100 protein-coding genes, 2 tRNA genes, 2 pseudogenes and 1 riboswitch (1 of these 105 running past the window's edge) are annotated in these 115,343 nt (G+C 36.9%); of the genes and pseudogenes, 63 read left to right on the top strand and 41 right to left on the bottom strand.

The genetic code is table 11. The features are described from left to right. From nadC to L1275_RS08795, 9 genes are all read left to right on the top strand, one after another. On the top strand, positions 1 to 204 hold the 3' end of the coding sequence (gene nadC, locus L1275_RS08835; protein ID WP_253471921.1) for a carboxylating nicotinate-nucleotide diphosphorylase. Its footprint begins 657 nt before the window's first position; only the last 204 of its 861 coding nucleotides appear in the window; its start codon lies beyond the left edge, outside the window; the stop codon is at positions 202 to 204. Positions 205 to 225: 21 nt separating this feature from the next. After that, complete coding sequence (locus L1275_RS08830; RefSeq protein ID WP_253471919.1) at positions 226 to 1,134, top strand: YhjD/YihY/BrkB family envelope integrity protein; 909 nt, start codon at positions 226 to 228, stop codon at positions 1,132 to 1,134. 98 nt (positions 1,135 to 1,232) lie between these two features. Beyond that, on the top strand, positions 1,233 to 1,661 hold the full coding sequence (locus L1275_RS08825; protein WP_253471917.1) for a DUF2147 domain-containing protein: 429 nt from the start codon (positions 1,233 to 1,235) through the stop codon (positions 1,659 to 1,661). Positions 1,662 to 1,777: 116 nt separating this feature from the next. Then, entirely contained in the window at positions 1,778 to 4,228 is a 2,451-nt protein-coding gene (gene priA, locus L1275_RS08820; protein ID WP_253471915.1) for a primosomal protein N', read from the top strand. A 230-nt stretch (positions 4,229 to 4,458) separates the two neighbouring features. Further along, on the top strand, positions 4,459 to 5,454 hold the full coding sequence (locus tag L1275_RS08815) for a hypothetical protein (RefSeq protein ID WP_253471914.1): 996 nt from the start codon (positions 4,459 to 4,461) through the stop codon (positions 5,452 to 5,454). 179 nt (positions 5,455 to 5,633) lie between these two features. Continuing rightward, complete coding sequence (rpsF, locus tag L1275_RS08810; protein ID WP_219293129.1) at positions 5,634 to 5,975, top strand: 30S ribosomal protein S6; 342 nt, start codon at positions 5,634 to 5,636, stop codon at positions 5,973 to 5,975. Positions 5,976 to 5,977: 2 nt separating this feature from the next. Then, positions 5,978 to 6,277, top strand: a complete 300-nt coding sequence (gene rpsR, locus L1275_RS08805; protein ID WP_219293237.1) for a 30S ribosomal protein S18 — start codon at positions 5,978 to 5,980, stop codon at positions 6,275 to 6,277. A gap of 15 nt (positions 6,278 to 6,292) precedes the next feature. Next, complete coding sequence (gene rplI, locus L1275_RS08800; RefSeq protein ID WP_253471912.1) at positions 6,293 to 6,736, top strand: 50S ribosomal protein L9; 444 nt, start codon at positions 6,293 to 6,295, stop codon at positions 6,734 to 6,736. Positions 6,737 to 6,889: 153 nt separating this feature from the next. Further along, the gene (locus L1275_RS08795) at positions 6,890 to 7,861 is read left to right on the top strand and encodes a YafY family protein (protein WP_253471910.1); all 972 of its coding nucleotides are present in this window, start codon (positions 6,890 to 6,892) and stop codon (positions 7,859 to 7,861) included. 33 nt (positions 7,862 to 7,894) lie between these two features. Here the strand turns inward: L1275_RS08795 and L1275_RS08790 are convergent, their stop codons facing one another. Beyond that, positions 7,895 to 8,365, bottom strand: a complete 471-nt coding sequence (locus tag L1275_RS08790) for a DinB family protein (RefSeq protein WP_253471908.1) — start codon at positions 8,363 to 8,365, stop codon at positions 7,895 to 7,897. Positions 8,366 to 8,626: 261 nt separating this feature from the next. Between L1275_RS08790 and L1275_RS08785 the strand changes: the two genes are divergently transcribed. From L1275_RS08785 to L1275_RS08730, 12 genes are all read left to right on the top strand, one after another. Then, complete coding sequence (locus L1275_RS08785; protein WP_253471906.1) at positions 8,627 to 9,100, top strand: DUF6495 family protein; 474 nt, start codon at positions 8,627 to 8,629, stop codon at positions 9,098 to 9,100. A gap of 11 nt (positions 9,101 to 9,111) precedes the next feature. Further along, positions 9,112 to 11,112: an NAD-dependent DNA ligase LigA gene (ligA, locus tag L1275_RS08780; protein WP_253471904.1), complete on the top strand. Its 2,001-nt coding sequence runs from the start codon at positions 9,112 to 9,114 to the stop codon at positions 11,110 to 11,112. 156 nt (positions 11,113 to 11,268) lie between these two features. Then, complete coding sequence (locus L1275_RS08775) at positions 11,269 to 11,781, top strand: hypothetical protein (RefSeq protein WP_253471902.1); 513 nt, start codon at positions 11,269 to 11,271, stop codon at positions 11,779 to 11,781. Between the two features lie 4 nt (positions 11,782 to 11,785). Continuing rightward, entirely contained in the window at positions 11,786 to 12,679 is an 894-nt protein-coding gene (dapA, locus tag L1275_RS08770) for a 4-hydroxy-tetrahydrodipicolinate synthase (protein ID WP_253471900.1), read from the top strand. Positions 12,680 to 12,694: 15 nt separating this feature from the next. Next, positions 12,695 to 13,204 carry a ferritin gene (locus tag L1275_RS08765; RefSeq protein WP_253471898.1) on the top strand — a complete coding sequence of 170 codons (510 nt, stop codon included), beginning with the start codon at positions 12,695 to 12,697 and terminating at the stop codon, positions 13,202 to 13,204. Between the two features lie 253 nt (positions 13,205 to 13,457). After that, complete coding sequence (locus tag L1275_RS08760) at positions 13,458 to 14,264, top strand: outer membrane protein assembly factor BamD (RefSeq protein WP_253471896.1); 807 nt, start codon at positions 13,458 to 13,460, stop codon at positions 14,262 to 14,264. A 7-nt stretch (positions 14,265 to 14,271) separates the two neighbouring features. Continuing rightward, positions 14,272 to 14,589: a DNA-directed RNA polymerase subunit omega gene (locus tag L1275_RS08755; protein WP_219293150.1), complete on the top strand. Its 318-nt coding sequence runs from the start codon at positions 14,272 to 14,274 to the stop codon at positions 14,587 to 14,589. Positions 14,590 to 14,602: 13 nt separating this feature from the next. Beyond that, positions 14,603 to 15,811, top strand: coding sequence for a bifunctional phosphopantothenoylcysteine decarboxylase/phosphopantothenate--cysteine ligase CoaBC (gene coaBC, locus L1275_RS08750; protein WP_253471894.1), 1,209 nt, complete (start codon positions 14,603 to 14,605; stop codon positions 15,809 to 15,811). Then, positions 15,804 to 16,688, top strand: a complete 885-nt coding sequence (locus tag L1275_RS08745) for a DUF4835 family protein (RefSeq protein WP_253471892.1) — start codon at positions 15,804 to 15,806, stop codon at positions 16,686 to 16,688. The genes coaBC and L1275_RS08745 overlap by 8 nt, the downstream gene beginning before the upstream one ends. A gap of 19 nt (positions 16,689 to 16,707) precedes the next feature. Then, positions 16,708 to 18,363 (top strand): DNA repair protein RecN, encoded by a 1,656-nt coding sequence (gene recN / locus L1275_RS08740; RefSeq protein WP_253471890.1) that lies wholly within the window; start codon positions 16,708 to 16,710, stop codon positions 18,361 to 18,363. 12 nt (positions 18,364 to 18,375) lie between these two features. Beyond that, positions 18,376 to 18,897, top strand: a complete 522-nt coding sequence (locus tag L1275_RS08735) for a tetratricopeptide repeat protein (RefSeq protein ID WP_253471888.1) — start codon at positions 18,376 to 18,378, stop codon at positions 18,895 to 18,897. Positions 18,898 to 18,911: 14 nt separating this feature from the next. Next, positions 18,912 to 19,742, top strand: a complete 831-nt coding sequence (locus L1275_RS08730; protein WP_253471886.1) for an enoyl-ACP reductase — start codon at positions 18,912 to 18,914, stop codon at positions 19,740 to 19,742. 131 nt (positions 19,743 to 19,873) lie between these two features. On the opposite strand, the gene L1275_RS08725 is transcribed toward L1275_RS08730, so the two are convergent. From L1275_RS08725 to L1275_RS08705, 5 genes are all read right to left on the bottom strand, one after another. Continuing rightward, positions 19,874 to 20,245, bottom strand: coding sequence for a helix-turn-helix domain-containing protein (locus tag L1275_RS08725; RefSeq protein ID WP_253471884.1), 372 nt, complete (start codon positions 20,243 to 20,245; stop codon positions 19,874 to 19,876). Positions 20,246 to 20,250: 5 nt separating this feature from the next. After that, complete coding sequence (locus L1275_RS08720) at positions 20,251 to 21,261, bottom strand: SMP-30/gluconolactonase/LRE family protein (protein WP_253471882.1); 1,011 nt, start codon at positions 21,259 to 21,261, stop codon at positions 20,251 to 20,253. Between the two features lie 305 nt (positions 21,262 to 21,566). Next, the gene (locus tag L1275_RS08715; protein WP_253471880.1) at positions 21,567 to 22,385 is read right to left on the bottom strand and encodes a DUF4249 domain-containing protein; all 819 of its coding nucleotides are present in this window, start codon (positions 22,383 to 22,385) and stop codon (positions 21,567 to 21,569) included. A gap of 4 nt (positions 22,386 to 22,389) precedes the next feature. Next, positions 22,390 to 24,792, bottom strand: coding sequence for a TonB-dependent receptor (locus L1275_RS08710; protein ID WP_253471878.1), 2,403 nt, complete (start codon positions 24,790 to 24,792; stop codon positions 22,390 to 22,392). 188 nt (positions 24,793 to 24,980) lie between these two features. Then, positions 24,981 to 25,526, bottom strand: coding sequence for a DUF1697 domain-containing protein (locus L1275_RS08705; RefSeq protein ID WP_253471876.1), 546 nt, complete (start codon positions 25,524 to 25,526; stop codon positions 24,981 to 24,983). 148 nt (positions 25,527 to 25,674) lie between these two features. On the opposite strand from L1275_RS08705, the gene L1275_RS08700 reads away from it, so the two are divergent. Continuing rightward, the gene (locus L1275_RS08700; protein WP_253471874.1) at positions 25,675 to 26,679 is read left to right on the top strand and encodes a sensor histidine kinase; all 1,005 of its coding nucleotides are present in this window, start codon (positions 25,675 to 25,677) and stop codon (positions 26,677 to 26,679) included. Further along, positions 26,652 to 27,356: a LytTR family DNA-binding domain-containing protein gene (locus L1275_RS08695; RefSeq protein ID WP_253471872.1), complete on the top strand. Its 705-nt coding sequence runs from the start codon at positions 26,652 to 26,654 to the stop codon at positions 27,354 to 27,356. Before L1275_RS08700 ends, L1275_RS08695 begins: the two co-directional genes overlap by 28 nt. 143 nt (positions 27,357 to 27,499) lie before the next feature. On the opposite strand, the gene L1275_RS08690 is transcribed toward L1275_RS08695, so the two are convergent. The 14 genes and pseudogenes from L1275_RS08690 to L1275_RS08630 form a co-directional block, all read right to left on the bottom strand. Beyond that, positions 27,500 to 28,186 carry a PoNe immunity protein domain-containing protein gene (locus L1275_RS08690; protein ID WP_253471870.1) on the bottom strand — a complete coding sequence of 229 codons (687 nt, stop codon included), beginning with the start codon at positions 28,184 to 28,186 and terminating at the stop codon, positions 27,500 to 27,502. Between the two features lie 120 nt (positions 28,187 to 28,306). Further along, positions 28,307 to 28,993: a PoNe immunity protein domain-containing protein gene (locus L1275_RS08685; protein WP_253471870.1), complete on the bottom strand. Its 687-nt coding sequence runs from the start codon at positions 28,991 to 28,993 to the stop codon at positions 28,307 to 28,309. 120 nt (positions 28,994 to 29,113) lie between these two features. Further along, positions 29,114 to 29,506, bottom strand: a complete 393-nt coding sequence (locus L1275_RS08680) for a PoNe immunity protein domain-containing protein (protein ID WP_371923459.1) — start codon at positions 29,504 to 29,506, stop codon at positions 29,114 to 29,116. After that, positions 29,483 to 29,650: pseudogene (locus L1275_RS16515) on the bottom strand (PoNe immunity protein domain-containing protein); the annotation flags it as partial. The gene L1275_RS08680 and the pseudogene L1275_RS16515, both read right to left, overlap by 24 nt. 270 nt (positions 29,651 to 29,920) lie before the next feature. Beyond that, positions 29,921 to 30,607, bottom strand: coding sequence for a PoNe immunity protein domain-containing protein (locus L1275_RS08675; protein WP_253471866.1), 687 nt, complete (start codon positions 30,605 to 30,607; stop codon positions 29,921 to 29,923). Between the two features lie 2 nt (positions 30,608 to 30,609). Continuing rightward, complete coding sequence (locus L1275_RS08670; RefSeq protein ID WP_253471864.1) at positions 30,610 to 32,766, bottom strand: hypothetical protein; 2,157 nt, start codon at positions 32,764 to 32,766, stop codon at positions 30,610 to 30,612. Between the two features lie 69 nt (positions 32,767 to 32,835). After that, a complete protein-coding gene (locus L1275_RS08665; RefSeq protein WP_253471862.1) occupies positions 32,836 to 36,348 on the bottom strand; it encodes a hypothetical protein in 3,513 nt (1,170 codons plus the stop codon). Positions 36,349 to 37,011: 663 nt separating this feature from the next. Next, complete coding sequence (locus L1275_RS08660) at positions 37,012 to 39,234, bottom strand: NADP-dependent isocitrate dehydrogenase (protein WP_253471860.1); 2,223 nt, start codon at positions 39,232 to 39,234, stop codon at positions 37,012 to 37,014. A 251-nt stretch (positions 39,235 to 39,485) separates the two neighbouring features. Next, positions 39,486 to 41,897: a tyrosine-protein kinase gene (locus tag L1275_RS08655; RefSeq protein ID WP_253471858.1), complete on the bottom strand. Its 2,412-nt coding sequence runs from the start codon at positions 41,895 to 41,897 to the stop codon at positions 39,486 to 39,488. Between the two features lie 6 nt (positions 41,898 to 41,903). Further along, positions 41,904 to 42,686: a polysaccharide biosynthesis/export family protein gene (locus tag L1275_RS08650; RefSeq protein WP_253471856.1), complete on the bottom strand. Its 783-nt coding sequence runs from the start codon at positions 42,684 to 42,686 to the stop codon at positions 41,904 to 41,906. Between the two features lie 34 nt (positions 42,687 to 42,720). After that, complete coding sequence (locus L1275_RS08645) at positions 42,721 to 44,508, bottom strand: nucleoside-diphosphate sugar epimerase/dehydratase (RefSeq protein ID WP_253471854.1); 1,788 nt, start codon at positions 44,506 to 44,508, stop codon at positions 42,721 to 42,723. Positions 44,509 to 45,333: 825 nt separating this feature from the next. Next, positions 45,334 to 46,074 carry an LPS export ABC transporter ATP-binding protein gene (lptB, locus tag L1275_RS08640; protein ID WP_253471852.1) on the bottom strand — a complete coding sequence of 247 codons (741 nt, stop codon included), beginning with the start codon at positions 46,072 to 46,074 and terminating at the stop codon, positions 45,334 to 45,336. 9 nt (positions 46,075 to 46,083) lie between these two features. Next, complete coding sequence (gene tatC, locus L1275_RS08635; protein ID WP_253471850.1) at positions 46,084 to 46,917, bottom strand: twin-arginine translocase subunit TatC; 834 nt, start codon at positions 46,915 to 46,917, stop codon at positions 46,084 to 46,086. Next, complete coding sequence (locus tag L1275_RS08630; protein ID WP_253471848.1) at positions 46,917 to 47,882, bottom strand: SIS domain-containing protein; 966 nt, start codon at positions 47,880 to 47,882, stop codon at positions 46,917 to 46,919. The genes tatC and L1275_RS08630 overlap by 1 nt, the downstream gene beginning before the upstream one ends. Before the next feature lie 88 nt (positions 47,883 to 47,970). Between L1275_RS08630 and L1275_RS08625 the strand changes: the two genes are divergently transcribed. Then, entirely contained in the window at positions 47,971 to 50,166 is a 2,196-nt protein-coding gene (locus L1275_RS08625; RefSeq protein ID WP_253471845.1) for an ATP-dependent DNA helicase RecQ, read from the top strand. Between the two features lie 32 nt (positions 50,167 to 50,198). Here the strand turns inward: L1275_RS08625 and L1275_RS08620 are convergent, their stop codons facing one another. Continuing rightward, positions 50,199 to 50,438 carry a hypothetical protein gene (locus L1275_RS08620; RefSeq protein WP_253471843.1) on the bottom strand — a complete coding sequence of 80 codons (240 nt, stop codon included), beginning with the start codon at positions 50,436 to 50,438 and terminating at the stop codon, positions 50,199 to 50,201. A gap of 193 nt (positions 50,439 to 50,631) precedes the next feature. Here L1275_RS08620 and idi point away from each other — a divergent pair, with 193 nt between their 5' ends. The 6 genes from idi to L1275_RS08590 all read left to right on the top strand — a co-directional run bounded on the left by idi (position 50,632) and on the right by L1275_RS08590 (position 53,317). Continuing rightward, the gene (idi, locus tag L1275_RS08615; protein ID WP_253471841.1) at positions 50,632 to 51,159 is read left to right on the top strand and encodes an isopentenyl-diphosphate Delta-isomerase; all 528 of its coding nucleotides are present in this window, start codon (positions 50,632 to 50,634) and stop codon (positions 51,157 to 51,159) included. 11 nt (positions 51,160 to 51,170) lie between these two features. Beyond that, positions 51,171 to 51,584 (top strand): 6-carboxytetrahydropterin synthase, encoded by a 414-nt coding sequence (locus tag L1275_RS08610; protein WP_253471839.1) that lies wholly within the window; start codon positions 51,171 to 51,173, stop codon positions 51,582 to 51,584. 119 nt (positions 51,585 to 51,703) lie between these two features. Continuing rightward, a complete protein-coding gene (locus tag L1275_RS08605; RefSeq protein WP_253471837.1) occupies positions 51,704 to 52,675 on the top strand; it encodes a type I phosphomannose isomerase catalytic subunit in 972 nt (323 codons plus the stop codon). Positions 52,676 to 52,738: 63 nt separating this feature from the next. Beyond that, the gene (locus L1275_RS08600; RefSeq protein ID WP_219293208.1) at positions 52,739 to 53,005 is read left to right on the top strand and encodes a hypothetical protein; all 267 of its coding nucleotides are present in this window, start codon (positions 52,739 to 52,741) and stop codon (positions 53,003 to 53,005) included. 79 nt (positions 53,006 to 53,084) lie between these two features. Further along, positions 53,085 to 53,158: transfer RNA gene (locus L1275_RS08595), tRNA-Thr, on the top strand. 85 nt (positions 53,159 to 53,243) lie between these two features. Continuing rightward, positions 53,244 to 53,317: transfer RNA gene (locus L1275_RS08590), tRNA-Thr, on the top strand. A gap of 347 nt (positions 53,318 to 53,664) precedes the next feature. Here the strand turns inward: L1275_RS08590 and L1275_RS08585 are convergent. Together L1275_RS08585 and L1275_RS08580 are read right to left on the bottom strand one after the other, a co-directional pair. Further along, a complete protein-coding gene (locus tag L1275_RS08585; RefSeq protein WP_253471835.1) occupies positions 53,665 to 54,396 on the bottom strand; it encodes a DUF4369 domain-containing protein in 732 nt (243 codons plus the stop codon). 41 nt (positions 54,397 to 54,437) lie between these two features. Continuing rightward, on the bottom strand, positions 54,438 to 54,761 hold the full coding sequence (locus tag L1275_RS08580; protein ID WP_253471833.1) for a YbaB/EbfC family nucleoid-associated protein: 324 nt from the start codon (positions 54,759 to 54,761) through the stop codon (positions 54,438 to 54,440). 135 nt (positions 54,762 to 54,896) lie between these two features. Here L1275_RS08580 and L1275_RS08575 point away from each other — a divergent pair, with 135 nt between their 5' ends. The 4 genes from L1275_RS08575 to L1275_RS08560 all read left to right on the top strand — a co-directional run bounded on the left by L1275_RS08575 (position 54,897) and on the right by L1275_RS08560 (position 62,783). After that, positions 54,897 to 56,960, top strand: a complete 2,064-nt coding sequence (locus L1275_RS08575) for a S9 family peptidase (protein ID WP_253471831.1) — start codon at positions 54,897 to 54,899, stop codon at positions 56,958 to 56,960. A gap of 81 nt (positions 56,961 to 57,041) precedes the next feature. After that, entirely contained in the window at positions 57,042 to 58,082 is a 1,041-nt protein-coding gene (locus tag L1275_RS08570; protein ID WP_253471829.1) for a PLP-dependent cysteine synthase family protein, read from the top strand. 183 nt (positions 58,083 to 58,265) lie between these two features. Beyond that, positions 58,266 to 59,138, top strand: coding sequence for an ABC transporter ATP-binding protein (locus L1275_RS08565; protein WP_253471827.1), 873 nt, complete (start codon positions 58,266 to 58,268; stop codon positions 59,136 to 59,138). A 3-nt stretch (positions 59,139 to 59,141) separates the two neighbouring features. Continuing rightward, positions 59,142 to 62,783: a M1 family aminopeptidase gene (locus tag L1275_RS08560; protein WP_253471825.1), complete on the top strand. Its 3,642-nt coding sequence runs from the start codon at positions 59,142 to 59,144 to the stop codon at positions 62,781 to 62,783. A 168-nt stretch (positions 62,784 to 62,951) separates the two neighbouring features. Here the strand turns inward: L1275_RS08560 and rplS are convergent, their stop codons facing one another. The 3 genes from rplS to L1275_RS08545 all read right to left on the bottom strand — a co-directional run bounded on the left by rplS (position 62,952) and on the right by L1275_RS08545 (position 64,594). Then, positions 62,952 to 63,302 (bottom strand): 50S ribosomal protein L19, encoded by a 351-nt coding sequence (gene rplS / locus L1275_RS08555; RefSeq protein ID WP_219293224.1) that lies wholly within the window; start codon positions 63,300 to 63,302, stop codon positions 62,952 to 62,954. A 214-nt stretch (positions 63,303 to 63,516) separates the two neighbouring features. After that, positions 63,517 to 64,194, bottom strand: a complete 678-nt coding sequence (gene trmD / locus L1275_RS08550; protein ID WP_253471822.1) for a tRNA (guanosine(37)-N1)-methyltransferase TrmD — start codon at positions 64,192 to 64,194, stop codon at positions 63,517 to 63,519. Positions 64,195 to 64,261: 67 nt separating this feature from the next. Continuing rightward, complete coding sequence (locus tag L1275_RS08545; RefSeq protein ID WP_253471820.1) at positions 64,262 to 64,594, bottom strand: multidrug efflux SMR transporter; 333 nt, start codon at positions 64,592 to 64,594, stop codon at positions 64,262 to 64,264. 104 nt (positions 64,595 to 64,698) lie between these two features. Here L1275_RS08545 and L1275_RS08540 point away from each other — a divergent pair, with 104 nt between their 5' ends. The 3 genes from L1275_RS08540 (at position 64,699) to L1275_RS08530 (ending at position 68,082) form a co-directional block, all read left to right on the top strand. Further along, positions 64,699 to 65,856 carry an MFS transporter gene (locus L1275_RS08540; RefSeq protein WP_253471818.1) on the top strand — a complete coding sequence of 386 codons (1,158 nt, stop codon included), beginning with the start codon at positions 64,699 to 64,701 and terminating at the stop codon, positions 65,854 to 65,856. A gap of 74 nt (positions 65,857 to 65,930) precedes the next feature. Beyond that, positions 65,931 to 66,863 (top strand): peptidylprolyl isomerase, encoded by a 933-nt coding sequence (locus tag L1275_RS08535; protein ID WP_253471816.1) that lies wholly within the window; start codon positions 65,931 to 65,933, stop codon positions 66,861 to 66,863. Between the two features lie 283 nt (positions 66,864 to 67,146). Next, positions 67,147 to 68,082: a pyridoxal-phosphate dependent enzyme gene (locus tag L1275_RS08530; RefSeq protein WP_253471814.1), complete on the top strand. Its 936-nt coding sequence runs from the start codon at positions 67,147 to 67,149 to the stop codon at positions 68,080 to 68,082. Between the two features lie 80 nt (positions 68,083 to 68,162). Here L1275_RS08530 and L1275_RS08525 read toward each other — a convergent pair whose 3' ends face one another. Both L1275_RS08525 and L1275_RS08520 read right to left on the bottom strand, forming a co-directional pair. Further along, complete coding sequence (locus L1275_RS08525; RefSeq protein WP_253471812.1) at positions 68,163 to 69,719, bottom strand: FMN-binding glutamate synthase family protein; 1,557 nt, start codon at positions 69,717 to 69,719, stop codon at positions 68,163 to 68,165. A gap of 186 nt (positions 69,720 to 69,905) precedes the next feature. Then, a complete protein-coding gene (locus L1275_RS08520; protein WP_253471810.1) occupies positions 69,906 to 70,472 on the bottom strand; it encodes a thioredoxin family protein in 567 nt (188 codons plus the stop codon). A gap of 64 nt (positions 70,473 to 70,536) precedes the next feature. Here L1275_RS08520 and L1275_RS08515 point away from each other — a divergent pair, with 64 nt between their 5' ends. Then, the gene (locus L1275_RS08515) at positions 70,537 to 70,869 is read left to right on the top strand and encodes a tRNA-binding protein (protein WP_253471808.1); all 333 of its coding nucleotides are present in this window, start codon (positions 70,537 to 70,539) and stop codon (positions 70,867 to 70,869) included. On the opposite strand, the gene L1275_RS08510 is transcribed toward L1275_RS08515, so the two are convergent. The 3 genes from L1275_RS08510 to L1275_RS08500 all read right to left on the bottom strand — a co-directional run bounded on the left by L1275_RS08510 (position 70,847) and on the right by L1275_RS08500 (position 74,499). Beyond that, a complete protein-coding gene (locus tag L1275_RS08510; RefSeq protein WP_253471806.1) occupies positions 70,847 to 72,151 on the bottom strand; it encodes a chloride channel protein in 1,305 nt (434 codons plus the stop codon). The genes L1275_RS08515 and L1275_RS08510 overlap by 23 nt on opposite strands. Before the next feature lie 31 nt (positions 72,152 to 72,182). Further along, a riboswitch (Fluoride riboswitch) is annotated at positions 72,183 to 72,242 on the bottom strand. Positions 72,243 to 72,305: 63 nt separating this feature from the next. Continuing rightward, a complete protein-coding gene (locus tag L1275_RS08505) occupies positions 72,306 to 72,674 on the bottom strand; it encodes a PUR family DNA/RNA-binding protein (protein ID WP_253471804.1) in 369 nt (122 codons plus the stop codon). A gap of 73 nt (positions 72,675 to 72,747) precedes the next feature. Next, the gene (locus tag L1275_RS08500) at positions 72,748 to 74,499 is read right to left on the bottom strand and encodes an ABC transporter ATP-binding protein (RefSeq protein WP_253471802.1); all 1,752 of its coding nucleotides are present in this window, start codon (positions 74,497 to 74,499) and stop codon (positions 72,748 to 72,750) included. Between the two features lie 285 nt (positions 74,500 to 74,784). On the opposite strand from L1275_RS08500, the gene nusB reads away from it, so the two are divergent. Genes nusB through yajC form a run of 3 tightly spaced genes read left to right on the top strand, consistent with a single transcriptional unit; the run spans position 74,785 to position 76,505 of the window. Then, positions 74,785 to 75,726, top strand: coding sequence for a transcription antitermination factor NusB (gene nusB / locus L1275_RS08495; protein WP_253471800.1), 942 nt, complete (start codon positions 74,785 to 74,787; stop codon positions 75,724 to 75,726). Positions 75,727 to 75,748: 22 nt separating this feature from the next. After that, positions 75,749 to 76,201 (top strand): DUF1573 domain-containing protein, encoded by a 453-nt coding sequence (locus tag L1275_RS08490; protein WP_253471798.1) that lies wholly within the window; start codon positions 75,749 to 75,751, stop codon positions 76,199 to 76,201. 19 nt (positions 76,202 to 76,220) lie between these two features. Beyond that, on the top strand, positions 76,221 to 76,505 hold the full coding sequence (gene yajC / locus L1275_RS08485; protein WP_253471796.1) for a preprotein translocase subunit YajC: 285 nt from the start codon (positions 76,221 to 76,223) through the stop codon (positions 76,503 to 76,505). Between the two features lie 144 nt (positions 76,506 to 76,649). Here the strand turns inward: yajC and pepT are convergent, their stop codons facing one another. Beyond that, entirely contained in the window at positions 76,650 to 77,888 is a 1,239-nt protein-coding gene (gene pepT, locus L1275_RS08480) for a peptidase T (RefSeq protein ID WP_253471794.1), read from the bottom strand. 141 nt (positions 77,889 to 78,029) lie between these two features. On the opposite strand from pepT, the gene L1275_RS08475 reads away from it, so the two are divergent. The 5 genes from L1275_RS08475 to L1275_RS08455 all read left to right on the top strand — a co-directional run bounded on the left by L1275_RS08475 (position 78,030) and on the right by L1275_RS08455 (position 82,580). Continuing rightward, entirely contained in the window at positions 78,030 to 78,878 is an 849-nt protein-coding gene (locus L1275_RS08475; RefSeq protein WP_253471792.1) for a S9 family peptidase, read from the top strand. A gap of 31 nt (positions 78,879 to 78,909) precedes the next feature. Further along, complete coding sequence (locus tag L1275_RS08470) at positions 78,910 to 79,506, top strand: suppressor of fused domain protein (protein ID WP_253471791.1); 597 nt, start codon at positions 78,910 to 78,912, stop codon at positions 79,504 to 79,506. 192 nt (positions 79,507 to 79,698) lie between these two features. Next, positions 79,699 to 80,076, top strand: coding sequence for a nuclear transport factor 2 family protein (locus L1275_RS08465; protein ID WP_253471790.1), 378 nt, complete (start codon positions 79,699 to 79,701; stop codon positions 80,074 to 80,076). Positions 80,077 to 80,139: 63 nt separating this feature from the next. Then, the gene (cls, locus tag L1275_RS08460) at positions 80,140 to 81,612 is read left to right on the top strand and encodes a cardiolipin synthase (RefSeq protein ID WP_253471789.1); all 1,473 of its coding nucleotides are present in this window, start codon (positions 80,140 to 80,142) and stop codon (positions 81,610 to 81,612) included. Between the two features lie 17 nt (positions 81,613 to 81,629). Next, positions 81,630 to 82,580 carry an alpha/beta hydrolase gene (locus L1275_RS08455; RefSeq protein WP_253471788.1) on the top strand — a complete coding sequence of 317 codons (951 nt, stop codon included), beginning with the start codon at positions 81,630 to 81,632 and terminating at the stop codon, positions 82,578 to 82,580. A 66-nt stretch (positions 82,581 to 82,646) separates the two neighbouring features. Here the strand turns inward: L1275_RS08455 and L1275_RS08450 are convergent, their stop codons facing one another. Next, positions 82,647 to 85,040, bottom strand: coding sequence for a TonB-dependent receptor domain-containing protein (locus tag L1275_RS08450; RefSeq protein ID WP_253471787.1), 2,394 nt, complete (start codon positions 85,038 to 85,040; stop codon positions 82,647 to 82,649). Positions 85,041 to 85,299: 259 nt separating this feature from the next. Here L1275_RS08450 and L1275_RS08445 point away from each other — a divergent pair, with 259 nt between their 5' ends. The 7 genes from L1275_RS08445 (at position 85,300) to L1275_RS08415 (ending at position 94,816) form a co-directional block, all read left to right on the top strand. Then, complete coding sequence (locus L1275_RS08445) at positions 85,300 to 85,878, top strand: TIGR00730 family Rossman fold protein (protein ID WP_253471785.1); 579 nt, start codon at positions 85,300 to 85,302, stop codon at positions 85,876 to 85,878. A gap of 28 nt (positions 85,879 to 85,906) precedes the next feature. Then, on the top strand, positions 85,907 to 86,395 hold the full coding sequence (locus tag L1275_RS08440; protein ID WP_253471784.1) for a MoaF N-terminal domain-containing protein: 489 nt from the start codon (positions 85,907 to 85,909) through the stop codon (positions 86,393 to 86,395). A gap of 67 nt (positions 86,396 to 86,462) precedes the next feature. Beyond that, positions 86,463 to 87,224, top strand: a complete 762-nt coding sequence (locus L1275_RS08435) for an NYN domain-containing protein (protein WP_253471781.1) — start codon at positions 86,463 to 86,465, stop codon at positions 87,222 to 87,224. 1 nt (position 87,225) lies between these two features. Continuing rightward, positions 87,226 to 87,729: a ClbS/DfsB family four-helix bundle protein gene (locus L1275_RS08430; RefSeq protein WP_253471779.1), complete on the top strand. Its 504-nt coding sequence runs from the start codon at positions 87,226 to 87,228 to the stop codon at positions 87,727 to 87,729. Further along, complete coding sequence (locus tag L1275_RS08425; protein WP_253471776.1) at positions 87,730 to 88,293, top strand: DUF1572 family protein; 564 nt, start codon at positions 87,730 to 87,732, stop codon at positions 88,291 to 88,293. 1,062 nt (positions 88,294 to 89,355) lie between these two features. Next, positions 89,356 to 92,463, top strand: coding sequence for a S8 family serine peptidase (locus L1275_RS08420; protein WP_253471773.1), 3,108 nt, complete (start codon positions 89,356 to 89,358; stop codon positions 92,461 to 92,463). Between the two features lie 310 nt (positions 92,464 to 92,773). Then, entirely contained in the window at positions 92,774 to 94,816 is a 2,043-nt protein-coding gene (locus tag L1275_RS08415) for a dipeptidyl peptidase 3 (protein WP_253471771.1), read from the top strand. 94 nt (positions 94,817 to 94,910) lie between these two features. Here L1275_RS08415 and L1275_RS08410 read toward each other — a convergent pair whose 3' ends face one another. Further along, a complete protein-coding gene (locus L1275_RS08410) occupies positions 94,911 to 95,690 on the bottom strand; it encodes an AraC family transcriptional regulator (protein WP_253471769.1) in 780 nt (259 codons plus the stop codon). Between the two features lie 95 nt (positions 95,691 to 95,785). Here L1275_RS08410 and L1275_RS08405 point away from each other — a divergent pair, with 95 nt between their 5' ends. From L1275_RS08405 to L1275_RS08395, 3 genes and pseudogenes are all read left to right on the top strand, one after another. After that, positions 95,786 to 97,009, top strand: coding sequence for an MFS transporter (locus tag L1275_RS08405; protein ID WP_253471767.1), 1,224 nt, complete (start codon positions 95,786 to 95,788; stop codon positions 97,007 to 97,009). A gap of 118 nt (positions 97,010 to 97,127) precedes the next feature. Continuing rightward, on the top strand, positions 97,128 to 98,354 hold the full coding sequence (locus L1275_RS08400; RefSeq protein WP_253471765.1) for an exonuclease SbcCD subunit D: 1,227 nt from the start codon (positions 97,128 to 97,130) through the stop codon (positions 98,352 to 98,354). A 1-nt stretch (position 98,355) separates the two neighbouring features. Next, positions 98,356 to 101,253, top strand: a pseudogene (locus tag L1275_RS08395) (SbcC/MukB-like Walker B domain-containing protein); the annotation flags it as partial. 157 nt (positions 101,254 to 101,410) lie between these two features. On the opposite strand, the gene L1275_RS08390 reads toward L1275_RS08395, so the two are convergent. Genes L1275_RS08390 through L1275_RS08380 form a run of 3 tightly spaced genes read right to left on the bottom strand, consistent with a single transcriptional unit; the run spans position 101,411 to position 103,413 of the window. Next, positions 101,411 to 102,142: a YoaK family protein gene (locus L1275_RS08390; RefSeq protein WP_219294593.1), complete on the bottom strand. Its 732-nt coding sequence runs from the start codon at positions 102,140 to 102,142 to the stop codon at positions 101,411 to 101,413. Between the two features lie 60 nt (positions 102,143 to 102,202). After that, complete coding sequence (locus L1275_RS08385) at positions 102,203 to 102,727, bottom strand: class IV adenylate cyclase (protein ID WP_253471761.1); 525 nt, start codon at positions 102,725 to 102,727, stop codon at positions 102,203 to 102,205. Between the two features lie 38 nt (positions 102,728 to 102,765). Continuing rightward, positions 102,766 to 103,413, bottom strand: a complete 648-nt coding sequence (locus L1275_RS08380) for an epoxyqueuosine reductase QueH (RefSeq protein WP_219294596.1) — start codon at positions 103,411 to 103,413, stop codon at positions 102,766 to 102,768. A 234-nt stretch (positions 103,414 to 103,647) separates the two neighbouring features. Here L1275_RS08380 and L1275_RS08375 point away from each other — a divergent pair, with 234 nt between their 5' ends. Next, complete coding sequence (locus L1275_RS08375; protein WP_253471759.1) at positions 103,648 to 104,229, top strand: alkylphosphonate utilization protein; 582 nt, start codon at positions 103,648 to 103,650, stop codon at positions 104,227 to 104,229. 66 nt (positions 104,230 to 104,295) lie between these two features. On the opposite strand, the gene L1275_RS08370 is transcribed toward L1275_RS08375, so the two are convergent. From L1275_RS08370 to L1275_RS08355, 4 genes are all read right to left on the bottom strand, one after another. After that, positions 104,296 to 104,709, bottom strand: coding sequence for an SRPBCC domain-containing protein (locus L1275_RS08370; RefSeq protein ID WP_253471757.1), 414 nt, complete (start codon positions 104,707 to 104,709; stop codon positions 104,296 to 104,298). A gap of 67 nt (positions 104,710 to 104,776) precedes the next feature. Then, positions 104,777 to 105,268, bottom strand: coding sequence for a 3'-5' exonuclease (locus L1275_RS08365; protein WP_253471755.1), 492 nt, complete (start codon positions 105,266 to 105,268; stop codon positions 104,777 to 104,779). Between the two features lie 51 nt (positions 105,269 to 105,319). Continuing rightward, on the bottom strand, positions 105,320 to 105,790 hold the full coding sequence (locus L1275_RS08360) for a GNAT family N-acetyltransferase (protein WP_253471753.1): 471 nt from the start codon (positions 105,788 to 105,790) through the stop codon (positions 105,320 to 105,322). A gap of 6 nt (positions 105,791 to 105,796) precedes the next feature. Then, complete coding sequence (locus L1275_RS08355; protein WP_253471751.1) at positions 105,797 to 106,345, bottom strand: HutD family protein; 549 nt, start codon at positions 106,343 to 106,345, stop codon at positions 105,797 to 105,799. Between the two features lie 139 nt (positions 106,346 to 106,484). Here L1275_RS08355 and L1275_RS08350 point away from each other — a divergent pair, with 139 nt between their 5' ends. The 6 genes from L1275_RS08350 to L1275_RS08325 all read left to right on the top strand — a co-directional run bounded on the left by L1275_RS08350 (position 106,485) and on the right by L1275_RS08325 (position 114,394). Beyond that, positions 106,485 to 106,841, top strand: a complete 357-nt coding sequence (locus L1275_RS08350; protein WP_253471749.1) for a YciI family protein — start codon at positions 106,485 to 106,487, stop codon at positions 106,839 to 106,841. Beyond that, positions 106,825 to 108,087 carry an RNA polymerase sigma factor gene (locus tag L1275_RS08345; protein WP_253471747.1) on the top strand — a complete coding sequence of 421 codons (1,263 nt, stop codon included), beginning with the start codon at positions 106,825 to 106,827 and terminating at the stop codon, positions 108,085 to 108,087. The genes L1275_RS08350 and L1275_RS08345 overlap by 17 nt, the downstream gene beginning before the upstream one ends. Positions 108,088 to 108,185: 98 nt before the next feature. After that, on the top strand, positions 108,186 to 108,599 hold the full coding sequence (locus L1275_RS08340; protein ID WP_253471745.1) for a hypothetical protein: 414 nt from the start codon (positions 108,186 to 108,188) through the stop codon (positions 108,597 to 108,599). An 80-nt stretch (positions 108,600 to 108,679) separates the two neighbouring features. Then, the gene (locus tag L1275_RS08335) at positions 108,680 to 110,080 is read left to right on the top strand and encodes a TolC family protein (protein ID WP_253471744.1); all 1,401 of its coding nucleotides are present in this window, start codon (positions 108,680 to 108,682) and stop codon (positions 110,078 to 110,080) included. After that, positions 110,077 to 113,229 carry an efflux RND transporter permease subunit gene (locus L1275_RS08330; RefSeq protein ID WP_253471741.1) on the top strand — a complete coding sequence of 1,051 codons (3,153 nt, stop codon included), beginning with the start codon at positions 110,077 to 110,079 and terminating at the stop codon, positions 113,227 to 113,229. The genes L1275_RS08335 and L1275_RS08330 overlap by 4 nt, the downstream gene beginning before the upstream one ends. Before the next feature lie 67 nt (positions 113,230 to 113,296). Further along, a complete protein-coding gene (locus tag L1275_RS08325) occupies positions 113,297 to 114,394 on the top strand; it encodes an efflux RND transporter periplasmic adaptor subunit (RefSeq protein WP_253471739.1) in 1,098 nt (365 codons plus the stop codon). Positions 114,395 to 115,343 lie beyond the last annotated feature (949 nt).

Genomic DNA, 115,343 nt, shown 5'->3' with positions numbered 1-115,343 from the left:
CGAATTTTATTAGATAATATGGATTACGATACCACCAAAAAGGCAGTCGCAATGATTCAAGGTCGATGCCAAACAGAATCTTCGGGTAATATTGATCAAAATACAGTGAGAGCCTATGCCTTATGTGGGGTTGATTATGTTTCATCTGGAGCTTTAACACATTCTGTTTGGAATATGGATTTGAGTTTAAAAGCGGTTTTATAAGTAACTTAAAAAACCAAATGAGTGTCGAAAGAAATTGAGGATAAAATAGATAAAATACCGGTACTAAATAAAGTGGTGTCTTTTATAAAGACCATTAAACTACCTAAATTAGAGGGGTATTCGCTCTATGACTTGCTGGAACTGTATGTTACTGGTATTGTCAAGGGGGCGTTTTCATATCGTGCTGGTTCGATTGCCTTTAGTTTTTTTATGGCGTTGTTTCCGTTTGCACTTTTTATTTTAAATCTGATCCCCTATATTCCTTTAGAGAATTTTCAGGCAGATTTTATGCAATTTATCGCGAGTTCTGTTCCTCCCAATACGTATGAAGCGATATCGTCTATCTTAGACGATATTATGACGAACAGTTATAAGTCATTACTGTCTTCTGGGTTTTTATTGTCGATTTTTTTGATGGCTAATGGTGTTTTTGCGATTATAGGAGGATTTGAATCCTCTTATCATATCACGATTTCACACAGTTTGTTTCGGCAATATTTATTGGCTTTAGGATTGTCTATCATGCTGTCTTTTATGTTGATTATCACAGTAGCGGTATTTGTCGTTTTGGAGGTGATTATGCACAGTATCATGGATATGGAAATTTGGTTGCAGTGGGCGAGAAATTTATTCTTGTTATTTGTGATCTTAATGGTGACTTCTACCTTGTATAAATTTGGAGCCAAGGAAATGCAAAAAGTATCTTTTATATCCGTGGGGTCTGTTTTTACAACGGTATTGTATGTGTTTACTTCCTATTTCTTTGGAATATATGTTTTGAGATTTGCCCGTTATAATGAATTGTATGGTTCTATTGGGACATTATTAGTTTTGATGTTTTATATTTGGATTAATTGCATGATTTTACTACTGGGATTTGAATTAAATGCATCGATTAGTAAATTAAAACGAAAAAAAAGTTATATTTGATTATACGACGTCACCAACAGCTACAAGGGAATTATGTTACCTAAGGCTCGTGTTGAAAATAGTAGTGGGATAAATTTTAAAACAATAATAGTATTATTATGAAAAACTCAATTTTAGTTCTGTTTGTGATGTTTCTAGGAAGTATGACAACATTAAATGCGCAGAGTATTACGGGTAAGTGGAAAACTATCGATGATACTACTGGGAAAGAAAAGTCAATTGTTGAAATTACAGAAATAAGCGGAAAATATTACGGAAAGGTAATCAAGTTAATCAAGCCTACAGTTGAGAATCCAGTCTGTGATAAATGTCCTGGAACTGACAAAGGCAAGCCTATTGTTGGTTTGACGATCATCAAAGGTTTGATTAAAAAAGGGGGTGAATACACCGATGGAAGAATTATCGATCCTCAAACGGGGAAAGAGTATAAGTGTACCGTTAAACTCAACGGTATTGACAAGTTAGATGTTCGTGGATATCTCGGAATATCGTTGTTGGGAAGAACGCAAACATGGGTCAGAATATAGATGCATTTGTAAACATTTAAATGAAAATTTGAAAAACACTTTTGGTAGAGAAGCCCTCTGTCAAAAGTGTTTTTTTTTATACAAAGGTGTATCTTTGTCCATACAATTTTTTAATTATGATGTATTTTGTTGAGGTCGTAGTACCTCTGTCTGTATCTGCAACATTTACGTATTCGGTCTCTGAATCGGAGTTCGAGTTTATACAGGTAGGTATGCGTTTAGCAGTTCCATTTGGCAAGAATAAAGTATATACAGCTTTGGTTTTGGAAAAACATCACCGGGTGCCTTTGCAGTATCAAGCCAAGGAAATACATGAAATATTAGATAGAAGTCCGATAGCTACTGAGAAACAAATCCAATTGTGGCAGTGGATTGCAGAGTACTATATGTGTAGTTTGGGAGAGGTTTATCGAACGGCTATGCCATCGAGGTTGTTGTTGGAAAGCGAAACGTTAATTCATCTTAATCCAGATTCAAATATCGATAGTAAAGAGCTTACAGATCAAGAGTATTTGATTTTTGAGGCCTTACAACTGCAGTCGACTTTGAAAATTGAAGAAATCGTGTCGATTTTAAATAAAAAAACCATTTTTCCGATTGTTAATGCGCTGCTGGATAAGCAGGTGATTTATATACAAGAAGAATTAATAGAAAAATACAAACCCAAGCAAACGCGTTATGTTCGGTTAATTGATGATTATGAATCAGGAGATCGATTGAATGCCTTGTTAGAGTTGTTGTCTCGAGCAGCCAAACAGCGCGAGCTAATTTTGAGTTATTTTCAGCTAAAAGCTGTGGAACGAAAACCCTTATCTGTCAAGAGATTGTTGGAGTTTTCCGGGAGTACGGCTGCGGTGATAAAAGCATTGGTGGATAAGGAAATCCTCGAAGAATATTTTCTAACGGAAGATCGAGTGATTTTTAAAGATCGAGAAGAGGTTGACTTTGTACTTAGTCCGGCTCAACAAGTGGCTTATGATGCTATCGAAAACGGTTTTGAATCCAAAGATGTCGTTTTGCTTCATGGGGTTACCGCTTCAGGAAAAACAGAGATCTACATCAAAATGATTGAATCGTTTTTGAATACGGGCAAACAAGTTTTGTTTTTGTTGCCAGAAATTGCCTTGACGACACAGCTGGTGACGCGATTGGTGGCATATTATGGTAATCAGGTAGCTGTTTTTCATTCGAAATATTCGCAAAATGAACGGGTGGAAGTTTGGCATCAGGTCTTGGCAGAGTCGGTAACAGCTCGGATTGTCATAGGGACGCGTTCATCGCTTTTTTTACCCTTTGAGCAATTGGGCTTCGTGGTGGTGGATGAAGAGCATGAGGCGACGTTTAAACAACAGGATCCGGCACCTCGCTACCATGCGCGAGATGCGGCTATAGTGCTGGCGAAAATACACGGAGCAAAAGTACTTTTGGGGTCGGCAACACCGAGTCTCGAAAGTTATTATAATGCCAATCAAAATAAATTTGGTTTAGTAAGCTTAACCGAGCGTTACGCCAATGTAATTCTACCTGAAATAGTTTTAGTGGATGTAAAAGAAAAATACAAGCGAAAACTGATGACCGGTCATTTCTCCAATACTCTTATTGAAGAAATCGTACAGGCATTGGCTTTGGGAGAGCAAGTTATCCTTTTTCAGAATCGTAGGGGTTTTTCACCTGTAGTGGAATGCATGACTTGCGGAACAGTGCCCCAGTGTACCGATTGCGATGTGAGTCTTACCTATCACAAGTACAAAAATCAGTTACGCTGTCATTACTGTGGTTTTGCCATGCCGATGCCTAGGTCTTGCGTGGCTTGTAATGGTGTTGACTTAAATACTAAAGGTTTTGGTACAGAGCAAGTAGAGGAAGAGCTAAAACAGCTTTTTCCAGAAAAGAAGATTGCCCGTATGGATCAGGATACTACAAGGGGTAAATACGGTTTTGATAAAATATTGGATGCGTTTAAAGAAGGGGAAATTGATATTCTAGTCGGAACTCAGATGCTGGCTAAGGGTTTGCATTTTGATAATGTCAATCTAGTCGGAGTGATGAATGCGGATAACAGTTTGTTTCATCCTGATTTTCGTGCTCATGAACGGGCCTTTCAAATGTTGATGCAGGTTTCGGGAAGAGCTGGGCGAAAGCATAAACAAGGTCGAGTGATTATACAAACCTACAATCCGTATCACAATATTATTCAGCAGGTCACGAACAATGATTACGAAGGGATGTATAAGGAGCAAATGTATGAACGGCACAATTTTAAATATCCGCCGTTTTACAGGCTGGTTCGTTTAACTTTAAGGCATCGGGAATTTGAGAAACTCAAGGAAGCGTCCTTTTGGGTGTATAATATGTTGAAGACCCATTTGGATATGCCTGTTTTGGGGCCTGAAGAGCCGGCAATTAGTCGTATTAGAAATCAATATATCCGTGTGATCCTGATTAAAATACCCCAACAAAAACCATTGATGTCTACCAAAAATCAGATTCAACGCGTACTAAAAAGTTTTGAAGCTGTTGGTGGATATCGTGCGGTTAAGGTTACTGCTAATGTAGATTTCTATTAGTGAATAAAAAAATACAGATAAAAACTGCCAAATATTTGAATTCAACACTTAAAAATTAAGTTAAAGCAATGTGTTTTTTAGCTTAAAATGTTTAAAAAATGAGCTTTTTTGGTCTTTTTACAATTACTTTTTGATAAAAGGGCGGTGTTTTATTGTTAAATAATGATTTTTATCATATTTGCTGTGTTTTTGACTCAATATATTTGTTGTGAATTTAAAAAACCAATGAAATGAAAAAGATAAATTATTATTTAGCTTTTTTCTGCGCGGCTTTGTTTTTTATAAGTTGTTCAGATGATGAAGGCGTTGTGGTGCCTCCGTCAGTTGATCCGGTGCCAGGAATGGTTCCGCCATCTGCAACGGCATTTAAAAATCTACAGCTTGAGGCTTTAGAGAAAATGACTCAGAGAAAAAGCTTTAAGGCAGAAGAGGGAATTGTGTTTACCTCAAAAGCTGGGGTGGTTTTGACTATAGATCCATTGAATTTATTTGATACCAACGATGAAACCGTTACAGGAGATGTAGAATTAGAATTTATAGAGTTTTATGATCGCGCCGCTATGGTGTTAGCGAATAGACCTTTAATGGGGATTAATGAAGTAGGTGGATTAGAACCTTTGGTTACTGGAGGTCAGTTTTTTATTAATGTTACCCAATATGGAGTTGGGCTAAGAACGAACTACTATAACATGACGGTTCCTGCTGTGAACAGTGGAGGATTGGATCAGGAAATGACCATGTGGAAAGGTAACTTTAGTGACGATGGAAATTTAAAGTGGGATGAGTTTGATCCTGGTTTGGAAGGAGGAGGGGTATTCCCTAATGCAGAAACTAATGAATATCAAGTTTATCTAAGAGATTTTGGTTGGTCAAACATCGATCGATTTGCTGGAGAAGAAGGTGAAAAAGCAGCTGTAATAGTTCGAGTTCCAGATGGATATGACAATAAAAATAGTTCGGTATATGTTACGTTTAAAGGCGAGACAGATGTATTGGCATTTTTAGATCAATACGATGTTGCAACTAAAAGTTTTACCGAGCACTACGGTTGGGGACCTGTTGGTTATGATATGTACGTTATTTTTGTGTCGGAAAGTCAAGGTAAATTGATTTATGCGATTCAAGAAGTGAAATTAGAAAAAAATAAAATCATCACTATTTCGATGGATGAGTTAAAAATGGCGAGCGAGGAGGAGCTAGCAGCAAAAATCAAGTCTTTGCCATAAGCTATTTTTTTTTTGTTGAGTAGAAAAAAATAGTTCTTTGAGGTTGCTTCCGATAAAATTGGAAGCAACCTTTTTTTTAAAGTATGTATTAATTGAAAAAGAATTTTTTAAAGTTTGTATTATATCATTTAAAAACGTATTTTTGCACCCAATTTTATAACAAATAAAATCTAATATTTATGAATCATTATGAAACTGTTTTCATCTTGAATCCCGTTTTATCTGAAACTCAGGTAAAGGAAACAGTACAGAAATTTGAAGAATTTCTTACTTCTAGAGGAGCACAGATGGTATCAAAAGAGGATTGGGGCTTGAAAAAAATGGCTTACGAAATCCAAAACAAAAAAAGTGGTTTTTACCATTTATTCGAATACACAGTAACTGGAGAGATCTTGATCGCTTTAGAGACTGAATTCCGTCGTGACGAAAGAATCATGCGTTTCCTTACTGTAAGTATGGACAAACATGCAATTTCTTGGGCTGAAAGAAGAAGAGAGAAATTAAAATCTAAAAAAGCTTAATTATTATGTCGACTATTGAGCAATCTGCAAAAGGAAAAAAAGACGGAGATATCAGATATCTAACGCCTTTAAATATAGAAACAAACAAAGCTAAGAAATATTGTCGTTTCAAAAAATCAGGTATTAAATATATCGATTTTAAAGATCCAGATTTCTTATTGAAATTCGTAAACGAACAAGGAAAAATTCTTCCTCGTCGTTTAACAGGAACTTCTTTGAAATACCAAAGAAAAGTTTCTGTAGCTGTTAAAAGAGCTCGTCATTTAGCATTAATGCCATATGTGGCTGATTTATTAAAATAAAAAGAGGCGAAAACTATGGAACTTATTTTAAAACAAGACGTACAAAAATTAGGATTTAAAGATGACTTGGTTTCGGTAAAACCGGGATACGGGCGTAACTTTTTAATTCCTCAAGGGATTGCTATTTTGGCTACACCTTCTGCAAAGAAAGTATTGGCTGAAAACTTAAAGCAAAGAGCTCATAAAGAAGCTAAAGTTATTGCTGATGCGAATGTTATCGCTGAAGCTCTTAAAGCTTTGGATATTAAGATCACAGTTAAAGCTGGTGGAGAGAAATTATTTGGTTCTGTAACTAATAATGATCTTGCTGAGGTTTTTGCTAAAAATGGTCAAAGTATCGATAAAAAATTCATCACTTCTGGTATCATCAAACGTACTGGTAAATATGAAGCGACTGTTCGTCTTCACCGTGATGTAATCATTGAAATTCCTTACGAAGTTATTGCTGAGCAAGAATAATCAATTGATTTGATATATTAAAGCCTTCTCCAACGAGAAGGCTTTTTTTGTTATAAGCACTTTTAATTGAACAAAATTCTTCTTTCCACTGCTTACTATTCACTGCTTATGAATAAATATTTATTTTTACCTTAAAACATAAAAAATTCCAACATGGAAATCAACAAGCGTTTCGATCGGATATTGGCGATTATGATTCAATTGCAGTCTAAGAAAGTGGTGACTGCGCAGGAATTGGCGGATCGTTTTGAGGTAAGTCTTCGTACGATTTACAGAGATATTCGTTCTTTAGAATTGGCGGGCATACCGGTTTATAGTGAAGTGGGGGTTGGGTATTCTTTAGTTGATGGATTCCGAATGAGACCGGTACTCTTTACGAAAGAAGAAGCTTTGAGTTTTGGGGTGGCGGAAAAACTGATGAAGAACTATCTCGATAAAAATCTTAGTGGGCAATTTAGTTCGGCCTTATATAAGATGAAGGCGATGTTGCGAACTACGGATAAGGCGGTGGTCTCGACGGTAGAGAGTAAGGTTTTGATGCGTTCAAAAACAGAGTTGTTTAATCAAGAGCTGCCTGAGGGTTTGTCGGTATTGTTTGAAGGAATATCGGTTCGTTTATGTTTGTCTATTTCTTATCAAAGTGTGGAGGCGTCGGTGCCGTCTGTCAGGGAGGTGGAGCCTGTTGGAGTTTTTCATGAAAATGGCTTTTGGTATTTTGTTGCTTACTGTCATTTGCGTTTGGACTACAGGCAATTTCGATTGGATCGGGTACATCGAGTTGATTTAACAGCAAAGCCGTTTGAGAGGCAGCATAAGCCTTTAGAGTTTTATTTGGAGAAACAACAACAAGATTTGGAAACTCTAGTGAAGGTGCGGATTTCCGTAGATCAGGAAGTGGTAAAACATTTGAAGTGGGAACGTGATTATTTTGGTTTTCACAGTGAAGTTGAAAAAGGTGATCAAGTAGAAGTGACTTTTATGTGTTCAAACTTAAATAATGGATTTGCACGTTGGTATATGATGTTTGGTGATAAAGCGAAAATTTTGGAACCCGATAGTCTAAAGGAGACGATTCGTGTATTTGCTAGAGAAAACCTCAAAAATCTAGATGAATTACAGCAATAAAAAATCCAGCGTAATAGCTGGATTTTTTTGTATTTAACGCTCCCAGAAAAAAGGTGGCGTCATGTTTAGTGCTCGCAAGTAGACAAAAGCTTGAGCTCGGTGATGTACTTCATTATCTATAAAGTACAAGATGCTGTTTACCGCTGAATTCTTATATTGCCCAAAAAGATTAAATTCTACGCGAAAATCTGTTTCAGGAATTAAGGCATATTGCGAATTGATTGCTGCGGTGTCATGATCCCATTGAGCTAAGAGTTCGTCTTTAGTTTTGTAAAGATTGGTATGTTCTTTAAATTCAGCGGTTTCTTTTGATACAATTTCTTGTAGACCAGGTACTCCTATAGCGAGTATTTCGTGAACCATAACTGAAAATGGTCGCATATTGCCGATGGCAAATTCAAAAAGTTCTTTTTCTGGGAATGCTTCAATTGTTTTACGTGTTAATGCACGGTGACCTTGCCAGTGGATTAACAGTTCTTCTTTTGATAAAAGGATTGTATTCATAAGGATTGATTTAATATTATTTTTCAAAATTAGGGTCTCCAAATGACAACTGTATGTCAGTAGTTCGCCGACTGTTTTATATTTTTTGAAATTAAAGATTCGTCGCGTTTTTTTTAAAAAAGGCGAAGAAGAATTGTAAAGTATCGTATTTTTGAATTTTAGAAAATAGAAGTTCAAATTACCTGGATTATGGCTTTGTTTCGTGTTGATTTCGATGCGTTGCGAATAAAAGCTGTGGTCTAGAGTATTAAATAGTTAATTATGAAATACAGTCGTTTGACTAAGGAGCAATTTGAAGAGTTGCATCAGGAGTTTATCAATTTTTTGGTTTCTCAACAAATTGATAAAAAGGAATGGGATGAGATTAAAGAACAAAGGCCTCATGTGGCAGATCAGGAATTGGATGTGTTTTCAGATTTGATTTGGGAAGGGGTCTTGACCAAGGCAAAGTACTTGGAGCATTATTCCAAAAACCACATTTTTTTATTTTCATGTGATGATTCAAAGATTGATACTATAGTGATTAAGAGTTTAAAGGCAGAGGTTGATTTTTTGTCTCAGAAGGGGTTGCAGTGGTTGAGTGATGCGGTTTTTACGGATGAAGTAGAAGTTAAATACGGAGCTAAAGAATTTGAAGGTGATCGCAATGCGGAGCTTTTTGGCATTATACAGCAAGGAGCGATTTTGAGCGAAGGCGTATTGTATGGAGAATTTAAAGAAATGTTGAAATTATAAGTACTATAACTATGGATGTTTTAAAACAAATTACGGATTTACGCGAAGAGCTAAACCAGCATAACTATAACTATTATGTCTTGGATCAGCCGATTATTTCTGATTTTGATTTTGACCAAAAGCTCAAGCAGCTAGAGCAGTTAGAACAGCAGCATCCACAGTATTTTGATGAAAATTCGCCGACTCTTAGAGTCGGTGGAGTGATTACTAAAAATTTCGAAACCGTCCCGCATATTTATCGCATGTATTCCTTGGATAATTCATATTCTAAGGAGGACTTATTGGATTGGGAAAAACGGGTACAAAAAGGGCTTGGAGATGTTGAAGTAAGTTATACTTGTGAGCTTAAATACGATGGTGCATCAATCAGTATCACCTATGAAAATGGTGTCTTAAAACGCGCGCTTACTCGTGGTGATGGCTTTCAAGGTGATGATGTAACGAATAATATCAAAACGATAAAATCAGTTCCCATTCGACTAAAAGGTGATTTTCCACCTAAATTCGATATACGCGGTGAGATTATTTTACCTTTCAAAGGTTTCGAAAAGATGAATCAGGATTTGATTGAGATTGGAGAGGCTCCTTATTCGAATCCGAGAAACACGGCTTCTGGTAGTTTGAAGTTGCAAGATAGTGCGGAGGTAGCAAGAAGGCCTTTGGAATGTCTTTTATATGCCATAGTGGGAGATCAACTGCCTTTTGCAACGCAGTTTGAAGCTTTGGAAAAAGCGCGTTCATGGGGGTTTAAAGTGCCTCCTATTGCAAAACTTGCAATGAATATGGAATCGGTTTTTGAGTTTATTGACTATTGGGATCAGCATCGACAAGATTTGCCTTATGAAACCGATGGAGTAGTCGTTAAAGTGAATTCTATTGATCATCAGCAGGAGTTGGGATATACGTCCAAATCACCGCGTTGGGCGATTGCTTATAAATTTAAAACAGAACAGGCAGAGACGGTTTTAAAGAACATTACTTATCAAGTAGGACGTACTGGGGCTATTACGCCGGTTGCAAATTTGGAAGCGGTACAATTGGCAGGAACGACAGTAAGGAGGGCTTCTTTACACAATGCAGACCAGATAGAAAAGTTGGATATCAGGGAAGGGGATTCTGTGTATGTAGAAAAAGGAGGTGAGATTATTCCTAAAATTGTAGGGGTGAATTTTGAATTGCGCCCTGCGGATTCTCAGCCTACTATTTATATCGATCATTGTCCAGAATGTCAAACCAAATTGGTTCGAAAAGAAGGTGAGGTGCAACATTATTGTCCAAATTTCTACGGTTGTCCGCCTCAAATAATAGGAAGGATTCAACACTATATCTCTAGAAAGGCTATGGATATTGAAGGATTGGGTGGAGAAACGGTAGCTCTATTGGTTAATAATCGTCTGATCGAGAATTATGCCGACTTATATGAATTGCAGAAAGAAGCTGTCTTGCCGCTAGAGCGCATGGCGGAAAAATCGGCGGATAATTTAATTAAGGGTATAGAAAAATCGAAAGAAGTGCCTTTTGAACGTGTTTTGTATGCATTGGGCATCCGTTATGTCGGAGAAACCGTGGCTAAAAAATTAGCCCTTCACTATAAAAATATCGATGCCTTGTCTCGGGCAACCTTGATGGATTTGATATTAGTTGATGAAATTGGGGAGAAAATTGCGCAGAGTGTTGTTGACTTTTTTGAAAACCAAGAAAATAAAATATTAATCAACAGATTAAAAGATTTTGGCGTACAATTTGAACTAGTAGAAAAAGAGAGCACAGCCATTTCGGATCGTTTTGCAGGACAGGTTTTCGTTGTTTCAGGAGTTTTTGAACAATTTTCGAGAGAAGATTTGAAGCAATTGATTGAGGACCATGGAGGGAAAATAGGGAGTTCTATTTCGGCAAAGACTAATTATGTGGTTGCAGGTGATAAAATGGGGCCTGCAAAATTAGAAAAAGCGAATAAGTTGAAAATAACGATTTTATCGGAACAGGATTTTATAGATCTTATACAACAATAGCCTAGGTGATTTACTGGGGTTTATTTGTTGTATTGATTTTTAGTCAATCTTATGACGGTTAGTGTTGTGATAGTTTAAGATTATTCGTTTTCTTTTTGATATTTCACAATTCAGTTAAGCTATATTTTATTAACTTTGTAAGGAACTACAACGACTATGTTTTTAAATATAATAAAGTATAAAGCCCTTAAAAGATCGGTGAAAAATCAGCTGTCGCGAGGGCAGCATATTGATTTTAACGGGGTCATCAAACAGGTTGGAATCATTTTGAATCAAAAGGATTTTGCTAACAAGGAAGCTGTTGTAAAAGAATTAGGACTTCGCGGTATTGGTTCAGATCAAATTAGTTTTCTACTTAGTAGGTCGGTTGTAGGTGCTTTAAAGGATGGCGAAGTGGCTATCAAAGTTGGAGATTTTGATTGGGAGGGTAAGCTGAAAAATGAAAAAGTTCAACGTTTTATCGATACCCCTTTTGATTTATTGATCAGTTATTACGATGTTGATGAGATGTTGTTGTTGTGGTCAACGGCACATTCTCAAGCAAGGTTTAAAGTGGGTTTTTCCACCATAAAACTCAGTAATAATCATTTGTCGCTACAACTACCTATCGAGCAATATAAAACGTATATTGAAGAATTATTTAGATATATAGAAATTTTTAAAAAATAAAAAGATGCAATCATTTATGGGTACAGGAGTTGCTTTGGTGACTCCGTTTAAAAGCGATTTTTCCGTTGACGTAGAGGCGCTACAAAAATTAGTAAATCACGTAATAGTGGGTGGAGTAGAGTATTTAGTGGTTCTTGGAACTACTGGAGAGTCTGTTACTTTGTCCAAAGAGGAAAAGGAGTTGGTGAAGAAGACCATAATTGATGCGAATAAGGGGAGATTGCCATTGGTTTTAGGTGTTGGGGGAAATCATACTGCAGGGGTTGTAGAAGAATTGAATGCTGAAAATCTTAAGGGATTTGATGCGATTTTGTCTGTTTCTCCATTTTATAACAAACCGACACAAGAAGGGATATACCAACATTTTAAAGCAATAGCTTTGAGTTCTCCTTTGCCAATTATATTGTATAATGTGCCGGGTAGGACAGCAAGTAATATGTTGCCAACTACCGCATTGCGATTGGCTAGTGAATTTCCAAACGTAATTGGAATAAAAGAAGCTGCAGGTGATTTGGTACAGGCCATGGAATTGATTAAAAACAAGCCAGAGCACTTTTTGGTGATTTCTGGTGACGATATGATCGCTTTGCCAATGGTGTTAGCCGGTGGAGCCGGTGTAATTTCAGTTATAGGTCAGGCATTTGCTGAGGATTTCTCCAATCTAATTCGTATGGGCTTACGTAGAGAAGTTGATCAGGCATTTGAATTGCATTATCAACTGGCTGAAAGCATAGATATGATTTTTGAACAAGGTAATCCTGCGGGAATCAAAGCCATGTTAAAATCGATGAACGTTACTGGAGATACTGTGCGTTTGCCTTTGGTGAATGTTAACGAAGATTTAGCAAAAAGGATTAATTCTTTTGTTGTTAAAAACTATAAATTAGCCAATCTTTAAAAAAATATAAGAATCATGTTATCAGCAGATTTAGAAAAAGCATTAAACAGACAAGTGAAAATTGAAGGCGATTCGTCTCAGATATATTTGGAAATGGCGTCTTGGGCAGAGATTCAAGGTTTTGAAGGTATTGCGACTTTTATGTATGCGCAATCTGACGAAGAGCGTCAACATATGTTGAAATTGATCAAGTACGTCAATCAAAGAGGTGGCGTAGCGGATATACCTGCAATTTCAAAGCCGGAATTGGATCATACTTCTTTTAAAGCACTTTTCAAACAATTGTTTGATCACGAAGTATATGTTTCTCAAAGTATTAATGATTTAGTACATATCTCATTGACAGAAAGAGATTATGCAACGCATAATTTCTTGCAATGGTATGTTTCTGAACAGATCGAAGAAGAGGCAACAGCACGTACGATACTGGATAAGATTAATTTAATTGGAGACGATAAAGGAGGACTTTATTTATTTGATAATGATCTTAAAAATTTCAATCAGCAAGTAAAACCAGTTTTATAATTCGGTTTTAATTCTTGAAAAAAATCAAGAAAAGATGTCTGTTATTGACATCTTTTCTTTTTTAATACAAAAAGGTTTTTTATAATCCAATTAATACTTAAATTTGCATTTGTTTTCATAGAACTATCTCGGGGAGACTTTTTGCTATAAACAATAAATAATATGAAATCGCCAGTATGAATTAGTTTGTCATAGGTATAGACTAGTGAGCGTTGTGTGTTGTCATATCTTAAATGTTAAATAATATCCATATATGAAAAAATATATAAGCTTAGCTCTTTTGATGGTTGTATTAGTCGGATGTGGTCCGCTTCAAAAAGCGATTAAATCTGATGATGTCGCTTACAAAAGAGAAGTAGCACAAAAATTATATGAGCAAAAAAAATATAGAAAAGCACTTCGCCTCTATGAACAATTAGAACGAGTAGGTAGAGGTACACCTGATGCAGAGGAGATGTTTTTTAACTTTGCAAATGCTTCCTATTTTGTAAAGGATTATATGTTATCGCGAGAGCGCTATAAATTATTTGCAGCGGCATATCCTAAAAGTGTACATCACGAAGAAGCCTTATTGCTAGAGATAAAATCTACTTTTGCCTTATCCCCAGTATATTCGTTGGATCAAGGATTTACAGTACTTACAATTACGAAGTTACAGGAATTTATCGATACGTATCCTGCCTCAGAATACGCCATCGAAGCAAATCAAATGATGACCAAAGCCAATCAGAAATTGGAGCAAAAGACTTTTGAGAATGCCAAACAATTAAACACAATTGGTGGTTGGACTCGAGATTATACAGCTGCGATTATTGCATTAGATAATTTTATATTTGATTATCCTGGTACCATTTATAAAGAAGATGCTTTGTATTACAAATTTGATTCTGCTTATAATTTGGCTATAAACAGTGTTTATTCAAAAATGGAAGACCGTTTGGAAAATGCAAAAACAATGTATGATGCTTTAATTCGATTTAAAGAGGATACAAAATATAGAAATCAGGCCGACAGAATGTTGGAACGAGTTAATAAAGATTTACAACAATTTTCAAAATAATTTTAGGATGGATTTAAAGAAAACGAATGCTCCAGTAAACACAATTACTTACAACAAAAACAAGATTGAAGAGCCGACAGGAAATGTTTATGAAGCGATTACCATTATTGCTAAAAGAGCGAACCAAATCAATGCTGATATCAAGAAAGAATTGTTGGATAAATTGGATGAATTTGCGACATATAACGATAGTTTAGACGAGGTTTTTGAAAATAAAGAACAAATTGAAGTGTCTAAATTTTACGAAAAATTGCCTAAACCGCATGCTCTAGCAGTGGAAGAATGGTTAAATGGAGATATTACTTATAAAGAAGTTGTGAAATAACATACTCTACGACATGTCAGTTTTAAGCGGAAAGAAAATAGTACTGGGTATATCTGGTGGAATTGCCGCTTACAAGACGGCAAGTTTAGTGAGACTATTGATAAAAGCAGGTGCCGAGGTTCAAGTAATCATGACACCTGCTTCTCATCAATTTGTGACTTCATTTACATTGTCTACCCTATCTAAAAAACCGGTATATACCGATTTTTTTAATTCAAATCAAGCGACATCCACTTGGAATAACCATGTAGAGATCGCGCTTTGGGCAGATTTAATACTCATTGCGCCAGCAACAGCCAATACGATTTCAAAAATGGTCACTGGTGCGTGTGATAACTTATTACAGGCGATTTATCTTTCGGCAAAATGCCCGGTCTATTTCGCGCCTGCTATGGATCTGGATATGTATATCCATCCTTCTACACAAAATAATTTAAAGGTTTTAGAATCTTATAAAAACCTGATGATTCCCGCAGAAAAAGGTGAGTTGGCAAGTGGTCTTTTTGGTGAAGGCAGAATGGCCGAACCGGAAAATATCGTTGCTTTTCTTACAAAGTCCCTGTCTAAAGACAAAAGCCTTAACGGAAAAAAAATATTAATAACTGCCGGACCAACATACGAAGCTATCGATCCGGTGCGTTTTATAGGTAATCATTCTTCTGGTAAGATGGGATTTGATATCGCTTTAGCAGCAGCTCAAGAAGGTGCTAAGGTGGTTTTAGTCACAGGGCCAACGCAACAGCATATCAATCATCCGTTGGTGGAGACTATTTCGGTGCTTTCTGCCCAAGAGATGTATGATGTATGTCATCAGCATTTTGATGGAGTAGATGTGTTTATTGGAGCAGCCGCAGTTGCGGATTATAGGCCAAAAAATAAAGCAACTCAAAAAATAAAGAAATCTGCTGATGATTTCGTTATCGAACTTGAAAAAAATCCCGATATTTTAGCCTCCTTAGGTGCTATTAAAAAACAACAGTTTTTGATAGGTTTTGCCTTGGAAACAGAAAATGAAATAGAGCATGCCCAACAAAAAATAAGAAAAAAGAATTTAGATCTGATTGTTCTAAATTCACTAAACGACCAAGGAGCTGGATTTGGAGTGCCAACCAATAAAGTAACTTTTATTGATAAAGCATTTCATATAATGCCCATGGAGTTAAAAAGTAAAGAAGCTGTTGCGGTAGATATTGTCAATAAAATAAAGGAACACTATGCGTAAATTATTTTTATTAAGTATTGTCTTACTCTGTTGTAATGTGTTAACTGCGCAGGAATTTAATGCTACGGTATCGATTAATCACAGCCAGATAGGAAATAGCAATAGACAGGTTTTTAAGACCTTGGAGACCGCGTTAAAAGACTTTATTAATAATACCAAGTGGACATCTAAAAATTTTGGTAACAACGAGAAAATCGATTGTAACTTTTTTTTAAATGTAACCGCGTATGATAACAACGTGATTTCAGGGACCCTACAAGTACAGTCTTCACGTATCATTTACAATTCAACTTATACTTCACCCTTATTAAATTTTAACGATAAAGACATTAGTTTTACCTACACAGAATTTGAAAATCTAAACTACAATCCCAATAGCTTTGATTCTAATTTAATGGGTTTAGTTGGTTATTATGTCAATATTATTTTGGGACTTGACGCTGACAGTTTTTCGAAAAATGGAGGTACTAGTTACTTTCAAAATGCATCAGGCATAGTATCGATGGCACAACAGAGTGGGTACAAGGGATGGGCTCAAGGAGATGGCAGTAATAACCGCTATTTTTTAGTCAACGACATCATGTCCTCCTCTAACGATTCCTTTCGAGAAGCGATGTTTATTTATCATTTTGATGGTTTAGACAAAATGACCGACCAAGCAAAAAAGGGTAAAGAAGGTGTAATCACATCTATTGAAACGCTTTCAAAGCTATATGCAGTAAGACCGAATGCTTTTTTGTTGCGAATCTTTTTTGATGCCAAAGCTGATGAAATTGTATCTATTTTTTCTGGTGGACCAGATGTTAACAAACAAAAGACCTTAGAGACTCTAAATAAAATATCTCCTTTGAATTCTGCCAAATGGAGTAAATTATAATTGATAAAATATACCATTCATGCTGAGCGTATTATCTATTAAAAATTTTGCCTTAATTGAGCGTTTAGAAATTGGTTTTTCCAATCATTTCACTATTATCACAGGAGAAACTGGTGCAGGTAAATCGATTATACTAGGAGCATTGGGTTTGATTTTGGGTAAGAGAGCGGATTTGACATCTCTAAAAGTTAAAGATGAAAAATGTGTTATAGAAGCCCATTTTCAAATTGGGAGTTATCAGTTACAATCGTTTTTCGAAGCCTTGGATCTCGATTATGAAGAAACAACCATCATACGTCGGGAAATTTTACCTTCGGGGAAATCACGTGCTTTTGTCAATGATAGCCCGGTAAATTTAGCGGTACTCAACGATTTGGGAGTCGCTTTGATCGATATACATTCTCAGCATCAAACACAGGAGTTATCTGATGAAATTTATCAAATTCAAATTTTGGATGCTGTTGCTCAAAATACCGTTGTTTTATCGCAGTATCAGTTTGCTTTATCTGCATTCAAAAAGGGACAGAACCAGTTAAAGGCCTTGCAAATACAGCAATCAGACTGGATAAAAGAAAGGGATTACCATACGTTTTTATCGGAAGAATTGCATCAGGCGCAACTGAAATCTGGGGAGCAAGAAACTTTGGAAGCCGATTATGAGAAATTGAATAATGTGGAATTTGTAAAGGAGGCACTATCGAAATCTTGGAGTTTACTAAACGAGGAGCAAATTGGAATCAATAATACAGTCAAAGAAGTGCGGGCTTCTCTACAGCGCATTACAAATTTCTCTAAAGAGTTTTTAGAGTTATATGAGCGCGTTCACAGTGTCGAAATCGAATTAAATGATATTGGTAATGAAATAGAAATGCAAACAGAAGGCTTGGTTCACAACCCGGAACAGTTGCGTTTAATAGATGAAAAATTGCAATTGATTTACGCTTTGCAAAAGAAACATCAGGTACAAACCATAGAAGAATTAGTCGCTATTGAAAACGAGCTCAATGAAAAGCTTTTCATGGCCAATGATTTAGACGTTAAGATAGAAAAACTCTTAGTCGAACTCGAAAATAAAGAGGCAGAATTGATGGGTATTGCTGCGCAATTGACCGAACAAAGAAAGAAGGCTGTTCCTGTTCTTCAACAGAAATTAGTGGATTTATTAAGTCTTTTAGGTATGCCTAATGCTGCTTTTCAATTTGAGATGAATCCGGCAAAATCCTTTTTGAATAACGGTATGGATGATTTGCAATTGTTGTTCTCTGCCAATAAGGGAATCGACTTTGGATTATTAAAGAAAGTGGCCTCTGGAGGAGAACTATCTCGTATCATGTTGGCTATTAAAGCTATTTTGGCAGAATACTCCAACTTGCCTACCATTATTTTTGATGAAATTGATACGGGGGTTTCCGGTGAAATTGCAGATAAAATGGGGGTAATTATGAAAAACATGAGTCAAAACATGCAAGTTTTGTCGATTACACATTTACCACAGATTGCCGCCAAAGGGGATCATCACTATAAGGTCTTTAAAACAACAATTGATGATACAACGACTTCTCAGCTGCGTTTGTTGACTCGGGAAGAACGCATCGTGGAAATAGCACAAATGTTGTCGGGAAAAAACATTTCAGAGTCGGCCTTACTACACGCAGAGGAATTATTGAATAAATAGATAAATGACATCATGGACTATAACAACCATTATGAAAATGAATTTATAAAAGCCGATCGACTTATTTCTGATGGTGATGCTTCACAGGGTAAGGAAATAATAGAAGAAATATTGTCAGATGTACCTGATTTTGGTAGAGCGCATAATCATCTTGGATGGATTTTCTACTATAAATTATATGACTACGCACGAGCGGAATATCATTATCAATTGGCGATGAAGTTTGAACCTACTTATGGGGCAGCTTACTTAAATTACGCTTATTTATTAGTAGACCTTAAACGATTAGACGAAGCAAAAAAGCATATAAAATTTGCTATAGAAACCGTTGGTAAACCCGATTTGGGATCCTATTACTGTGAATTGGGCCGTTTATATGAAGTAGAACTCGATTTTGTAACGTCTTATAAGTATTATAATGAGGCAAAATATCATTCTTATTCAAATTCCTTTATAGAGACACTGCGTCTTAATAGAGAACGGGTAAAAGATAAAATGAGTATATTTGAAAAACTTAAATTGAAATTTATTTAAAAAAAATATAGAATATGTATAATTTGTTAAAAGGAAAAAGAGGAATTATTTTTGGTGCATTAGACGAAAATTCAATCGCTTGGAAAACGGCAGAACGCGTACATGAAGAAGGAGGTACTTTTGTATTGACAAATGCTCCTATAGCTATGAGAATGGGGACGTTGAATGAGTTGGCAGAAAAGACTGGTTCACAAATTGTTCCTGCAGACGCAACATCAATAGAAGATTTAGAAAACCTCGTTGATCAAGCGACGGCTATATTAGGCGGAAAGATCGATTTCGTTTTACATTCGATAGGAATGTCTGTGAATGTTCGTAAAAATATTCCTTATACAGAAAATAAATACGATTTCACTCAAAAAGGGTGGGATGTTTCTGCAGTTTCTTTTCATAAAGTGATGCAAGTTCTTTACAAAAAAGATGCAATGACAGAATGGGGAAGTATTATCGCTTTAACTTATATGGCTTCGCAAAGAGTGTTTCCTGATTATAATGATATGGCCGACAATAAAGCCTATTTAGAATCGATTGCACGTAGTTTTGGTTACTTCTTTGGTAAGGACAAAAAAGTTCGTGTAAACACCATTTCTCAATCTCCAACGGCTACTACAGCTGGACAGGGAGTTAAAGGTTTTTCAGGATTTATTTCTTATGCAGACAAAATGTCTCCTTTGGGGAATGCTTCAGCTCTAGATTGTGCGAATTATGTAGTAACCATGTTCTCTGATTTAACCAAAAAAGTAACGCTTCAGAATTTATTTCACGATGGTGGATTTTCAAATATGGGAGTTAGTCAAGAGGTGATGGAGGCCTTTGAAAGAGGATCGGAAGATTTTAAGGAATAGTTGGTCAAATAATTTACAAAATGGGATCTACTTTTAGGAGGTCCCATTTTTTTTTACTTCTTCGTAATGCTTGTTGGACTTTAATTTTAAATAGTAGCGTTAAAAGGCTTACATTAACTTACACCACTAAACTAAGTGATTGTATCCGTTTCATTTGGTGGATATTCGATCCCTTCTTCCTTAATCAATTCATATCCGTATTTCATAATGATTTCAATAACAGGAAGTGTTTTGCTGCCTTTTTCAGTCAAAGAATAGATTACTTTAGCAGGTACTTCTGCGTAGATCCTTCGGTCTATTAAGCCCTTCTGTTCCAATTCCCGAAGCTGGCTCGTAAGCATCTTATCTGATATATGAGGTATATCTCTTTTCAATTCACTAAATCGCAGCGGTTTTTGTTGCAAACGCCATAAAATCGGCATTTTCCAAGTACCCCCTATATGCCGTAATGCAAATTCAATAGGTGTGTAATATAAGCGGTTGTCATAAAAAAATTCAGACATAAAAATTAATTTTTAAAGTAGACGGCTATTTTGTTATTTTCGACGCATCCCAACCAATAATACTGGCCTACATCAATAGCAACAGTGGCGTTGGCAAACTGAATGTTTCCCCCACTAATGATCTTTTTTACATCACTTAAGCTTGGATTTAAAGCGATAACACTAAAATACATATTGGTTTCACTTATACCTTTGCTAAGAAAAACATGCTTGGGGTCGCCTATTTGCCCGGCAATCAATAAGTTTCCGCTACCAGACCCTCTAATATTATCAGGTAAAAAATCTACCACTATTGATTTGGTTATAGTTCCATCACTTGTTGTAAGCTGATGTATTTGTTGGTTAGCCCATTCAGACAAATATAAACTTTTTTGATCAGATGAAATTGCAATGCCGTTGGCACCTGAAAATTGGTCTTTACTAAATGGTGTCCATTGATCTTGAATAGACCAGTTCCAAATTTGTCCTGTAACTTCCTTTCTTTGAAACTTTTCTAGAAAATCTGGATCACTAGGATCATACATACTGCTAACATAGATTTTCTTATCTCGGTCAACAACCAAGCCATTTGCCCAGACAGTTGCAGGTAAATCAAGCGAGTCTTTCCAGTTGATTTGAGGATTTCCATCGTTGAAATACAGGTTAAAAATCTCAATGGTTTCCTTTTTACCATGACTAATCACATAGAGCATATAATCCTCTTCATATTTATTTACATAAATGCCATGCGGTGAAAAGGACTTTAAGTGATCAACCGGAATACCAGCTTGTGCGCTATCAAATAACAATACCTTGCGACTTTCCTCTTTGTGCAGAGCATAAATTTTTCCCGAATGAGTTGCGCTTGCCATAGAACTGATAATGACCCAATTTTGATCGGTTACAAAAATCAAATCCTCAGGATTTACAATTCCCTCTATATAATGTGAGAAGGAAACTTTTTTGTTTGTGGTTTGTGATACTGTAGTTATAGTGAAGTAAAGACTACAAAAAAGACAATAATACATTTTTTTCATCGGTGATTTTTGATAAAAATAGCGACTTTATGTCATGTTAAGCAACTACTTACCAAAGGGTTAGTTGAAAACTAAAATGTAAGGCTGGTTAAGTGGAATATTTAATCTAGCCAGAAATTGTAGTAATTAGGCAGATATTATTAGTTGTTAATTGGTTTGGACCAAACCAGATACTATGTAAATAAAGGTAAGAGAAGGGATGTAACGAACGTTAATGAGGATAGGATGCCTTTGAGGACCAGAAGCACAAAAATGGATTATTAAACCGTTACAACTAAATTACTCTAATTGTAACGGTATATAAATTAATTTACGATATGGCTGGTAGTGTCATACTGCGTGATTCTAAAATAACCTAGAGGATAGTTTTTTTGATCGGTAATATTTTGAACATTACCGCGAACTTGTCCAACGGGAACCTCAAATGGACCACCGCCACCTCCTATTATTCCCAATAAGGTATTCATATAGTTGTAATAGGATTTTGAAATCCCATATAGACGAATATATAGCTCGTCACCAACTTTAATATCGCTGCTGAAATAAGCGGTATTCATCTGGTTTCCCTGTGAAAATTTATCGTCAAAAACCGAATAACTGTTTTTCTCCCCTTCGAGTTCGTATCGAACCATATAGTAGTTATCTTGATCGGGATTATCTTGAAAATATGAGGTAATTTGATAAAGATCTTCTGAAATAATGGTTGTTATTTTTTGTTCTGTATAGATGATTTCGGGTACTTCGATCAATTTTTCTGTAGCCTCATACAGTTCGTTTTTGTAATTGATATGTAGGGTATAGCTATCATTTAATTCGGCTGAAAAATAGTCACAATAGTATTCTCCAGTTTGATCCTTTTCCGTAAAATGGAAAGTCTTCCCTGCATTATTCGTCACCCAAACTTCTGCGCCATGTACTTTCGGGATTTGAGGGGAATAGTAATCCGTAGTAGTGGTCAGGCGGATCATTTGTAAAGGATTGAATGCTTTGAGGTTAAAATCAAGATTAGCTTCAATAACTAATTTTGGATCTGCGGTAGGTAAATCAATATCGACTACGGTTTCACAATTAGAGAATCCAAAAGCCAACAAGAAACATAAAAATATTTTGATGTGTGTTCTCATTTTTTTAAAATTTGAAATTATAGGTTACACTCGGAACTAATCCAAAAATAGACATCTTAACGGCTTCGTTCTGACCAATCAAATCACTCTCTCTGAAATTGATCGATGCGGCATTTTTACGCCCATATAGATTATAGATTCCAAATACCCATTCACCCTGCCAACCTCTCGCTTTGTCGGGTTGTGAAACATAGGTTGCGGATATATCCAAATGGTGATAGGTCGGTAAGTTGTTTTTATTTCGTAGATCGTAACTGGGTATACGCACGTCTAAATACTCATATTGTCCGTTCGGATAAGTAACAGGTCTGCCCGACTGTAATGCAAAACTCGCGCTAAACAACCATTTTTTATTTAATTCATAAATACCAACAATCGATAAATCATGTAGTTTATCATAAGAACTGCGGTACCATTCTCCGTAGTTAATTCCAATCTCTTGAGGAGTTCGACCTGGAGTTCGTTGTTCCGACTTAGAAAGGGTATAGGATATCCATCCAGTAAAGGCGCCGGTGTTTTTTCTAAACATCATTTCCAATCCATAAGAACGGGATTCTCCGCTTAAAATGATTTGTTCAATCGCTTCATTGGCAATCAAATCCGCCCCGTCAATATAATCAATTTTATTTTTTCCTTTTTTATAATAAGTCTCCACTTCTAGTGAATATTTATCGTTGTCGAAATTTCTAAAATAACCTAAGGCTACTTGATCCACTATTTCTGGTTTCAAAAAAGAATCACTCGGCGCCCAAATATCTAAAGGGGTAGGAGAAGAAGTATTGGAAATCAAATGTAAGTATTGCGTCATGCGATTAAAACTTGCTTTAACGGATTGATCGTCATTAAAAGCATAGGATATGGAAAATCGCGGTTCAAAGTTTTGAAAATTATCGATTGTTTGACCCGATGAATAATATTTGGTTCCTATCGGCGTTGCTTTGGAATAAATTTTCAATTGCTCATCATAGTGTACGGCTTGGTTCTGTGCATAGATATTCATGGTTTGAGAACCCAATCGGTAAAACATACTGTATCGCAAACCTAAATTAAAGGTAATTTTGTCGTTTAATTGTTGTTCCGCTTCCAAATAGACACTTGGTTCAAAAGCGTGCTTTTGTTCCAATTGGCGTTCGTTAATCGAAGAGTCTATTTTAGTCGGGGTGATTTTACCCGGATTAAAGTCGTAGTAAATAGCATTGACCCCGTAGTTTAATTGCAATTTATCCGACAAATAATGTTTTAAATCGTATTTGAAGTTGTAATTCTTGATTCCAGAATCCCAATCCAAACCAACAGAGCCTAATTTGAGTCCGTAATAATAATCACTGTAAATTAAAGAGGTATTGGCAAATAGTTGATCATTAAACAAATGATTCCATCGTAGATTTACCATGGTATTACCAAATTGATTGTTTAAAAAATCGCTGAATTTAAAAACATCTCGTCCAAAATATCCAGAGAGATATAGATTGTTGTTGTCGTTGATTTTGTAATTCACTTTAGTGTTTAAATCATAAAAATAGGCAGAACTATTAATATCTGTCAACTTAAGAAATAAATGAGCATAAGATCCCCTACCAGCGATAAGAAAGGACGAACGGTCTTTTTCAATAGGGCCTTCCAACATCAAACGACTAGAAATAGAACCGATTCCACCGGTTCCATGAAATTCTTTACTGTTACCGTTTTTTTGAAAAATATCGAGTACGGAGGACGCTCTTCCTCCAAATCGAGCAGGAATGCCTCCCTTGTAAAGTTTGAGGTCCTTTATGGCATCTGAATTGAAAACAGAAAAGAAACCGAACAAATGGGATGAATTATATACCGTAGCTTCATCTAATTGAATTAGATTTTGCCCAGCAGATCCTCCTCTAACATTAAATCCAGAAGCACCTTCCCCAGCATTGGTAACACCGGGTAGCAATAAAATCGACTTTAAAATATCCGATTCCCCCATCACTACAGGCATCTTTTTGATTTCGTTAATAGACATTTTATTAACACTCATTTCGGGTTTTCTAATTACAGCTCGAGGATTGTTTTGAATGATAACCACCTCATTTAATTGCTCAGAATCTGAATTCAACGATAAATTGAGCTTGGTGTTACTGTGGAGTTCTACTTTCTTATATAAGGTAGAATAACCGACATAATCGATTTTTAAGCTGTAAGTACCAGCCGGTAATGATATCGAATAAAAGCCGTATTCATTAGTGCTGGTGCCGTTATTGATTTCATCGATGTAAATCGAAGCACCAATTAAGGTTTCGTTATTTTTGATATCGGATAGTATACCGCTTAAGGTGAATTTTTCTTGGGCGAATAAAGCACCGGAATTGCCTAAGAATAGGCTTAATAAGAGGTAATGAAGAAATAAATTCCTAGACCTTTTGATTTTTAAAGTCATAATTTTTAATTAATTATTGATGCAAATTTAGTACTTAGAACGAAATTATTGCCTTTATTATTTTTTAAAAACCCGAATTTATTCCAAAGGTTTTCGAATAAATTTTGTAGATCAATTAAAAATTTAGAATACTTTTACGAATCTGGTTAATACTGAGTTACTGCTTAAATGGAATGAAGTGCTAAAGCTTATTGACTGATATCACATACCATCGCGTATAATTGCAAAAGGGTTTTCCAATTTCTTGTGCTGGCTGTTACCTTCAATTTACTTTCGAAAAAATTATTGGTTAATTTGGTGTTCCCATAGCCCTGCGCACAATAAAGGTAAATGGCGTGACGGCTAAGGGTATATTGATCTGGTAAGTAGTTGTTTGGGGTAATTTTGTTTAAATTTTTTTGTTCTGGAATTGAGGATAGTAGCGTGACATAAAGAGGTGCTAAATCCGATTCCATACCGTACGGATTGTTGTTAATAATCTCAGCTAGGGTAGGTTGGTCGATGAGTATCACTGGAACTTCGAAACTAAATTCTTGCAAAATTCGTTGCTCAATGCGGTTTTTAATCAAATGGATTTCTTGTTCTTGATCTTGAAATATAATGTTGCCGCTTTGAATGTAGATTTGTATGTTTTTATAACCGAGATCCTCATACATTTTGCGTAGTGAATCCATTTTAATTCGCTTGTGGCTTCCGACATTGATGCCTCTTAAAATTGAAATATAGGTTTTCATCAAATTAATATTTTAGCTAGGGATGCTGTAAAAGTATCTTATTTTTAAATAAGATGGAAATTTAGCGGTTATGTAATGAAATACAGGGCGACTTTTATAGGGCAGCCATAATCGGTTTATTAGCTCGATTTATTTTACTTTTGAAGTTATGAATACAAAATGGACTTATTCGAATATTTGGTTGAGGAACGCAATGATGTTTCTATTTCTTTTCCTGCTATTTTTTACCGCTCAGTATTTTGATAGTAGTGAGGTGATGACTACGGAAACAATTATAGTAGAACTGATGTTGGTATTAACGCTGATTTATATCTTTATATTCTTACACAATACCATCATTGTCAGACCGCTGTTGTTAAATAAAAGGTATAAACAATTTTTCGTATTTTCTTTTTTATGGTGGGCGCTGTACATATTTGTTGCTACTAAGATGAATCTTTATCGAAATGATCACGAAACTTTGGCCAATCAAATTGGGGGAGGCGTTTTTATTGCCTTTGTCGGTACTGGGATCTATTTTATACACGTATGGATTCATCAAAATGTCATTACAACCCAAAAGAAATTACTGAATACAGAAGCGGAATTGGAGGTTTTAAAATTACAGCTCAATCCTCATTTTTTACTCAATGCCTTAAACAACCTTTATGGCGTTGCCTTAGCGAGTCCACAAGATACTCCAGATCGAATTCTGGAATTATCCGATTTGCTTCGCTATCAAATCGAGTCTACAAAAAAAGACTATATCGGTATAGATGAAGAGGTGGATTTTATTAAAAAATACATCAGTTATCATCAATTTAAGAGTAATGACCTAACGGTTAATCAAGAGTATATCGGGGACTTTTATAGGCATAAAATTCCCCCATTATTACTTATATTATTGGTAGAGAATGCGCTGAAATTTTCTGCTCAAACAGAAAAAGCAAGAGTTTTGCTGAATCTAAAGTTGGTCGGTTCTACTTTGATTTTTTCGATTGAAAATAGTTGCTTGATGAATTTCGATAAGGTAGAGGGAACAAAAATGGGCTTGGAAAATCTGAAAAGACGCTTAGAGGTTACGGCAATCAAGTATAAATTAGACATCGAGTCGACCAATGAAAAATTTAAAGTAGTATTATATTTATGGCAACTTCCTACAACTGTTTTATAGTAGATGATGAAAAACCGGCACATCAGGTTATTCAATCTCATATTAATCAATGCAACGACCTGGTTGTGGTTGGACAAGCTTATGGCAGTTCAGAGGCCTTACACAAGCTTCAAGAAAGCAAAGTGGACATCTTGTTTTTGGATATAAATATGCCTTTGATAACAGGGCTAGAGCTGTTGAAAATTCTGCCTGTTAAACCCATTACGATTATCACGACTGCCTACTCTAATTTTGCCTTAGAATCCTATCAATTGGATGTGGTAGATTATTTGTTAAAACCCGTTTCCTTAGTTCAATTTTTAAAGGCCACTCAAAAAGCCAAGTTGTTTTGCAAGCAACGCGAGTCGGTTAAAGACATCAAGACTCACCTTAGTATCCGTGAAAATGGACAGCTGATCGATATTGAATTGGCGGAAATTCTATTTGTAGAAAGTGCGGGGAATTACATTAAGATTTTTATTTTGGGGTGTCCGCGACCTTATTTCATTTATGGTTCCTTATTGAGTATTAAGACAGATTTGGTATTGGATCAATTCTTTCAAGTCCATCGTTCTTTTATTGTCAATACGGAACATATTGTCAAAAATGAAAAAAATGTATTGTACTTGCGAGATGGGTACCAGATTCCAATTGGTAGAAAATACCAAATTCTCTTAGACCATTTTTCGCAGGGATAAGATTTTGTTGTCTAATTGAAGTTCTGAATTTCCCATAATTAATTTTGTTAGGTATAATTTGGGCGTTTTTGGCGAGAGATTTTAATATTATGGGGTGTTCCTTAGAGATGCCTATTAAAATAGATTCCTAACCGTTGGTTTATTTACCAATGCAGGGCTCTATACGGATAATATTTTTGGTTTTGCAACAGGCTGTCGTCAATTTGATATATCTTGACCAAGGCCGCTACCTCCCACGCCCAATAGCCGAAAAACACATTTATTTTAGTGATTTTATGACAATCGTACCAAGGAGCATCGCGATGACCTTGGTACCATTTTTTATCGAGGTAGTTTTGTATAAAAGCTACGCTTTTATCCGTGCCGCTGACCAAGGGATCCAAGTGGGAGTAGGGCGTTTTTTGAATATAGGATTGCCCTTGTAAAAAATCGGATTGGCGGTGTTGAGTCAAAGTTGATAATAACAAATCGTTGGCCATATCGCGTTTGATTATCGCGGTGATGCGCCTAAAATCGGGATCGGGTATCTCGCACAAAATCGCTAACGACAACATCCAGACCATTTGATCGTACATGGCATAGCTGTGCGCAAAGCCTCTCCATATAAAGCCCACCTCAAAGGCTGTAATCGCTTCGATCAAACTTTGGGTAACCATTGTTTTTGGGTCTCCTGCGGAATAATGCGCAACGGTTTTGTTGAGGGAGGATGTGAAAATTTCAAGTTTAATGCTAGGGATCATCTCAGGGTTGGCTCTTTTAATGGCGATACTTTCATTAAAATAATCAATAGATTCCTGTTCTTCTGTGATGTATTGTCTAAATTTTTCCATAATTAATTGATTTGATTGATTTTGTTGGGTATAACCTTGGCGTTTTTGTCGAGTGATTTTAATATTATGGGGTGTTCCTTGGAGACGCTTGTTAAAACAGCTTCCTAACCGCTAGTTTATTTACCAATGCAGGGCTCTATACGGGTAGTATTTTTGGTTTTGCAACAGGCTGTCGTCAATTTGATATATCTTGACCAAGGCCGCTACCTCCCACGCCCAATAGCCGAAAAACACATTTATTTTAGTGATTTTATGACAATCGTACCAAGGAGCATCGCGATGACCTTGGTACCATTTTTTATCGAGGTAGTTTTGTATAAAAGCTACGCTTTTATCCGTGCCGCTGACCAAGGGATCCAAGTGGGAGTAGGGCGTTTTTTGAATATAGGATTGCCCTTGTAAAAAATCGGATTGGCGGTGTTGAGTCAAAGTTGATAATAACAAATCGTTGGCCATATCGCGTTTGATTATCGCGGTGATGCGCCTAAAATCGGGATCGGGTATCTCGCACAAAATCGCTAACGACAACATCCAGACCATTTGATCGTACATGGCATAGCTGTGCGCAAAGCCTCTCCATATAAAGCCCACCTCAAAGGCTGTAATCGCTTCGATCAAACTTTGGGTAACCATTGTTTTTGGGTCTCCTGCGGAATAATGCGCAACGGTTTTGTTGAGGGAGGATGTGAAAATTTCAAGTTTAATGCTAGGGATCATCTCAGGGTTGGCTCTTTTAATGGCGATACTTTCATTAAAATAATCAATAGATTCCTGTTCTTCTGTGATGTATTGTCTAAATTTTTCCATAATTAATTGATTTGATTGATTTTGTTGGGTATAACCTTGGCGTTTTTGTCGAGTGATTTTAATATTATGGGGTGTTCCTTGGAGACGCTTGTTAAAACAGCTTCCTAACCGCTAGTTTATTTACCAATGCAGGGCTCTATACGGGTAGTATTTTTGGTTTTGCAACAGGCTGTCGTCAATTTGATATATCTTGACCAAGGCGGCTACCTCCCATGCCCAATATCCGAAATAGATGTTGAATGTGGTGTTTTTATGCCAATCGTGCCATGGGGCATCGCGATGACCTTGGTACCATTTTTTGTCGAGGTATTTTTGTATAAAAGCAATGCTTTTATCCTTGCCGCTGACCAAGGGATCCAAGTGGGAGTAGGGCGTTTTTTGAATATAGGATTGCCCTTGTAAAAAATCGGATTGGCGGTGTTGAATCAAAGTTGATAATAACAAATCGTTGGCCATATCGCGTTTGATTATTGCGGTGATGCGCCTAAAATCGGGATCGGGTATCTCGCACAAAATAGCTAACGACAACATCCATACCATTTGGTCGTATTTGGCATAACTGTGTGCAAAGCCTCTCCATATAAAGCCTACCTCAAAGGCTGTAATCGCTTCGATCAAACTTTGGGTAATCATTGCTTTTGGATTTCCAGCGGAATAATGCGCAACGGTTTTGTTTTATGAATTCGTAAATATTGCAAGTCTGACATTTGGTATCCTATTAGATTTTATTTCGTTATTTTTTAGTGCTTTATAGAAGTTGCTAATAGATTCTTCTTCTTGTTTAATATATTCTTTAAAATTTTCCATAATTAATTGGTTTGAGTGATTTTGTTGGGTATAATTTGGGCATTTTTGTCGAGTGATTTTAATATTATGGGGTGTTCCTTGGAGACGCCTATTAAAATAGCTACCTAACCGTTGGTTTATTTACCAGTGCAGGGCTCTATACGGATAATATTTTTGGTTTTGTAACAGGCTGTCGTCAATTTGATATATCTTGACCAAGGCCGCTACCTCCCACGCCCAATAGCCAAAAAACACATTTATTTTAGTGATTTTATGACAATCGTACCAAGGAGCATCGCGATGACCTTGGTACCATTTTTTGTCGAGGTATTTTTGTATAAAAGCAATGCTTTTATCCCTGCCGCTGACCAAGGGATCCAAGTGGGAGTAGGGCGTTTTTTGAATATAGGATTGCCCTTGTAAAAAATCGGATTGGCGGTATTGAATCAAAGTTGATAATAACAAATCGTTGGCCATATCGCGTTTGATTATCGCGGTGATGCGCCTAAAATCGGGATCGGGTATCTCACACAAAATCGCTAACGACAACATCCAGACCATTTGATCGTACATGGCATAGCTGTGCGCAAAGCCCTCCCATTTAAAACCCAATTCAAAGGCTGTAATCGCTTCGATCAAACTTTGGGTAACCATTACTTTTGGGTCTCCTGCGGAATAATGCGCAATGGTTTTGTTGAGAGTAAATGTGAAAACAGCAATTCTTACATTCGGAATTCTATCAGGGTTCACTCTTTTAATGGCGATGCCTTCATTAAGGTAATCGATAGATTCTTGTTGTACTATAATGTATTCTCTGAAATTTTCCATAATTAATTGATTTGAGTGATTTTGTTAGGTATAATCTTGGCATTTTTGTCGAGTGATTTTAATATTATGGGGTGTTCCTTGGAGACGCCTATTAAAATTGATTCATATCCTTTTTCAAGTATATCTAGATGCGTTTTATTAAATATAGTATATTGTAAGTCATGTTCTATCCATTTTGCAGTCATCTGACTATCGCCACTCCCTGTTTTTTTGGTATCGACTTTGGGTTGCCAAGTTTTGCTGCCAGTGGTATTCATTTTAACTTCGGCAATAACGTATTTTGGCGGCGGGTTAGAGAATTCATAAATGGCATCGATTCCCTTTTTTATAGGGGCATCCAAATTGGTGACTTTGTCTAGAGCAATATATTTTAGTTTTCCCTTTTGAGTACCTATTTTAAAGGTGTTACTCTCCATATATACAAGCGCTTTAATTTCGCTATAATTCGTATAGCGGGTGTAGTCTGAAGCATGGCGTTTTAGCCCGTTTGGAAATTCGTCTAGTTTAAGCAAACCCTTTTCCACCTCGGCTAAGAGCTTTTTCTCAACGGCATGGGCTTTTTTGGAAAACAAAAGCTCGTTACGTTTGAACCACTCGAATATTTTGCGCAGTATTTTATGCAGTTCAGCATAAAGGGCATCGCCTTTTTTGGCGAGTAAAGTGCCGATTTGTTCGAGCAGTAGCAGCAATTGCTTAAAATCGTTAACCAACTGTTTGGGTGCATTGTTGATGGCTTGTAGAAAATCGACGGTTAAAAATGAACCAAATTTGGAAATACTTGTAACTTTGCTCAGTTGAAGTATGGGGATAAAAGAGGCCCCGATGTTTCCTATTCCAAAACCGATAAAATAAGCTATTTTATCAAAATTATAAACTGCTCTGGGGTTGTCGGTGGTGATAAACTGAAACACCTCTTTGGTCATGTCGATATAAATGCGTAGTCCGTTAAAGAATAAATCGCTCAGGGATATTTCGGATATGATGACCATCAGGTTATCTAGTGATTCAAGGGTAGCTTGAAAGTTTTTAAGGCTGTTGTAGGGGAGTTCTAAGAGTCCGATAAACTTAAAAATTCCGGCCACAAAATCGACAATTCCGTTCCAAAGCCCACAGAAAAAAGCAATCTTTTCGGATAGATAGAGCACTTCGGCTAGCGTTTGTATGGTTTCTCCTGCTTGATCATAAAAACCGGAAATTACAGTGGTTACCGCTTGGTTGTAATGGGTGATTAGTTTTTTCAAAAACAGTCGAATCTCCTTCGAAAAGCGGTGTGTTGATTGGGGAGCATATAGGGAAAACCAGCGGCTGTGTTGATGGTTCAAAAGCAAATCGAGTGGTTCGATAATCGCAAGATCGATTTGCAAGCGTTGGATAAGTTGCTCGCGCTGCAAAAAGTAAGTTTCGGATTGGGAGTCCCAAAGGGTTTCAGGCACAGCCAATTGTGCGATCAAATCGCCTATTTGGTTGGTAAGCCAACCGGTAGCTTTACCGGGTAGGGCCGAAAAGGAACCAATAAATAAAGCGCCGTTCAGCAAGCTGCGCAATGGGGTAATGGGGGCTTTTACCCGTCCGGTTTCTAGCAGCTCTCGAAGTTGATGGGTACTAAAATCAGGCACGTCTGCGGTTAATTTACTCAGATCGGTATCGGCCATAGCTAACAAAGTTTTTTTGTCTACTCCTTTTCCAAATCGAGCCAAGAGTACTTGGTCGCTAAGATCGTTGGTGTTGTCTTCTAAAAAAAAGTAGATTTCGTTGTCGGCAATTTGGTAGGCAGTACAGTCATAGAGGTTTTGGAGTTTGCTGCCGTTGGTAGAAACGTAGATATGGCAAGTGTATAACAAGGTATCTTGTTCAGCTTGAAAACCACTAACGGCATTTTGTTCAAGATATATCAAGCGCTTGATCGGTTTGATATCGGTTTGGCATTCGGGTTCCTTTACAAAAAAGATATGGTTGTAAATGCGTTCTACCGGTAATCGGTAGAAAAAGTGTCGGGCTATGGTGGAGGCGTTTAGATTGGCCCAGCTATGGTTTTCGGCATACGGACTGATATAAGGTGATTGCGCTATGGGATTGTTAGCACCCAATAGTGCCTCTAACCGACTTCCCGTTAAAGGAGTGAGTCCCCAACTTTCGGGGAATAGGGGTTTATAGCTCATAAGTGTCGTTTTTAAGCCCAGCCTTTCAGCTGGGCGATGAAATAAAAAAGCGTGTAGACAGCCTTAAGCTTATTGTGCCTCGCCTTGAAGTACGTCGTTTTTGAGAATAAAACTCTCGCTACATGGTACTTGAGTTGGATCGTCAAAATCGGCGGTATCTTCGCAGTTGCAGGGTAGTGCTTTTTCAACGGTGAGCCCAATACTTTGTGCTTGTAAAATGGTTAAGGAAGTCGGTACACGCGTAATCCAAGCCTTGCCTTCTTTTTCTGTTTTTACCGTTCGAATCTCGTCTATAACCGACAGGTACAACGGATCGCCAATCACTGGGATTTTCCCGCCGTTCCATAGTTTTCCCGTACTCATATACAGTTGTACGGCTTCTTCAAATCCGGGACGAACCGTTACGATAACTCGAGCCATACCCGATTGCATAAAATCTCTAAAAATAGGATCGTCCGATTCATTGAAGTTATAAAGCTTATTCCACTGATTTCTATCTGCCCAGTAATACGGGTAAAATTGATACGACATCAATTTCCATTCAAAGGCTTGTTCGAGGAATTTTATCAAACTGCTATACCGGTCTAACGAGGCATTTTGAATAATCGAAAACGTATCGATTTGATTACCGCTGGTAAAGTTTTGCCCCATATCGGATTGGGCAACCAAATACGAAATACAATTTCTGCGTAAAGTGGTGTTTTCAATTTCTCTATAGAAACCCGGATTGGTTTTCTTGATTTCAACAGCTTTATCTTGTTCGGCTTTAACGGCTTCATTAAATTGATTTAAGGCCTCATAATACGCATCGAGTATGCGACTAAAAGTATCTTGTTGCCATTGCTTTTCAGCATCGTCTTTTAAACGACAACGGATTTGTAAGGAAACGGATATACCAGCCACATCATTACCCGTAAAAGTGATGTCTAGGGATTTATCTACTTCGTCAATCGTACGCGAGATATACTGAGTGGAATGAGTTAGATCTTCTATGATGTGTTTGTTCGCGCAAATGGTTAATCGTCCGTGAGTATACTCTTTGCCTTTGGGAACAAAAGCAAAATTAAATCGTCCTTGATAACCTACAGCTGCGTAATCTTCGGGTATTTCAACGGAATAATGACTTGCTCCAGAGTTGTAATTGGAACTGAAATTAGGGCTCGCTCCATGGTCAGAAAAAGCAGCACTAATATTCATTGTTTTACTTTTTAAAATTGGAATATCCACGAAATATTGGGCCGCCCAAAATTGTGCCCTATGCGGGGTTAGGGCTGCAGCAGTAGGTATGGAATTCATACCGCCTGCTGTACGCGGGTCTATAGGCATGTTTAAAGTTACACTAGGCGTGTGGTTGTCTTGTTGTAGCGCTAAGCCGTGGAGATGCCCCGGTTCCGGTATCATGAATTCAAACATCATGCGTTTTCCGTAGTTGTAAACTTGGTTTTTATACAGTTTATCAATCCAACGGTAAACCCCAACCACATGTTGGTCGCCTTTGCGGTTGTCAAAACCATGTAGGTTGTTTTCTTCCGATTCGTTGATGATTTTGGTTATGCGTTCGCGTTTGGTTTTTTTAACCAAACGATCCAAGGCCTGCTCGGTAATCTCTCGCGCTTCATTTACCGATCGACGTATGCTTTCATCGCGAGAGCTGTTATTGGCATGGGTTAGGCCACCATCGATATAGAAATTACCGTATTTATAACCCGAATTGACGAAAATGCCGGTACTTTTATTTTCACGGAGCACTTGCTCCGTTTCGTATTGCATTTCAAATCGTTGGGTCGATATCGTATCGGTTAAATGCTCTGTTTCTTGTTCTTCGGATAGCATATGGCTTACTTCATTTCGAAACAAACTACGGTTGGCCTTTTCTTTATATTCCCGAGCCATAATGTTTTCAACATGAGATACTTCACCTTCTATATAACAATGGATGGTTTGCTCTACTTTTTTATAATCGGCTATACCCAACATACGCACGCCAAATCTTTTGGGAATCAAAATTCGGTCGATGTGTTCGGGTAGCATAGGAGTATGATTTTTTAGAGGACCTTGATGCGGTACTAACCGAGTTAGTTCTACACGGGGAATGCTGTGTAGTTGTCCGTTACTAAACTGCAAGTCAACGGCTATACTACAGGTTTCGTTAGCGGAGTTTTGTACAAATCCTTCGATATTGTAAATCGTAACCTCATTGCCTCGACGCTCTAGTATGGGCTCTTGTAAGACTATTGTTTTTTCAGTGGAATTCTTTGGACGAAGTTTTACAGTAACTTTAGAAAGTTCCCATGTGGTATCAGGTAAGGTAAAACAGATCGTAGCACAATAGGTCTGCTGCTCTTTTATCGGAATAACCACATATTGCAGCGCTTCTTTGGAAAAGCTTTGAGGCGTACTAAACAATACCCCGCCAATACTGTTGAAGGATTGGGTGATGGCTGCGTTTTGGACCAGTTTTGTTTCGGTTTTCTGCTTTGCGCGATCGATTAAGTTATAAAATTGATTAAAACTATGGATGCTATCGAAGCTACTTTGAGTAATAATCCTGTTGCTGCTTTCTTTTTGGGTGTTTTGTTGAGGATTTCGCAGTATATCAAGTAATGTCTGATAGTTCACTGGAGTAAGTAAATGTTTTAGTCTCTGTTCGTCGATGGGAGGATTGTATACAATTTCATACTTTGAAATTTTGGGAGTTTCGATTTCTTCATGTATATAATCGAGGTAGGAAATGTTTTGATAAATTTCTTTGGGAGGGCTTAGAATAAATTCCCTACGCCGGTGAGAAACATCCTTGAAATACCCCTTATATCCTTCTTTATAAAAGTCATTGTGGTCGTTATTAACAGATTCTAGTGTTCGTTCAAACTCAAGTTGATATTGATGATCTATGACAGCTAATTGCGATGTTAAACTCTCGTAGTTATTTATTTGTAACAAGGCTTTAGATAATTCTTTCTTTCTCTCGATAGTTTCATTCGGCAAAAATAGTTCTGTTGTCAATTTATCTGTGCTGACGCCCACTTCCCATTTGGTTTCGTCAAATAACAAAGAAGGTAGTGTAATTTGAACGTCGAGAAGTTCTTGAAAAGGCGGGTCTGAATTTGGATCATTTAAACTCTTAAGACGCCTTACCAAATGATCCGCTAAAAGCAATTCAGCCAATTCGTCTTTTAAAGACATATTTGTTTGCCGTATAGTTTGGTAAAATAAGTTTTCCCATAAGTTTTCAAGATCCCTTGCTGCTAAAGGTTTAGCCTGATTAAATTTAGCTCGAATCTCTTTTTCACTGGCGCTCCTTTTATTTTGACTGAACCAATGAGCCAATGAGCTCATCTCGGGAAAGTCAGTGTTTAGGTGCTGACTGTCGGGAATGATCTCTATAAATTCATCTGCAGCCTTATTTAAAACTTCTGATTTGGTTTCTTCAGGTAATTTTTGTGCTATAGCCTGATAAAAAACACTAGTTTCCAATGGTCTGGGAACTGTAGCAAAGAGTAATTCACTGCGAATCCGATTGATCAATTGGGGACTGCGTAGGCTGATAAACTTAAATAAAGTGTTTGAAATTTCTGTTTTCATGATAGTTACGTTTAAAAATTGTTATTCATTGGAAATAACAAAGGCTTATATAGTAAGTAACGTTCTGGAAATTGAAATTATTATTTATTAATAATGTTAAATTTTAATTGTATAGTTTTATTTTGATTCTTTTGTTATGATTAATGATGTGTTTATGTGGTTTTTTATGTATTTTATTTAATTTCGGAATTTTGATTTAGCAGCAGCTATAATTGAAATAACGTGTGCCAATACGAGCGATATCGCCTTGGTTGTGCTTCGATGAAAGCCGTACAGTGGGTGGTAGCATGTATTGAAACAGGGCCGGTGTTTACATTTAATATGGTACTGTAGCCAGAATACTTTGGTTAAATGGATCGTCTTATAAAATGGAATGCGACTCCTATTAGAAGGTATGACTTTGTGGTATGGATCAGTCAAAATAGGTACCGTCTAATTACGAGTCATCGTTTTTATAGGTGAGTAGCTTATAAATCGCGTTTATAAAAATTTCGATTAAATGATTTGGCCAGTAGCTCCACAGTGATTTGCGGATTTAGTAGAAGTATTATTGATCAAGTAAAAATAGAATAATATACAGACTACTTTTTGTAAAAAAAGAAAAGAGGCCGACCAAATTTTATTTTGGAACGGCCTCTTTTTAATCATATTCAATATGTGCAATTAAGCAATTTGGTCGATAATCGCATTTAAAGTGGCGCTAGAACGCATCGCTTTATTTGTTTTAGCTTCAGTAGGTTGGTAATAGCCACCAATATCTTGTGGTTTTCCTTGTGAACCGATCAGCTCAGCATTAATCTGAGATTCGTTTTCGGTTAATGCTTGTGCAATAGGAGTAAAGAAAGCTTTTAATTCAGCATCTTTATTTTGTTTTGCCAATTCCTGTGCCCAATACAGCGCTAAATAAAAATGAGATCCTCTGTTGTCTATTTGACCTACTTTACGAGCAGGGGATTTGTCATTTGATAAGAATAATTCAGTTGCAATATCCAAGGTTTCTGCTAAAATCAGTGATTTTGGATTGTTTTGAGTTTGACCTAGGTGTTCCAATGAAACGGCTAAGGCCAAAAACTCTCCTAATGAATCCCAACGTAAATAGCCTTCTTCAATAAATTGTTCGATGTGTTTTGGAGCTGATCCACCGGCACCTGTTTCAAACAAACCTCCGCCGTTCATAAGTGGAACGATGGATAGCATTTTTGCAGATGTTCCCAATTCTAAAATAGGGAATAAATCGGTTAAATAATCTCTCAATACATTTCCAGTTACAGAAATAGTATCTAAACCTTTGCGGATGCGTTCTAAAGTGAATTTAGTAGCTTCAACTGGATTGAGGATACGGATATCCAAACCATTGGTATCGTGATCTTTTAAATAAGTATTTACTTTGGTGATGATTTCTCTATCGTGGGCTCTATTTTCGTCTAACCAGAAAACAGCCGGTGTTTCAGATAAACGCGCTCTATTTACGGCTAGTTTAACCCAGTCCTGAATAGGGGCGTCTTTAGTTTGACACATTCTGAATATAGATCCTTTTTCAACTTTTTGCTCCATAAGTACATTTCCAGCATCGTTGATAACCTGTACGATACCGTCAGCAGAAATTTGGAAAGTTTTGTCATGTGAACCGTATTCTTCTGCTTTTTGTGCCATAAGTCCAACGTTTGGAACAGAACCCATAGTACATGGATCAAAGGCACCGTGTTTTTTACAGTCAGCAATAGTAGCCACATAAACTCCCGCGTACGAACGATCTGGAATCAATGCGATGGTATCTTCTGGTTTCCCGTCTTTGTTCCACATTTGTCCTGATGTACGAATCATTGCAGGCATCGACGCATCTACGATAACATCAGATGGCACGTGTAAGTTGGTAATTCCCTTATCAGAATTAACCATAGCCAATGCAGGTCCATTGGAAATCGCTGCTTCAATGGCTGCTTTTACTTCAGCTTCTTGAGGTAAACCAGCAATTTTTGCATAGACATCACCTAAACCATTGCGAGTGTCAACATTGATTTCTTTAAATAAAGTGCTGTATTTTTCAAATACATCTTTAAAATATACTTCAACAATAGCGCCAAAAATAATCGGGTCAGAAACCTTCATCATCGTTGCTTTTAAATGCACCGATAACAAAACATTCTTTTCTTTGGCTACTTGAATTTCTTTAGCAACAAAAGCTTTTAATGCATTTAGGTTTAATACAGAACTGTCGATAACTTCTCCTGCTTTTAGCGGAGCAAAATCTTTAAGTACTTGCTTTTGACCTTGGGCATCTGTAAATTCAATTTTATAATTTTGAGCATCGGTTAGGGTAATCGATTTTTCGCTTCCGTAAAAATCCCCTTCCGGCATAGATACTACTTCGGTTTTAGAATCTGCAGACCAAGCTCCCATAGAATGAGGATTTGCTTTGGCATAATTTTTAACGGCCTTAGGAGCTCTACGATCTGAATTTCCTTCACGTAAAACTGGATTTACAGCCGAGCCCAATACTTTAGAGTAGCGGTTTTTTATTTCTTTTTCAGCTTCTGTTTTTGGTTCTTCAGGAAAACTAGGAACTGCATAACCGTGTTTTTGCAATTCTGCAATAGCTTCTTTTAATTGAGGTACCGATGCAGAAATATTCGGTAGTTTGATAATATTTGCTTCCGGGGTATTGGCCAGATTCCCCAGTTCTGTTAAGTCGTCTGCTATCTTCTGTGATTCTTCAAGAAAATCCGGGAAATTAGCTAGTATTCTACCCGATAACGAAATGTCTCTGGTTTCTACTTCAATGGATGATGATTTGGTGAATGCTTTAACAATAGGTAAAAATGAATGTGTAGCCAACATAGGAGCTTCATCAGTCATGGTGTAAATAATCTTAGATTTGTGTGCCATTTGTTGTGTTTTTAAATGATAGCAATCGTGTTTTGTATATAAATATTCTATTTTTCGATCGGTTATTCCCTATAAGCAAATATAATAAATATTAGCCTCATAAAGGCATATTAGCGCGACTTTGATCGGGGAATTGCCATTTTATTAAACGGCGATACGAAAGTTTACAATTCCATAATTTATTGACTTAAAATAAATAATTTCAAAAAAATGTAATAAAAAAGACCTTCTTAGAGAAGGTCTTTTAGGTGTTATTTCATATTTAAGGCTTTTTTCCACCAAGGTCTGGTGTCTTTTTCCATGTCTTGTCCGTATCCATAACCGTAACCGTATCCATAACCATAACCTTTGGTCGTACTGGTATCATTAAGCACAACCGACATATTAGGTATTTTGTTTTCTCGGAATAGCGTGTCTGGTATGTTTAACATACGTTTGTCGAGATAGTTTGCTCGAACCACATAGATAAAGGTATCTGCGTGTTTGGCAATCAATAAGGTGTCGGTAACGAGACTTACTGGTGCGGTATCTACGACGATATAATCAAAATCCTTTTTTAAATTTTCAAACATCTGATCCACTTTAGAGCCCATTAAAAGCTCTGCTGGATTCGGAGGTATCGTTCCTGCAGGTAAGGCAAAGAAGTTGTCAAAACCAACTACTTTGGTAATATAAGGATTGATATCTGTTTCTTGACTAGCTAAGAAATTTGACACCCCTTTTGAAGGCAGTATGATATAATCATCTAAACGTGGATTCCTTAAATCCATACCGATTAACAGTACGCGCTTATTAGATAAAGCTATAGTTCCTGCGATATTTACCGATGTAAAGGTTTTACCTTCTTTGGGGAAGGTTGAAGTTAGAAAGATCGTTTTGGCAAGACCTTTTGGCGTTTTGGTCAACATAAACTCCAAGTTGGTACGAATAATCCTAATCGCTTCCGCAGTACTTGAACGACTGCTGATATCGATAATCTGTGTATTTGATTCAGAATGCGGAATATCACCCAAGAAAGGGATCTTAGTAGCTCTCTCAATATCTTGACGATTCTTGATCTTAGTATCCAATAACTCCTTTAAGTAAATAACAGCAAAGGGAATTAAGAAACCAATTATTAATGCGGCCAACAAGATGATACTTTGCTTTGGAGCAACAGGGGCTGTACCCGCCTTTGCAGTATCGACTACTTTTGCATTTTGATCTGTTGCAGCTAAAGCAATTGCTGTTTCCTCCCTTTTTTGAAAGAGGTATAAATAGATGGCTTCCTTGACCTTTTGCTGGCGGTCAATAATTCTAAACTCTCTCTCTTGACGTGGTACTTGAGCGATCTTGGCAAGTAATTCACGGTCTTTAAGTTCCAATTCTCTTCTGGTAATTTCTAGCGAGTTTTTTAAGCGTGCCAAACTTTCTTGCACAGATGCTTTCATAGAAGCAATCTGGGAATCTAACCTAATAACAGCTGGATTTTCTGCTGTAGAGCTGGCTTTTATACGATTCCTTTCCAGAACAATATTGTTATATTGATTGATTAGCCCCGCTGATCCTGCATCAGAAGTGATGATGTTTGAAGGTAATAGATCTTCGGTTTTACTTTTATTTAAAAAGTCGATCATCGAGGTCACTACTTTAATTTCAGTAGCATTTTCAATAATGCTTTTTTCAAAAACGTTAGCATTTTGTAAGAATATACCCGCTTCTGTTGGGATATCGGTAAGTCTGTTGCTGTGTTTATAACCCTCTAATGATTTTTCGACATCACCGAGTTCTTGTGTGATTAACTCCAAACGTGATGCAATAAATTCGGACGTTTTTTCTGAAACAAAACGTTTGTCGATAATGGCTTCCTCATTGTAAATTTTTACCAATTCATTGAGGTAATCTACCGCTTTGGATGGTGTTGCGTCAACTAATGAAAGATCGATCACCGTTGAGAATTTATCTGTCGGAGCGACAGTCAAATTTTTAACAAACCGAGTCACGATACGTTCAATAGGGAAAATTTCGACAATTATATTATTGGAAACGGGATCTTGATCTTTCTCCGCGTTTTTCTCCGCGTTTTTCATTAATAAAGTCGGCTCTGGTCGCGGTGTGTTTTTAGTCACCACCAATACACCTAATTTAGTTTGAATGGTATCTCCATAGCTAAAAACACCTAAGTCAGAATCCTTATCACCCAATTCAAATTTGTTTTGTTCCAATTGCTTTACATTAAAAGTATAGCGAATGTTATCAAAATCGAAGACGGGTTTGATAAAATTAAAACGAAAAGGAACATTGTCGTATAATTCGGTTTTTTTTACACGCCCTTCATTGATATAGGCTATATTTAATTGTAATCTTCTGACTGTTTTTTCAGCTACAGTATAGGACTTTATAAGTTGAGTTTCATTTTCAACATTACTCTTTCCTCCTGAAAACATGGACAAATCGGAAAAAGCTGCCATTTCTGACATCATTCCCCCACCTCTTCTTTCATCTTTTACAATGATAGTGGTGTTGATCTTATATTGTTTTTCAGCATATCGCAAATAAACAAGGGTACTTACTAGAATGATAAAAAGACTTAATACAAACCACCTCCAGTGGATTAAGTACTTTTCAATTTGTTCTCTTATATTGATATTCGAGTGATCGTCTTTTTCAAGTTGATTTTCCATGTAAAATTATTTGAGCGACAAGGCAATTATAGTTACTAATAAAGACAAAGCAGATATTCCAATGGTAATATTTGGTCCTACAACCGAAGAATTGATCCTTGTTTTGTTTGGTTCTACATAAACGATATCGTTTTGTCTTAGAAAATAATACGGCGAATTGATGAAATCTGCTTTGGTGATATCTACTCGGGTAAAACTTCTTTTGCCATCTTGTTCTCGAATAATCATAATGTTTTTTCTTGAACCATAGTTGGATAAATCTCCAGATAAAGTAATGGCCTCAGGGAGAGTTAATCGCTCGCTACTTATGGAATGTACTCCAGGTCTGTTTACTTCACCTTGAACAGTTATTTTAAAGTTCATGATCCGCAAGTTTACAATTGGATTGGTTAAGTATTTTTTGATTTCATCCTTAATGAGTTCAATAGCTTGAGATTTATTTAATCCGCCAACCAGTAATGAACCTACTATAGGAAATTCAATCTTTCCTTGGGAATCTACTAAATAAAGTTGCTGCGTCATTTGTCCATTTCTAGCTGGATTTTTTGGATCGGCAGTCATCGTGCTAACTAAATTAAAAGGTGCTGCGGATTCTGGATCCTCTGCCGAAACTATAATCATCAATAGATCATCCGGAGCTAATTTGGTTTCAAATAATTTACTCTGAGAGTCAGAGTTAATTACTTCTTCGATATCTTGATAATACAAATATTCTTTTTTAGATGCACACGAGCTCAATACCAAGGTAACGAATAAAAGCAGGAGGTAAGTTGGGATATTTTTAGTCATATTGTTTTTTGCAAATGTAAAAGTTCTATTTTGATTAGGAAAGATTAATTAATAAGGGGTTGGAATCCAGCCTCTCATATTGTGAATTTAAGCTTTTGAATTCCGGGACAATTTTTTTCATTTGTGTAACCATTTCTATTGTTTTGTTTTTATATGCATATTGTGATAATTCGAATATTTGATGATTTAAAACTTCATAAACGTCGTGAGTGTCTTGTACAATCATAATCTTCTCATGATGTGTGGGTAAAGTAACGGAGGTGTCATTTAATAATTCCTCGTAGAGTTTTTCACCCGGTCTTAATCCTACTATCTTTATCTCGATATCCCGTTCAGGTATTAATTCGGCCATCTTAATCATCTTGCGAGCTAAATCTATTATTTTGACCGGTTTTCCCATATCAAATATATAGATTTCCCCTCCGTTTCCCATAGCACCTGCTTCTAAAACCAATTGGCAAGCTTCGGGAATGGTCATAAAATAACGAATAATTTCTGGATGTGTTATGGTAATCGGACCTCCTTCTTCAATTTGTTTGGTGAACAGAGGTACAACAGAGCCGTTAGATCCCAGTACATTGCCAAAACGAGTGGTTATAAATTTAGTATTAAATAATGGGTTGGGTCTTATATGTTGGGATAAAGATTGCACATATTTTTCTGCAATCCTTTTACTTGCTCCCATTATATTACTTGGGTTTACAGCTTTATCTGTCGATACCATCACAAAGTGTGAACAATGATATTTTACAGCTAGATCTGCCATATTTTTGGATCCCATTACATTAGTGAAAATCGCTTGACATGGATTCTCTTCCATTAACGGCACATGTTTATAAGCTGCTGCATGATATACCACATCGGGCTGGTATTTCTTAAAAACGGCATCCATTAAATCTAAGTTTCTCACATCAACAATCAGTGAAATAATCTGGAATTGGCAATGAAGCTTTTCCAGCTCTAGCGATATATGATGTAGCGGGGTTTCTGCCTGGTCAACTAATATAATTTTCGAAGGATTAAATCGCGTAACCTGCCACACGATCTCACCTCCAATGGAGCCAGCTGCACCTGTTATCAAAACCGTTTTGTTATTAAGCTGTTCTGAAATTTTGGTAGCATCCAATTCAATGGGTTTGCGTTCCAGTAAATCTTGAATTTTGATGTTCTTTACTTTACTAGCTATTTTTTTGGAATCGTTCCAGTCCGTTACCTTAGACAGATGATATACTTTATAGTTAAAATGTAGACAATCTTCTACAATGTTAATTTTCTGGGAGGTTGTAATTTCGCTATCTGTTATAATTAATGCCTCTGCTTTTGCATATCTTAAGACGAGAGAGGTTTTTTTATCCGTGTCAAAAACCGGTAAATTAATAATCCGATTATTAGGTAATTGCTTCTCTGTAGTGATAAAACCGACTACCTTAAATCGTTTTGGGCGTTCTGCTCGTAAAGCTGAAGTTACTGCTACAGCGTTTCGAGAGTTTACTAAGACGATGACCGGAGTTAATACGGTGCTTTCGGAAGAGGTAAACAAAGTTTCATAAGCCTGCTTAACAATGATTCTATAGAATAATAACAAACAAAATGAAATCGTGATATTTAAAAAGAGATAGGTGGTCAAAAAAAGTTTGCTGCCTGTGAATAACTCAAAGCCTTCATTAATGGCGAAAAGGGTTATAAAGGTAGCTGATTGTGCGATACAAAGCTTGATGGCATCAATTAAGGTCGAATGACGTATGATGCCAAGGTAGGTTTTGAAAAACCAAAAATAGAAAAAGGTGATGCCAAAATAGAAGGGGCTAATTACCCAAGCCATAGGAGTGGGGTTCGCTGTTACACCGATGCCTTTCAACATAAAAAAACTAAATACACTAGCGATAAATACCATACAAATGTCAATCAAAAGAATGGACCATTGTGGGAGATATCTGAGATTTCGTAAGTTAAAACGATTGGAAACCTCGGTAATAGTTTTATGAAGATTATTAATTAAAATAGATCGCCAATTTTTTCTCAAGATACAGCAGGGATTAAGTTAATGAAAAATGCGCTTATACTAAAAGTACTATCCAGGGATTTTTGTCGAATCCGAGTGAACAGCTCTTGAGTTTTTTGTAAGGTATCTGTGAAATTATATAGAGGTACCTCGGTTTTTAAAAATAAAAAAAAAGTGTTTATTTGATGTTTTGTTTGAAAAAAGAATAAATCGTTCAGTTGTTTAATCCGTTTGCTAAAACTTTGTTGGTGTCGTTTTGCAGAGACTGTAACTGAAACATTTGTCGTTAGGAAGGTTTTGTTGTTTTCAGAGTGTAGGTGAATTTCTCTGTTTTTGTTAAGGGGTAATTTAGACCACTTTCTCATGAAAGATAGACATTCATGAGATTGGCTTAATGGCGCTAAATTTTCAACAGCTTGAACAGGCATGCTGTTGCTGTTGTTATGGGGAAATGAAAAGACTTCTAAGTGTAGAAGATTGCTTCCATACTTAGTCAAAAATTGTTTAGAAAGTAAGATATTTCTAATGGACATTTTGTTAATTGTTTTTCAATTTACAAATTTAGCCAAACTTTTGATATTTAGAGCTAATTCCTGTGTTTTATTTACAATCTAAATAAAGTTATAACAGTTGATGACGGATGAATTAGAATTCAATTTTTTTCTTTCTCAATTCAAAATTCTGACCCAGATATACTTTTCTAACCATCTCATCTTCAGCTAATTCTTCGGGAATTCCGGCCTTTAAAATTTTACCTTCAAACATTAAATAGGTCTTGTCTGTGATTGCCAAAGTTTCTTGTACGTTATGATCCGTGATAAGAATTCCGATATTTTTGTTCTTTAATTTGGCAACGATTCGTTGAATATCTTCTACAGCAACGGGATCAACTCCTGCAAAAGGTTCATCCAGCAAGATGAATTTAGGGTCAGTTGCTAGCGCTCTGGCAATTTCCGTTCTTCGTCGCTCACCCCCAGAGAGTAAATCACCTCGGTTGGTGCGAATATGCTCCAAGCTAAACTCATCAATCAACGATTCCATCTTGGCTATCTGTTCTTGCTTGGATAGTTTGGTCAACTGTAAGACGCTTAAAATATTGTCCTCAATGCTGAGCTTTCTAAAAACAGAAGCCTCCTGTGCTAGATAACCAATACCGTGTTGTGCCCTACGGTACATCGGAAAATCAGTAATGTCTGTATTGTCAAGGTATATTTTACCACCATTGGGTTTTACTAAACCTACAATCATGTAGAAAGAAGTGGTTTTTCCCGCCCCATTAGGGCCTAGTAGCCCTACGATTTCTCCTTGATTGACCTCTACAGAAACGCCTTTAACGACGTTTCTGCCTTTATATGTTTTGATTAGATTTTCTGCTCTTAACTTCATAAGTTGGTTTTAAGAAGGGGTTAGGTCTTTTTTTACTTTCGGTTTTCTTTGTACAAACTTCGATATAAAAATACTGATTTCATAGAGAATCAACAACGGAATAGAAACGATTATTTGACTAATAATATCCGGAGGAGTAATTACTGCTGCTATGATTAGGATTAATACAATGGCGTACTTCCGATATTCTCTTAAAAATTGCGGGGTAACCAAGTCTAGAACCGACAAGAAATAGATAATAATAGGCAATTCAAATACAAGTCCACATGCTAAAGAGGTGGTTTTGACTAAGCCGATATATGAATTCAAATCGATTTGATTTTTGACGATATTGCTGACTTCTAAATTCGCTAAGAAATTGATAGATAATGGTGTTATTACATAGTATCCAAATAATACGCCTATGAAAAAAAGCAACGACGATACAAAAATAAAAACGCGCGCATTTCTCTTTTCTTTGTTATACAGTGCTGGGCTGATAAACTTCCACAGTTCCCATAGTAAATACGGAAACGAAATAATGAATCCTGCCGTAATTGAAGTCCACAACATCACAGAAAATTGCCCCTCCATAGTTCTGTTCTGAATTTCAAACGGGAGTTCTTGGTTGCAAAAACTCTTATCTAAGTCAAAGCGTTGTGCAATATCACAAAAAAATTGATAGGTGATAAAATCACCGCGTTTTGGGCCGAAAATAATCGTGTCAAATATAAAATCGGTAAAGAAGAAGGCTACAGCTCCTCCAATTAAGATGGCAATAGAGGATCGTATTAAAAGCCATCTTAACTCTTCTAAGTGGTCGAGAAAAGACATTTGCTTTTCTTTGTTTTTTTGTCTAGTCATTATACAATTCCTTCTTTTAAAATATCGTGTAAGTGGATGATACCGACATATTTAGATTGGTCGGTAACCAATAGTTGTGTGATCGCATAATCTTCTAACATGGATAGGGCCTTTTCGACTCTTTCTTGAGTATCAATCGTTCTTGGATTGCGACTCATGATGTCTTTGGCTTGAATGTTTGACAGGTCGTTTTGAGTCTGTAGCATTCTTCTAAGATCTCCATCTGTGATGATTCCAACAATCTTTTCGTTTTCGACAACGGCAGTAACGCCTAATCTTTTCTCAGAAATTTCAACGATAACATCCTTGATGTTTGAGCTTGGGCTAACTTGTGGTTTCTCGTGTTTGCCCAACAGGTCTTTGACTAACATCAGTAGCTTTTTGCCCAATGCTCCACCCGGGTGGTATACGGCAAAATCTTCGGGTTTAAAATCTCTTAATTGCATCAAACAAACGGCTAAAGCATCTCCTAGAACCAATTGAGCTGTGGTGCTATTCATGGGCGCTAAGTTGTTTGGACACGCTTCCCTGTCTACTGTAGCGCGTAAAACAAAATGCGATTGTTTTCCCAAGAAAGAATCCGGATTTGCTGTAATTCCAATTAAAGTATTTCCAAATCGAAGTAAGTACGGAATCAGCGCTTTGATCTCAGGGCTGTTTCCGCTATTAGAAATGCAGATAATGCAATCCTGGGGTTGAATTACTCCTAAATCTCCATGAACAGCTTCTGCAGCATGCAAAAAAAGTGATGGGGTTCCAGTGGAGTTAAATGTCGCTACAATTTTTGTTCCAATTAACGCACTTTTGCCAATTCCTGTAACAACAACTCTGCCTTTGCAGTTAAAAATGGCCTCTACAGCATTCTTAAAATCGTCATTTATATAATTAGTTAAATTCGCAATACTTTGGCTTTCAGATAGTAAGGTGTCTTTTGCAGACTGGAGGATGTCTATTTTTTTGTCCAAAATCTCGGGTATTAATTTTTATTTATAGTATAAACTTTTTTTGTACCTTTAGGTTCAGCAAATTTATGTAAAATACCATTAAAAAATAATGAAATCAGACGAAATTGACTTACATAAGGAATTAAAGACTTATTTTGGATTTAATCAGTTCAAAGGTCTCCAGGAACAAGTAGTCAAAAGCATTATTACCGGTCACAACACCTTCGTGATTATGCCTACGGGCGGCGGTAAATCTTTGTGTTACCAATTGCCTGCTTTAGTGTTAGGTGGAACTGCCATTGTGGTGTCCCCACTAATTGCGTTAATGAAAAATCAGGTCGATGCTATTCGTAGTTTATCGACAGAATACGGAATCGCCCACGTATTGAATTCCTCCTTGACGAAAACGGAAATCACACAAGTAAAAGCCGATATCAAAAATGGTGTAACCAAATTGTTATATGTGGCTCCTGAGTCCTTGACCAAAGAAGAATATGTGAATTTTCTTCAAGAAGTTCCGTTGTCATTTGTCGCTATTGATGAAGCTCACTGTATTTCAGAATGGGGGCATGACTTTCGCCCTGAGTATAGAAACCTAAGAAACATCATAAGACAATTGGGGGACATTCCCATTATTGGACTTACAGCAACAGCTACACCCAAAGTTCAAGAAGATATACTAAAAAACTTGGAAATTCCCGATGCGAATGTGTTTAAAGCATCTTTCAATCGGCCGAATCTCTATTATGAAGTGCGAACTAAAACTAAAAATATCGAATCTGATATCATTCGTTTTATCAAGCAACATAAGGGCAAGTCAGGAGTAATCTATTGTTTGAGTAGAAAAAAAGTGGAGGAAATAGCCCATGTTTTGCAGGTCAATGGAATCAGTACGGTTCCTTACCATGCTGGATTAGACGCCAAAACGCGAGCCAAACATCAAGATATGTTTTTGATGGAGGATGTTGATGTGGTCGTGGCTACTATCGCCTTCGGTATGGGAATCGATAAACCCGATGTTCGATTTGTAATTCACCACGATATTCCGAAATCTCTTGAAAGTTATTATCAAGAAACTGGTAGAGCGGGTAGAGATGGAGGAGAGGGACATTGTTTGGCGTATTACTCGTATAAGGATATCGAAAAATTAGAGAAGTTCATGTCTGGCAAACCGGTTGCAGAACAAGAAATCGGTTTTGCGTTATTGCAAGAGGTGGTCGCTTACGCGGAAACGTCGATGTCTCGAAGAAAATTCTTGTTGCACTATTTTGGAGAAGAGTTTAGTGATGTAGACGGAGATGGCGCAGATATGGATGATAATGTTCGCAATCCTAAAAACAAAACAGAGGCAATGGATCAAGTGGTAACGCTGATTAAAATAGTCAGAGATACCAAACAGTTATATAAAACAAAGGAAGTTATATTTACTTTAATCGGGCGTGTAAATGCCTTGATTAAGGCGCATAGAACGGATATGCAGCCTTTTTTCGGAGTGGGATTACCTCAGGATGAAAAATACTGGACTGCTTTACTGCGACAAATTTTAGTCGCTGGATTGCTTTCGAAAGATATTGAGAGTTATGGCGTTTTGAAATTAACGGCTAAAGGATTGGCTTTTGTTGAAAAGCCAGAATCCTTTATGATGTCTGAAGATCACGAATACAGCATTGCTTTTGATGAAATTGAAATTGCTGCTTCAAAGTCCAACTATGTTGCAGACGAGGTGCTTGCTGGAATTTTAAAGGACTTGCGTAAAAAAGTTGCGAAGAAACTAGGCGTGCCACCATTTGTGGTTTTTCAAGATCCTTCTTTGGACGACATGGCTTTGAAATATCCGATTACCATTGAGGAAATGGGTAATGTTCATGGGGTTAGTGAAGGCAAGGCTAAGAAGTACGGAAAGTACTTTGTCGATGTTATATCGAAATACGTTGAGGACAATGAAATTATTCGTCCCGACGACTTGGTTGTGAAGTCAACTGGAGCCAACTCTGCATTAAAATTATTTATTATTCAAAGTGTGGATCGCAAATTGTCTTTAAATGATATTGCAGCAGCCAAGGGATTGGATATGAATACCTTGTTGAAGGAGATGGAGCAGATTGTGTATGCCGGAACAAAGTTGAATATCGACTATTGGATCGATGATGCCTTAGATGAAGACCAACAAGAAGAAATCTATGATTATTTTATGGATTCTGAAACCGATGCCTTGAAAATTGCACTAGAAGAATTTGATGGTAATTACGATACAGAGGAATTGCGATTGATGCGAATAAAATTCATTAGTAAAGAAGCTAATTAATTATAAAAAAAAACCACTTTCGAGTGGTTTTTTTATGGTTGGTACAATTCGCCTCTGTGGGGTTTTAAACGATCTCTGAGCGCAATCATTTGCTCGTCGTTAACCACTATAAAGGCTGTTGCGTGAAATTCGCTAATGATTTCGGTTCCGGTGATTTCGATAGGTAATTTTTCTATCGCAATATATTCTTTGAGGTGAATTAAGTGGTGTGAGGCGGTTTGTTGGCTGACACTACCCTTAAAATCCCAGATTAATTTGATTTGTCGACTCATGATGGATGCTTTAACGGCAAAAATACAAATACCCTTTTAAATAGGGGGGGATTTTAATTCAAAAGGGTAATTAAAATGCTAAAAAGAGCATTTGTGCGGTAGTTGGTTGCTGAAATGATGAAAGATCAAAATGCGTCTCGGGATTCGATTAAACAGTTCTTTTTTTGTATTTTTGACAAGCTATAAATTTAACATGAAAGAAGAACAAGTAATCCTAGTAAACGAAAAAGATGAGCCGCAAGGTTTGATGGGGAAAATGGAAGCGCATGAAAAAGGACTTTTGCATCGCGCATTTTCAGTTTTTATTTTAAACGATCAAAATCAATTGATGTTGCAACAACGAGCTGCTGCAAAATACCATTCTCCTTTATTATGGACGAATAGTTGTTGTAGTCATCAACGGGCTGGTGAAAACAATATAGAAGCGGGACAGCGAAGGTTGCTCGAAGAAATGGGCTTTTCGGTTTCTTTAAAAGAATTGTTTTCTTTTATTTATAAAGCTCCCTTTGACAACGGTTTGACGGAGCATGAATTAGATCATGTTATGATTGGATATTACAATGAAAATCCGTATATTAATAAAGAAGAAGTTGAAGCTTGGAAATGGATGTCCTTAGAAGAAGTTAGTAAGGATATGGTAGAAAATCCAAATTTGTATACGGCTTGGTTTAAAATTATATTCGCTAAGTTTTATCCTTTTTTAGAAGCTCAAAAAAAATAAATCACCATATCATGATAGTTACTATAAGCAGAAAAGCACATTTTAATGCAGCACATCGTTTGTATCGCAAAGAATGGTCTGATGAAAAGAATGAATTAATATTTGGAAAGTGTAATAATGTCAATTTTCACGGACATAATTATGAAGTCATTGTGCATGTGACGGGTAAAGTAGACGTTGAAACCGGTTATGTAATGGATCTCAAAATATTATCGGATCTGATTTATGAAGAGGTAGAAATGCCTTTTGATCATAAAAATCTAAATCTGGATGTAGCTGAATTTGCGGAGTTAATTCCAACGGCCGAACATATAGCTGTGGTGATCTGGGACAAGCTTCGTAGAAGAATAGATTTGGATAAGCAATTGGAGGTGGTTTTGTATGAGACACCGAGAAATTTCGTGTCTTATAAAGGAGATCAATAAAATGCTTTTACCTATTGGATAAATTAGTAACTTGCGCCTTCGTTTTTTAAACGAAACAAAACAAATAAATAAACAAAACTAAACAACTCGTTTATTTCCACTAAGTGAGTCAAAAGTATATGAGTTTTTTAAAATATCCCCTGGTTTTTGAACCCATTCTTAAAGAAAGGATTTGGGGCGGAACCAAATTAAATACATTATTAAGTAAGACGATTCATTCTGAGCATGTCGGAGAGAGTTGGGAGATATCTATGGTTCCCGGTGAAATAAGTAAAATTTCTAATGGAAATTACCAAGGTATGTCTCTTGAAAAGCTGATTGATTTATTTCCAGAAGAAGTTTTGGGAACTAAGATTTATGCGAAGTTTGGTAAACAATTTCCGTTGCTGTTTAAATTTTTAGACGCGAAAGAAGATTTGTCGATACAATTGCATCCGAACGACGATTTAGCCCAAGCGCGCCATCAGTCATTCGGTAAAACAGAGATGTGGTATGTGATGCAGGCAGATGAGGGATCTAGGGTGGTAGTCGGGTTTAACGGTCCGGTGAGTTCTGAGGATTATTTATATCATTTAGAGCACAAAACCTTACCTTCTATATTAAAGGAGATTTCCGTGAATGTGGGGGATGTCTTTTTTATCGAAACGGGTACTATTCACGCCATCGGTAAAGGGGTTTTACTTGCAGAAATTCAACAAACATCCGACATTACTTATCGAGTTTATGACTGGGATCGCGTGGATTCGACAGGTAAAGAGCGCGAATTGCATATCGATTTGGCTTTAGATGCCATAGATTATCGACCGCGACAGGTAGAGCTGTTTTATCAACGAGAACCCAATCAAGGAAATATGATTGTGGATTGTCCTTATTTTAGAGTGAATTATATTCCATTAGATGGGATTTTTGAGGCTGAAAAACAAGGAGATAGCTTTCATATATACGTGTGTACCGAAGGGGGGATGTCGGTTTTGATCGAAGAGCAACAGGCTTTTGAGTTTAAGAAAGGAGATACTTTTTTAATTCCAGCGGCTTTAAAAAACTATAAATTAGAGGGAAAGGCATCTTTGCTGGAAATATTCATATCTTAAATATGAGTATCGAATTTAAAGTTGTAACTTTGCAAACAATTATTTTTTAAAAAGTATAAGAAAATGGCAAGCGTAAAAAATTTAAAGAAAGATATTCACTATGTATTAGGTGATCTTATTCAAGCGATTTATATTCATGAAATGGCTACAGTTGGAGCGCCAACTGAGAAAACAAACGATTTGATCGAAGAAACATTACAAAAATTCGACGTTTTAATCGCTAAAGTTAACGCGAAAAAAGTAGAAGATAAAAAAGCTCATTTCAAACAAATTTATGTTGAATTGGAAGAATCTGCAGGTCAGTTAGTTGAGAAAATCAACGCACTTTAATCGCAAAAAGGCTTAAAAAAAAGAAAAAATATATTGCGAAATTCAAAATGTATTTTATCTTTGCACTCGCAAATGAGTCGCCGGTGTAGCTCAGCTGGCTAGAGCAGCTGATTTGTAATCAGCAGGTCGTGGGTTCGAGTCCCTCCATCGGCTCAAAAAGTTCTTAAAAATTAACGATTTTTGTTTTGCTTTTTAAGAAATAAAGTGATAAGTTTGCACAGCATAAAAAGAATAAGCCGCCGGTGTAGCTCAGCTGGCTAGAGCAGCTGATTTGTAATCAGCAGGTCGTGGGTTCGAGTCCCTCTATCGGCTCAGAAAACCATCTATTTTTAGGTGGTTTTTTTGTTTTTATACTGTTCGGTTTTATATAAAAGAAAACCATTTGAAGAAGGCGCTTTTAAGCGTCTTTTTTTGTTTTTATAAACCAAGGGTCTGTTTGATGGAATGCTGTTGTTAAACGCGCTTTTATGATCTGAAGAAGTGTCGTTATAGAGGTAGTAGTGCCGTTCGTTACTTGTCTATTATGCGATAAACGCAACAACTGTTTTTGGGCAGTAGTGATTTAGGCTTTTTTCTCAACATCATTTGGTATAAGGGGAAACAAAAACAGCCTAAGTATTACTTAGGCTGTTTTTGTTTAAATAGGTATGCAGTGGCGACTAGTTGTCCGTTGCTTTTTCGCCTTCCTTGCGTTCCTTGATAAATTCTTTTAATGCTTTACCGTATTTTCGATCTGCTGCACCATCTTTTAAGGAGTTTTGGATGGTGTCCAAGTATTTTATTGGACGATCATAGATTTCAGAAAGCGCTATATAAGAGGCTACGTCTGAATCCGCGTGTGTAATGGCGAAATTTACGGCATTTAAATACCTTTTACCACTGATCTTGGTTGAGAGATTTAACAAGCTGTCTTTTTGTGCTAGTTTACCTTCTTTTTCAGCATTTAGAATAGCAATCAATATTTCGTTTTGTTTGTCCGTAATTAATGCACGTGTTTTTAAATAATCTTCATAAACGTTTTGATTTTTTGAACCACTTATCTTAGCGTCTGCATAAAAATTCTTTAGTGAAGTTTCGATATGGATTTTACCGGGTTCGGCAAAAAACATCAACTGATTGTCTTGTGATGCAGTAGTTCCGCGATTTAAGGAAAGGAAAAACATTTCAGGATCTTCGATTTGAAGGGATGTTTGAAATTCGGAGTTTCCCTTGATGATGATACTGTCTAAGGTAACCATAGTCGTATCTTGGATTCTTTGAATATAAAGCGTACCTTGCTTTAGGCCTTCAACCTTTCCTGAAATGGTCAGGTTTCCAGACTGAGCTTCTTTATTACAAGAAACCAATAAGGTGGATAAGGAAAGAATAGATAGTAAAAGTATTTTTTTCATTTGCAGTTGTTATTAACCTTAAGAGTTCTTTGGCTTGTGAATTATTTAAATAGATCTAAACCAGGTAAGTCTGGCATTCCATCTTGTGCGGTTGCAGCCACTTCGGCTTCGTTAATTTTTGTTGCACGTGCAATAGCTCGATTTAGAGTTAATACCATATAATCCTCTAATTGTTCTTTGTCTTGAAGTAGGGCATCGTCAATTTGAACCGATTTGATCGTGTGATTTGCTGTGATGGTTATTTTTAAGAGTCCATCTGAACTTTGTTCGTCTACTAAAACGTGGTCTAAACGTTTTTTGGTTTCTTCAATTTTTCGTTGGGCTTCTTTCAGTTTTCCCATCATACCCATTAGGTCTCCAAACATGATATTGTTTTTTAGTGATTGTGTTTACAAATTTATTAAATTGCATTTTATAAATCGAAAAAAGTATCTCCAAAAGCAGTCTTTTAAAATAAGCAATTGTGGTACTTTTGCACGAGATTAAAAAACAAAGATATAATGAATAAAAGTATTGATGCACCTATTGCTCCAATTATTCCATTGAACTTGGAAAAACATCAGCAGCTGCGGGTAGATAATTACTATTGGATGAATCAAAGAGAAGATACTCAGGTGATTGATTATCTAAATCAAGAAAACGAATATTATCAAAAAATGACAGCTCATACGGAAGATTTGCAGAAATCTTTGTTTGACGAAATAAAAGCTAGAATAAAAGAAGATGATGCTTCTGTACCATACTTATATAATGGGTATTATTATATCACACGTTTTGAGAAAGGTCAAGATTACCCTATTTATTCAAGAAAAAAATTAACCTTGGCAGCTGAGGAAGAAATTCTATTCAATTGTAACGAATTAGCAGAAGGGCATACATATTTTAATTTAAAAGGGATTAATATTTCAGATGATAATATCTGGGCAGCTTTTGCTGTGGACACTGTTTCTAGACGGGAATATACTATTCAGTTAAAAAATTTATTGACTGGAGAAATACTCGATACAAAAATCGAAAACACTACCGGTGGATCTACCTGGGCTAATGATAACAAAACTTTGTTTTATACCCGAAAAGATGCGTTGACTTTGAGATCGGATAAAATTTTTAAACACAAATTGGGTACGCCGAATTCCGAAGATGTATTGGTGTACTTTGAAGAGGATAATACGTTTTCAATAGGAGTTTATAAAGAAAAATCCAAAAAATATATTGTTATAGAGTCTGAGAGTACGTTAACTTCGGAGTTTCAAATTCTTAAGGCAGATGAGCCAGATGGCTCGTTTAAGGTTTTTCAAGAGCGTGAAAGGGGATTGGAATATTCCATTGCTCATTATGGTGAGCGTTTTTATGTTTTAACGAATAAGGATGATGCGGAGAATTTTAAATTGATGATTACTCCAGAATTCGAAACGCAACAATCGCATTGGGTGGAATTAATTCCGCATAGAGATGACGTTTTGTTAGAAGGAATTGATATATTTAAAGATTATTTAGTGATTTCTGAACGTTCGGATGGGTTGTCTAAAATAAAGATTCAACCTTGGTCAGCGTCAGAACCTGCGTATTATTTACCCTTTGAAAGTGAAACTTATACGGCTTATACGGGGACGAATATTGATTTTGATACTGAAATCTTACGTTATGGATATCAATCTCTAGCGACACCGATTTCTGTGATTGATTTTAATATGCGTACGAAAGAAAAAGAAGTTAAGAAGGAACAAGAGGTTCTGGGTGGGCTATTTGACAAAGAAAATTATATTGAAAAAAGGGTATGGGCACCTGCAGCAGATGGAACGCTAATTCCGATTTCAATGGTTTATAGAAAGGGAATTGAGCAAAATAGTAGCAATCCGCTATTGTTATACGGTTACGGATCCTACGGTACAATGATAGAGCCTTATTTCTCATCGATACGCTTGAGTTTATTGGATAGAGGTTTTGTTTATGCTATTGCGCATGTTCGAGGTGGAGAAGATTTGGGTAGAGCGTGGTATGATGATGGAAAACTGTTGACCAAGATCAATACCTTTACAGACTTCATCGATTGTTCGAAGTTTTTAATTGACCAAAATTATACAGCACCGAAACATTTATATGCAGAAGGGGGCTCGGCAGGAGGTTTATTAATGGGAGCCATCATAAATATGGCGCCACAGTTATACAACGGAATTATTGCTCAGGTACCTTTTGTAGATGTAGTGACTACGATGTTAGACGACTCCATACCGTTGACCACTGGGGAATATGATGAATGGGGTAATCCCAATGAAAAGGAATATTACGACTATATGATGCAGTATTCTCCCTACGATAATGTGCGCGTTCAAGACTATCCAAATATGTATGTTTCAACAGGGTTTCATGATTCGCAGGTACAGTATTGGGAACCAGCTAAATGGGTAGCAAAATTGCGCGTCCTAAAAACGGATCAGAATTTATTGCTTTTGGATACCAATATGGAAGCCGGACACGGAGGAGCTTCTGGTCGATTTGAAGCGATCAAAGAAGTCGCTAAAGAATATGCTTTTTTATTAGATTTAGAAGGAATCAAAAAGTAGTTCGGTTTTTTTTATTAAATTTGCAATGTTTTAAAGGTCAATAATTAAACCAAGTTAGGAGCCTTAATTAAAATAATACTTATGAAAGAAGAGATAAAAGCCTGTGATAATCTATTAGAGCTAATAGGAAACACTCCTTTAGTTAAGTTAAATAGAATTAGTACAGGATTAAAAGGTAATTTTTATGCTAAAGTTGAAGCTTTTAATCCAGGGCACTCCACCAAAGATAGAATTGCGCTTCATATTATTGAAGAAGCAGAGAGAAAAGGAATATTAAAACCGGGAGATACCATCATCGAAACCACTTCGGGAAATACAGGGTTTAGTATTGCAATGGTGAGCATTATTAAAGGATATGAGTGTGTTTTAGCAGTTACCTCCAAATCTTCTGCAGATAAAATAGACATGCTGAGAGCTATGGGAGCTAAGGTATATGTTTGCCCAGCCCATGTTGCAGCTGACGATCCGAGATCGTACTACTGTGTAGCCAAGCGCTTGCATGAAGAAACTAAAGGATCGGTTTACATCAATCAATATTTCAACGATTTAAACGTTGAAGCACATTACAAAACGACCGGACCTGAAATTTGGGAGCAAACCAACGGTTTAATTACGCATTTAGTAGCTTGCTCAGGTACTGGTGGAACTATTTCCGGTACGGCTAAATTCTTAAAAGAGCAAAATCCTAATATCAGAATTTTGGGTGTGGATGCTTTCGGGTCCGTATTAAAAAAATACCATGAGACAAAGGAGTTAGATCCAAAAGAGATTTATCCATATAGAATTGAGGGATTGGGAAAAAATTTAATTCCTACAGCAACTGATTTTGAGGTGATCGATAAATTTATCAAAGTTTCAGATGAAGACAGTGCGCATACTGCAAGAGAGTTAGCTAAAACCGAAGGTCTATTTGTAGGTTACACTTCTGGTGCTGCTTTTCAAGCGGTAAAACAATTCGCAGAAGAAGGTGAATTTGACGAAAACAGTAATGTTATTCTAATTTTTCCTGATCATGGATCGCGATATATGAGTAAAGTTTATAGTGACGAATGGATGACTGAGCAAGGGTTTTTCGATAATGTTAATAGAGAAGAAGCACTTAAGATCGAGTATATCAAATAATCGCAAAAAGATATAAAAAGTAAAAAAGAGGAAACATTTTGTTTCCTCTTTTTTTATTTTATGGTTTTTTGTAACAAAAAAAATAAAAGGCTACTAATTATTAAAGGATCTTTTATAAAAGATAGTAATTGTGTAAAATCTTTGTACTAATCCTTAGTAACGCGTCACAACCAACCTATAAATATGAAACTCAAAATAGAAAATCTTAGTAAAACTTATAAAAACGGTGTCAAAGCATTAGATAACCTTAATTTAGAAATCGGAACTGGGATGTTTGGCCTTTTAGGACCAAATGGCGCAGGAAAGTCTTCGTTGATGCGTACCATCGCCACTTTACAAAAGCCGGATTCCGGCAGTATTGAATTCGATGGAATTGATGTGCTTCAAGATCAAGATGCCTTGAGGAAGGTTTTGGGTTATTTACCGCAAGATTTTGGAGTTTATCCCAATATGTCGGCCGAGAGCTTACTCGATTATTTTGCTCGCTTAAAAGGGATTGGAAATGCTCAGGAGCGCAAAGCTATAGTATCCAAGGTTTTGGAAATAACGAATTTAGAGGAAGCGCGCTACAAAAGCGTTAGTGGGTATTCTGGTGGAATGAAACAACGTTTCGGAATAGCTCAGTTATTGCTTAACGATCCAAAATTGATTATTGTAGATGAACCAACTGCAGGACTTGACCCAGCTGAGCGTCACCGATTTTTAAATGTATTGCGTGAAATCGGTACCAACCATGTGGTGATCTTTTCTACGCATATCGTCGATGATGTCAATGAATTGTGTCATGAAATGGCGATTCTAAACGGCGGAAAGATTCTACAAAGAAGCACTCCTAAACAGGCGGAAGCTCAATTGGAAGGAAAAATTTGGAGCAAGGTAATTGAACGGGAAGAACTCGAAGCCGCCGAAGCAAAGTATCAGGTTTTATCCTCTAAATATAACCAAGAAAATAAATTAACGGTCAGAATTTGTAGTTCAGAACAACCGGATAGCAGTTTTGAAGCTGCAAAACCGCAACTGGAGGATGTTTATTTTGTTGCACTTAAAAAAGATTAATCCATGTTTGCTACTATATTTTCTTTTGAGTTTAAAAGATGGCTTAAAAACCCGATGTTCTATGTTTATGGACTCTGCTTTTTTTTAATAGGTTTTTTAGTCATGGCTAGTTCCATTGGTGTATTTGATAGTGTTTCCGTTACGGTTGCATCAAATGCTTATTCCAATTCTCCGTTGGCTTTAAGTGCAATTATAAATGGATTAACCATACTGACCTATTTTTTGTTACCGACTATAGTTGGGGCGTCTGTTTATAGAGATTTTAAATATCAGGTTCACAACATCCTATTTTCCTACCCGTTTTCAAAACCGGCCTACTTATTTGGAAAGTTTTTGAGTTCTTTAGTGATTACCATTCTGGTTGCATTGAGTATTGGTTTGGGGATTTTTGTCGCTACACTTTTACCTTTTGCAAATCAACAACTATTGGGTCCATTTAATTTAATGGCCTATATACAGCCATTTGTATTGTTGGTAATACCCAATTTAATGTTTATTGGAGCCATTGTTTTTGCGATTGTTACCTTGACTAGAAACGTATATGTTGGTTTTATTTCCATTATATTCTTATTGGTGATTCAAGGGGTTTTAAGTACTCTTACAGCAGATATGGACAATCAGTATCTCGCAGCACTACTAGATCCATTTGGAGACGAAGCCTTGCATTATTATACTAAATATTGGACGGTGGCCGAACAAAATGTGAAGAGTATACCTTTTGAAGGGGCCATGATATACAACCGTTTAATTTGGTTTGGTATCGCCGTATTGATTTTGATTTTTTTATATCTAAAATTTGAATTTACCCAACAGGGAATCAGTTTTGAAAGAAAGAAAAAAGGACAAAGGTTGACTAAGAATAATTTTGGTAGCATCACCAAAATTGAATTGCCTAAAGTACATTATAACTTTAGTTGGACTCAAAATTTAAAAAATGCTTGGAGCTTCTCTAATCTCGAGTTTAAGTTTATAGTAAAAAACTGGGTCTTTATTAGTGTCTTGTTTGTTGGATTGACTTTTATGTTGATTTCTTCGATTTCGATGGGGCAAATTTTCGGGACCAATACCTATCCTGTGACATGGAAAGTATTGATGATTCAAGGAGACACCTTTGGTTTTTTTATCTTGTTTTTAACTTTTTTATTTGCGGGACTGTTGGTGCAAAGAGGTCCTTTGTCTAAAATGAATTTGTTGATTGATGTCACGCCAGTACCGAATTGGGTTATGCTGTTTTCGAAACTGATAGCTTTGATAAAGATGCAAATGGTATTGGTGCTGGTCGTTGTGATTTCGGGTATTGCTATACAAGCCTACCACGGTTATTACAAATTTGAGTTGGCACATTATTTCTTTGAATTGTATGGAATCAATTTAGTGCGTTATGCTATTTGGGCAGTTAGCGCGTTATTGGTACAGACACTTTTTAAAAATTATCTATTGGGTTTCTTTACCTTATTGGCTTTGTTAATTGGTATTCCGTTTTTGTCCAAAATAGGTGTAGAACAAGATATTTTTTATTTAAACAGAGCTTCTTTTTACAGTTATTCTGATATGAATGGATACGGTGCTAAATTGAGTAGGTATTATATTTACGCCTTGTATTGGGCAATATTGGCCATGGTGTTTTTTGGAGTATCCTTATTGTTTTGGAGACGAGGATTACCAGCTTCGATGAAGGAGCGTTTCTTTTGGGGTAAAAAAAGAGCGCAAGCTATTGTGTTGATTCCGATGTTATTAGCTTTAGTGGTTTTTATTACTATCGGAAGTGTGATTTACTATGAAGATACCGTTAAAAATGTATATGTATCTTCACAAGAAGGAGAAAAACAAAGTGCCGAATGGGAAAAGAAATACAAAAAATACGAACATCAGGCACAACCTCGTATTACCGATGTAAAAATCGATATGGACTTGTTTCCCGAAACACGTGATTTCAAAGTTCAGGGTACATATACCTTGGTCAATAAAACGGCAAAGATTATCGACTCTTTGTTGATTAATTATAATGATTATCCGTTAAGTTTAGAATTTGGAACACCGACAGTGCTTTTGTCAAAAGACACCGTATTTCATTTCGATATTTATCAATTGAAAAAACCGTTGGGTCCTGGCGATTCTATGGTGGTGAAATTTACGCTGCAAAACAAGCCCAATACTTTGTTGACAGCTCATTCTCCGGTTTTAGAAAATGGAACCTTTATCAATAATAGTATTTTTCCGAGTTTGGGATATAGTGATGCCGGTGAATTGGAAGACAATGAAGTGCGGAAAAAATATGGCTTAGGCCCCAAAGACCGTATGGCCTTGCAGACGGATTTAGTAGCCAGACAGAATACCTATATCTCGTCTGATTCCGATTGGATTCAGTTTGAAACTACGGTGAGTACAAGCCCTGATCAAATTGCGATTGCTCCAGGATACTTGCAAAAGGAATGGACTGCAAACGGACGTCGTTACTTCCATTATAAGATGGATCAAAAGATGTTGAATTTTTACGCTTTTAATTCAGCGCGTTTTGAGGTTGTAAAAGACCGCTGGAACGATGTAAATATTGAGATTTATTACCACAAGGGGCACGAGTATAATTTGGATCGCATGATCGAGGCTACGAAAAAATCCTTGACCTATTATTCTGATAATTACAGTCCCTATCAGCATAAACAAGTTCGAATTATTGAATTTCCAAACAGTATGGGAACCTTTGCGCAATCTTTTGCCAATACCATTCCGTTTTCTGAGGCCATTGGTTTTATTGCTAAAATTGACGAAAATGACGAAGATGCAGTTGACTATCCGTTTAGCGTTGTCGCTCATGAAGTGGCGCATCAATGGTGGGCACATCAAGTGATTGGTGCCAATGTTCAAGGGGCAACATTATTGTCGGAAAGTTTGTCAGAGTACAGTGCGTTAAAAGTATTGGAACACGAATATGGTAAACCGCAAATGCGTAAATTTTTAAAAGACGCTTTGGATAGTTATTTAAGTGGACGCGGTAGGGAGCGTAAAAAAGAACAACCGTTAATGTATAATGAAAACCAACAATATATTCATTACAACAAAGGGTCTTTGGTTTTATATGCTTTAAGCGATTACATCGGTGAGAAGAACATGAATGATGCTTTAAAGAAATATGTTCAAAAAGTGGCTTTTCAAGAGCCGCCATATACGATTGCATCGGAATTGGTCGATAACTTAAATCAAGCTACGCCAGATTCTTTAAAGTATTTGATTCCCGATATGTTTGAAACCATTACATTATATGATAATAAGGTGGTTAAAGTTTCTAGTGAGCCATTAAAAAATGGGAAGTTCGAAGTGACTTTTGAAGTACAGGTCGCCAAATACCGTTCTGATGATCAAGGTACGCGAATTTTTAAAGATGCAAGAGGGAAAACACTTAGCTTGAAAACGAGTAAAGATGAAAGTATATATTCTTTACCCTTACAAGATTATATTGAAATTGGTGTTTTTGCACAAGATGAGAAGACCAAAAAAGAAAAGGTTTTGTATTTAGAGAAAAGAAAGATCAATCAAATCGACAATAAATTTACCATAGTAGTCGATTCAAAACCGTCAGAAGTCGGGGTTGATCCGTATAATAAACTGATTGATACCAAGTCAAGCGATAACCGAATGAAAATTTAAACCGGATTAATTTTGGTTTAAAGCTAACTGCATCTGAAAGGGTGCAGTTTTTTTGTTTGTAACTCGTAACTCGTAACTCGTGATTCGACTTGCGATTATCGAACTTTCAGACACAAAAAAAACACTGTTCTTGTGAAACAGTGTTTTTTATAATTCTCAGAAAGGAGATTATCTTCTTCTCTCTTTGATTTTTGCTTTTTTACCAGTAAGTTCTCTGAAGTAGAAAATACGAGCTCTACGAACTTTACCTCTTTGGTTAACTTCTACTTTTTGTAAAGCAGGCATGTTTACCGGGAAAATACGCTCAACTCCAACTGCACCAGACATTTTTCTGATTGTGAAAGTTTCAGTCATTCCAGTACCTCTTCTTTGGATAACTACACCTTTGAAGAACTGTGTTCTTGTTTTTTCACCCTCTTTAATTTCGTAGTATACAGTGATTGTATCTCCTGCACCGAATTCAGGGAAATCTTTTTTAGTTACAAACTCGTCTTGAACGAATTTTAATAAATCTGCCATGATTTAATTTTATTAGCAATTGTTAATTCAGAACAACATATACGGTTTTCGCTAGAGGTTGGGCTAAAGTGGGTGCAAATATAATAAATTATTTTATTAAAGACTAGGAAAAGGCTTTTTTGTCTATATGCCTATACGCCCATTCGTCTATACGCCCATATGCGTATCAGCGTATCTGCGTATTTGCGTATTTGCGTATCAACCTACAAAAAACCTATTCTTCAAGTAAATCCGGTCGTCTATTTAAAGTATGCTCATAGGCTTTTTGTTCGCGCCATTTTTCAATTTCGGGAAAATTTCCGCTTAATAGAATATCGGGCACGCGCCATCCTTTGTATTCCGCTGGTCGTGTATATATAGGTGGAGCTAGTAAATTATCTTGAAAACTATCGGTTAGTGCGGAAGTTTCGTTACTCAAAACACCGGGAATTAAACGGATAATGGAATCGCATAATACTGCTGCTCCCAATTCTCCGCCAGATAATACGTAATCTCCTATAGAGATTTCGCGAGTGATAAATTGATCGCGAACCCGTTGATCCACTCCTTTATAATGACCGCATAGAATGATGATGTTGTTTAATAACGACATACTGTTGGCCATCGACTGATTAAGGGTTTCTCCATCTGGAGTCATATAAATAACCTCGTCGTATTCGCGTTCGGCAAGTAATCCGGAGATACACTTGTCTATGGGTTCAATACTCATGACCATACCAGCACCACCACCAAATTGATAATCATCAACATTCTTGTGTTTGTTGGTGCTGTAATCCCTTAAGTTGTGAAAGTTGATTTCAACCAAACCCTTGTCAATAGCTCGTTTTAAAATAGAGGCTTCGAAAGGACTTTGAATCAAATTCGGCAATACAGTGATGATATCAATACGCATAAGTGGAAAATTATTTGCACAAATTTACGATCCTTTCTGTTAGGATGCAACGGTCTTGCTAAAAGCTTTAATGGGATGCGGTTTTAGAAAACAATTGAATAACAAGTACTCCTAAGACGATTAACCCGATTCCGATTAAGGCAGGGGTATCTAATTTTTGTTTAAATAGAAAGAATCCAACCGCTGTAATCAATACGATACCAATACCCGACCACAAGGCGTAAGCAATTCCTAAAGGAATCGTTCGCATGGTTAAACTTAGGCAATAAAAGGCTCCAGCATAACCAATGATGGTCAATATAGAGGGAATTAATTTGGTAAAACTATCGCTGGCTTTCAAGCAACTGGTGGCAATGGTTTCTAAGATGATGGCTATAAATAGGAAGATGAGATTTTTCATTAGTGGAGTTTCGAGCAAAATTACAATTTTATTTAACGAAAAAGGAATGGAAGAAATTATCGATTTTGGGCGTAAAATAGCGGTAAAAGAAATAATTTTGCCGCATGAATTTATCCAAATCAAAAGTGTTATTTATGGCAGCGGCTACCGGTTTAGTCGTGGCCAATTTATATTATTGTCAACCCTTAATCGTATTAATTGCTAATGAATTCCAAATTGACGAGGCTAAGGCGGGTACAATTACCTATTTAACTCAGGCTGGTTATGCTTTGGGACTGTTTTTTATGGTTCCACTAGGTGATAAATTAGAGCGAAAAAAACAGATTAGCATCACGACCTTATGTGCGAGTATCGCCTTGGTTATTGCGGCAGTTTCGCAGAATTTCTTGATGCTGCAATTGGCTAGTTTATTAATTGGTATTGCGTCTATAGTACCTCAATTGATATTGCCTATGGCAGCGAGTTTGTCGTCTGTAGAACAGCGCGGTCGTGTTATAGGAACGGTGATGAGTGGTTTGTTAATTGGAATCTTAGTCTCGAGAACCGTAAGCGGATTTGTTGGAATTTGGCTTGGATGGCGCGGTATGTTTTGGATTGCCGCTGTGGTTTGTTTTTTATTGGCTTTGATCATTCAAAAAAGCTTTCCGATCAATAGCGCGCAGTTTAAAGGTACATATAAACAGTTGTATCGCTCTTTATTCGTTTTAATCAAAGAACAGCCTGTTCTACGTGAAGCCACTTGGCTTAATAGTCTATCATTTGCGCAATTTGGTGCTTTCTGGACCACGATGGTTTTATTGCTGTCACAAGAGCCGTTTGAATATAATAGTGCAACGATTGGATTATTTGGTCTAGTTGGTGCTTGTGGAGCGTTTGCAGCTCCTTTGGTTGGAAAATTGGGTGATCGCGGTGATTCTCGTAAGATTATTGGACTGGGATTACTGATGATGATAGCCAGTTTTGTGGTTTTCTATTTTTCATCAACCTCCGTGGTGGGATTAATTATTGGAATTATTCTTATAGACTTAGGCTTACAGACTATTCACGTCTCTAATCAGACTAGAATTTACGCTTTATTGCCTGAGGCTAGAAATAGGCTCAATACCGTTTTTATGGCTTTTAGTTTTTTGGGAACAGCCGTAGGTTCTGCCTTTGGATTGTATTTATGGAAATACTTTGGCTGGGATGGGGTAAGCTTAGGAGCCATTTTTCTTGGGTTCATAGCCTTGGGGATTTATATAAAAAGCGCAAAAAAGAAATAACTTATAAATTCTTTATCAGTTTATATTTGCGATTGTGCTTATATTTGTAAAATCTATAATTAAAATTGACAAACATGCAAGACGGAATTTACGCAAAATTCAATACCTCAAAAGGAGCAGTATTAGTTAAACTAACTTATGATAAAACACCTGGAACTGTAGGGAACTTTGTGGCTCTAGCGGAAGGAAATTTAGAAAATAAGGCCATACCAATGGGGAAACCGTATTATGATGGATTAAAATTTCATCGAGTAATTCCTGATTTTATGGTTCAAGGAGGTTGTCCTCAAGGAACGGGAACAGGGGGTCCTGGTTACCAATTTGACGATGAGTTTCATCCAGAGTTAAACCATGATGCTCCTGGAGTACTTTCAATGGCTAATGCTGGTGCAGGAACAAACGGTTCTCAGTTTTTTATCACTCATATTGCTACACCTTGGTTAGACGGTAAACATACTGTTTTTGGTCATGTTGTAGAAGGACAAGATGTAGTTGATGCTATTGCACAAGGAGATTTAATCGAGTCTGTTGAAATCATCAAAGTGGGTGATGAGGCTAAAAAATGGAATGCTGTTGAGGCATTTCGCACTTTTGAAGGTTCAAGAGAGAAAAAAGCTTTGGAAGAACGTAAAAAAGCAGAGGCTTCTTTAGAAAGTATCGCTGCTGGATTCGACAAAACTGAAAGTGGATTAAGATATAAAATGATTGTAAAAGGGGATGGTAAACAAGCTGTAAAAGGTAAAACTGTTGCTGTTCACTATAAGGGATCATTGGAAAATGGAAAAGAATTTGACAACTCATACAGCCGTAAAAAACCAATCGAATTTCCTTTGGGAATGGGGCACGTTATCGAAGGATGGGATGAAGGTATTGCCTTGTTGCAAGTAGGTGACAAAGCGCGTTTTGTGATACCATCTTATTTGGGTTATGGAGCAAATGGAGCTGGTGGAGTGATTCCTCCAAACGCAACTTTGATCTTTGACGTAGAATTAATGGATGTCAAATAAGACTTCCGTTTAAAACGGTTAATAATAATCTAGGGCTGTCTTTTTAAGACGGCCCTTTTTTTTAGGGATACTCTGTATGTAGAGTATTTGATGTTTAGTTAGGAGTTTTGGACCATTTTTTATTTATAGACAGGGAGTAGTCTGTTTTTGACGTATTTGCCTTTAATTGTAGTACCCCAATGCAGTCCGAAAAAGTTAGAATAAAAACAGTAAATTTGACTCGATAATAACTCGAAATTCTATGGCCTTGTAAAGAAGGTTTTTAGCATAATGTATTCAATGTATGAAAGAAGATTTACTTCAATGCCAGCAGCGTATAGCGCCTTATATTCATAATACCCCGGTGATGTCGTCCCAATTGATTGAAAAATTGGTGGGATCGAAGTTGTATTTTAAATGTGAGAATTTTCAGCGTATGGGTGCATTTAAAATGCGTGGCGCTGTCAATGCTATTATGCAGTTGACCGACGAGCAGAGAAGCCGTGGCGTAGTAACACATTCGTCGGGTAACTTTGCTCAGGCTTTGGCCTTAGCAGCACAGAGTTTGGGGGTTAAAGCCTATATCGTAATGCCGAATACTGTTGCAAATGTCAAACGTAATGCTGTGCTCGGTTATAATGGTCACATACTCGAATGCGCACCTACTTTAGAGGCAAGGGAGCGTATGGCCAAAGAGGTCGTCCTTAAATATGGAGCTACGTTTATTCACCCATCCAACAATCAACAAGTGATTTTAGGTCAGGGAACAGCGGCTTTGGAATTGTTGCAGGCACATCCCGATTTGGATTATATCTTTGCGCCTGTTGGTGGTGGTGGTCTCCTAGCAGGGACTGCTTTAGCGGCCCATTATTTTGGAATCAACTGTCCCGTTGTTGCAGGCGAACCTTTGGAAGCAGACGATGCTTATCGCTCGTTTCACAGCGGTGAAATCAAGTCAAATAAAACTACCGAAACCGTGGCAGATGGATTAAGGACAGAATTGGGAGATCTCAATTTTCCGATTATTCAAAAACACGTTTCGAGAATTATAAGAGTCAAAGAGAATGAGATTATATGTGCGATGCGACTGATTTGGGAACGTATGAAGATCATCGTTGAGCCTTCAAGTGCCGTTGCGCTAGCGGCATTGATCAAGGAACGCGAGAGTTATGAAGCAAAAAAAATAGGAATTATCATATCGGGAGGTAATGTAGATTTGGACAATTTACCATTTTTCTAATAGCCTATCCGCCTATTAACGTATCCGCGTATCCGCTACAAAAAAAAGACCTTGATTTCTCAAGGTCTTTTTTGTTTGTTTTAAATAACTGGGTTTGCTGGTTTTTTAATGATGTCACTAAAATACATTTCAGCAAAACTTTTATTAAGTCCGTGTTCGACTCTTTTATGGAAGATCTTAGGGTCGATTTCGCTGGCGTTTTCATAACCACAAGCACTGATGAATTCACCAAAGGCTTTCATAGTGTTTTTATGGAAATTCGCTACACGAACTCTTTTGTCGGTAATGTCCATTGCTTTGTACAATTGCTCGTCTTGAGTAGCAATACCAACTGGGCAGTGTCCACTGTCACATTGTAAAGCTTGAATACAACCCAAGGCAAACATCATTCCACGGGCACTATAACAAGCGTCTGCACCTAAAGCCATTGCTTTAGCAATATCAAAGGCAGAAATGATTTTACCAGAAGCCAATAATTTGATTTCTTGTCTGATGTTGTTTTGGATTAGCGTTCTATTGACAAATACCAAAGCATCTGACAAGGCCATACCCATATAATCAATAAATTCTAATGGTGCAGCCCCAGTACCTCCTTCAGCCCCGTCAACGGTGATAAAGTCAGGATAGATACCAGTAGTAACCATAGCGTTAATAATATCTTTAAATTCATCTCTACGACCGATACAAATCTTAAAACCTACCGGTTTACCTAGTGATAATTTACGTAGTTTTTGAATGAAATAAACCAATTCAGTCGCATTTGAAAAAGCGGAGTGAGAAGAAGGAGAGTGTACAGTTGTAAACGGTACGATACTTCTAATTTTTGCAATCTCAGGCGTGTTTTTTTCTGCTGGTAACAAACCACCATGACCCGGTTTAGCTCCTTGTGAAAGCTTTAATTCGATCATTTTTACTTCAGGATAAGAAGATCTTTCTGCAAATAAGGCTTCTGAAAAGAATCCGTTTTCATCTCTACATCCGAAATATCCCGTACCAATTTGCCAGATCAAATCACCTCCAGAACGGTGGTATTCGCTGATACCTCCCTCGCCAGTATTGTGTGCAAAACCTCCTAATTTAGCTCCTTCGTTTAAAGAAGTAATCGCTTTTTTGCTCAAAGCACCATAACTCATGGCACTAATATTATAGATACTAGCACTGTAAGGCTGTAAACATTCTTTGCTACCGATAGTAGTACGGAAGTCAGTGATGTTTACTTTCTTTGGGTAAATAGAGTGTGACGCCCATTCATAACCGATACGGTTGGGATCATCTTGCATTCCAAAAGAAACGGTTTGTTTTTCGTTTTTTGCTCTTTGGTAAACGATAGAGCGCTCTCTTCTGTTGAATGGCTTTCCATCTAATTCCCCTTCGATAAAGTACTGTCTAATCTCTGGTCGAATGGATTCGAATAAATATCTCAATCGTCCTACGATGGGATAGTTTTTACGAATCGTGTGTTTGGTTTGCGCATTGTCATTAAAAGCGATTATGTTCAAGATCACAGGTAACACTAAATGAAAATAGCTGGCACCTTGAAAAATCACAAAATACGCTGCAAGAAGCAAATAAAGTACTACCGACGACAAGATAACTTGACTCAGTGAAAATCGATTTAAGAATTTTTTGTGTAACATAAAGAGGATGTTTATGCAGTTTAATTTTTGTTTAAAAAAAACGTTTATTTATTAATTACTAACTCTATTATTTATTTTGTAAAATTAAATTCTACATTTTTACATTTTACTGATAAAGCCTTAGTTTTTCAAGGATTATGAGCCAAAAAATAATGCAATTCGCGGGCAAAGGTAGTAAAGATTTTATTAACTACTAATTTTTTTCCATTTAATATTACACCCAATACTCGGGCGTTGAACAGTATTGATAACTCTGTTATATAGGAGTCCATCTATAGCACTTCTCAAATCACTTCCGCTTACGGGAATATTGTTTCCCGGTCTCGAATCATCGAGCTGACCGCGGTAGGTTAAAAGATCCTGGGAATCAAACAAAAAGAAATCGGGCGTACAAGCCGCATCATAATTTTTAGCAGTTAATTGAGTTTCATCATAAAGATAGGGGAAACCAAATGCATGTTCGAATGCGAATTCGGTCATGAGTTCCGGACCGTCTTGTGGATAGGTATTGGCATCGTTACTGGAGATCATTGCGATGCCGATACCCTGAACTCGGTAATCATTGGCGATCATGATAATCTCATCTATAACGTGGTGAACATAAGGACAGTGATTACATATAAAAACAATCAAGGTTCCTTTCGATCCACGAACATCGGATAGGCTGACCCAATCATTTGAATTGGTGTCCTTTAAATAGAAATCCATAGCGGTGGTTCCTAGGGGAAGCATAGTGGACTCGGTTTTTGCCATTTTGGTTTTTATTGAGCTACTAAATTACTAAAAATATATATCTTTGACTATTAATACTTGCAATATGATTGAATTCTCAGATTTTGAAAAAATAGATATGCGTGTGGGTACTGTTTTGGAAGTACTCGACTTCGAGAAAGCCAGAAACCCGTCTTATAAGTTGTTTATTGACTTTGGTGAAGAAATTGGTGTTCTAAAGAGTTCTGCACAAATTACTACCTTATATAATAAGGAGGAGTTAGTGGGCAAGCAGCTTATTGCTGTAGTCAATTTTCCTAAAAAACAGATCGCCGATTTTAGAAGTGAATGTTTGGTTTTAGGAGTAGTTGGAATGGATAAAGAAGTGATCCTGATTCAACCGGGTAAACAAGTCGCTAACGGTTGGAAGATTGGATAAGATTGTTTTTTTTCCACCAATCATAGAGTTTTTTATAAAATTTGGATAACTGTGGATGCGGTGGGCTGTTGTAAAGGTTTTGTGGTCCGGAAAAGGTGGCAGACAACCAGCAGGCTAATAGTAAAAACAGGCCGCTTTCAATTCCAAATAGTTCTATCCCCATCAATGATGAGGCCCAAGGGGTTTTTGTAGCTCCAGAAAATACCGCGACAAACCCCAATGCTGCTAAGAAAGAAGTAGACGCTGCAAAGTAAATCGATAAAAAACTACCTAAAGCCGCACCAATAAAAAATAAAGGAGTTACTTCACCTCCTTTAAATCCTGAACCCAGCGTCAGGGATGTAAAGAGTATTTTTAGCAGAAATACCTCAAATCCTTGAGTGTGTTCAAAAGATTCTACGATGGTTGGAATGCCTAGCCCTAGGTATTTGACATCGCCGATCGAGATGTAGAGGATTAAAAATAGGAGTCCTCCTATAAAAGGGCGTAGGGGAGGGTATGAAATGTATTTCTTAAAAGCAGCATTCCATTGGGAGGTTCCTTTCATGAATACTAAAGCAATAAGACCAAATAGTACTCCGCTACCGATTGTAATAAAAAAGATGCTCGCTGTAAAATTGGGTAAATCAGTTATTTGGTATGCCGTATGTTGTATGGACCACCATTCGCAAGTGAAATTAGCCACAAAGGCACTAATCATACAAAGTAAAAAAGTCTTATATCGCAGTGAACCAACAACTAATATTTCAATGGCAAACAAGGTCCCTGCCCAGGGAGTTCCGAAAACAGCTGCGAAACCAGCGCTGATTCCAATGGCGATGAGCAGTTTTCGGTGAGTGGAATCCAAATGGAAAAGACGAGAGAATTGATCGGCTATCGATCCTCCAATTTGAACCGCAGTTCCCTCACGACCGGCTGATCCACCAAAAAGATGTGTAATCAAGGTTCCAACTAATATTAATGGAGCCATTTTTAAGGGGATAATCGCCTTTGGAGCGCCATATTCTTGTACCAACAAATGATTACCGCCTGATACTGATTTTCCAAAATAATGATACAGCAAGCCAATAAATAAACCGGCAAACGGCAGTAGGAAAACCAAATTGTTGTGAAGGGATCGATAGGAAGTAACCCGGTCTAATAAATATAAAAATAAGGCGGAACTCGATCCGATTAATACCCCTATAACAACTGCCAAAGTAACCCATTTTAGTAGGAAGGCTAAGAATACCGATAGAATGTTTTGAAATTTTGCTTTGCTGTTTAGTGAAAAATTCATCATACGTGCGTACTAATAACTTATAAATAAGCTAGAATTAGTAGACGTCATCAGCAAAAAGCGGTTCGAGGCAGACATCATTGCCATAATATATATAACAAAAGTATAAAAAAAATCTGAATAGAGAACTATTCAGATTTTTTTAAGGCATTATATTTTAAATATCGTCAAAGTCTATATCAGTAAAACTGCTACTGCTTTCTCCTATTTCTTCATTTTGAAATTCCTTCTTAAAGTCTTTTTGGTGTCTCTCAGAAATTACTTCTTCTCCTTTTTGTGATAAAACGTAATCGGTCATTTCGTTTAGGATTTCCTTAAAAGCAGCAAAGTCTTCTTTGTATAAATAAATTTTGTGCTTTTTAAAATGGAAAGAACCGTCGTCTTCAGTGAATTTTTTGCTTTCAGTAATGGTAATGTAGTAATCATCAGCTTTAGTCGCTCTTACATCAAAGAAATAGGTTCTTCTACCTGCGCGTAATACTTTAGAAAAAATTTCCTCTTTTTCTAACATTTCGTTATCTCTCATAATCCTTCTATCAATTAGTTTGATTGTTTTCTAGTTTTCAAAAGTCTAAAAAAAAACTTATAAAACCAACTATTTAAATTATTTCTTTTTCAGTGAGTTGTTTATAATATAAATCTTTATAATATCCTTCAGTATTTAAAAGTTCTTCGTGGCTACCTTGTTGCAAAATCTTTCCATCGTCTAAAATAATGATTTGATCGGCATTTTTTGCTGATGATACGCGATGTGTAACAATGATGGTTGTTTTATCTTTACTGTGTTGTTCAAGGTTTTTTAGTATGGTTTCTTCTGTTTCGGTATCAACGGCAGAAAGCGAATCGTCTAACAATAAAATGGGAGCATCTTTGATCAATGCTCTAGCGATGGAAACGCGTTGTTTCTGTCCTCCAGATAGGGTGAGTCCGCGTTCGCCCAAAACGGTATCGTAACCTTTTTCGAAACGCATAATGTTGTCGTGCACTGCAGCTTGCTGCGCGACTTCGATGATTTCTTCATCTGTTGCATCTTCTTTACCAAATTTGATGTTGTTTTTAATGGTGTCCGAAAACAAAAACGCATCTTGAGGAACAAAAGCTATAGATTTTCTTAGATCGACGAGATTGAGTTTTTCAATCGAATTGTTGTCTAGGTATATATGACCCGTATCCACATCGTATAAACGGGCAATAAGTGATAGTATCGTTGATTTTCCCGAACCCGTTTTCCCCAAAATAGCCAAGGTTTTTTTTCTTGGAAGATCAAAACTGATGTTTTTCAAAGCTTCTATACCCGTATCTTCATAGACAAAAGAGACATTTTTAAAGGTAATATGGCCTTGAATGGGAGTGTGTTCATTAGTGTTGTTCTGGATATCCGGTTCTTCTTGAAGAAATTCATTAATTCTTTTTTGTGAAGCCTTGGCTTCTTGGATCATCGTGGAAACCCAACCTAATGAAGCGACCGGCCAAGTAAGCATATTGATGTATAGAATAAATTGTGCAATTACTCCAATGTCAGAAATACTACCGTTTATGTATAACATACCACCAGTGAAGATTACAACCAAATTACTGATTCCTATTAATAAAACCATCAGCGGGCCAATTAGAGCGTTGGTTTTTGATAGACTGAGATTTTTGGTTTTACTTTCCTGTGATAAAAGCTCAAATTCGGCTTGTTTTTCTTTCTCAATTGCATAAGCTTTAATCACGCGAATTCCCGAAAACATCTCCTGGGTAAATGTGGAAAGCTGCGATAAATTTTGTTGAAATATCGAACTGCGTTCATTGATTTGACGACTTAATTTGAAGATAAAAATCGCCAAAATAGGTAGGGGTAATAGCGAGTAAAACGTTAATAGTGGTGATATCAAATACATTTGAACCAATACTACTGCAAAACGAATATAGGTATTGATCGAGTACATAACTGCGGGACCGACGTATTGGCGCACCTTTCCGACATCCTCACTGATGCGGTTCATCAAGTCACCGGTTCTATTGCGCTTGTAAAAACTTTGAGATAGGCTTTCGTAATGCTTGAATAAATCATTTTTTAAGTCAAACTCAATATGACGCGACATAACGATTAAAGTTTGACGCATTAAAAAAGTCAAAAACCCTGCAATAAGCGTCGTTACCACAATCCAAAATATGTTTTGCAATAGCAAAGCACTCACTTCTTCTGCTTTAAGGACTTTAAGTTGTTCTAAGGCACGGATTGAATCTCCAACTAATTTAGGTGTAAATAAGGTGAATATCTGAGCGATTATAGTTATAAAAATACCGATTAAAAAGCGGTACTTGTATTTGATGAAATATTTATTCAAATGGCGAAGCTCATTCATGGATAGCGCTGATTTCTAGAATTTGACTTGTTGTAATAATCCCAATAGCGTTTTCTTATAATAAAAGAAAGGTTCTCATTTAAGGATCAAAGAGCAAATATACTTTTTTTAGATGGTATTGCTCAATGTAGAAAGTTATATTTAAGTAGTAATAATTACTTTTTACTCGCATGAAATAAAAAACATATTGAAATACTTATCCGATATACATTTTTTTTCTACCTTTGCAGACTGTTAGAAAATGATCTAATATTTTTCAAATACATAAAAAGTTCTTATAGTAGTATGTTAAACAGAAGACACATTCGGATTAAAGTGATGCAAACCCTTTATTCGATGCAACAAAATGACTCCGACAAATTAGACGGTGGGGAGAAATTTTTATTCAATAGTATTGAAAATATTCAAGATCTATATTTGTTAATGCTGACTTCGTTAATAGAAATCCAAAGAAAAGAAGAAGACTTTTTGGCGGTTTCTCAAAAAAAACACTTAGCTACATCTCAAGAGCGCAATCCCAACAGAAAATTAGTAGACAATCAAGTTTTAAAAGCCCTTTCGGAATCGGTTTCTGTCTTGAATGCGTTAGAAGATCGTGCTGTTGCCCATTGGCATGTTAACGATCAGTACATTCAGATTTTAATCAATGAAATCAAGCAAAGTGAATTGTATGAGGAATACATGAACAGTGGTTTGGTTTCTTTTAAAGAAGATAGAAATTTTGTTTGGCGTGTTTTCACTGAGATTGTTGCTCCAAATGAGAAATTATATGATTTCTTCGAAGACACAAAATTGACTTGGTTAGATGATTTACCGTTGGTAAATACCATGATCCAAAAACAATTAAAACAGTTGACCGAAGAGGACTTGCAAATATTGGTTCCACGTTTATATAAAGATTTTGATGATAAGGACTTTGCACGACAATTATATCGTAAGACCTTATTAAACAGTGCGGAATTAAATAAAGAGTTCGTTGATAAAACACCGAATTGGGATTCGGATAGAATTGCAGAGATTGACAACATTATTCTTAGAATGGCGATCTGTGAAATGTTAAAATTTACGTCTATTCCCGTAAAAGTTACAATTAATGAATATTTAGAGATTGCAAAAGAGTATTCTACACCAAAAAGTAGTATTTTTATCAACGGAATTTTAGATAATATTTCTAAAGCATACCAAGCAGATAACAAATTAAACAAAATCGGTAAAGGATTATTGTAATCAAAAAAAACGCATAGTAATTATGAAACGTACCTTATTATTAGCCGCTGCAATTGTATTATTGGCAGCATCTTGTAAAGAAAACAGTGCTACTAACCGTATTGATGAGTCTACAGTGGCTCAAACGGAAGTAGAGCAAACAGCAACTCCAACCAATGCTTTCCCACAAATCAAATTTGATAGAGAAATGCATGATTTTGGAAATATTGCAAACAATGAAAGAGTTGAAACAGAATTTGAAGTAACCAATACTGGTAAAGCGGATTTATTGATCATCAATGCACAAGCTTCTTGTGGATGTACAGTACCGGAATACCAAAAAACTCCAATTAAACCGGGAGAAACTTCCAAATTAAAAGTTGCTTTTACAACATCAGCTGTAGGACAACAACAAAAAACAGTAACACTTACAACAAATACTGAAAAAGGAGAAGAGATATTGACTGTTAAGGCCAATGTTGCTCCAAAACAATAATAATTATTAAAGTTTATTTATGGAAAATTTAGGGAATTTAGGTCAGTTTTTACCAATCGTTCTAATGTTTGTTGTGATATATTTCTTGATGATTCGCCCACAACAAAAGCGAGTGAAAAAGGAAAAAGAATTCGAAAACACGATTAAAGTTGGAGATAGAATTATAACTAAATCTGGAATTCACGGTAAAATTGCAGAATTGGCTGAAACTTCTATCGTATTAGAAACTATGGCTGGAAAATTGAAAATGGAGCGTTCTGCTATTTCAATGGAAATGAGTCAAAAGTTGAATACTCAAGCATAAAAAATAGATCATCTGTATAAAAACTCCCTTTTAGGGAGTTTTTTTTTGAAACCTAGTGGCCTACCAAAGTTTAGAATTAAAAAAGGTCGTATCTTAATAGATACGACCTTTTTTTAAATAGGATAATCACCGTATTGGTGAGCGTTATTTCTTAGCTGTTAGTTCCGCGATTTTAACGATAACTTCAACGGCTTTTTGCATGCTTTCTACTGGCACATATTCATATTTACCGTGGAAGTTATGTCCTCCAGCAAAAATGTTTGGACACGGTAATCCCATATAGGAAAGTTGTGCTCCGTCAGTACCACCGCGTATAGCTTTGATTAAAGGTTTTATACCTAATTCTTTCATCGCTTTTTCAGCGATATCTACAATATGCATTTCCGGTTCCACCTTTTGTTTCATGTTGAAATATTGATCTTCAATAACACACTCAACAATTGGTCCCCCGAATTTAGATGCAAATTTTTTGTTTATTTTTTTAACGATCTTTTCAATAGTCTTTTTGCGGTCCTCGAACTTCTTTAAGTTGTGATCGCGGATGATCAATTGAACCTCCGTATTTTCAATGGTTCCAGTAATGTGGTTGACATGGAAAAAACCTTCGTATCCCGAAGTTTTTTGAGGAACTTCATCCTTCGGCAATTTAGAAATGAATTTATTAGCAATCAACAAAGAGTTGATCATTTTTCCTTTTGCATAACCCGGGTGAACGCTTTTTCCAGAGAAAGTTAGTTTTGCACCTGCTGCATTAAAGTTTTCATATTCCAATTCTCCAATCTGACTTCCATCCATAGTGTAAGCCCAGTCTGCACCAAATTTTTCAACGTCAAATAGATGTGCACCACGTCCAATCTCTTCATCAGGCGTAAATCCAATTCTGATCTTTCCGTGTTTGATCTCTGGATGTTGAATTAAATATTCCATAGCAGTTACAATCTCAGTGATTCCCGCTTTGTCATCTGCTCCTAATAAGGTTGTCCCATCAGTTGTAATAATGGTCTGGCCTTTATATTGTAATAAATCTTTAAAATATTTTGGAGACAATACGATGTCTAACTCCTTGTTTAATACGATATCACCACCGTCATAATTAGGAACAATCTGTGGTTTTACATTCGCTCCAGTAAAATCTGGTGAAGTGTCAAAATGTGAGATAAAACCAATGGTAGGCACTTCGTGATCTACATTACTTGGCAAGGTAGCCATGATATAGGCATTCTCGTCAATTGTAACTTCTTCTAAACCTATTTTTTTAAGTTCTTCAACCAATTGGTTGGCTAAGTCCCACTGTTTTTCTGTACTTGGGCAAGCATCTGAATTGGGATCAGATTCTGTATCTACAGTAACATAACTAATGAAACGATCAATAATGTGTTGCATACTAATAGTTTTTTTAATGTAAACAAAAATACGATTATTTATCTGTTTTTTACTGGGAGTTTGTAGGAAAAACATAGCGATTGATCGAATGGTAAGGAAACGAATCGCTGTGTCTGAAAATCCGCTCGAAATTATATATCTTTGAATGACTTAACAATAAACGATGTGATGAAGGAGTTTAAAAATATTGGTTTGATGGTAATCACCCTGCTTTTTAGTATAGGGGCATGGGCGTTAAAACCGGAGAAAAAATATGTCGAACATCCGTCAGATTTTAAATTCAAATACAAAGAAAATACCATAACAACCGCAGATCAAGTGAGTCTTAAATCTTGGATTTGTTATCCTGATGTGAAGACGGATAATAAAATCACGTTGATTTTAGCTTATGGAGATGCGGGTAATATGTCCTATTGGCTCAGGCAAGCTTCTGAATTGGTCAAGGCGGGCTATACCATAGTTTTATTTGATTATAGGGGTTTTGGTGGTAGTCAAGATTTTGCTATTGATGAAAAATATCTTTATTACGACGAATTTGCAACCGATTTAGCTGCAATGATACAATGGACTAAGAAAGAGATCAAAAATGAATGTCTCGGTATTTGGTCCTTGTCAATGGGAAGTATCATGGCTACCATTGCCATAGAGAAAAATCCAGTTGATTTTATGGTTGCAGAGGGTTTTGTTATGGACCCATTTGAAATAGTGAAAATAATAAAGCAATATAAGGAAGAGGAATACAAACTTCCTCCTAACGCCAGTTTATACGCCGCCGCTTTGTCTCAATTAAAAATACCGTGTTTGTTTTTTGCGGGCAGACGCGATGGATTGACGACGATCGACGACAGTATGCGTGTTAAATTTTTAAATCCCAAAAGCGAAGTTATCCAGTTTAATGCAGGACATTTACAAGGATTTCAATCCCTTTCCAGTACTTCACATGGAAAAAAATACATCGATGGAATAACTGCATTCCTCGCTAAACTATAAAGGCTACAATGCCGCTGCAATTTTAACGCTTATGAACCTATTTCAATTTTTAAACCCGACCATCAAGCCTCCAAAAGATGCCTTATTCGAGCGTTTCCTCGAAAAAGTAAATGCCATTTTTGGTTCTGAGCCTGAATTCTGGCTTCCGACTAAGCAAAATAAAAACGATGATTTGGTGGTGGTTGTGATCTATAGAGATGTGCCTGGGCGTGGTTTTCTGACAGCGGTAACCTATGGTTTATCACTTGATACACATCCTTTGTGGAAGCAAAGCCGACCAGAATTGTGTATACTCGTTAAATCGGAAAATGAAAACTGGGCTAAAGCTTTGGGACATCTCGTAAGTAGGTTGAGAGGTGCATGTCCATTTGTAAATGGACAAATTATTCGTTTCGGCGCTCCCATTGTTGAAGAATCAGACATGAATGCCTTTTGGATTTGGGAACCGCTTTTTTTAGAAAAAGAAGAAAAAAATTTGAATATCGATGGTAGCTATTCTATCCATTTGCAAGCCTTGTATCCCATACAGGAGGCTGAAATACTAGCGTTTGAGACTTTGGGGGCTGAGGCACTTATAAAACACCCAAACTTTGACCCTTTTAATGTTTCTCGGGCAATAATCGATTAAATAGTAAGCGAATTAGATCAGTGTATTATAGTTCTATGGAATCATAAAATGGAATAACATTCTTTTTTCAATTTGTTTCTATAAAAGTGTGTTACTAATAGCACTTTTTTTTATAAATTTAGGGAACTCCATCTCATGATGTTACTGTTTTGGGATGGTAATTTTATTTCAACATATAAAAATGTAATGATTATGGAATTTACCCCAAAAAAAGAAATTGCAAAACAGTTTTTGTATTTGATATCAAAAGGCGAAGTTGAAAAAGCTTTCACCAATTATGTAGGCCCTCAGTTTAGACATCATAATCCTTATTTAAAAGGAGGGGAAGTAGACTTAAAACAATTTCTGATAGAAGAGTCTAGGAAAAACCCGCAAATGCTGATTAAAAATTTGCGTTTAATCGAACAGAATGACTTAGTTATGGTACATTCGTTGGTTAAGAAAACGAGTGATGACGTAGGAAGTATAGTGGTTTATATTTTTAGATTCGAAAATCATTTAATTACGGAGTATTGGGATATTCAACAACCCGTACCTGAAGTGATGATCAATCGCAACGGTGTGTTGTAAGCGAAATGATAATCGTAAGCGAGATTTCGACTAAGTAATATACGTTGAATAAATATTTTTTAGATGAACGTTAATATAGATTGGTTTTTGTTGGTGGAAGCACTCTATGGCATGATCGTACTTGCTGTAGCATTGCGCGTGATTTACGATTCCAATTCGACATCGAAAACTTTGGCATACTTGCTTCTGATTATACTCGTACCCGTCGTAGGTATATTGTTTTACTTTTCTTTTGGAATCAATTATCGAAAGCGGAAGATGTATTCGAAGAAATTAGCAACCGATGAAATCTTTCTGAAAAATTTTGAACAACGAATGGAAAAAGTTAAAAAATCTTTTTCCGAAAAACAGTTTCCCCTAGTAGATAGCAACCAATCGATGATTCGTTTGTTGGCGAACAAAAACATGGAAAACAGTCCGCTGTTGATCAGTAATCAAGCCGATATTTTACTTAATGGAGAAACGTTTTTTCCGCGTTTAATAGAAGATTTAAAAAGTGCACAGCATCATATACATTTGGAGTACTATATCTATGAGAATGATGAAATTGGAAATCAGATTAAAAATGTTTTAATAGAAAAAGTGCAGCAAGGTGTTCAGGTTCGTTTTATTTATGACGATTTTGGATGTCGCTCGATTAGAAAAAATATAGTCGTTGAATTGCGAGACGCTGGTGTAGAGATCTTTGCATTTAATAAAATCACGTGGATCGCTTTAGCCAACAGAATGAATTACCGCAACCATCGTAAGATCGTGATTATTGATGGAGCTATTTCTTATACAGGGGGGATTAATATATCGGATCGTTATGACAATACTAAGAAGTTAAAGGATTCGTTATACTGGCGCGATACACACCTGCGTATTTATGGCGATGCTACCTATGCCTTGCAACATATCTTTTTATCGGATTGGAATTTTTGCAGCAAACAAAGTTTAAGAGTTAATAGCGATTTTTTTCCGCTTATAGAGCACGAAAAATTGGGCAAGTTGCCGATGCAAATCGTCGCTTCAGGGCCGGATTCTCAAGTGCCGAGTATCTTGTATAGCGTGGTTAAAGCGATAAATGACGCTAAAAGTGAAATACTGTTTACAACCCCTTATTATATTCCAGACGAGACCTTACAACAAGCAATGATTATGGCGGCGATGAGTGGTAAAAAAGTCAAGATATTATTACCACAAGTTTCCGATTCTAAAATGGTTCAATGGGCCTCACAATCGTATTTTGAAGAACTGTTAGAAGCCGGCGTAGAGTTGTACTTTTATCAAAAAGGTTTTATCCATGCCAAAAGTTTTGTGACAGATTCTGGGGTTAGTTCGATAGGAACTTGTAATTTGGATCACCGCAGTTTTGATTTGAATTTCGAGGTCAATGCAATTGTTTACGACGACGAATTTGCAGATCAAATGCGAAAAATATTTTACCAAGATTGTGAAAATGCGGTTCAACTAAATTATAAAAGATGGTTTAAAAGAAATCATTGGAAACGGCTAAAAAATAGTTTTTTACGATTGTTTTCTCCACTGTTATAAGCAATTAAAACTCCCATATGGATTTACATTTCAGCACCCCAAAAATGATACACCACATTCACGATCTGCCCGCAGATTATGAAGGAAAAGTGTTGGCAACCTTAATGGAATCAAGATCCAATAGTTTGGATCACGAATCAGTTCGCAAGAGTATATTGTATATACACGGCTTCTCGGATTATTTTTTCCAAGAACACGTGATGGAAGCTTATAATCAGGCAGATGTAGATTTCTATGCGTTGGACTTAAGAAAATATGGTCGATCGCTGCTGCCCCATCAACATCCCAATTATTGCAAATCGCTAAAAGAGTATTTTCCGGAATTGGATTACGCTATTAATTTTATAAAAGCTAAAAATCCCCAAACCCAGTTGGTCTTAATGGGACATAGTACAGGTGGTTTACTTGTCAGTTATTATGCGCATTATGGCGCACTGCGAAATCAGCTAACCGGTTTAATTTTAAATTCTCCTTTTTTTGATTTTAATACGTCAAATGTTGTAAAATTCTTCACCCCTTTTATCGCTAAATTGATGATGCAATTTAACGCTTATGCTTCGTACAGTGGAGGGGTTAGTGATGTATATGGGCAATCGTTATTAAAGGAGTTTTATGGCGAATGGGAATTTAATCAAAAGTGGAAACCCGTACGCGCTTTCCCTGCTTTTTACGCTTGGATTTTAGCCGTTCACGAAGCGCAGCAAACAATACGAAATAGAACTAAGTTAGATTTGCCGATCTTGTTAATGCATTCGGACTCCAGTTTAAAAACAAACGTATGGACACCCAAAGCACAAACGGCAGACTTGGTATTAAACGTCAAAGATATTGAACGAATTGGAGTGAAAATGGGTAATCATGTCACGCATTTTATTGCGAAAGACGGATTACACGATTTGTTTTTATCAAAGAAAAGTGTCAGAGATACCGTTTTCGAAAATACCAAGACGTGGTTGGAACAACTATAATAGGGACAAAAAAAATGGTTATTCAACTAAGAATAACCATTTTCACTAACTAAAACAATTTACCGATTAAAACATCCCTCCGGCACTACCTTGTTTGGTATTGTCTTCGCGATATTTACGTTGCATTGCTTTATTCTTTGAACCTCCAAAAATATAGTTTACGCCGAAATATACGTTTTGACTTTCCCAATAGAATTGTCCTTTTTGAGGAAAGGGATATTGCGAATCAAAAGCGAATTTCATCGTATCAAAAATGTCGTTTACACGTAAACTAAAGGTTAATTTGTTTTTTAGCATGCTGTAACGTGCACCTGCATCGATTTTATACATCTCTTTACTATTCATTTGAATTCCATCTACTGGACCGCGGTAGAATCCAAACAAATTCAATCTAAAGTTATTAGTTACTTTGAAATTACTGTTTAAACGGGCATTAAAGGCATTGGCATTGACTTCACGCTGAATGTAATCTAACTGTGAGGTCGTTTCATTTTTAATCGCAATCAAACCTTTCTGAGATAAGGAAGAAAAGTCAAGTGCTGGTTGTATATCCCACCAAGAAGTCAGTCTGTAATTGGCTGAAATCTCAAACCCATAGGCTGAATTATTATCGAAATTGTCGTAGGACATAATCATCGCATTTTCATTAGATGATTCTACATCTTGATAAACGACTCTGTTTATTTCATCGTTGATACGTCTGTAATAAACCCCTGCAGTTAAGGTTCCCTTAGATAACATTCTAGTGTAGTTTAACTCAACAGAATTGGTGAATTGAGGTCTCAATTCTGGATTTCCGATACTGACTACAGTAGGAGTAGAAAACTCGCGTATCGGTTTGGTTTGGAACAAGCCCGGACGATCTACTCGACGGCTGTAACTCAATTGAAAGCTGTTGTGGTCCGTAAGGGCATACGTTAAATAAGCGGAAGGATATAAGGTGATATAATCATCTTTAAACGATTTTTCGCCATTGGTTTTCGCATTGACTTGGTAGCTTTCCACACGAGCACCTAATTGGTAACTAAATTTTTTAAATTTTTGACCAAAGGTTACATAACCCGAAAAGATATCCGTATCATAATTATAGTTCGAATCCTTTATCGTCTCTGGACGTGTGTTGTTTGATAAATAAGCGTTTTCTGAACGAGTAATACGAGATTCTGCACCCAACTCTAAAGTAGCTGTCTCCGACAACGGATTTACATAATCGATATTTACCGTACTCATCTTGTTCTTATCGTCGATATTATCGGTGTAAAAATCTCTTTTAATTCCTTCTAAAGTGTTAAAGTCGGTAACCTGTGAACTTTTGTACTCGCTATAATTGGCCTCAAGATCAAAGGTATGACCTTCTTTTTTAAAGAGGTGTTTATAGGCTAAATTGTAAGTGCTGTTGGTATTGTCCGAATCATAATCTGATTTTTGATCGATGTTTTCGAATATACCTTTTGGATAGAAAACTTGTGTTTGTACAAAAGTTTGTCCCGATACCTTGTTTTGATTGCTGTATACCGATAGCGTATTGTGATCATTGATATAATAATCCATACCGAGTTTGTACAGATAGGATTCATTATCATTAGAAGTACTGATTAATTGGTTGGATTGTTGGTCAAAACGATACATCTCACCACCGCTAAAGGATTTTCCAAAGTTATTTCCTCCATTCCCGAAAAAGTTAACCTTTCCCGTTCTGTAATTCAAGTCTAAGGTAGTATTTCCTCGTGGTTCATTCTTCATGGTTACACCGGAATTTAGGGAACCATTAAATCCGTCATTGGAATTTTTATGTAGGATAATATTAATAATACCCGACATCCCTTCTGGGTTGTATTTAGCACTTGGATTGGTGATCAATTCGATCTTTTTAATCGAGGAAGAGGGAATCTGCTTAAGCAATTGAGAGGCCTCTATATTGGTGGGTCTTCCATCTACTAATACGCGAACATTTTCGTTTCCTCTTAATGAAATCTTCCCATCTTGATCAACATTAACCGAAGGAATGTTATTCATGATTTCCGAAGCCGTTGATCCAGCTGTAGTCAAATCTCGACCGACATTGATAACCTTTCTGTCAATTTTTTGTTCAATGGTAGAATGTTCCGCTACGATGTTTACACCATCTAGTGTTACAGCCTCAGATTGCAGATAAAGTGTTCCCAAATTGATATCCGTACCTTTGGATAAATCAGCTTCTCTATGCAAGGTTTTATAACCGATAAACTGTATGTCGATACTATAGGTTTTGGGAGCTAAGTTGATTACGGTGAAATTTCCATTGTCATCAGTCATCGCACCTGTGATTACGATATTTAGCTCTTTAACCGAAATAGTGGCATATGGCACTGCCTGTTTAAGATCTTTGTCCAAAATATTTCCCGAAATCTTTAGCTTGTTTTGAGCAAAACCAGTTGTAAGAATTCCTAAGAATACGAGTAAGCATAGTTTTAGTTTCATTTCTACTTTTTTGAAGGTTGAATTTTCCGTTCTGTTTAGTTACAGTAATAGACAGTTATTCTCGGATTTTGTTACAACAACTAATTATTGAATTTTACTGTAGATTCCTTTTTTGTATTCAGATGCTTGTTATTCAGCTTTTTAACAGTTTGTTTTATTTTGAGTTTAGACGTTATTTAGAATGATTTTTAACATAAAAAACGATCTAATTTGTGATAAATGGCCTAAAAATTGTACTTTGTACTATAAATATTTGACGATGAGATATACGGTTTTTTGTGGTTCCAGTATGGGGAATGCTCCGGAATTTGAACAAGCCGCTGAGGCTTTAGGGCAGGCGTTGGCTCGAAACAACATTGGTTTGGTTTATGGAGGAGCAAATGTAGGCTTGATGGGAAAGGTTGCCGACGGTGCTTTGTCGCAGTCGGGAGAAGTCATAGGTGTTTTACCCCACTTTTTGCATCAGGTGGAAATAGCGCATACACAGATTACAAAATTAATTTTGGTGGATACCATGCACGAGCGCAAAGCGAAAATGGATGCACTGTCAGACGGTGTTATTGCGTTATCCGGTGGATATGGAACTTTAGAAGAGTTTTTTGAAATGTTGACTTGGGCACAATTGGGATTACATCAAAAACCCGTAGCTTTATTAAATGTTTTTGGGTTTTACGATTCCTTAATTTCGTTGATAGATAATATGGTTGCTCAAGGTTTTTTAAAAGCCGTCAATCGCGATATGATTGTTGTAGATGATAACATTGCTGGTTTACTGGAAAAGATGAAGAATTACAAAGCTCCCCAGACGGGAAAATGGATTAAAAAAGAACAAATTTAAAATAGAGCTATAATTAATTCAGCAGTACATGGTTATAAAAGGAATGGATAGCAGAGGGTGGCGTTTTTTTTTACTGGTGTTAATAGGTGCGGTCACGACTTCTTGTAATCAGAAGAAAATGACTGACTTAGAGGACGCTATTCAAATTCCTGCGGATTTAACGGTAGAGAAATTAATGGAAAACACCGAAGAATATCAACTTTTGGGACGTAGGGGCAAGATCGTATTTCCAGATAGAACCGCTGAGGTAGAGTATGTCGACGAACATACGATGCATTGGAAAATTACGGATAAAAATAATGCCGTATTACAAGGCACAGAGCGAATTAGTTATGTTCAAATCTCAGAACATCAATTTTTTGTAAATTGGATTGAAAATTCGGGCTTTACAGTCAGTCAAGTTATCGACACCAAAACAGGAGCAGTCAGGGCTTTCTGGTCTTTTAATGATGCAAAGAGCCATAGTGGTGGGCGTTCGAGTACCTTTGTAAAGGGAATCTTTGAATTTGGGCAATAGGCCATCTGGTTAGGAGTACAATAATTGAAGATTCCTTAATTGAAATACTAATTAAAATTTAAAAATAATGGAAAAATCCACAAATAATATTGCCATTTTAGTTGATGGAGATAATGCGCAAGCGAAACTTCTTGAATTGATTTTGGAGGAGGTTTCCAAATATGGAAAAGTGACTATAAGAAGAATTTATGGTGACTGGACCACCCCTCAAATGAATAGTTGGAAGGATTTATTAAATGATTTATCATTTAGCCCCATCCAAAAATTTAGCTATACAACCGGAAAGAATTCTACCGATAGTTCATTGATTATTGATGCGATGGATATTTTGCACGATAAGGCTGTTGATGGCTTTTGTATCGTGTCAAGTGATAGTGACTACACCGGTTTGGCAAAGAGAATTCGAGAAGAGGGAATATTTGTAATGGGAGTTGGGGAGAAGAAAACGCCGAATGCTTTTGTACAGTCGTGTGAAATATTCACCTATTGTGAAAACTTAATTCCTAGAAAACCAAAGAACACTAAAGAAGCGAATGTTGTATCGGTCAAGAAAACAGAAAGCAGTCATACCGAAGATGTTGAGATTAAGGAACTATCAAAATCAGATATCAAATTAATCGATAGAGCTTTTGATATGTCAGTCAATGAGGAGGTGGAAACTTACATCGCACAAGTGGGGATAAATTTAAGAAAATTAAAACCTAGTTTTGACTCGAGAGCTTATGGTTTTAAAAATTTGACTCAATTGTTTGGCAGCTTAAAAGGTTATGAAATCATACGAAATGAAGTAGGCGGATTAAATCATCCTTTGGTTAAAAGAGTGGGGTGATATGGCGGTTCCTCAAGATAAAAAACAACTGATCGACGCTATTGAGAAGAACTATCGGTTGCTGAAAATTCAAATCGATCGAGTTCCACCATTACATAGAGCTTCTAAAGTGATGGAAGGGCATGCAAAGGATACGGTGATGAGCCTGGATGATTTGCTGTCGTATTTAATCGGTTGGGGGCAATTGGTATTGAAGTGGCAAAAGAACTACCAAAATGTTGGGCTTATCGATTTTCCAGAAACCAACTATAAATGGAATGAATTGGGTCGGTTAGCACAAAAGTTTTATCTGGACTATAAAGAGTATAACAGTCAAGAATTAATACAGCTGCTGGATAATGTTGTATTAGAAATACTGCGAAACATAGGGGAAACCACTAATTTCGATTTATATGAAAAACCGTGGTACGGCAAATGGACGTTGGGCAGAATGATACAATTTAATACGGCATCTCCTTATAACAATGCAAAAAACAGAATTGCGAAACACTTAAAATCGGCATAGATGAATACAACAAAATTAGATAGTATTAGAAAACAAATGGAGTACTATCGAATGTTAGGAGATAAAACCATATTGATTTTATCTCAAGACCAACTCAATTGGACTTATAACGAAACGAGCAATTCGATCGCTATGTTGATCAATCACATCAGTGGGAATATGTTGTCACGATGGACCGATTTCTTGACGTCAGATGGCGAAAAATCATTTCGAAATCGGGATGCTGAATTTGCAGAGGGGCATTATGATCGTCATGAATTGATCAAGAAATGGGATCAAGGCTGGGATTGTATGATGGATAGCTTAAATGCACTGACCGATGACGATTTGGAAAAAACGGTAGTAATCCGCAGCCAGGAACAAAGCGTATTTGATGCCATTATCAGACAGGTATCGCATTACCCTTATCATATTGGGCAAATCGTTTTTGAAGGAAAAATGCTGATGAATACCAATTGGCAGAGTTTGTCTATTCCCAAAGGAAGGTCTTTACAATATAACGAACAAAAATCTGCAAACCCAAATGCCGACAAACACTTTACAGACGATTTTCTAAAAAAGTAAAATCATAAGAATAAAAAAGCAAATGCCTTAAAAAACGAAAGTACTGTTTACAGATTTTATGTTTTTTAAGGCATTTTACATTTATTATATAAATTTTTTTGAGACAGTTTTTTAATTATTAATGCTGTTTTTTTATAGGTAATTAAGTTAATGTGTTTATTAATAGTGATATACGTGCTTGCTTCAATTGTGTTAAAATAACAAGGAGCTGTTTTTCAAATGTTTTTTTTTATATTTTTATCACGATAAACGGCTCTTTTTTGTGTTGATAACTAAGATGTTGTAAGTAAGTGTAATGTTTCTAAATGACATAGTAGGTTTTTTAAAACTACTAGAAACTTAATTCTATTTGATAATGAAATAAGGGTTTCTACATATTCTAACAAATAATATTATTTGGAGGGTATACGAGAGTACAACTTTAGAATTTTATTGACCATATACTGTAAATTTAATTATGAAAAAACTATTTTTAGGAGCATGGCTGTTGTTGGGAATAACGGCATGCAGTATTTGATCAGCCACGTACTGATAAAGGCTGTACAATTGATGTTACTGAATTCAATTCCACACTAGAAGTTACCATTGATCGTTTAAATAAAGTAGGTCTTGCAACAGCCCCTTCATTACCGTATCATATTGTTAAGATTCCAAAAACTGATAAACCCATTATTTTTAGAGTGATTTGATTTTAAAGAACAATAATTCTCTTATAGTAAAGCCGTTTTTATAACGGCTTTTATTTTTTTATAGATTTTTTGATTTAAAGCGATAAAACAATCTCTTTTCACGGTACAACGAATATCAATATAATCGCGTTTTTTAGCTGATGAATTTTCTATAATTGATGGTTTGATACCATTTACTACCCTATCTTTTAAATGGTAATTTTGTTTATGGCGGTGTGTTATATGTGTTATTTTTTCAATATTACTGTTAAAGTGTTGGTTATTTTGTTTTTAAATGTGTTTTTATAATTATATTTAAATGCAATGAGATGGTGTCTTGATGTTGATTAGCCTGATATACAGGTTAAGAATTTATTAATAAAAATCTAAAATTATGATGCAGAAATTATTTTTCTTAGTCGTGTTTTTGTTTTTAGGGATAACTACAGAAGCACAAGAGCACTTTTATTATTATAAAGGTGAAAAGGTCTACTTGGAACTCGATCTAAAAAGGGTGTCCATGAATACGAGCGATAGATCCACGGATTTTAAAATCGATAAAGTTAAGTTTTCCGATGTATCGCAGGACTACACTACAAATAGTCTCAATAATTTGAAAAATAGTACAGGAGAATCAGCGCAAGAACCTCTTTATTACTATGAAATTGAATTCTTAGAAGATAGATCATTACCAGAGTATTTAGATTTCATAAAACAGTATAACCAATGGGAAGGAGTTGTCAATGCATTTCCAACTTACAAAACCAAAGAAGGTGGAGTTTTAGGCGTTTCTAATATTTTTTATGTCAAGTTAAGGGAGGTTAAAGATTTAGATGTATTAAAAGAAATAGCAAATAAGGCTGGAGTGCAAATAGTGGGTAACAATATCTATATGCCGTTGTATTATGCACTGCAGCTGCCAGAGCAATCGAGAAAGAATACTTTGGAATGGGCAAATTACTTTCAGGAAACCCATTTATTTGAAAGTGCTGAACCCGCGTTTATTTACCACAATCTTCAATTGACTAACGATCCACTTTATCCCAAACAGTGGGGAGTAAAAAATACGGGTCAATACGGTGGTATACCGGGAATTGATATCAACGTTGAAGATGCCTGGGCTATCACTAAGGGCGCAAATGCAAAAGTCGCTATTTTTGATCATGGATTTGAAATGAATCATCCCGATTTACAACCCAATGTATACGGAGTAGGCTATGATGCTACGACAGCAACATCTCCGTCGCAAGTTCGGGGAAGTCACGGAACACCGTGTGCTGGTATAATTGGAGCTGTTCAAAACAACAACATCGGAATAAGTGGTGTTGCTCCTGAGGCAAGTTTGATTTCAATAAGTATTAATTTGCTCTTTTCCGATACGCCGATGATGTTGGCCAACGGATTTTCGTGGGCATGGCAAAATGGAATCGATGTGATTAGCAATTCTTGGGGCGGATATGCTCCATCCAATATTATTACCGATGCCATAAGCGATGCACTAACCTTGGGACGTCAAGGAAAGGGGTGTATTGTTGTTTTTGCGGCAGGTAATGAGAATAACACCAATGTGCGTTATCCGGGAAATTATTTTCCTGAAATTTTAGTTGTAGGAGCGATGAGTCCTTGTGGCGAGCGTAAATCTCCAACTTCCTGTGAACAGGAAACTTGGTGGGGAAGCTGCTACGGACCAACACTGGATGTTGTAGCACCCGGAGTGAAAATTGCTACCACAGACCGACAAGGTCAAAACGGATACGGACCGGGTGATTATATAGAACATTTTAATGGAACTTCCTCCGCCTGTCCCTTTGTTGCGGGAGTAGCTGCTTTAGTGGTATCGGCAAATCCGAATTTAACCGGAAAAGAAGTACGCGATATCATTGAAAGTACTACTCGAAAAGTCAGAACGGATTTATACCAATATAATACGGTTGTAGACCGAGCGAACGGTAGCTGGAATTTTGAGATGGGTTATGGTTTAGTAGATGCCAAAAGTGCGGTTATTAAAGCAATAAAAGAAAACCAAACTCTTGATTTGTTTATACGCAATTCTCCCAAGGATATAGGAAATGAGCCTGATATTAATACGACCTCCGTGTTCTATCGAAGTCCAGATATTTGGGTACGTAATAAAGATGATGGTGGATTACGTCATCAAAATCCTGTCTATAATCCAACCCAATACAGCTATATATATGTTCGTGTAAAAAACAGAAGTACAGTAGCATCAACGGTCAAAGACTCTGTGAGGTTGCATTGGGCAAAAGCGGCTACCTCTTTAATGTGGCCGGATTATTGGAATGGTACTATAAAACACAACAATATTCCGTTGGGTGGGGTCTTAGCCACACAACAAATACCGATCTTACAACCCGGTGCTGAAACGATTGTTAAGTTTGAGTGGAAGGTGCCAAATCCTAGTGATTTTGTAGGCATCACGAACCAACCGTGGCATTTCTGTCTGTTGGCACGAATTATTTCCAACGAGGATCGCATGACTACACCAGAACAATTCTACCTAGAAGACAATGTTAGAAACAACAATAATATTGCTTGGAAGAATTTGACTGTTATAGGTCTTTTTAATAAAAAGAAAGACAGCGGTGCTTTTATAGTTGAAAATCCTTTGCAAAAAATAGAAGCTTTTGACCTTCGACTCTTCTCTAATGAGCAAATTAAAGATTCAGAATTATTAAAGACGGTTGATATTACCGTACAATTAAGCCCTTCATTATATAATGCGTGGGTGCTCGGCGGAAGTAAAAGTAACGGCATCAAAGCGGGTAATCAGAAAAATACCGTGCAACTGCTTAATAATGGTGCTCGACTCAATAATATAATTTTAAAACCTTTTGAAAGAGGTGTGGTTAATATGAACTTCGAATTGATGAATAATAATCCTTTAAAAATGGGGCAAAATGTGCTTCATGTCGATCAAGTTCTCAACACAAATCAAAAGTTGATTGGAGGAACGTCTTTTGTCGTTCGTAAACCCCAGAAGTCGCAGTTTGTAAGTGCTGATGCCGGGCCAGATCATTTGGCCGATATAGGAGATATTATAACGCTAAACGCTAAAGATGTCGGAGAGCCAGCAACCTACAATTGGTACGATTCCACTGGAAATTTAGTTCATGAAGGCCTGAGTTTTACAGTAAACGTTATCGAAAACACTACATGGACTTTAGAGGTAATAACTGATGATGAGGGAAATGCAGATTATGATGAGGTTTCCGTGAACCTAAAAAACAGTTTACTAAAAGAAATCTTTCCGAACCCAGCCAAAACTTCGTTACAAGTGAATTATCAAATCAATAAAAGAAAAAGTGCTAAACTTGAATTTGTACCGATTTATGGAGCTGTAGGTAACGCTATTAGCGTACCACTGCATGTGTCAGAGAGTTCGGTAGTCGTCGATGTGTCGCATTGGCAAAGAGGTTTGTATAAGTTAGTCTTGTATTGCGATGGGGAAATGATGGAAGTTAAAAATGTATTAATCGACTAAAACGAGCTGTTAGAAAAACAGGGTTAGTAGATTATATTTCATCATAGATTTATTTAAAAAGAGTACCGGAAAGCCGTTTTTAAACGGCTTTCTTTTTTGATATAAAAAAAGAAGGTGAATTAAACTACCACAAATGGGATTATGACTGGAGTATTTTTTAATTATATAATTTAAAAGCGGTTTTATTTCTATATTTTCTATATTTGTTGAAGTAGAATTAAAATAATGTAAAATACGTTTGAGACAAGGGGCATAAGAGCGATCTAATGACCATTAAAAACGTATCACCAATCCGTTTAAAATAATAATTATGAGATTAAACACCATTGCTTGTGTAGTTTTAGCTTCATCGATGTTTTTGGCTTGTAACAAAGCAAAAACAGAGGGAACAGGAAATGAAGAGTCAAAAGCAGGAACTGAGAATTTTGAATTTAGTATTGATCAGTTTGCGGATATTGAAGTTTTAAAGTATCAAGTACCGGGTTGGGAAAATCTAACTCTTAAGGAACAAACCTTAGTATATTATTTAAGTCAAGCTGGAATGGCAGGACGTGATATTATCTGGGATCAGAATTACAAACACAATTTAAAGATTAGAAAAGCCTTGGAACACATTTATGTGAATTATCAAGGAGATAAAACAACTAGCGATTGGCAGAATTTTGAAACATATACCAAACGAGTTTGGTTTTCAAACGGTATACATCATCATTATTCCAATGAAAAGATTAAACCGGAGTTTTCTGAAGTTTATTTCAAAGAATTAATGAGTACCACTAAAGCAGAATTAGCTCCAGAAGTGGTGGATATTTTGTTTAATAATCAAGACACGAAAAAGGTCAATTTAGATTTATCTAAAGGACTTTTAAAAGGATCTGCAGTTAATTTCTATGGTGAAGGAATCACGGAAGCTGAGGTCGAGGCGTTTTATAATAAAATGAAACCAGCAGATCCCTTACGTCCACTTTCTACAGGATTAAACTCCAAATTGGTTCGCGATGCGAATGGACAATTGATGGAAAAAGTATGGAAAAGTGGTGGTATGTATGGAGATGCTATCGATAAAATCATCTATTGGTTAGAAAAAGCAAAAACCGTAGCAGAAAATCAAAAACAAGCCGATGCCTTAGCTCTTTTAATCCGCTACTATCAAACGGGTGATTTAAAAACTTGGGATGAGTATAATGTAGCTTGGGTTCAAGCAACTGAAGGTAATATCGATTACAACAACGGTTTTATCGAGGTGTATGCTGACCCATTAGGACATAGAGGATCTTATGAAAGCGTTGTACAAATCAAAGACTTTGATATGTCGGCTAAAATGGAGGTAATCTCTAAAAACGCACAATGGTTTGAAGATAATTCACCTTTATTACCGGCTCATAAAAAGAAAAATGTAGTAGGAGTTTCCTACAAAACCGTAATAGTAGCTTCGGAATCGGGCGACGCTTCACCGAGCACCCCTATCGGAGTAAACTTACCTAATGCAGATTGGATTCGTGCAGAACACGGTTCTAAATCAATTTCATTAGGAAATATTATCGATGCTTACAATCATGCCGGTGGATCTGATCGTTTAAAAGAGTTTGCACACGATGAAGAGGAAGTACGTTTAGAGGAAAAGTATGGCGAAATTGCAGATAAAATGCATACAGCACTACATGAAGTAGTAGGACATGCTTCTGGACAAATTAATCCAGGTGTGGGAACGCCAAAAGAGACACTTAAAAGTTATGCTTCGACCTTAGAAGAAGGTAGAGCGGATTTAGTAGGGCTTTATTATTTATACAATCCTAAATTACAAGAAATGGGATTGGTAGACAATTGGAAAGAAATGGGAATGGCTGCTTATGATGGTTATATCCGTAATGGATTGATGACGCAATTAGTGCGTTTAGATCTGGGAGCAGACATCGAAGAGGCACATATGAGAAACCGTCAGTGGGTAAGTGCTTGGGTATATGAAAAAGGGAAAAAAGATAACGTTATCGAAAAAATCGTGCGCGATGGAAAAACCTATTTCAACATTACCAATTATGAAAAACTACACGATTTGTTCGGAGAGTTACTAAAAGAAACTCAAAGAATCAAATCGGAAGGAGATTATAAAGCGGCTCAAAATTTGGTTGAAAACTACGGTGTAAAAGTAGATCAAGCCATTCACAAAGAAGTGTTGGCAAGAAACGCTCAATTCAAATCAGCTCCATATAGAGGATTTGTAAACCCAGTGATTGTTCCTAAAACCAATGATAAAGGTGAAATCACTTCTTTTGAAATAGAATACCCAAAAACTTTTGCAGAACAAATGTTGTACTATTCTAAAAACTACGGTTTTTTACCTTTGAACAACTAGATTAACAATAGATACGAAAAGCGCCTTATCATTCATTTGATAAGGCGCTTTTTTTTGCTGTTAATAGAGTTGGATTTTGAAGCACTAAGCGTTTTTATTTTTTTAAAAATTCATGCGGTCGCTGACCCAATAAATTATAAAAGCTATTACTGAAAGACTGCACGCTTTTATAACCAACTTGATACGCAATCTCACTAACTGTCAAAGAGGTATTACTCAGCAGTTCCACCGCTTTGATACAGCGAATCAATTGAAGGTATTTAGCCATGGTAAGCCCAGTCTCTTTTTTAAATAAGCGTTCAAGTGTTCGGGTAGAAAAGTGTAAATCATTTGCCAAATCATCTATGGAAACCGTTTGTTGGTAGTATTGATATAAATAGCGAACCACTCCCAAGATATTCTCGTTCGATGATAACGGTATACTCAGCGTCAAAGAATTCTTTGCAAAGGATGGCAGTTCCGATAAGATAGCCGATAAAAACGATTCCTCTGCCTGATTTACAGCGGTATTCATCGACCATTTTTCGGTGTATAAAATCATCTCTCGCAACACTTGCGGTACGCTAAATATTTGTAAGTGATTGTAAAAATCGTCGGTTAATTCACAATCGTAAAACAAGGTGCGCAAATACACGTTGGTGGCGGTAGAAGAACTCTTATGCGGTAAACTTGATGGAATCCAAGCCGCGTGATTCTGAGGTAATAAATACACCTGATCTTCGAGGTGTAAATATTGAAACCCCTCCTCAACAAAAATCAATTGCCCTTTGGGATGATCGTGAAAAGTATCTGGAAAGACCCAGTGATTTTGATGTAAAACAAAACTCTTCTTGGTCAAACGTTCTAGGATAACTAAAGAATCTTCTGTTACCATAATTTGAATTTGTCGTTTTAAGTATAAAGGTTGTCATTATTAAATAAAATTACAACATTAATTTTGCAATAAAGAATTTTTAAGTCGTCAAAACAATGAAAAAGAAAGCAATTTCAGTGAAAACGGAAGATGAAAGTGCAGCTTCCAAGGGAGCTACCATTTTAATGATAGTTGGAATCATGTTGATTGCCGCCAATTTACGCGCACCGCTAACTTCGGTGGGTCCGGTAATCTCAGAAATCAGTTACAGTTTAAAATTATCAAACTTTTTGGCGGGTATGGTCACTACGATACCCTTGATTGCTTTTGCTACCCTTTCGGGTTTTGCACCGAGAATATCAAATAGATTTGGAATGGAAACGACCTTATTAGTTTCACTAGTGATTTTGATGCTTGGCTTGTTTATCAGACCGATAGACGGTACAGCTAGTTTGTTTTTAGGAGCGGCCTTGGTGGGGATTGGAATAACTATCGGAAATGTTTTGATGCCGGCTTTTATAAAAAACAATTTTGGTCATAGCATTGGTTTAATGACTGGATTATATGCTGTGTCGATGAATTTGACAGCAGCTTTAGCTGCTGGATTTAGTATTCAAATTGGACAAATTACAGGACAAGGATGGAGAGGATCTCTTGGAGTATGGATATTTTTGGCGGCATTGGCTTTAGTGTTTTGGTTACCGCAGCTCAAAAGACATAGACGCACCACTAGGCATCAACAGCCTGCTGAGGTGGAATCGTCGGTGACAATACCAATGTATCGCTCTAAATTGGCTTGGAGTATTGCCTTGTTTATGGGTATACAGTCGTTGGTTTTCTATTGTGCGGCAGCTTGGTTTCCCAAGGTATTGCAAAGCTGGGGCATGTCTGCTGTAGATTCCGGTTGGATGTTATCAACGATACAGTTTGCCCAATTGCCTTTAGCCTTTATCGGACCCATCATCGCAAGCAAAATGAAAAGCCAAGTGCCGTTGGTTTGGATTACCGCTTTGCTGATGGCAATAGGTATTTTGGGAATGATTCTTTTTAAAACAGATTTTATCGTTTTATGGTGTATTAGCATTGGTATAGCCAGCGGATTGGCATTTAGTTTAGCCATGATGTTTTTTGTATTGCGCACTAAAAATGGGAAAGATGCCGCTGAGATGTCGGGTATGGCACAGTCTATTGGATATTTGATAGCGGGTTGTGGACCTCCCTTATTCGGTATGATTTATGATTATACCCAAGACTGGAGTTATGCGTTAGTGCTCTTATTAATCGCTTCTTTATCGCTGTTGGTATTTGGAATTATTGCCGGTAAAGAACGCACGATTTAATCGTAACTCTTAATTTGTATCGAACAACGAACAACGACTCTCAAATATCGATGAATGGACGAATCTTCAGCTAGGCAAACAAACTAAAAAACCTATATTTGTAAGATAAAAGGAGATAATGGCTATAAAAATACTTCATACTGCAGACTGGCACTTGGGAAAGAGGTTGGATTTTTTTTCTCGAATCGACGAGCAGAAACTGGTATTGCAGGAAATATGTTCGATTGCAGATGAGCAACAAGTTGATGCTGTAATTGTTGCAGGGGATTTATTTGATGTATTTAACCCGGCTGTCGAGGCTGTGGAGTTGTTATATAAAACTTTAAAGCGATTGACTAATAATGGTCAACGCCCGGTAATTGCTATAGCCGGAAATCACGATAGCCCAGATCGTATCGATGCACCGGATGCTTTGGCTTTAGAGTGTGGGATTATATTTGTTGGTTATCCGCAAGCTACTTTGCGTCCTATCAAAATTGAAGGTGGATTTACTATTACAAAAACCGACCGCGGCTTTTTGGAAATCGCACTGCCACATTCAGCTATACCACTTCGCGTGATTACGACGCCCTATGCTAATGAATTGCGTTTAAAAACCTATTTGGGCACAGCGGACAAAGAGGCGGAGATGAATAAAGTACTTCATGACAGTTGGACCGCTTTGGCCGATCGCTATTGTGATGATCATGGTGTTAATATATTAACCACCCATCTTTATATGTTAAAACGCGGTGGTGAAATCTTAGAGGAACCCGATGGTGAAAAGCCTCTAAAGGTCGGTAATGCAGATTTGATCTATTCCGATAGTATTCCAACTCAAATTCAATATACCGCTTTAGGTCATTTACACCGATATCAAAATATTGGTGGAAATCGAAATCCCGTTGTTTATTCGAGTAGCCCATTGTGTTATTCTTTTGCTGAAGCAGGGCAACAGAAACAAGTGGTGATTATCGAGGCAGAACCCGGCGCACCGGTTTCCTATCAACCTGTTGCATTGACAGCTGGGAGACCTTTGTTTCGGAAAAAATTTGAGCAGATTGATTTGGCTGTAGCGTGGTTGTTAGAAAATCCTTATGCTTTGGTAGAATTGACTATAGTTAGTGATACGTTTATCACCACCACAGATCTAAAACGACTCTACGATAGCCACGATGGTATTATACATATTATCCCAATATTGACCAAAATAAAGGAGGATAGCGATGCCAAGGTGTCCATTAATTTGGAACAGAATAGAGAAGGCTTGTTCGTCGATTACTTTACGTCTAAATACAAGCAAGAACTCAACGAAGAATTATTGAATTTGTTCCGAGAGATAAGCGGACAACAAAAAGAAATATAATATGTTACCGATTCAACTGACTATTGAGGGATTGTACTCTTATCAATCCAAGCAAACCATAGATTTTACGAACTTGACCCAGTCGGGCTTGTTTGGGATTTTTGGAGGTGTAGGTTCTGGTAAATCATCGATATTGGAAGCGATCAGTTTAGCCCTATATGGCGAAACCGAACGCTTAAATAGCCGAGACAGTCGCGGATATAATATGTTGAATTTAAAATCGGATAAGGTTTATATCGAGTTTGATTTTACCAATTTTGAAGAGCGTAAATTCAAATTTACCGTGTCGTGGAAACGAAAAAAGAAGTTTGAAGAAACCACTCCGATGGAACGTTTGGCCTATGAATGGAAAAATGAGGCATGGATTCCGATGGAATCTGCCGATGCCACTTTGGTATTGGGATTGACTTACGAGAACTTTCGTAGAACCATCATCATCCCACAGGGTAAATTCAAGGAGTTTTTGGAATTAAAAGGAGCCGATCGTTCGAAGATGATGAAGGAGATTTTTAATTTGGAGCGATTTGATTTAAGTCCACAGGTTTCCAATCTCCAACGCGACAATAATTTAAAAATAGAAAACCTCAAAGGGGTACTATCGGGTTTTGAATCGATTTCTATTGAACGTGTTCAGCAACAGCAAAACGACCTAACGTCTACACAACAACAATTGACCTTGCTAAAAAACGATTTTGTACAGGTGGAGGCGGAATGGAAATCCTTACAAGAGGCGCAGCTTAAATTAGAAGCCTTGCGCAAGAGGGAATTGGAATTGAAGGAATTAGAACAGCAGAAAATAATTATCGACAAACTCCAAGCTGATATTTTGGAGTTTGAAACTGTTGAAAAGGCTTTTAAAGAGCTGATTAATAGAGAAGTTGCTTTAGAGAATGAAGAACAACAGCAAATTAAAAGTCAGCAAAATGTATTAGCTGATAAATTGCAGTTGAGCCGTGAAATCAAAGCTCAGAATCAGCAATTGCTAAAGTGGCAAACGGCATTTGAACAATTGGATAGCCAAAAACAAAAGGTTATAGACTTGGGTTATTTAGAAACGCTTAAAGAATTGGAGTTGCGCCTACTTACTCAACGAGAGGCTCTGGACAAGGGCGCTGCTTTTGTTGTGGAACAAGAAAGGGTAGAAACGGCTATTAAAAAGCAAATTCAAGAAAGTGAGACAATATTAGAAAACCTAAAATCGGAACGCATCGATGCGTCTCAATGGATAGCCATAGGCAATTGGTATCAAACCCAAGTTTTTTTGACAAAACAATTGGAGGATGTAGCGAAGAAGCAGATCGAAAATACGCGCGAATGCGAAAACACCTTAAAAGAATTTGAGGGTTTAAAGGTTGAACCAGCTACTTGGATTACGGTGTATGCAGGTAAAACGGATCAATTGCTTCAACAAATTACACAGCAAAATCAATTGATAACAGAATGGACTGTAGCAACAGAATTGAGTCGTTATGCCAGTGATTTACAAGATGGTGAGGCTTGCCCTTTATGCGGGTCTTTAGAACATCCTCAAATCAGTCATCAAGCAGATGCTACGGAACAATTGACTTTAGCTCAACACCGAAAAAGTACATTAGAGAAGGAGCATACAGAAGTGCAAAAACAACAAGTACTACTTCAAAAGGCTTCCTCAATCTACGACTTTTTAATTGTACAAGCCGAGCGCTTAGCAAAAGATAAGAAAGCGTTAGAAATTCAAATTACCGAACATTTAAGTTCTTTTATTTGGAAGGAGTTTAGTACGGACAATCGCGAATTATTTGAAAGTAAGAAGCAGCGCGCTAAAGCATTGGAAGTAGAGCTTCACACCTTAGAGCAGACCATCAAAACGTTTCGTGACAAACTTGTCATGCAACAAGAACTTACTCAAAAGGCTCATAAAAAAATGGCTGTTATAGAGATGGAGATCTCGGGTTTGGTTGGCCAATACAATCAGTTAAAAGAACAGATCAAATCTTTAGACCTAAAAGATTACGAAACGGTTGATGTGGAAGCTGTTATGTTGCAGAAAAATGCATTGGCCGCGGAAAATGACTTGATCGAAAAAAGTTATAAACGAGCGATGGAGAAAATACAAGAGCTCAAGCCGCAGTTAGCTACCAAGGTCGGAATTTTGGAAACCATAGAAAATCAGCTCGAGTTTATTCGTAAGAATCGCGAGCTTTTAAAAGTAAATGTAGAAGAAGCCTTAGAGCGTCTACAGTTTAAAAATAGGGATGAGGTACACCGAATCTTAGCTAAAAATTGGAATCTGGAACAAGAACGCCAACGCATCAATCAATTTCAATTTCTATTGCAAAATACCAAGCAAATCATAACAGAATTGAAATTGCAAACAGCCGGATTAAATTTTGACCAGCATTTATTTGAGGCAAAAGAACAACAATACCGTCAATTGCAAATCGAAGTGGAGCTAGCAGTAGGGAAAGTTAGCGCTTTGGAGCAAGAACTCCTTCGAGTGCAATCGGCTTTGGAAAAGAAAAAAGAATTGATTGCACAGGCCAATGCTTTGGAGCAAAGAGCTTTGAATTTAACCACCATGACCAACTTGTTTAAAGCCAGTGGTTTTGTCAATTATGTATCGAGTATTTACCTGCAAAATCTATGCGATATTGCCAATGTGCGCTTTCACCGTCTCACTCGAAATCAATTGAGTTTAAAGTTAAATGAAAACAATGAATTTGAAGTGCTGGATTATCTGAATAACGGTTATGCGCGTTCGGTAAAAACACTATCGGGAGGACAAGGTTTTCAGGCTTCTTTATGTTTGGCCTTGGCCTTGGCGGAGAGTATTCAATCTTTAAATAAAGCCGATAAAAATTTCTTTTTTATCGATGAAGGTTTTGGTACTCAAGATGCGGAGAGTATCAATACTGTATTTGAAACCTTGCAGTATTTGCATAAGGAAAATAGAGTAGTGGGTATTATCTCGCATGTAGAAGAACTTCAAGAGCGTATCCCAAGTTCGATATCAATTTACAAAAATGAAGAAAAAGGCAGTTATGTAGTGGTTAATTAACGAATTTTAATTTACCATACTAAACGTGTAAGCGTTCTCGAATCATATCTAAACTTTTCTCTAGTATTTTGTAATCGTAGAATAATAAAATCAAAAGCAATAGTATTGGAATCAGTAGCACTTGATGGTGGGCGTATCCGATTAAAAAAGCACATAAAATGGCACCCGAAGCAAAAGAAAAGATAATCGATATGGTCAGTTGAATTTTTCGAATTTTAGACTTTCGTTCGCTTTTCTTTTTCATAATGATTTCCCCGAGTCCGATTCCAAAATCGGTTACCATACCTGTTAAGTGGGTGGTTCGTACGACATTTCCGCTAACCATCGATACAATCCCGTTTTGCAGTCCCATTGCTGTGAATAACAATAAGATTTCAAGGTCGATGATTTCATCGAGCTTGTAATTTCTCTGTAGATAAAGGCAGCTTGTAAGGAAACCAATCTCTAATATTATGGGCAGTACATAAGAAAATTTGATTCGCGTTCCGGTAAAAAGATTCGTACAAAGCGAAGCGATAAAAGAACCCAAAGCAAAGCACCCAATCCAGCTGATTATCTTTAAGAGTTGAGAATTTGGAGATTGGTTTTCTATAGCGATGGCCAATTCACCAACATGCCCGGTTAGGTTTGTAGTAAAGGTTGCCAATTCAGAAAATCCAAATACATTGATAATCCCGGCAACAAAAGCAAAAAAGACCGCTAATAATAGGTTGTGTTTAAACGTTCGATTGTCTCCTGTAGAACTAAGCATGGGTTAGAAATGATTGATTTTATAGTAAAGATACTATAAGACCAACAAATAAAAAATAATCTAGTCCGCGTTTTGATCCAATAGCAAATCACTATAAGAACGATCAATAAGATTTTTTGGTTGCAATTTAAAAGTGCGAAAATAGAAATCACATTGTTCTTTTAAACTTTGCGTTGTATGGTTTTGTCCTTCATTCATTGCTTCTACTTCCACAAAAGTGCCAAGTTGCTGTACGATATCCAAGTGGAAGCGCACATTGTCGATGGCGTACATCGTTCTTACTTTATCTATGATTACCTTTACTCCCAGCTGTGCGGTCAATATGTTTTTTAAAGCGGCATTCGGCAGATGTTGATAATAGATAATATCCGACTCTTTTGCGGTATCGGTATTTGCGCGATCATAGTGAATAAGGCTGTGATTTTCGCCAGCTTCTCGCAGCTTTAACCTTGCTGTTGAAGTGTTGAAATAGGTGTCTATTTGATGTTGGGTCTCTACAAAAGTTGCCTGGATGCTTAAAAGCAATTCTTCTATTGTTTCAAGATTTTCGACGCGAGCTTTAAACTCTACATTTTGAATGTGCATACAGACTATTTTTATAGATCAAGTTAGAAGTGATTGTGTTAGTAATAATTTTTCCCAAGAACAATCTTTTCTCTACCGTTTGCCATACGCCATTGATTGGTGTCACGTAAAGAATAGGCGCAACCGCAATACTCTTGCATATAGAATTTTTCTTGTTTGCTGATATCGAGCATTCGACCTGCACCGCCTTTTTTACGCCAATTAAAGGTCCAATAGGTAATATCTGGATAATGGCTTGCTGCCAAACATCCGGATTTATTGATTTGCTCCATGTTTTTCCAACGAGAGATACCCAAAGAGCTGCTGATCACGTCAAAACCGTTTTCAAAAGCGTACAAAGCGGTACGTTCAAAACGCATATCAAAACACATCGTGCAACGAATACCCTTTTCCGGTTCCTGTTCCATTCCTTTAGCACGTGCGTACCAATCCTCTACATCATAATCTCCGTCAATAAAGGGAATATTGTGCTTAACGGCAAAACGAATGTTTTCCTCTTTACGCAAATCATACTCCTTTTTCGGATGTATGTTGGGATTGTAAAAATAAATTGTAAAATCGATATCGGAGGCAACCAATGCTTCCATTACTTCACCAGCACAAGGAGCACAGCAAGAATGTAACAATAATTTTTTTCCATTTTCCGGTAAGACCAAGGTCTCTCTAATCAACTCTTTATTTTCCATTTTTGGGGAGGTATTTGCAACTGCAATTTTAATCAAAATAGCTCGAATATGAAAATTTAATAGCCCGAGTTATTTTTAATATGGAGCTGCACCATCATTTAGTGACTAGGATCTTAGTGTTTTTGATAAATTAACTGCAATTGAAGCTTAAAACAGCATGGATTTTTATTTATTGTTTATTCAAACTATCTTTGCGCTTTTAATACAAGTCGAATCAATAATAACAGCCAAAATATGAAAATCGAAAAGCAATTGCAGGAAAGAAGCGGAAATCAATGCGAATTATGTGCCGCAACAGGAGACTTACAGATTTATGAAGTACCGCCTACTTCGGGTAATGTTACAGATAGAGAAATTTATATTTGTAATACTTGTACAGCACAGATTGAAAAAAAGGAAGAACTCGATGCAAAACATTGGAATTGCTTAACGTCTTCTATGTGGAGTGAAGTTCCCGCAGTACAGGTTGTAGCGTGGAGAATGTTAAACCGTTTTAGAAATGAAAGCTGGGCAGCTGATCTTTTGGAAATGATGTATTTAGATGAAGACATGATGACTTGGGCTAAAGCAACGGGTGATCATGAGGGAGATGCTGGAGTGGACTTACACAAAGACTGCAACGGTAATATTTTAGTTGGAGGAGACACCGTAACCTTAATTAAGGATTTGGATGTGAAAGGTTCAACGCTAAACGCCAAAATTGGAACTGCAGTGCGCAACATCCGTTTGGTACACGACAATACAGAACAAATTGAAGGAAAGGTTGATGGACAAACTATCGTGATTTTGACCAAATTTGTCAAAAAGCAATCGTAATTTTAATACTGTTATCATTGTGAATAAATAAAGCCTTTTTCTAAGATGAAAAAGGCTTTATTATTTTTAAGACTCTGCTTGAATTTTTAGCTGTTGATTCATCGCTTCAAAACCGGCTGTGGTGTTTTTTTCTAAATTGCTTTTAAATAGGGGAACTAATATACCAGAAAATGCTTCACTGTGTTTAAAAATTGTATCTCCATTGGGTAATTCCTCTAGCAGAAAACGATGCTCTCCGTCAAACACACCTTTAAAAAGGAGTTGCCCCAACCATTTTAATTCTTTGTTTTCTTCGAAAACTAAAACTCGGGGATTGAATTTCATATCGGGTAATGATATTTTTATGCGATTTCCAACGGCTACTTTTCCTTCAATGGATTTGATAAACGGATTCCATTGTGGATAACGTTCGAAATCGGTCAGGATTTTCCAAACTTTTTTCGGAGTCGCATGAATGGTAATTTGAGTTTCTATTTTCATAATCGATTTAGTATCGTTAGTTTATCAGGTTAATCAATCTTGTATGAGCAGAATTTTACTAATTGAGTTATAATAAATGTGTTGCTATAACGGCGCAAGCTTCAGCATCGGCTAAGGCGTGATGGTGATTTTTTAAATCGTAACCAAAATACTGGGCAACCGTGCCCAATTGATGATTGCGCAGCTGAGGAAGTTTTTGTCTGGCTGTTTTCAGTGTACAATGAAATTCAAAGTTCGGATAATCCACATCAAATGAAGCGTAAATGGCTTTTAAACAGCTCGAATCAAATGAGCTGTTGTGAGCAACAAAAGGCAGATTTTTTGTCTTGGCTAATAACTGTGCCCATACGTCGAAAAACAGCGGCGATTGTATGGTGTCCTGAAAAGTTAAGCCGTGTACGTTGGTTGTAAAGGACGTATAGAAATTAGGTTCTGGTTTTATAAGACTATACAGCCGATCAGTGATGATGTTATTCTCAACTATAACAAGCCCAAGGCTACAAATACTGCTTCTTTTAGCGTTGGCAGTCTCAAAGTCTATGGCGACAAAATCGGTCATTTTTAAAGGGTATTTCTGATTAATAGTTATGTATTCAAGCTTGTTGTGAAATTATCTCGTTGTTTGATTTGTCGGTAATTTCATGCGATATAAATCAAAACCTTTGGCCCAATAGTCGGGAACAACTTCAAGTAATTCAAATCCCATTTTTTGATAGAATACATAAGCTACTTGTGAGGTTCGAACGCTGATGGTTTGAACGTGGTCGAGTTGTTTCAGCAGTTCAATTCTATATTGAGTTAATTGGCTTCCCAATCCCTTGCCTTGATATTCGGGATGAAAAAGGTCCCAGCTGATTTTTCCCACGGTTTTGTCTTTTGAAAAGTTAATACCACCTGCACCTGCAATTTTCCCATCCAATTCCAATACAAAATACCGTTCGATATGATGGTTTAAATAATCAATCAGATCCTCGCGTTCATCAGCCGAAAAATATTGAGGTATATTGAGATCAAATAACACCAATAATTCGGGCTGATCGCAGGGGTGGTAAGGACGGATTATACTAGGGTTGGGCATCATAAATGATTAAATAGTTAGCGTCATAAAAATCAACGGATTGTCAAACTTTAAACGAAGCGTAGTTTTTTCTGGATTTTCAATCACGATACAGCTCGATTTTTCTAGACTGTAAATTTGTTCTTGAATTGTAATTTCAACTGCTTCTAAAGCAAATAATAGGATAAACGGGCTGTTGCTCTGTTGGGATTGTTTGGTAATCTCGAGATGATGTTGGTTTATCGACTTATGAACCATCCAGTTAAAATCGGTGCCCAATGAGGTAGAAACTACAGTGTCATTAGAGTCAAATAAAAAGATTTGTTGTTTCTCAAAGTGTTGCGCTACCCCATTGATCGTTACATCTAGAGCATTGTCTAACATCGACAGATATCGGGTATATCCTTGAAATTGTGTAAAAACAGACGGACTTTGTTCTATAGTTGCACTACTGATGCGAAATAGAAAATCTTTTTCTGCATAGCTACTATCGGCAGGATAAAGGTAATATTGATAGGTACTTCCACCAGCCCACAAATTGGGTTTGAGTTGTTCTAAGGATAAAATATGTATTTTCACGTCGAGCATTGGGAATTTAAATCGTTACCAAAGATAAATAAATTGTTTTATTGTTTTCTTTTGTCCCTAAATTTGAAAGTCAATTGTTATTCAATAAATAGACATTAATAGTTTACTGTAACTTAAAAAAAACCGACTTATGAAAGAATTTTTATTGTTAATCCGCGAGAATGTCAATTATGGAAGTTTATCCCTTCAAGAAATGCAGGAAGAGATTGAAAAACACTTGACTTGGGTAGAAAAGTTGATAGAAGAGGGAAGTTTTAAAGGAGGGAATCCTTTAGATGCTAAAGGAGTATCTATTAAGGGGAAAGAAAGAGTTCAGACCGATGGACCCTTTGTGGAGAGTAAAGAGTGTATTAGTGGATTTTACTTTTTGGCCGCCGATTCCTTAGAGGAAGCAACGGAAATCGGAAAAGGATGCCCGGCTTTAGACTTTGGAGCGACCATAGAAATTAGAGAAGTATTCCAAACCGAGGATGAATCAGACGAATAATATGGATGTAGACAAATTAACCCACCATCTTTTTCGAGAAAATTCGGGTAAGATGATGGGGGTATTGTCTAAGTATTTTGGACTGCAATATCTGGATATCATTGCAGATGCGGTTCAGGATACCTTTGAAGCTGCACTACTTCGGTGGCGATTCTCAGGGGTACCTGAAAATCCAAGCGGATGGTTGATGAAAGTAGCTAAAAACAAAACTCTCAATGCGATTAAAAGAGCAGAAAAATGGGAACGTCCGCACGAAGTTGAGCAAGCTGGGGTTGAGGGTAAAGAAATGATTGATTTTACAGACGAAGAAATCATGGATAGCCAATTACAACTGTTGCTGCTCTGTTGTCGTGCGGATTTGTCTCAAAAGAATCAAATTGCAATCAGCCTTCATGTACTATGCGGTTTTGGAGTTTCGGAAATTTCCAATGCGCTGTTAATGTCTGATGAAGCAGTCAAAAAGGCAATAACGCGTATAAAAGCACTGTGGAGAGCATCGCAACCTACAAAGTCGGTTAACTCGTTAAAAGTTATTTCTCAACAAGATAAACCGATACTGGAAATCCTGTATTTAATGTTTAACGAGGGGTATAAAGTCACCAAAGGAAAAGACGGAATCAATTTGGATTTGTGCTTCGAGGCTATAAGATTAACGAAACTCTTATTGTTGAATCCCAGTTATCATTTTGAAGCGCGAAGTTTGTTAGCGTTAATGTTTTTGAATATCGCTCGTTTTCCCGCGCGTATATCCGAAGCGGGATATTGGTTGACCTTAGAAGAACAAGATCGCAGTTTATGGAATAAAACCTATGTGGAAGAGGGGATTTATTATTTACAAAGAGATGTATCTAATAAGGTTTTAAACGTATTTTATATAGAAGCATTAATTGTTTCTTTACATTGTCTAGCGGCTAAATTTGAAGAAACCAATTGGCAAAAGATCGCAGTACTGTACAAGCAGCTGGAAGTACTAAAGCCGAATAATTTTATAGTACGGATTAATCGTATTATAGCGGAAAGTTTTTTGGGAGCGCCTAAGAAAAGTTTACAACAGCTAGCTAAGATAAGTCGAGATGAAATTAAAAATCACGAATTTACCTATTATACGGGTCTGGCTTATCTTTATGTCAAGATAGGTAATGTAAAAACAGCCATAGACCTTTACAATAAATCCCTACCCTTTGCCAATACCCAAATGGATGAGTTGTTTATTATGCGACGTATCAGCGACTTGATTGATCAATAAATAGGCGAATTAGATGTCCGAATACTACCAATTGATGCGTTTTAAAAACCAAATAGATTAAGGGTATTACTTTAAATTTGTAGCCTAATTGAATAACATTGAAAAAGGCAACTGTTTTCTTTTTGGCGATTTTGTATTTAGTAGTATGCTCCGGTTTTACTACTTATACGCATTTGTGCCAAGGAGTGGAACAGAACATATCCTTTTCTGATTCCAATCGCGATGTTTTAGGCAAATGCGGATTTTGTCTTGCTGATGAAATGTCGAGTTCAGATAAAGACTGTTGTAAAGAAGTTGCAAAAAACTTTAAACTCAATGTAAAAACGGCACTGCCAAAACTACTTGATTTTAGCGCTAAATTTTTAGGTGATGCTTTGCCTCATCGTTTCTTTGGGGCTGTTTTCGAAGTTATCGCTGTTAAAGAAAAGGTTCCGTTTTTCAATTACCAATCCTATACTGTTCCCCTTCCGAGCAATCCGCTCTATATATTCCACTGCGTTTATCGAATTTGATTTTATTCCATTGAATTAATCTAGCCTTCTTTTAGAATGGCTAACACAATTTCTATGGTTTAATCTTTAAATTATTCATGATGAAAATGCAATTATTTGCATGGACAAGCTTATGGTGTTTATCGGTAGTCAGTCTACACGGGCAAACCCTTAATTTGTCTGATGCTTTGGAACAATCCGTTCTGAATTTTCAAAAAATAAAAGCGAAAGAGGCCGCTGTCAATGCTTCTGAAGAAAATGTTCGTTTTAACAAACGGGCGTATTTACCGGATTTTACGCTAGCTGCTCAGCAGAGTTATGGAACTATAAATGCACAAAATGGTCCCTTATATAGTTATGGTGGTTTGGGATCTGCTGCGTCTTCTATGCCTTTAGAGGAGCAAAATTGGAATGCCGCTTTTGGATCGTTGTACTTAGCGAATATCAACTGGAATTTTTTCACTTTTGGAAAAATCAAAAATGAGGTTAATGCAGCTCGATCCAAGCAAGAAGTCATGCAACAGGATTTGGAACAATTGCGATTCCAACATCAAGTAAAAGTAGGGGCAGCGTATTTTAATTTAATCGCTGCACAACGCATCAAGTTTGTACAAGAACGTAATGTGGAACGGGCTTTGGTTATGGAAACCGTAACTGCAAGTCATGCCAAAAGCGGCTTGATACCCGAGGTAGATTATGCAACAGCTCAGGCAGAGGTTTCCCATGCGCAAGCAGCTCGAATAAAAGCACTAGATAAGGAATTGGAATATTCAAAATCACTAGCTGTTTTGATAGGAGATAACTATCAGCAATTTCAGTTAGACAGCTTATATGTCTATCAAACTCCGAGTTACTTATCCGATTCCGAACGGCATATAGAAAATCATCCCGTTCTGGAATGGCAACAAAGTCAGGTAGAAAGTAGTGCACAACAAGAAAAAGTATTTGCCGCTTTGCAAAGACCATCCTTATCCTTATTTGGAGTTGTTCAAGGGCGAGGGTCGGGTTTTGAATGGAATTATGTCCAAGATAATACGGCTTTCTCAAAATCCTATAACGATGGTGTGGGTATTGATCGAACGAACTACCTCGTTGGAATTAATTTGTCGTGGAATCTAACATCAATATTGCGCCAATCTTCAAAAGTAAAAGAGCAGAAATACATTACGCAGTCACTTCAAGAGGAGTATCAATATGCCTTTGAGAACATTAAAGCCCAAAAAGAACTGACCAAAGAGCAGTGGAATAACGCATTGGAGGTTTTTGAACAATCAAAAATTCAAGTTACGGCAGCATCGAAGGCCTACAAACAACATACGGCTTTATATACCAACGGACTCAGTTCCATAGTCGATTTGACACAGGCGATTTATTTGTTACATCGTGCGGAAATCGATGCGGAAATAGCTCAAAACAATCTGTGGCAAGCACTGTGGATGGTAGCTGCGGCTACAGGAGATTTAGATTTATTGTTGAACGAAACTAAAAGCCTGAAAAGATGAATCTAATACGTTTTGCATTGCGCAAGCCAATATCTATTATGGTATTGGTTATAGGATTGCTGTTTTTCGGAATCAAAGCTACCAAGGAAATCAAGGTAGATATATTACCGGAGATGAACCTACCTGTAGTTTATATCGCACACTCTTTTAACGGATATACGCCTCAACAAATGGAGGGGTATTTTACAAAAATGTATGTAAACATGATGTTGTTTACCAGTGGTATAGAAAGTATTGAAACCAAGAACTCTCAGGGACTTACCCTGATGAAAATTAATTTTTATGAAGGAACCAATATGGCACAAGCCATAGCGGAGATTAATGCGTTGTCGAATCGTTCACAGGTATTTTTACCACCAGGTGCGCCGCCACCGTTTATCATCCGATTTGACTCATCTACACAGCCGATTGGACAATTGGTTTTTAGGAGTGATTCGAAAACGAATAATCAATTGCAGGATATTGCCAATTTTACGGCGCGTCCATTTTTGATTAAAATTCCCGGATTGACTACCGCGCCTCCGTTTGGAGGGAGTCCGAGAACCGTGGAGATCAATATTGACCCTAATAAATTACGAGCACATCAATTGTCTCCGGATCAGATTGTTGAGGCGATCAGTAGAAATAATATTACAGCTCCATCTGGGAATCTGTATATTGACGACATCAATTATTTGACGCCAACCAATAACACCATTAAAAACGTAGAGGATTTTGGAAACATTCCAATTTTTAAGGGTACCGTGGACAATGTTTATATTCGCGACATCGCTACAGTAAAAGATGGTGCCGACATTACAACGGGTTATGCACTGATTAACGGTAAGCGTTCTGTGTATATCAATATAGCTAAGGCGGGAAATGCCTCGACCTGGGATGTGGTTAATAAATTGAAAAAATCCATACCGGATATTCAAAAGAATCTACCTGAAGACGTGTCCATATCCTACGAATTTGACCAATCCGTTTATGTGATTAATGCGGTTAAAAGTTTGATTCTCGAGGGAGTTTTGGGTGCGATTTTGACCGGTTTGATGGTTTTACTATTTCTACGCGATAGAAGGGCGGCATTAATAGTGGTTTTAACGATTCCAATTTCGATTATTTCGGGAGTACTATTTCTAAAATTATTTGGACAAAGTATTAATATCATGTCTTTATCCGGACTAGCCTTGGCGATTGGGATATTGGTGGATGAAAGTACGGTGACTATCGAAAATATTCACCAGCATTTGGCGATGAAAAAAACCAAAGCGGAAGCGATTTGGGATGCCTGTAAAGAAATTGCTTTTCCTAAATTATTGATATTGCTGTGTATATTGGCGGTTTTTGCTCCTGCCTTTATGATGACGGGAATTCCGGGATCGTTATTTATGCCCTTGGCTCTAGCGATTGGTTTCTCGATGTTGTTTTCATTCCTTCTATCTCAAACATTTGTACCGGTCATGGCCAATTGGATGATGAAAGCCAAAACGGAGGAAGAACACAATAAACCCGAACGATTTGACCGTTTAAAAGATCGATTTACGGCTTTTTTAAATAGAATCATGCCGCATCGTAAAATCTTGTTGATTCTGAGTTTGGTCTTGGTGTCGCTAACGGTTGCTATGATGTATAGCTGGACAGGAAAAGATGTGTTGCCAACGGCTAATTCGAGTCAGTTTCAGGTTAGAATCAAAGCTCCTGAAGGAATGCGAATTGAAAAAACCGAATTAAAAGTAAAAGCTGTCCTCAGAGAGTTGGAAACTTTAATTGGTAAAGAACACATTGCAATTTCATCGGTTTTTATTGGACAACACCCTTCTTCTTTTGCGGTGAGTCCGGTTTATCTGTATAATGCAGGACCTCATGAAGCCTTAATGCAGGTTGCCTTAAAAGACTTTGATGGGGATATAGCCATATTGAAAGATCAAATCCGGGAGCATATCAGTAAAAAGTTGCCTGAACTTCATTTGTCTTTTGAGCCGATTGAATTAACCGAGAAAATTTTAAGTCAAGGTACCAATACTCCGATTGAAGTTCGGTTTTCTGGGATGATGAAAAAGATGAATGTCATGTATGCCAATAAGTTATTGGCTAAACTCAAGGAGATTGATTATCTGAGGGATCAACAAATTCCCCAATCGTTAAACTATCCAGCAATAGAAATTGCTATTGATCGTGTTCGAGCAGCTCAATTGGGAGTGGATGTGCAGGATATTTCAAAATCCCTGGTTCCTAGTACGGCTTCATCCCGATATACCAACAAAAATATGTGGGTTGAAGGCATGATGGGGATAGCTTATGATGTGCAAATTCAAACGCCACAGAGTCAGTTAAACAGCCAAGAGGAATTATTAAAAATCCCCTTGACGAAGAATGCAGATCGACCAGTATTAGGTGATGTAGCAACCTTGATTCCTACGAAAGTTTTTGGAGAGAGTTATAATCTTGGGACTATGGCTTATACGCCTGTAACAGCCAATGTTCATAAAACCGATTTAGGAAGGGCGCAAAAAGATGTTCAAGCGGCAATAGCTTCTTTAGGAGAATTGCCTAAAGGAGTTAATATTCAAGTTGCGGGAATGACTCCGGTACTCGATGATGTCATGGATAGTTTATCCATGGGTTTACTGATGGCTATTGTGGTGATATTTTTAATGTTAACGGCCAATTTTCAGTCTTTTAGGGTTTCCTTAGTTATTTTAACTACGGTTCCTTTTGTGATATTGGGATCGTTATTATTGCTAAATCTAACCGGATCAACGCTTAACTTACAATCCTATATGGGGATTATTATGTCTGTAGGAGTTTCTATTGCCAATGCGGTATTGTTGATCAGTCATGCTGAAACCTTGCGAATGCAAAACGGTCAGGCCTTGCATGCTGCGATAGAAGCTGCGTCGCTGCGTATTCGACCAATCTTAATGACGACTTTGGCTATGATGGCAGGAATGTTACCAATGGCTATTGGTCATGGTGAAGGTGGAGATCAAGTGGCACCATTAGCACGTGCGGTAATTGGTGGTTTGTTTGCCTCTTCATTTAGTGTGTTGTTTTTATTGCCGATGATGTTTGTATGGATACAGGGCAAATCATCTATACAATCACCTTCTTTAGACCCGGAAGATAAAGACAGTGCTTATTACATTAAAAAAAAATTAAAATAACGTGATCAAAGCCGTGTTTGGATTTGTGTTTGAACGCGGTTTTAGATCACTTAAAGATAGGTAGAAGATGAAAATTATATATTATACTTTTTTGGGAATGTCGCTTTTTGCTATTTCCTGTAATTCAGAAAAGAAAGAGGTAGAAACCCCTAAGATGGAGATGGGTATGAAACCCAATTTTGAAACGATTATTTTAGAAAAAACCAACCCCTTGACCTTTTTGCAGTTGACAGGAGAGTTGATTCCAGACAAACAAACGGCCATTTATGCTAAGGTAAACAGTTTTGTAAAAACCTTGTCGGTGGATATAGGTTCTAAAGTGACTAAAGGACAGGTCTTAATGACTTTGGAGGCACCAGAAATTCAGGCGCAATTGGCAGCGGCATTATCGCGTTGGAAAGCGCAGGAGGCGATTTATATCGCAACAAAAGCGAATTACGATCGATTGTTTCGAGCCAATGAAACCGAGGGTGCTGTGGCAAAGGATGCTATAGATCAGATTATAGCTAAAAAAGCGGCTGACCAAGCGCAATTAGTCGCTTTAAAATCGGCTTATAACGAAGTTCAGGTAATGGCAGACTATCTGATCATTCGCGCGCCTTTTAACGGAGTAATTGCTCAGCGTAATGTGGAGTTGGGTTCTTATGTAGGGCCGTCGGGCAAAGGTTCAGATTTACCTTTACTCGTACTTCAGGATAATAAAAAAATGCGTTTATCGCTATCTGTACCCGAGGCGCAGGCTTCTTATTTGAATTTGGGTGACAGCATTAAATTCCAAGTGAAAGCCGTACCGCAAATGCAATTTGTAGCTAAAATATCGAGAAAATCGGGCTCATTAGATTCCAAACTTCGTTCAGAGAAGTTGGAAGCGGATATCGAAAACGGTTCAGGGCTTTTAAAAGCGATGATGGTTGCAGAAGCTAAGATTCCTTTAAAGGCTTTACAGCCTAGTTTTTTCGTTCCTAAAATGGCTGTAGTAGATGGGGGTGTTGCCCGTTATGTCATTCAGCTCAAAGACGGAAAAACAAAACATCAAGTCGTTTCCAAAGGAAGGATGATGGGGGATATGGTTGAGGTTTTTGGAGATTTATCTAATGGGGATGCTATTTTGAAAATGGCTACCGAAGAAATAGAAGAGGGAATGGCAGTTCCTGCTGTTAAATAGATTTTTTTGTAGTTTTTTATTGATTTTTTTTTGCAGAGAGCAGGTTGCCGGAGATATTCGAGCAACCTGTTTTTTTTTGCCCATTCGCCTATTTGCATATCTGTGAACTTTCTAGTCACTCTTTACTAATTCGTGATTCGTTAGTCGAAAATCGAGATTCGTCGGCTATCGTTAATTTCTCACTCCTCATATATAGATACTTTTTATAAACTTGAATCCTCTAATCACTCTTTGCTAATTCGTTATTCGTTATTCGTTAGTCGAAAATCGAGAATCGTCGGTTAGTGTGAATCTCTTACTCCTCATATATAGGTTGCTTTTCATAAACTTGAACCCTCGACTCCCGAATCCCGACTTTCGATTCACGTGCTAGTCACTGATTACTGTTTACTGATCACTAGAGCAATCGGCTTTTCATAAACGATAACCTTCGACTCCCGATTTTCGATTTTCGATTCACGACCATACTGATCACTAGAACAATTGGCTTTTCACAAACGATCACCTTCGAATCACCAATTACGACTCCCGACTCCCGAAATAATAAAAGAGGTAAAGTTACGGTAACTAGCGTGTTAAGAAAATCACGTAAAAAACTTCCAAAATAAAACAACAAAAGATTAGGAATGCTGGTAAAAAGGCCTACTTTTGCACTCGCATTACCGCAGAAGTTCTTTGATAAACTGATAGAGATTAGAAGTAGATACCGGGTTTAGATTTGGTTTATACATATAAGGGAAGTCAGTGACAGTAACGATTGACAAGAAAAAAAGAAAAAAAATATTTTTTCAAAAAAGCTTGCCAGTTAAAAAAGAAGTTGTAGTTTTGCATCCGCTTTGAGAGACAAGCGAAAAACAAGAAGACACGTTCATAGACATATTGAATTGACAGCAAATAAGAGAGAGTAAGGAAATCGCAAGATTTCAAGAATTAGCGCAAACTATCTAAA

Source organism: Flavobacterium sp. HSC-61S13 (genome assembly GCF_024171535.1).
Taxonomy (GTDB): domain Bacteria; phylum Bacteroidota; class Bacteroidia; order Flavobacteriales; family Flavobacteriaceae; genus Flavobacterium.
The sequence above is the reverse complement of the archived record's forward strand: the minus strand, read 5'-3'. Positions and strand labels throughout refer to the sequence as shown.

Excerpts from the sequence above, each read along its gene's own strand:
- L1275_RS08370 (WP_253471757.1), bottom strand. The coding sequence starts at position 104,709 with ATGAAAATAGAAACTCAAATTACCATTCATGCGACTCCGAAAAAAGTT.
- L1275_RS08375 (WP_253471759.1), top strand. The coding sequence starts at position 103,648 with ATGAAAATCGAAAAGCAATTGCAGGAAAGAAGCGGAAATCAATGCGAA.
- priA (WP_253471915.1), top strand. The coding sequence starts at position 1,778 with ATGATGTATTTTGTTGAGGTCGTAGTACCTCTGTCTGTATCTGCAACA.
- L1275_RS08450 (WP_253471787.1), bottom strand. The coding sequence starts at position 85,040 with ATGAAACTAAAACTATGCTTACTCGTATTCTTAGGAATTCTTACAACT.
- L1275_RS08720 (WP_253471882.1), bottom strand. The coding sequence starts at position 21,261 with ATGAAAAAAATGTATTATTGTCTTTTTTGTAGTCTTTACTTCACTATA.
- L1275_RS08700 (WP_253471874.1), top strand. The coding sequence starts at position 25,675 with ATGAATACAAAATGGACTTATTCGAATATTTGGTTGAGGAACGCAATG.
- pepT (WP_253471794.1), bottom strand. The coding sequence starts at position 77,888 with ATGCAACACATTATTGATCGTTTCATTAGTTATGTTACTGTAGATACA.
- L1275_RS08710 (WP_253471878.1), bottom strand. The coding sequence starts at position 24,792 with ATGACTTTAAAAATCAAAAGGTCTAGGAATTTATTTCTTCATTACCTC.
- L1275_RS08400 (WP_253471765.1), top strand. The coding sequence starts at position 97,128 with ATGGCTATAAAAATACTTCATACTGCAGACTGGCACTTGGGAAAGAGG.
- L1275_RS08325 (WP_253471739.1), top strand. The coding sequence starts at position 113,297 with ATGAAAATTATATATTATACTTTTTTGGGAATGTCGCTTTTTGCTATT.
- L1275_RS08435 (WP_253471781.1), top strand. The coding sequence starts at position 86,463 with ATGGAAAAATCCACAAATAATATTGCCATTTTAGTTGATGGAGATAAT.
- lptB (WP_253471852.1), bottom strand. The coding sequence starts at position 46,074 with ATGAAGTTAAGAGCAGAAAATCTAATCAAAACATATAAAGGCAGAAAC.
- L1275_RS08685 (WP_253471870.1), bottom strand. The coding sequence starts at position 28,993 with ATGGAAAAATTTAGACAATACATCACAGAAGAACAGGAATCTATTGAT.
- nusB (WP_253471800.1), top strand. The coding sequence starts at position 74,785 with ATGTTAAACAGAAGACACATTCGGATTAAAGTGATGCAAACCCTTTAT.
- L1275_RS08540 (WP_253471818.1), top strand. The coding sequence starts at position 64,699 with ATGAATTTATCCAAATCAAAAGTGTTATTTATGGCAGCGGCTACCGGT.
- L1275_RS08705 (WP_253471876.1), bottom strand. The coding sequence starts at position 25,526 with ATGAAAACCTATATTTCAATTTTAAGAGGCATCAATGTCGGAAGCCAC.
- L1275_RS08690 (WP_253471870.1), bottom strand. The coding sequence starts at position 28,186 with ATGGAAAAATTTAGACAATACATCACAGAAGAACAGGAATCTATTGAT.
- L1275_RS08655 (WP_253471858.1), bottom strand. The coding sequence starts at position 41,897 with ATGGAAAATCAACTTGAAAAAGACGATCACTCGAATATCAATATAAGA.
- L1275_RS08760 (WP_253471896.1), top strand. The coding sequence starts at position 13,458 with ATGAAAAAATATATAAGCTTAGCTCTTTTGATGGTTGTATTAGTCGGA.
- ligA (WP_253471904.1), top strand. The coding sequence starts at position 9,112 with ATGGATGTTTTAAAACAAATTACGGATTTACGCGAAGAGCTAAACCAG.
- L1275_RS08335 (WP_253471744.1), top strand. The coding sequence starts at position 108,680 with ATGAAAATGCAATTATTTGCATGGACAAGCTTATGGTGTTTATCGGTA.
- tatC (WP_253471850.1), bottom strand. The coding sequence starts at position 46,917 with ATGACTAGACAAAAAAACAAAGAAAAGCAAATGTCTTTTCTCGACCAC.
- L1275_RS08405 (WP_253471767.1), top strand. The coding sequence starts at position 95,786 with ATGAAAAAGAAAGCAATTTCAGTGAAAACGGAAGATGAAAGTGCAGCT.
- L1275_RS08560 (WP_253471825.1), top strand. The coding sequence starts at position 59,142 with ATGTTTGCTACTATATTTTCTTTTGAGTTTAAAAGATGGCTTAAAAAC.
- L1275_RS08420 (WP_253471773.1), top strand. The coding sequence starts at position 89,356 with ATGATGCAGAAATTATTTTTCTTAGTCGTGTTTTTGTTTTTAGGGATA.
- L1275_RS08445 (WP_253471785.1), top strand. The coding sequence starts at position 85,300 with ATGAGATATACGGTTTTTTGTGGTTCCAGTATGGGGAATGCTCCGGAA.
- recN (WP_253471890.1), top strand. The coding sequence starts at position 16,708 with ATGCTGAGCGTATTATCTATTAAAAATTTTGCCTTAATTGAGCGTTTA.
- L1275_RS08785 (WP_253471906.1), top strand. The coding sequence starts at position 8,627 with ATGAAATACAGTCGTTTGACTAAGGAGCAATTTGAAGAGTTGCATCAG.
- L1275_RS08350 (WP_253471749.1), top strand. The coding sequence starts at position 106,485 with ATGAAAGAATTTTTATTGTTAATCCGCGAGAATGTCAATTATGGAAGT.
- trmD (WP_253471822.1), bottom strand. The coding sequence starts at position 64,194 with ATGCGTATTGATATCATCACTGTATTGCCGAATTTGATTCAAAGTCCT.
- L1275_RS08790 (WP_253471908.1), bottom strand. The coding sequence starts at position 8,365 with ATGAATACAATCCTTTTATCAAAAGAAGAACTGTTAATCCACTGGCAA.
- L1275_RS08670 (WP_253471864.1), bottom strand. The coding sequence starts at position 32,766 with ATGAGCTATAAACCCCTATTCCCCGAAAGTTGGGGACTCACTCCTTTA.
- L1275_RS08795 (WP_253471910.1), top strand. The coding sequence starts at position 6,890 with ATGGAAATCAACAAGCGTTTCGATCGGATATTGGCGATTATGATTCAA.
- idi (WP_253471841.1), top strand. The coding sequence starts at position 50,632 with ATGAAAGAAGAACAAGTAATCCTAGTAAACGAAAAAGATGAGCCGCAA.
- L1275_RS08455 (WP_253471788.1), top strand. The coding sequence starts at position 81,630 with ATGGATTTACATTTCAGCACCCCAAAAATGATACACCACATTCACGAT.
- L1275_RS08610 (WP_253471839.1), top strand. The coding sequence starts at position 51,171 with ATGATAGTTACTATAAGCAGAAAAGCACATTTTAATGCAGCACATCGT.
- L1275_RS08565 (WP_253471827.1), top strand. The coding sequence starts at position 58,266 with ATGAAACTCAAAATAGAAAATCTTAGTAAAACTTATAAAAACGGTGTC.
- L1275_RS08625 (WP_253471845.1), top strand. The coding sequence starts at position 47,971 with ATGAAATCAGACGAAATTGACTTACATAAGGAATTAAAGACTTATTTT.
- L1275_RS08745 (WP_253471892.1), top strand. The coding sequence starts at position 15,804 with ATGCGTAAATTATTTTTATTAAGTATTGTCTTACTCTGTTGTAATGTG.
- L1275_RS08605 (WP_253471837.1), top strand. The coding sequence starts at position 51,704 with ATGAGTTTTTTAAAATATCCCCTGGTTTTTGAACCCATTCTTAAAGAA.
- yajC (WP_253471796.1), top strand. The coding sequence starts at position 76,221 with ATGGAAAATTTAGGGAATTTAGGTCAGTTTTTACCAATCGTTCTAATG.
- rplS (WP_219293224.1), bottom strand. The coding sequence starts at position 63,302 with ATGGCAGATTTATTAAAATTCGTTCAAGACGAGTTTGTAACTAAAAAA.
- coaBC (WP_253471894.1), top strand. The coding sequence starts at position 14,603 with ATGTCAGTTTTAAGCGGAAAGAAAATAGTACTGGGTATATCTGGTGGA.
- L1275_RS08825 (WP_253471917.1), top strand. The coding sequence starts at position 1,233 with ATGAAAAACTCAATTTTAGTTCTGTTTGTGATGTTTCTAGGAAGTATG.
- L1275_RS08775 (WP_253471902.1), top strand. The coding sequence starts at position 11,269 with ATGTTTTTAAATATAATAAAGTATAAAGCCCTTAAAAGATCGGTGAAA.
- L1275_RS08430 (WP_253471779.1), top strand. The coding sequence starts at position 87,226 with ATGGCGGTTCCTCAAGATAAAAAACAACTGATCGACGCTATTGAGAAG.
- L1275_RS08365 (WP_253471755.1), bottom strand. The coding sequence starts at position 105,268 with ATGACCGATTTTGTCGCCATAGACTTTGAGACTGCCAACGCTAAAAGA.
- L1275_RS08815 (WP_253471914.1), top strand. The coding sequence starts at position 4,459 with ATGAAAAAGATAAATTATTATTTAGCTTTTTTCTGCGCGGCTTTGTTT.
- L1275_RS08500 (WP_253471802.1), bottom strand. The coding sequence starts at position 74,499 with ATGAATGAGCTTCGCCATTTGAATAAATATTTCATCAAATACAAGTAC.
- L1275_RS08470 (WP_253471791.1), top strand. The coding sequence starts at position 78,910 with ATGAACCTATTTCAATTTTTAAACCCGACCATCAAGCCTCCAAAAGAT.
- L1275_RS08570 (WP_253471829.1), top strand. The coding sequence starts at position 57,042 with ATGAAAGAAGAGATAAAAGCCTGTGATAATCTATTAGAGCTAATAGGA.
- rpsF (WP_219293129.1), top strand. The coding sequence starts at position 5,634 with ATGAATCATTATGAAACTGTTTTCATCTTGAATCCCGTTTTATCTGAA.
- L1275_RS08490 (WP_253471798.1), top strand. The coding sequence starts at position 75,749 with ATGAAACGTACCTTATTATTAGCCGCTGCAATTGTATTATTGGCAGCA.
- L1275_RS08725 (WP_253471884.1), bottom strand. The coding sequence starts at position 20,245 with ATGTCTGAATTTTTTTATGACAACCGCTTATATTACACACCTATTGAA.
- L1275_RS08665 (WP_253471862.1), bottom strand. The coding sequence starts at position 36,348 with ATGAAAACAGAAATTTCAAACACTTTATTTAAGTTTATCAGCCTACGC.
- L1275_RS08600 (WP_219293208.1), top strand. The coding sequence starts at position 52,739 with ATGGCAAGCGTAAAAAATTTAAAGAAAGATATTCACTATGTATTAGGT.
- L1275_RS08360 (WP_253471753.1), bottom strand. The coding sequence starts at position 105,790 with ATGATGCCCAACCCTAGTATAATCCGTCCTTACCACCCCTGCGATCAG.
- L1275_RS08755 (WP_219293150.1), top strand. The coding sequence starts at position 14,272 with ATGGATTTAAAGAAAACGAATGCTCCAGTAAACACAATTACTTACAAC.
- L1275_RS08730 (WP_253471886.1), top strand. The coding sequence starts at position 18,912 with ATGTATAATTTGTTAAAAGGAAAAAGAGGAATTATTTTTGGTGCATTA.
- L1275_RS08520 (WP_253471810.1), bottom strand. The coding sequence starts at position 70,472 with ATGGCAAAAACCGAGTCCACTATGCTTCCCCTAGGAACCACCGCTATG.
- L1275_RS08515 (WP_253471808.1), top strand. The coding sequence starts at position 70,537 with ATGATTGAATTCTCAGATTTTGAAAAAATAGATATGCGTGTGGGTACT.
- L1275_RS08715 (WP_253471880.1), bottom strand. The coding sequence starts at position 22,385 with ATGAGAACACACATCAAAATATTTTTATGTTTCTTGTTGGCTTTTGGA.
- L1275_RS08530 (WP_253471814.1), top strand. The coding sequence starts at position 67,147 with ATGAAAGAAGATTTACTTCAATGCCAGCAGCGTATAGCGCCTTATATT.
- dapA (WP_253471900.1), top strand. The coding sequence starts at position 11,786 with ATGCAATCATTTATGGGTACAGGAGTTGCTTTGGTGACTCCGTTTAAA.
- L1275_RS08380 (WP_219294596.1), bottom strand. The coding sequence starts at position 103,413 with ATGGAAAATAAAGAGTTGATTAGAGAGACCTTGGTCTTACCGGAAAAT.
- L1275_RS08410 (WP_253471769.1), bottom strand. The coding sequence starts at position 95,690 with ATGGTAACAGAAGATTCTTTAGTTATCCTAGAACGTTTGACCAAGAAG.
- L1275_RS08765 (WP_253471898.1), top strand. The coding sequence starts at position 12,695 with ATGTTATCAGCAGATTTAGAAAAAGCATTAAACAGACAAGTGAAAATT.
- L1275_RS08545 (WP_253471820.1), bottom strand. The coding sequence starts at position 64,594 with ATGAAAAATCTCATCTTCCTATTTATAGCCATCATCTTAGAAACCATT.
- L1275_RS08345 (WP_253471747.1), top strand. The coding sequence starts at position 106,825 with ATGAATCAGACGAATAATATGGATGTAGACAAATTAACCCACCATCTT.
- L1275_RS08415 (WP_253471771.1), top strand. The coding sequence starts at position 92,774 with ATGAGATTAAACACCATTGCTTGTGTAGTTTTAGCTTCATCGATGTTT.
- L1275_RS08660 (WP_253471860.1), bottom strand. The coding sequence starts at position 39,234 with ATGGCACACAAATCTAAGATTATTTACACCATGACTGATGAAGCTCCT.
- L1275_RS08330 (WP_253471741.1), top strand. The coding sequence starts at position 110,077 with ATGAATCTAATACGTTTTGCATTGCGCAAGCCAATATCTATTATGGTA.
- L1275_RS08575 (WP_253471831.1), top strand. The coding sequence starts at position 54,897 with ATGAATAAAAGTATTGATGCACCTATTGCTCCAATTATTCCATTGAAC.
- L1275_RS08620 (WP_253471843.1), bottom strand. The coding sequence starts at position 50,438 with ATGAGTCGACAAATCAAATTAATCTGGGATTTTAAGGGTAGTGTCAGC.
- L1275_RS08510 (WP_253471806.1), bottom strand. The coding sequence starts at position 72,151 with ATGATGAATTTTTCACTAAACAGCAAAGCAAAATTTCAAAACATTCTA.
- L1275_RS08645 (WP_253471854.1), bottom strand. The coding sequence starts at position 44,508 with ATGGCTTGGGTAATTAGCCCCTTCTATTTTGGCATCACCTTTTTCTAT.
- L1275_RS08525 (WP_253471812.1), bottom strand. The coding sequence starts at position 69,719 with ATGTTACACAAAAAATTCTTAAATCGATTTTCACTGAGTCAAGTTATC.
- L1275_RS08585 (WP_253471835.1), bottom strand. The coding sequence starts at position 54,396 with ATGAAAAAAATACTTTTACTATCTATTCTTTCCTTATCCACCTTATTG.
- L1275_RS08425 (WP_253471776.1), top strand. The coding sequence starts at position 87,730 with ATGAATACAACAAAATTAGATAGTATTAGAAAACAAATGGAGTACTAT.
- L1275_RS08465 (WP_253471790.1), top strand. The coding sequence starts at position 79,699 with ATGGAATTTACCCCAAAAAAAGAAATTGCAAAACAGTTTTTGTATTTG.
- L1275_RS08440 (WP_253471784.1), top strand. The coding sequence starts at position 85,907 with ATGGTTATAAAAGGAATGGATAGCAGAGGGTGGCGTTTTTTTTTACTG.
- L1275_RS08385 (WP_253471761.1), bottom strand. The coding sequence starts at position 102,727 with ATGCACATTCAAAATGTAGAGTTTAAAGCTCGCGTCGAAAATCTTGAA.
- cls (WP_253471789.1), top strand. The coding sequence starts at position 80,140 with ATGAACGTTAATATAGATTGGTTTTTGTTGGTGGAAGCACTCTATGGC.
- L1275_RS08535 (WP_253471816.1), top strand. The coding sequence starts at position 65,931 with ATGCAAGACGGAATTTACGCAAAATTCAATACCTCAAAAGGAGCAGTA.
- rplI (WP_253471912.1), top strand. The coding sequence starts at position 6,293 with ATGGAACTTATTTTAAAACAAGACGTACAAAAATTAGGATTTAAAGAT.
- L1275_RS08390 (WP_219294593.1), bottom strand. The coding sequence starts at position 102,142 with ATGCTTAGTTCTACAGGAGACAATCGAACGTTTAAACACAACCTATTA.
- L1275_RS08580 (WP_253471833.1), bottom strand. The coding sequence starts at position 54,761 with ATGTTTGGAGACCTAATGGGTATGATGGGAAAACTGAAAGAAGCCCAA.
- L1275_RS08650 (WP_253471856.1), bottom strand. The coding sequence starts at position 42,686 with ATGACTAAAAATATCCCAACTTACCTCCTGCTTTTATTCGTTACCTTG.
- L1275_RS08695 (WP_253471872.1), top strand. The coding sequence starts at position 26,652 with ATGGCAACTTCCTACAACTGTTTTATAGTAGATGATGAAAAACCGGCA.
- L1275_RS08675 (WP_253471866.1), bottom strand. The coding sequence starts at position 30,607 with ATGGAAAATTTCAGAGAATACATTATAGTACAACAAGAATCTATCGAT.
- L1275_RS08735 (WP_253471888.1), top strand. The coding sequence starts at position 18,376 with ATGGACTATAACAACCATTATGAAAATGAATTTATAAAAGCCGATCGA.
- L1275_RS08505 (WP_253471804.1), bottom strand. The coding sequence starts at position 72,674 with ATGAGAGATAACGAAATGTTAGAAAAAGAGGAAATTTTTTCTAAAGTA.